Origin of the sequence: Klenkia brasiliensis (assembly GCF_900100695.1) — a bacterium.
Classification (GTDB): domain Bacteria; phylum Actinomycetota; class Actinomycetes; order Mycobacteriales; family Geodermatophilaceae; genus Klenkia; species Klenkia brasiliensis.
In genome coordinates, this window is record NZ_FNCF01000001.1 from 790,400 (window position 1) to 886,618 (window position 96,219).

General features: G+C 75.8%; 89 protein-coding genes and 1 rRNA gene. 47 read left to right on the plus strand and 43 right to left on the minus strand.

Annotation, left to right across the window (positions count from 1 at the left end; all coding sequences use genetic code 11):
• Positions 1-204: 204 nt before the first annotated feature.
• The 3 genes from BLT39_RS03870 to BLT39_RS03880 all read left to right on the plus strand — a co-directional run bounded on the left by BLT39_RS03870 (position 205) and on the right by BLT39_RS03880 (position 3,660).
• Entirely contained in the window at positions 205-1,869 is a 1,665-nt protein-coding gene (locus BLT39_RS03870) for an HNH endonuclease signature motif containing protein (RefSeq protein WP_091058771.1), read from the plus strand.
• 89 nt (positions 1,870-1,958) lie between these two features.
• On the plus strand, positions 1,959-2,759 hold the full coding sequence (locus BLT39_RS03875; RefSeq protein WP_091058775.1) for an endonuclease/exonuclease/phosphatase family protein: 801 nt from the start codon (positions 1,959-1,961) through the stop codon (positions 2,757-2,759).
• Between the two features lie 31 nt (positions 2,760-2,790).
• Entirely contained in the window at positions 2,791-3,660 is an 870-nt protein-coding gene (locus BLT39_RS03880; protein ID WP_091058777.1) for a tryptophan 2,3-dioxygenase, read from the plus strand.
• On the opposite strand, the gene BLT39_RS03885 is transcribed toward BLT39_RS03880, so the two are convergent.
• Positions 3,647-5,941, minus strand: coding sequence for a HelD family protein (locus tag BLT39_RS03885; protein ID WP_091058781.1), 2,295 nt, complete (start codon positions 5,939-5,941; stop codon positions 3,647-3,649). The genes BLT39_RS03880 and BLT39_RS03885 overlap by 14 nt on opposite strands.
• Before the next feature lie 87 nt (positions 5,942-6,028).
• Here BLT39_RS03885 and BLT39_RS03890 point away from each other — a divergent pair, with 87 nt between their 5' ends.
• On the plus strand, positions 6,029-6,487 hold the full coding sequence (locus BLT39_RS03890; RefSeq protein ID WP_091058784.1) for a DUF3291 domain-containing protein: 459 nt from the start codon (positions 6,029-6,031) through the stop codon (positions 6,485-6,487).
• On the opposite strand, the gene BLT39_RS03895 is transcribed toward BLT39_RS03890, so the two are convergent.
• Positions 6,484-8,229, minus strand: a complete 1,746-nt coding sequence (locus tag BLT39_RS03895) for an FAD-dependent oxidoreductase (RefSeq protein WP_091058787.1) — start codon at positions 8,227-8,229, stop codon at positions 6,484-6,486. The two genes, BLT39_RS03890 and BLT39_RS03895, sit on opposite strands and share 4 nt — an antisense overlap.
• 98 nt (positions 8,230-8,327) lie before the next feature.
• Between BLT39_RS03895 and BLT39_RS03900 the strand changes: the two genes are divergently transcribed.
• Entirely contained in the window at positions 8,328-9,182 is an 855-nt protein-coding gene (locus tag BLT39_RS03900; protein WP_091058790.1) for a 3-methyladenine DNA glycosylase, read from the plus strand.
• Here the strand turns inward: BLT39_RS03900 and BLT39_RS03905 are convergent.
• Complete coding sequence (locus BLT39_RS03905) at positions 9,179-10,060, minus strand: haloalkane dehalogenase (RefSeq protein ID WP_091058794.1); 882 nt, start codon at positions 10,058-10,060, stop codon at positions 9,179-9,181. The genes BLT39_RS03900 and BLT39_RS03905 overlap by 4 nt on opposite strands.
• Positions 10,061-10,218: 158 nt before the next feature.
• On the opposite strand from BLT39_RS03905, the gene BLT39_RS03910 reads away from it, so the two are divergent.
• From BLT39_RS03910 to BLT39_RS03925, 4 genes are all read left to right on the plus strand, one after another.
• Positions 10,219-10,599 (plus strand): TipAS antibiotic-recognition domain-containing protein, encoded by a 381-nt coding sequence (locus BLT39_RS03910; protein WP_242658152.1) that lies wholly within the window; start codon positions 10,219-10,221, stop codon positions 10,597-10,599.
• Between the two features lie 138 nt (positions 10,600-10,737).
• On the plus strand, positions 10,738-13,134 hold the full coding sequence (locus BLT39_RS03915) for a putative bifunctional diguanylate cyclase/phosphodiesterase (RefSeq protein WP_091058802.1): 2,397 nt from the start codon (positions 10,738-10,740) through the stop codon (positions 13,132-13,134).
• Between the two features lie 208 nt (positions 13,135-13,342).
• Positions 13,343-13,663 (plus strand): TfoX/Sxy family protein, encoded by a 321-nt coding sequence (locus tag BLT39_RS03920; RefSeq protein ID WP_091058806.1) that lies wholly within the window; start codon positions 13,343-13,345, stop codon positions 13,661-13,663.
• Between the two features lie 15 nt (positions 13,664-13,678).
• The gene (locus BLT39_RS03925; protein ID WP_091058809.1) at positions 13,679-14,767 is read left to right on the plus strand and encodes an FUSC family protein; all 1,089 of its coding nucleotides are present in this window, start codon (positions 13,679-13,681) and stop codon (positions 14,765-14,767) included.
• Between the two features lie 48 nt (positions 14,768-14,815).
• Here the strand turns inward: BLT39_RS03925 and BLT39_RS03930 are convergent, their stop codons facing one another.
• Complete coding sequence (locus BLT39_RS03930; protein ID WP_091058811.1) at positions 14,816-15,631, minus strand: methyltransferase domain-containing protein; 816 nt, start codon at positions 15,629-15,631, stop codon at positions 14,816-14,818.
• Positions 15,632-15,788: 157 nt separating this feature from the next.
• Here BLT39_RS03930 and BLT39_RS03935 point away from each other — a divergent pair, with 157 nt between their 5' ends.
• The gene (locus BLT39_RS03935; RefSeq protein WP_091058814.1) at positions 15,789-16,982 is read left to right on the plus strand and encodes an alanine racemase; all 1,194 of its coding nucleotides are present in this window, start codon (positions 15,789-15,791) and stop codon (positions 16,980-16,982) included.
• Between the two features lie 13 nt (positions 16,983-16,995).
• On the plus strand, positions 16,996-17,760 hold the full coding sequence (locus tag BLT39_RS03940; protein WP_207507560.1) for an amidohydrolase family protein: 765 nt from the start codon (positions 16,996-16,998) through the stop codon (positions 17,758-17,760).
• Here the strand turns inward: BLT39_RS03940 and BLT39_RS03945 are convergent, their stop codons facing one another.
• Positions 17,761-19,272 carry a glycerol-3-phosphate dehydrogenase/oxidase gene (locus BLT39_RS03945; RefSeq protein ID WP_091059467.1) on the minus strand — a complete coding sequence of 504 codons (1,512 nt, stop codon included), beginning with the start codon at positions 19,270-19,272 and terminating at the stop codon, positions 17,761-17,763.
• 116 nt (positions 19,273-19,388) lie between these two features.
• On the opposite strand from BLT39_RS03945, the gene BLT39_RS03950 reads away from it, so the two are divergent.
• Together BLT39_RS03950 and BLT39_RS03955 are read left to right on the plus strand one after the other, a co-directional pair.
• Positions 19,389-21,077: an FAD-binding oxidoreductase gene (locus BLT39_RS03950; protein ID WP_091058818.1), complete on the plus strand. Its 1,689-nt coding sequence runs from the start codon at positions 19,389-19,391 to the stop codon at positions 21,075-21,077.
• A 51-nt stretch (positions 21,078-21,128) separates the two neighbouring features.
• Complete coding sequence (locus BLT39_RS03955) at positions 21,129-21,470, plus strand: STAS domain-containing protein (RefSeq protein WP_091058822.1); 342 nt, start codon at positions 21,129-21,131, stop codon at positions 21,468-21,470.
• 3 nt (positions 21,471-21,473) lie between these two features.
• Here the strand turns inward: BLT39_RS03955 and BLT39_RS03960 are convergent, their stop codons facing one another.
• Positions 21,474-22,376: a LysR family transcriptional regulator gene (locus BLT39_RS03960; RefSeq protein WP_091058825.1), complete on the minus strand. Its 903-nt coding sequence runs from the start codon at positions 22,374-22,376 to the stop codon at positions 21,474-21,476.
• Between the two features lie 72 nt (positions 22,377-22,448).
• Between BLT39_RS03960 and BLT39_RS03965 the strand changes: the two genes are divergently transcribed.
• Both BLT39_RS03965 and BLT39_RS03970 read left to right on the plus strand, forming a co-directional pair.
• Positions 22,449-23,447 carry an EamA family transporter gene (locus BLT39_RS03965; RefSeq protein WP_091059470.1) on the plus strand — a complete coding sequence of 333 codons (999 nt, stop codon included), beginning with the start codon at positions 22,449-22,451 and terminating at the stop codon, positions 23,445-23,447.
• Positions 23,448-23,553: 106 nt separating this feature from the next.
• Entirely contained in the window at positions 23,554-24,762 is a 1,209-nt protein-coding gene (locus BLT39_RS03970; RefSeq protein WP_091058829.1) for an arginine deiminase, read from the plus strand.
• On the opposite strand, the gene BLT39_RS03975 is transcribed toward BLT39_RS03970, so the two are convergent.
• Positions 24,751-25,968 carry an FAD-binding protein gene (locus BLT39_RS03975; RefSeq protein WP_091058833.1) on the minus strand — a complete coding sequence of 406 codons (1,218 nt, stop codon included), beginning with the start codon at positions 25,966-25,968 and terminating at the stop codon, positions 24,751-24,753. The genes BLT39_RS03970 and BLT39_RS03975 overlap by 12 nt on opposite strands.
• Before the next feature lie 86 nt (positions 25,969-26,054).
• On the opposite strand from BLT39_RS03975, the gene BLT39_RS03980 reads away from it, so the two are divergent.
• The 3 genes from BLT39_RS03980 to BLT39_RS03990 all read left to right on the plus strand — a co-directional run bounded on the left by BLT39_RS03980 (position 26,055) and on the right by BLT39_RS03990 (position 27,763).
• On the plus strand, positions 26,055-26,381 hold the full coding sequence (locus BLT39_RS03980) for a DMT family transporter (RefSeq protein WP_091058836.1): 327 nt from the start codon (positions 26,055-26,057) through the stop codon (positions 26,379-26,381).
• A gap of 1 nt (position 26,382) precedes the next feature.
• Entirely contained in the window at positions 26,383-26,976 is a 594-nt protein-coding gene (locus BLT39_RS03985; RefSeq protein WP_091058838.1) for a TetR/AcrR family transcriptional regulator, read from the plus strand.
• A gap of 88 nt (positions 26,977-27,064) precedes the next feature.
• On the plus strand, positions 27,065-27,763 hold the full coding sequence (locus BLT39_RS03990) for a DUF4383 domain-containing protein (protein WP_091058842.1): 699 nt from the start codon (positions 27,065-27,067) through the stop codon (positions 27,761-27,763).
• A gap of 40 nt (positions 27,764-27,803) precedes the next feature.
• On the opposite strand, the gene araA is transcribed toward BLT39_RS03990, so the two are convergent.
• From araA to chvE, 7 genes are all read right to left on the minus strand, one after another.
• Positions 27,804-29,312: an L-arabinose isomerase gene (gene araA, locus BLT39_RS03995; protein WP_091059474.1), complete on the minus strand. Its 1,509-nt coding sequence runs from the start codon at positions 29,310-29,312 to the stop codon at positions 27,804-27,806.
• A gap of 8 nt (positions 29,313-29,320) precedes the next feature.
• Entirely contained in the window at positions 29,321-30,049 is a 729-nt protein-coding gene (locus BLT39_RS04000) for an L-ribulose-5-phosphate 4-epimerase (RefSeq protein WP_091058845.1), read from the minus strand.
• Complete coding sequence (gene araB, locus BLT39_RS04005; protein ID WP_091058848.1) at positions 30,033-31,799, minus strand: ribulokinase; 1,767 nt, start codon at positions 31,797-31,799, stop codon at positions 30,033-30,035. The genes BLT39_RS04000 and araB overlap by 17 nt, the downstream gene beginning before the upstream one ends.
• An 87-nt stretch (positions 31,800-31,886) precedes the next feature.
• Entirely contained in the window at positions 31,887-32,924 is a 1,038-nt protein-coding gene (locus BLT39_RS04010) for a LacI family DNA-binding transcriptional regulator (RefSeq protein WP_242658135.1), read from the minus strand.
• Between the two features lie 37 nt (positions 32,925-32,961).
• Positions 32,962-34,227: a multiple monosaccharide ABC transporter permease gene (gene mmsB, locus BLT39_RS04015; RefSeq protein ID WP_091058851.1), complete on the minus strand. Its 1,266-nt coding sequence runs from the start codon at positions 34,225-34,227 to the stop codon at positions 32,962-32,964.
• A complete protein-coding gene (gene mmsA, locus BLT39_RS04020) occupies positions 34,224-35,762 on the minus strand; it encodes a multiple monosaccharide ABC transporter ATP-binding protein (RefSeq protein WP_091058855.1) in 1,539 nt (512 codons plus the stop codon). The genes mmsB and mmsA overlap by 4 nt, the downstream gene beginning before the upstream one ends.
• Positions 35,763-35,924: 162 nt before the next feature.
• Positions 35,925-37,082 (minus strand): multiple monosaccharide ABC transporter substrate-binding protein, encoded by a 1,158-nt coding sequence (gene chvE, locus BLT39_RS04025; RefSeq protein WP_091058858.1) that lies wholly within the window; start codon positions 37,080-37,082, stop codon positions 35,925-35,927.
• 378 nt (positions 37,083-37,460) lie between these two features.
• Between chvE and BLT39_RS04030 the strand changes: the two genes are divergently transcribed.
• Positions 37,461-38,561, plus strand: coding sequence for a GGDEF domain-containing protein (locus tag BLT39_RS04030; RefSeq protein ID WP_165640130.1), 1,101 nt, complete (start codon positions 37,461-37,463; stop codon positions 38,559-38,561).
• On the opposite strand, the gene BLT39_RS04035 is transcribed toward BLT39_RS04030, so the two are convergent.
• Entirely contained in the window at positions 38,562-39,497 is a 936-nt protein-coding gene (locus BLT39_RS04035) for a DUF5926 family protein (RefSeq protein ID WP_091058863.1), read from the minus strand. It abuts the gene before it with no gap.
• A 214-nt stretch (positions 39,498-39,711) separates the two neighbouring features.
• Between BLT39_RS04035 and BLT39_RS04040 the strand changes: the two genes are divergently transcribed.
• From BLT39_RS04040 to mptB, 4 genes are all read left to right on the plus strand, one after another.
• Positions 39,712-40,902, plus strand: a complete 1,191-nt coding sequence (locus BLT39_RS04040; protein ID WP_091058867.1) for a cytochrome P450 — start codon at positions 39,712-39,714, stop codon at positions 40,900-40,902.
• A gap of 59 nt (positions 40,903-40,961) precedes the next feature.
• Positions 40,962-42,563, plus strand: a complete 1,602-nt coding sequence (locus tag BLT39_RS04045) for a long-chain fatty acid--CoA ligase (protein ID WP_242658136.1) — start codon at positions 40,962-40,964, stop codon at positions 42,561-42,563.
• A 126-nt stretch (positions 42,564-42,689) separates the two neighbouring features.
• Entirely contained in the window at positions 42,690-43,502 is an 813-nt protein-coding gene (locus tag BLT39_RS04050; RefSeq protein ID WP_091058874.1) for a polyprenol monophosphomannose synthase, read from the plus strand.
• Between the two features lie 8 nt (positions 43,503-43,510).
• Positions 43,511-45,010, plus strand: coding sequence for a polyprenol phosphomannose-dependent alpha 1,6 mannosyltransferase MptB (gene mptB, locus BLT39_RS22225; RefSeq protein WP_091058876.1), 1,500 nt, complete (start codon positions 43,511-43,513; stop codon positions 45,008-45,010).
• On the opposite strand, the gene BLT39_RS04060 is transcribed toward mptB, so the two are convergent.
• Entirely contained in the window at positions 44,989-45,318 is a 330-nt protein-coding gene (locus BLT39_RS04060; RefSeq protein ID WP_242658153.1) for a rhodanese-like domain-containing protein, read from the minus strand. The genes mptB and BLT39_RS04060 overlap by 22 nt on opposite strands.
• 33 nt (positions 45,319-45,351) lie before the next feature.
• Between BLT39_RS04060 and BLT39_RS04065 the strand changes: the two genes are divergently transcribed.
• Genes BLT39_RS04065 through BLT39_RS04075 form a run of 3 tightly spaced genes read left to right on the plus strand, consistent with a single transcriptional unit; the run spans position 45,352 to position 47,932 of the window.
• Positions 45,352-45,852, plus strand: a complete 501-nt coding sequence (locus BLT39_RS04065; protein ID WP_091058883.1) for a PH domain-containing protein — start codon at positions 45,352-45,354, stop codon at positions 45,850-45,852.
• Positions 45,849-47,282, plus strand: coding sequence for a PH domain-containing protein (locus tag BLT39_RS04070; protein ID WP_091058887.1), 1,434 nt, complete (start codon positions 45,849-45,851; stop codon positions 47,280-47,282). Before BLT39_RS04065 ends, BLT39_RS04070 begins: the two co-directional genes overlap by 4 nt.
• Positions 47,283-47,302: 20 nt before the next feature.
• Positions 47,303-47,932, plus strand: coding sequence for a pentapeptide repeat-containing protein (locus BLT39_RS04075; protein WP_091058890.1), 630 nt, complete (start codon positions 47,303-47,305; stop codon positions 47,930-47,932).
• A 100-nt stretch (positions 47,933-48,032) separates the two neighbouring features.
• Here the strand turns inward: BLT39_RS04075 and BLT39_RS04080 are convergent, their stop codons facing one another.
• Genes BLT39_RS04080 through BLT39_RS04090 form a run of 3 tightly spaced genes read right to left on the minus strand, consistent with a single transcriptional unit; the run spans position 48,033 to position 51,312 of the window.
• Positions 48,033-49,298, minus strand: coding sequence for a glutamate mutase L (locus BLT39_RS04080; RefSeq protein WP_207507562.1), 1,266 nt, complete (start codon positions 49,296-49,298; stop codon positions 48,033-48,035).
• 35 nt (positions 49,299-49,333) lie between these two features.
• On the minus strand, positions 49,334-50,959 hold the full coding sequence (locus BLT39_RS04085; protein WP_091058893.1) for a solute symporter family protein: 1,626 nt from the start codon (positions 50,957-50,959) through the stop codon (positions 49,334-49,336).
• Positions 50,956-51,312, minus strand: coding sequence for a DUF485 domain-containing protein (locus BLT39_RS04090; RefSeq protein WP_091058896.1), 357 nt, complete (start codon positions 51,310-51,312; stop codon positions 50,956-50,958). The genes BLT39_RS04085 and BLT39_RS04090 overlap by 4 nt, the downstream gene beginning before the upstream one ends.
• 125 nt (positions 51,313-51,437) lie before the next feature.
• Between BLT39_RS04090 and BLT39_RS04095 the strand changes: the two genes are divergently transcribed.
• Together BLT39_RS04095 and BLT39_RS04100 are read left to right on the plus strand one after the other, a co-directional pair.
• Positions 51,438-52,676, plus strand: a complete 1,239-nt coding sequence (locus BLT39_RS04095) for an inorganic phosphate transporter (RefSeq protein ID WP_091058899.1) — start codon at positions 51,438-51,440, stop codon at positions 52,674-52,676.
• A gap of 61 nt (positions 52,677-52,737) precedes the next feature.
• Positions 52,738-53,964 (plus strand): Rieske 2Fe-2S domain-containing protein, encoded by a 1,227-nt coding sequence (locus BLT39_RS04100; RefSeq protein WP_091058901.1) that lies wholly within the window; start codon positions 52,738-52,740, stop codon positions 53,962-53,964.
• 81 nt (positions 53,965-54,045) lie between these two features.
• On the opposite strand, the gene BLT39_RS04105 is transcribed toward BLT39_RS04100, so the two are convergent.
• Positions 54,046-56,301, minus strand: a complete 2,256-nt coding sequence (locus BLT39_RS04105; RefSeq protein ID WP_091058904.1) for a SpoIIE family protein phosphatase — start codon at positions 56,299-56,301, stop codon at positions 54,046-54,048.
• An 88-nt stretch (positions 56,302-56,389) separates the two neighbouring features.
• Between BLT39_RS04105 and BLT39_RS04110 the strand changes: the two genes are divergently transcribed.
• The 4 genes from BLT39_RS04110 (at position 56,390) to BLT39_RS04125 (ending at position 59,628) form a co-directional block, all read left to right on the plus strand.
• Positions 56,390-56,848 (plus strand): universal stress protein, encoded by a 459-nt coding sequence (locus BLT39_RS04110; RefSeq protein ID WP_091058907.1) that lies wholly within the window; start codon positions 56,390-56,392, stop codon positions 56,846-56,848.
• A gap of 95 nt (positions 56,849-56,943) precedes the next feature.
• Positions 56,944-57,636, plus strand: a complete 693-nt coding sequence (locus tag BLT39_RS04115) for an HAD family hydrolase (RefSeq protein WP_242658138.1) — start codon at positions 56,944-56,946, stop codon at positions 57,634-57,636.
• Between the two features lie 73 nt (positions 57,637-57,709).
• On the plus strand, positions 57,710-58,936 hold the full coding sequence (locus BLT39_RS04120; protein WP_091058912.1) for a sensor histidine kinase: 1,227 nt from the start codon (positions 57,710-57,712) through the stop codon (positions 58,934-58,936).
• Positions 58,933-59,628, plus strand: a complete 696-nt coding sequence (locus BLT39_RS04125; protein WP_091058915.1) for a response regulator — start codon at positions 58,933-58,935, stop codon at positions 59,626-59,628. The genes BLT39_RS04120 and BLT39_RS04125 overlap by 4 nt, the downstream gene beginning before the upstream one ends.
• A 13-nt stretch (positions 59,629-59,641) precedes the next feature.
• Here the strand turns inward: BLT39_RS04125 and BLT39_RS04130 are convergent, their stop codons facing one another.
• The 7 genes from BLT39_RS04130 to BLT39_RS04160 all read right to left on the minus strand — a co-directional run bounded on the left by BLT39_RS04130 (position 59,642) and on the right by BLT39_RS04160 (position 65,815).
• Entirely contained in the window at positions 59,642-59,977 is a 336-nt protein-coding gene (locus BLT39_RS04130) for a hypothetical protein (RefSeq protein WP_091058918.1), read from the minus strand.
• A gap of 9 nt (positions 59,978-59,986) precedes the next feature.
• On the minus strand, positions 59,987-61,015 hold the full coding sequence (locus BLT39_RS04135) for a D-alanine--D-alanine ligase family protein (protein WP_091058922.1): 1,029 nt from the start codon (positions 61,013-61,015) through the stop codon (positions 59,987-59,989).
• Positions 61,015-62,286: an ATP-grasp domain-containing protein gene (locus BLT39_RS04140; protein ID WP_207507563.1), complete on the minus strand. Its 1,272-nt coding sequence runs from the start codon at positions 62,284-62,286 to the stop codon at positions 61,015-61,017. The genes BLT39_RS04135 and BLT39_RS04140 overlap by 1 nt, the downstream gene beginning before the upstream one ends.
• Before the next feature lie 71 nt (positions 62,287-62,357).
• Complete coding sequence (locus tag BLT39_RS04145) at positions 62,358-63,146, minus strand: TauD/TfdA dioxygenase family protein (protein ID WP_091058926.1); 789 nt, start codon at positions 63,144-63,146, stop codon at positions 62,358-62,360.
• 8 nt (positions 63,147-63,154) lie between these two features.
• A complete protein-coding gene (locus tag BLT39_RS04150) occupies positions 63,155-63,928 on the minus strand; it encodes an O-methyltransferase (RefSeq protein WP_207507565.1) in 774 nt (257 codons plus the stop codon).
• Positions 63,925-65,157, minus strand: a complete 1,233-nt coding sequence (locus BLT39_RS04155) for a sedoheptulose 7-phosphate cyclase (protein WP_091058929.1) — start codon at positions 65,155-65,157, stop codon at positions 63,925-63,927. Before BLT39_RS04155 ends, BLT39_RS04150 begins: the two co-directional genes overlap by 4 nt.
• A gap of 10 nt (positions 65,158-65,167) precedes the next feature.
• A complete protein-coding gene (locus tag BLT39_RS04160; RefSeq protein ID WP_091058933.1) occupies positions 65,168-65,815 on the minus strand; it encodes an HAD family hydrolase in 648 nt (215 codons plus the stop codon).
• 197 nt (positions 65,816-66,012) lie between these two features.
• Between BLT39_RS04160 and BLT39_RS04165 the strand changes: the two genes are divergently transcribed.
• From BLT39_RS04165 to BLT39_RS04185, 5 genes are all read left to right on the plus strand, one after another.
• Positions 66,013-67,584: a hypothetical protein gene (locus BLT39_RS04165; protein WP_091058935.1), complete on the plus strand. Its 1,572-nt coding sequence runs from the start codon at positions 66,013-66,015 to the stop codon at positions 67,582-67,584.
• A 106-nt stretch (positions 67,585-67,690) separates the two neighbouring features.
• The gene (locus BLT39_RS04170) at positions 67,691-68,278 is read left to right on the plus strand and encodes a TetR/AcrR family transcriptional regulator (protein ID WP_165640131.1); all 588 of its coding nucleotides are present in this window, start codon (positions 67,691-67,693) and stop codon (positions 68,276-68,278) included.
• Complete coding sequence (locus BLT39_RS04175) at positions 68,275-68,982, plus strand: hypothetical protein (RefSeq protein WP_091058941.1); 708 nt, start codon at positions 68,275-68,277, stop codon at positions 68,980-68,982. The genes BLT39_RS04170 and BLT39_RS04175 overlap by 4 nt, the downstream gene beginning before the upstream one ends.
• 140 nt (positions 68,983-69,122) lie before the next feature.
• Entirely contained in the window at positions 69,123-69,890 is a 768-nt protein-coding gene (locus BLT39_RS04180) for an ABC transporter ATP-binding protein (protein ID WP_091058944.1), read from the plus strand.
• A gap of 3 nt (positions 69,891-69,893) precedes the next feature.
• Positions 69,894-72,350 carry an ABC transporter permease gene (locus BLT39_RS04185; RefSeq protein WP_091058948.1) on the plus strand — a complete coding sequence of 819 codons (2,457 nt, stop codon included), beginning with the start codon at positions 69,894-69,896 and terminating at the stop codon, positions 72,348-72,350.
• Between the two features lie 96 nt (positions 72,351-72,446).
• Here the strand turns inward: BLT39_RS04185 and BLT39_RS04190 are convergent, their stop codons facing one another.
• Together BLT39_RS04190 and BLT39_RS22230 are read right to left on the minus strand one after the other, a co-directional pair.
• Entirely contained in the window at positions 72,447-74,027 is a 1,581-nt protein-coding gene (locus tag BLT39_RS04190; RefSeq protein WP_207507567.1) for a cation:proton antiporter family protein, read from the minus strand.
• 233 nt (positions 74,028-74,260) lie between these two features.
• Complete coding sequence (locus BLT39_RS22230; RefSeq protein WP_165640132.1) at positions 74,261-75,178, minus strand: hypothetical protein; 918 nt, start codon at positions 75,176-75,178, stop codon at positions 74,261-74,263.
• Between BLT39_RS22230 and BLT39_RS04200 the strand changes: the two genes are divergently transcribed.
• Both BLT39_RS04200 and BLT39_RS22885 read left to right on the plus strand, forming a co-directional pair.
• Positions 75,164-76,279 carry an MBL fold metallo-hydrolase gene (locus BLT39_RS04200; protein ID WP_207507569.1) on the plus strand — a complete coding sequence of 372 codons (1,116 nt, stop codon included), beginning with the start codon at positions 75,164-75,166 and terminating at the stop codon, positions 76,277-76,279. The genes BLT39_RS22230 and BLT39_RS04200 overlap by 15 nt on opposite strands.
• 97 nt (positions 76,280-76,376) lie before the next feature.
• A complete protein-coding gene (locus tag BLT39_RS22885) occupies positions 76,377-77,363 on the plus strand; it encodes a YrzE family protein (RefSeq protein ID WP_242658139.1) in 987 nt (328 codons plus the stop codon).
• An 82-nt stretch (positions 77,364-77,445) separates the two neighbouring features.
• Here the strand turns inward: BLT39_RS22885 and BLT39_RS04210 are convergent, their stop codons facing one another.
• From BLT39_RS04210 to BLT39_RS04225, 4 genes are all read right to left on the minus strand, one after another.
• The gene (locus BLT39_RS04210; RefSeq protein WP_091058956.1) at positions 77,446-78,303 is read right to left on the minus strand and encodes an Fpg/Nei family DNA glycosylase; all 858 of its coding nucleotides are present in this window, start codon (positions 78,301-78,303) and stop codon (positions 77,446-77,448) included.
• A gap of 60 nt (positions 78,304-78,363) precedes the next feature.
• Positions 78,364-79,308: an ABC transporter substrate-binding protein gene (locus tag BLT39_RS04215; RefSeq protein ID WP_091058959.1), complete on the minus strand. Its 945-nt coding sequence runs from the start codon at positions 79,306-79,308 to the stop codon at positions 78,364-78,366.
• A 38-nt stretch (positions 79,309-79,346) separates the two neighbouring features.
• Complete coding sequence (locus tag BLT39_RS04220) at positions 79,347-80,828, minus strand: NAD-dependent malic enzyme (RefSeq protein ID WP_242658140.1); 1,482 nt, start codon at positions 80,826-80,828, stop codon at positions 79,347-79,349.
• Positions 80,829-80,922: 94 nt separating this feature from the next.
• Positions 80,923-81,699, minus strand: a complete 777-nt coding sequence (locus BLT39_RS04225) for a hypothetical protein (RefSeq protein WP_091058962.1) — start codon at positions 81,697-81,699, stop codon at positions 80,923-80,925.
• Positions 81,700-81,775: 76 nt separating this feature from the next.
• Between BLT39_RS04225 and BLT39_RS04230 the strand changes: the two genes are divergently transcribed.
• Positions 81,776-82,243: a MarR family winged helix-turn-helix transcriptional regulator gene (locus BLT39_RS04230; protein ID WP_207507571.1), complete on the plus strand. Its 468-nt coding sequence runs from the start codon at positions 81,776-81,778 to the stop codon at positions 82,241-82,243.
• 10 nt (positions 82,244-82,253) lie between these two features.
• On the plus strand, positions 82,254-82,862 hold the full coding sequence (locus tag BLT39_RS04235) for a DedA family protein (protein WP_091058969.1): 609 nt from the start codon (positions 82,254-82,256) through the stop codon (positions 82,860-82,862).
• Here the strand turns inward: BLT39_RS04235 and BLT39_RS04240 are convergent.
• Entirely contained in the window at positions 82,852-83,292 is a 441-nt protein-coding gene (locus tag BLT39_RS04240) for a DUF309 domain-containing protein (protein WP_242658141.1), read from the minus strand. The genes BLT39_RS04235 and BLT39_RS04240 overlap by 11 nt on opposite strands.
• A 172-nt stretch (positions 83,293-83,464) precedes the next feature.
• Here BLT39_RS04240 and egtA point away from each other — a divergent pair, with 172 nt between their 5' ends.
• Genes egtA through egtE form a run of 5 tightly spaced genes read left to right on the plus strand, consistent with a single transcriptional unit; the run spans position 83,465 to position 88,763 of the window.
• Complete coding sequence (gene egtA / locus BLT39_RS04245) at positions 83,465-84,715, plus strand: ergothioneine biosynthesis glutamate--cysteine ligase EgtA (RefSeq protein WP_091059498.1); 1,251 nt, start codon at positions 83,465-83,467, stop codon at positions 84,713-84,715.
• Positions 84,712-85,986, plus strand: a complete 1,275-nt coding sequence (gene egtB, locus BLT39_RS04250; RefSeq protein ID WP_091058975.1) for an ergothioneine biosynthesis protein EgtB — start codon at positions 84,712-84,714, stop codon at positions 85,984-85,986. Before egtA ends, egtB begins: the two co-directional genes overlap by 4 nt.
• Positions 85,979-86,668, plus strand: a complete 690-nt coding sequence (gene egtC / locus BLT39_RS04255) for an ergothioneine biosynthesis protein EgtC (protein ID WP_091058977.1) — start codon at positions 85,979-85,981, stop codon at positions 86,666-86,668. The genes egtB and egtC overlap by 8 nt, the downstream gene beginning before the upstream one ends.
• Complete coding sequence (egtD, locus tag BLT39_RS04260) at positions 86,665-87,633, plus strand: L-histidine N(alpha)-methyltransferase (RefSeq protein WP_091058979.1); 969 nt, start codon at positions 86,665-86,667, stop codon at positions 87,631-87,633. Before egtC ends, egtD begins: the two co-directional genes overlap by 4 nt.
• 23 nt (positions 87,634-87,656) lie before the next feature.
• A complete protein-coding gene (gene egtE / locus BLT39_RS04265) occupies positions 87,657-88,763 on the plus strand; it encodes an ergothioneine biosynthesis PLP-dependent enzyme EgtE (RefSeq protein ID WP_091058982.1) in 1,107 nt (368 codons plus the stop codon).
• A 4-nt stretch (positions 88,764-88,767) separates the two neighbouring features.
• On the opposite strand, the gene alc is transcribed toward egtE, so the two are convergent.
• On the minus strand, positions 88,768-89,784 hold the full coding sequence (gene alc, locus BLT39_RS04270) for an allantoicase (protein ID WP_091058985.1): 1,017 nt from the start codon (positions 89,782-89,784) through the stop codon (positions 88,768-88,770).
• 83 nt (positions 89,785-89,867) lie between these two features.
• Between alc and BLT39_RS22235 the strand changes: the two genes are divergently transcribed.
• The gene (locus BLT39_RS22235) at positions 89,868-90,023 is read left to right on the plus strand and encodes a hypothetical protein (protein WP_165640133.1); all 156 of its coding nucleotides are present in this window, start codon (positions 89,868-89,870) and stop codon (positions 90,021-90,023) included.
• A gap of 4 nt (positions 90,024-90,027) precedes the next feature.
• Here BLT39_RS22235 and allB read toward each other — a convergent pair whose 3' ends face one another.
• The 8 genes from allB to rrf form a co-directional block, all read right to left on the minus strand.
• The gene (gene allB / locus BLT39_RS04275) at positions 90,028-91,338 is read right to left on the minus strand and encodes an allantoinase AllB (RefSeq protein WP_091058990.1); all 1,311 of its coding nucleotides are present in this window, start codon (positions 91,336-91,338) and stop codon (positions 90,028-90,030) included.
• Complete coding sequence (locus tag BLT39_RS04280; RefSeq protein ID WP_091058994.1) at positions 91,335-92,045, minus strand: urease accessory protein UreD; 711 nt, start codon at positions 92,043-92,045, stop codon at positions 91,335-91,337. Before BLT39_RS04280 ends, allB begins: the two co-directional genes overlap by 4 nt.
• Entirely contained in the window at positions 92,042-92,728 is a 687-nt protein-coding gene (gene ureG / locus BLT39_RS04285; protein ID WP_091058997.1) for an urease accessory protein UreG, read from the minus strand. The genes BLT39_RS04280 and ureG overlap by 4 nt, the downstream gene beginning before the upstream one ends.
• A 66-nt stretch (positions 92,729-92,794) precedes the next feature.
• A complete protein-coding gene (locus tag BLT39_RS04290) occupies positions 92,795-93,520 on the minus strand; it encodes an urease accessory protein UreF (RefSeq protein WP_091059001.1) in 726 nt (241 codons plus the stop codon).
• Between the two features lie 2 nt (positions 93,521-93,522).
• On the minus strand, positions 93,523-95,244 hold the full coding sequence (locus BLT39_RS04295; protein WP_091059005.1) for an urease subunit alpha: 1,722 nt from the start codon (positions 95,242-95,244) through the stop codon (positions 93,523-93,525).
• Positions 95,244-95,546 carry an urease subunit beta gene (locus BLT39_RS04300; protein ID WP_091059008.1) on the minus strand — a complete coding sequence of 101 codons (303 nt, stop codon included), beginning with the start codon at positions 95,544-95,546 and terminating at the stop codon, positions 95,244-95,246. The genes BLT39_RS04295 and BLT39_RS04300 overlap by 1 nt, the downstream gene beginning before the upstream one ends.
• A complete protein-coding gene (locus tag BLT39_RS04305; RefSeq protein ID WP_091059011.1) occupies positions 95,543-95,845 on the minus strand; it encodes an urease subunit gamma in 303 nt (100 codons plus the stop codon). Before BLT39_RS04305 ends, BLT39_RS04300 begins: the two co-directional genes overlap by 4 nt.
• A 146-nt stretch (positions 95,846-95,991) precedes the next feature.
• A 5S ribosomal RNA gene (gene rrf, locus BLT39_RS04310) occupies positions 95,992-96,108 on the minus strand.
• Between the last annotated feature and the right edge of the window lie 111 nt (positions 96,109-96,219).

A 96,219-nucleotide genomic window follows, 5' to 3' on the forward strand; every position in this document is an offset into this window, starting at 1 on the left:
AGGACGACGGGGCCGCCGACGGCAGGGCACTCGACGCCCACAGGCGCCGTCGAGCCGGACATCGCACCCACCCGGAGATCACGATCCCACGCCCCGCGCCGACCACCTGGACCGGTGTCGGCATCGGCCAGGATCCGGAACAATGCCTGCTCAGGAGCTCGTTCGGGGCCCGGAACTGTCGTACCCCTCTGGTCGAATGGGTCCATGACGGCGACGGCGCAGCGGTTCTGGGTGGAGATCACCCCGCGCCTCGCCGTGGACCGCGCGGGGGGTCCGACGGTGCTGCCGCGGTTGACCGGCCTCGCCGCAGCCGCCGGCCTCGCGGGCGCCGCCCTGGACGACGAGCTCGCCTCGGTGCACCGCCAGATGGCGGCGCTGGCCGCCTACCGGGCCGGGCTCGTCGAGCGCAAGGCCACCCTCGGCGCCCGGCAGCCGTTGCCGTTCGCGCCCGGGGCCCGCACCGACACCCGTCCCGAGGCCGACGGCGACCTCGACCCGTCGCTGCAGGCCGCCGACGACTTCCTGCCCGAGGAGGTCGCGGTCCTGCTGCGCATGTCGGTGCCCTCGGCCCGCTACCTGGTCGACGACGACCTGGTGCTGGTCCGCCAGCTGCCCGCGGTGTGGCACGCGCTGGCCGACGGCCGCATCGACGAGACCCGGGCCAAGGTGCTGGTGCGGGCACTGCGCTACCAGGCCGCGTCCTGGGGCGGCCCGGTCGACGACGCAGTGGTCGACGAGGTCGCAGCACGCGGGGTGGAGTGGGCAGCGGCCGGGTGCCCGCCGACCACGCTGCGCGAGCGCGTCGACGCCGCCCTGGTCGCTGCCGACCCCGAGGCCGCCGACCGGCGCAGGAACCTCCGCAAGCGGGAGGCCGACGTCCGGGTGCAGGGCACCGGTGACGGCCTGGCCGACCTGCGCGCGACCCACCTCGACGCCGCTGACGCCGCGCTGGTCAAGGCCCAGCTCGACGCCTTCGTCCGCAGGCTCCAGGCCGAGGGCGACGACCGCCCGGCCGGCCAGATCCGCACCGCGCTCGTCGTCACCCTGCTGACCCGGCCGTGGGAGGCGCTCGACCCGGCCATCGCGCACCTGACCATCAACGCCGACCTCGCCGACCTACTCGTCCCCGGCATCGGCGACCTGCTCGCCGACGCCGACGCCGAGGCCACAACCGCTGACGCCGATCCGTCCCCCACTGACGAGGGGACGGGTGTGCCCGGAGGCGGGGACGACGGGACACCTGCGCCCGGAGCCCGCCAGGGAGCAGATGTGCCCGGCGGTGCGCAGGTGGGGGACGTGGGTGGGCTGCCGGTGTCGCCGGCCGCGGTGCGGGAGCTGCTGCGGCGCATCGACGCCCTGGGTCTCACGCACCCCGACGGCGGGGAGCTGGCCTTCACCGTCACCGGCGAGCACGGCCGCCTGCTCGCCGTCGCCACCCCGGAGGAGCTCCTCGCCGCCGCCCGCGCCGGCCGAGGCGTCGGCCCACCACCACCGGCCGCCGGTTACGCCCCCACCGCCGCCCAGTACCGCCACCTCCGCGCCCGCGACCGGCACTGCCGCTTCCCCGGGTGCCGCCAGGTCGCGCTGCGCACCGACGCCGACCACGTCGTCCCCTACGACCACCGTGACCCGGCGGCCGGTGGGCGTACCTGCGTGCGCAACCTGGTGCTGCTCTGCCGGCGGCACCACCGGCTGAAGACCTTCGCGCCCGGCTGGCGCTTCGCCCTCGACCCCGACGGCACCCTGCACGTCACCACGCCCGGTGGCAGCACCCTGGTCACCCAGCCACCGGGCGAGGGCGACGTCCTCGACCTCGGGCACCCACCACCGCCACCGCACGACCCGGTCGCGGACCCCGCCCCGTTCTGAGCTGCACTGCGCCCCGGCGTCGACGGCTGACGTCTCCCGCAGGGGCCCGCTCGCCGGGGGGCCCACGCGCGTCGCTAGTTTCGGCGCCCGTGCGCATCGTCAGCCTGAACGCCTGGTGCGGGGTCGAGCTGGACGCGCTGCTCGCCTGGCTCCCCGCCGTCGGGGCCGACGTGCTGTGCCTGCAGGAGGTCACCAGTTCGTCGACGCACCACGGCTGGGTGACCTACGCCGACGGCGACCGCACCCTGCGCCAGCGCTCCGACCTCCTCGCCGACGTCCGCGCCGTGCTGCCCGGCCACGAGGCGCACTTCGTCACCTTCGACACCGGGCCGGTGGTCGGCGAGGACGGCACCCGGCACCGCCAGCTGTTCGGCGAGGCCGTGTTCGTCCGCCACGGGCTGCCGGTGGTCGGCCTCGGCGCGGAGCACGTCGTCGGCGACTTCGCCGCGCACGACGAGTGGCCGCCCGAGGGCCGGCCGCGCCTCGCGCAGGCCGTGCGCGTCGTCGACCCGCACGGCGGCCGGCCCGTCGTCGTGGTGCACACCCACGGCGTCCGCGAGCGCAGCGGCAAGGGCGACACCGGTCTCCGACGGTCGCAGGCGGAGCGCCTCGCCGAGGTCGTCGAGCGGGTCCGCCGTCCCGGCGACCTGGTCGTCCTGGTGGGCGACCTCAACCTGCTGCCGGACTCGGAGACCTTCGACGTGCTGGCCGGCATCGGGCTGCGCGACCTCGTCGGCACCGCCGACACCCGCACCCACCTCTACGCCAAGGCGGTGCGGCACGCCAGCTACGCGCTCGTCTCCGACGTCGACGCGGTCCGCCGCTTCGAGGTGGTCGCTGCGCCGGTCGTCTCCGACCACCGGCCCCTGGTGCTCGACCTCGAGGGCTGAGCCCGGCCACCGGGGGGTGCACGATGCGGGGATGAGCGAGCACGCGGGCGAGCGCCCGCTCGAGGCCGGCATCCGCACCGACCTGCGCGACACCATGACCTACGGCGGCTACCTCGACCTGGACCGCCTGCTGTCCGCGCAGCACCCGGTCAGCCGGCCCGAGCACCACGACGAGCTGCTGTTCATCATCCAGCACCAGACCACCGAGCTGTGGTTCAAGCTGGTCCTGCACGAGCTGCGCGCGGTCCGCGACCAGCTCGACGCCGACGACCCCGCCCGCGCGCGCAAGGGCCTGGCCCGGGTCAAGCACATCTTCCGGACCCTCGCCGAGCAGTGGTCGGTGCTGGCCACCCTCACGCCGAGCGAGTACGCCGAGTTCCGCGGCGCGCTGGGCAGCTCCTCGGGCTTCCAGTCCCACCAGTACCGCGCCGTCGAGTTCATCCTCGGCAACAAGAACGCCGCGATGCTGACGGTCTTCGAGGCCGACCCCGCCGCCCGCGCCGTGCTGGCCGAGCTGCTGGGCACCCCCACCGTCTACGACGCCTTCCTCGCCCACCTCGCCCGCGCGGGCCACGCCGTCCCCGAGGAGCTGCTGCACCGCGACGTCACGGCGGCCTGGACCTTCTCCCCCGAGCTGGTCCCGGTGATCCGCCGGGTCTACGACGACACCGACGCGCACTGGGACGCCTACGCCACCTGCGAGGACCTCGTCGACATCGAGGACGCCTTCCAGTTCTGGCGCTTCCGCCACCTGCGCACCGTGCAGCGCACCATCGGCTCCACCACCGGCACCGGCGGCTCCTCGGGCGCGGCGTTCCTCCGCCGCGCGCTCGACCTCACCTTCTTCCCCGAGCTCTACGAGGTCCGCACCGGCATCGGCGCCGGCGCTACTGGTCGGTGAGGCGGGACATGCTGTCGGGCAGGTCCTGGCTGTGCAGCACGGCCAGCCGCTGGGTGGCGCGGGTCAGGGCGACGTAGAGGTCGGAGTCCCCGCGCACACCCTCGGCCAGCACCGCGGCCGGCTCGACCAGCACCACGGAGTCGAACTCCAGGCCCTTGGCCTCCGCCGGGCGCAGCAGCACCGGGCCGGCCGAGGAGTCGGCGTCCGCCCCGGCGGTGGCGTCGGGCAGCGCGGCCACGGCGGCGCCGAACAGCGACGGCGGCACGATCACCGCCGCCGTCCCGCCCTTGCCGGCCAGGTCCGCGGTCACCTCGGCGACCCGGTCCAGCAGGTCGCCGGCCGCCACCCGCTCGGCCCGGGGCTGCTCGCCGCTGCTGCGCACCGACCGTGGCGCCGCCAGCGTCGACCCCGACGCCGCCAGCACGTCCGCGGCGACCTCCATGATCTCCGTCGGCGTCCGGTAGTTGACCGTCAGCACCGCCTGGCGCCACTGCGTCCGGGCGTGCGGGGTGAGCACCTCGGCCCAGCTGTCCGCCCCGCCCAGCGTGCCGGTCTGCGCCAGGTCGCCGACCACGGTCATCGACAGCGTCGGGCACTTGCGGGCCAGCACCCGCCAGGCCATCGCCGACAGCTCCTGCGCCTCGTCGACCACCACGTGCCCGAAGGTCCAGGTGCGGTCGGCGGCGGCCCGCTCGGCGGTGGAGCGGTAGTCGGCCTCGTCGGTCCGGGCGGCCAGGCCCTCGGCATCCAGCAGGTCGCCGGCCATCAGCTCCTCGGACTCCTCGTCGTCGTCCGCGTCGTGCGACCGGGAGCCGTGCAGCAGGTCCAGCACCCGCTGCGCCTCGTCCAGCCCGGCCTGCCGGCGGCGCGCCGCGGCGGCCCGCTCGGCGGAGTCGTCGACGCCGAGCAGCTCGTCGGCCTCCTCCAGCAGCGGGACGTCGGACACCGTCCACGGGGCGTCGGCACCGCGCAGCAGCAGCGCCCGGTCGGCGTCCGACAGCCCCCGGCCCGCGCGGGCCAACCGGTCGGGCGAGGCGAAGAGGTCGCGCAGCAGGTCCTCGGGCGTGAGCAGCGGCCACAGCTCCTCGACCAGGTCGACCACCGCGGGCTCCCCGGCGATCTCCCGGCGCAGCGCGCGGCGGTCCTCGGCGTCCAGCAGGTTCTCCCCGCCCCGGACGTCGGAGCCCAGCCGGTCGGCCACCCGCTGAGCCAGCAGGTCGACCAGGCCGCGGTAGAAGGCCGGGCGGGCCAGGTTGTGCAGCCGCGACGCCCGCCGCGCCTGGGTGCGCACCTTGGCGACGTCGCCCGCGCGCAGCCGGATCCGCTCCCGGTCGATGACCAGCTCGCGGGTGCCGCGCAGCACGCCCTGCCGGTCCTTCACCGCCGCGGCGACCACCTCCGCCATGGCGAGCCGGCCCTTGACGTCGGCCACCGCGGGCTCGTCGACCAGCGTGGTCGACAGCCCCGGCCGCAGGTCGCCCAGACCGGCCATGACCACGCCGGTCTCACCCAGGGCCGGCAGCACGTCGGCGATGTAGCGCAGGAACGTCGGGGTGGGCCCGACGACGAGCAGGCCGCTGCGGGCGAGCCGGTCGCGGTGGGTGTAGAGCAGGTAGGCCGCGCGGTGCAGCGCGACGGCGGTCTTGCCGGTGCCCGGGCCGCCCTGCACGACCAGGATGCCGCGGGAGTCCGAGCGGATGATCGCGTCCTGCTCGGCCTGGATGGTCCGCACGATGTCGGTCATCCGGCCGGTGCGCTCAGCGGTCAGCGCGCGCAGCAGCGCGGCCTCGCCGGTCAGCCCGCGGTCGTCGGCCTCCTCGCCCTCGGCGAGCACCAGCACCTCGTCGTCGATGCCGGTGACCGTGCGGCCCAGGGTGCGGATGTGCCGGCGCCGGGCGATGCCCTCGGGCCGGAACGGGGTCGCGGTGTAGAACGGCCGGCTGGCCGGGGCCCGCCAGTCGACCAGCGCGGGGTCACCGCCCGCGTCGTCGGCGGGCAGCCCGGTGCGGCCCACGTACAGCGGCTGCGGGTTCTCCTCGCGGTCCAGCCGGCCCAGCACCAGCCCGGCCTCGGCGGCGTCCAGCTGCACGATCCGGGTGCCGTGGAACCGGACCGCGGCCTCCTTCTCCCCCATCGCCTGCGGGTTGTCCACCAGCGGCGCGGAGATGGCCTGCTGCCGGCGGGTGACCGCCAGCTCCCGGGCGGCGTCGAGCCGGGCGTAGAGACCGGTGACGTGCTCCTGCTCCTCGGCGAGCGCCTGGTCGGTGGTGCTGCTCGACACGTGCGGGTCTCCTCAGGGGGCGGGCGAGCCGACCACGGTAGTCGGCGTACCTGCCGTTCGGGGGCCACCCGGCGCTAGGGTCCGACCGTGCCCGGCCACCACGTCGCCCAGCTCAACGTGGGGACGACGGTGGAGCCGGTCACCTCGGCCCGCCTCGACGGCTTCTTCGAGCTCATGGAGCCGGTCAACGCCCTCGCCGACGCCGCGCCCGGCTTCGCCTGGCGGCTGCCGCCCGGTGACGCCGAGGCCGACGCCTACCTCCGCGCCCGCGGCGACCGGCTGATCATCAACCTGAGCACCTGGACGTCGCTCGCTACGCTGCGCGACTTCGTCTACACGGGCCCCCACGCGGCGGCGATGCGGCGCCGGCGCGAGTGGTTCGAGCAGGTGCGGGAGGCCTTCACGGTGCTGTGGTGGGTGCCGGCCGGGCACCGGCCGACCGTGGCCGAGGCCGAGGCCGATGCGAGGCTGACCCGGCTCCGCGCGGAGGGGCCGGTCCCGGACGCCTTCACCTTCGCCCGCCCGTTCCCGGCCCCCGCGGACTAGCGCCCGAGCACCTGCGCCAGCGCGCCGGCCAGCCACTCCCGCGCGTCGTCCCCGGGCGCCTCCAGGTGCCGGGCGGCGACGTAGCAGTCGGGGCGGACCAGCAGCACGCCGCCGTCGGCGATCTCGCGCAGGTCGGCCCAGGTGCCGTACGGGTCGTCGAAGGGCAGCCCGGGGCCGATGGCGACCGGCGTGATCTCCAGCCCGCGCTCGGCGCCGAGCGCCGCGGCCGCCGCCAACCAGGCCTCCCCGCCGACCCCGGTGACGACGGCGAACCTGCCCTTGCCGACCAGGTCCAGCGTCGAGACCTCGCGGCCCCCGCGGGTGACCCAGGCGTGCGGCAGCTTGGCACCGGGCCAGGTGGTGGGCTGGGCGTAGAGCTGGTGGTCGCGGCGGTAGGGCGGCATGTCGGTGCCGTCGGGGACCACCGCGCCCGAGGCGTAGCGCTGGTTGTGCTCCACGCCGTGCGCGTCGAACTCGTAGGCCTTGTAGGCGATGGCCTCCCGGACCGCGGCGCGCACCTTGTCCCCCTCGGCACCCGGGGCCCGGCGCAGCGCGAGCTGGCGCTCCAGCGCCTCGGTGTCGGTGCTGTCGGTCAGCTCCAGCGCGGCCATGATCCGGCCGGTGTCGGCGATCGACTGGTTCGCCCGCTCCACGACCTGCCGGGCGATCGGCGCCCGCTCGGCGTCGTAGGACTCCAGCAGCGCCGGGTCCGCCGTGCCGGCGACGACGTGGGCGAGCTTCCAGGCCAGGTTGTAGCTGTCCTGGATCGAGGTGTTGGAGCCCAGGCCGTTGGTCGGCGGGTGCCGGTGCACCGCGTCGCCGGCGCAGAACACCCGGCCCCGGGCGATCGTGGTGGCGAAGTGGTGGTTGACCGTCCACGGCGAGCCCGAGACGACCTCCATCTCGAAGTCGTCGCTGCCCACCAGCCCGACGGCCAGCTCGCGGACGAACTCGTCGGTCAGCTCCGGCGGGCCGTCGGCGACGGCGTAGCCCCACATGAGCATCCACTTCGTCCAGGGCTCGATCATCCGCAGGACGCCGAGGCCGACGCCCTCCTTCTCCGCGCCGGGCTGCAGCATCCAGTAGAGGACCGACGGCCGGTGCGCGACGAGGTGGGTCAGGTCGGCCTCGAACACGATGCCCAGCGCGCCACCGACGGCACCGGGGCCCTCGAAGGGCAGCTCGAGGTCGGCGGCGACCTTCGACCGCGCCCCGTCGGCGCCGACCAGGTAGCGGGACCGGATCTCGTACTCCAGGCCGCTGAGCCGGTCGCGGACGGTGGTGGTGACGCCCTCGTCGTCCTGCACGTGGCGCAGGTACTCGGTGTCGAAGCGCACGGTCGCGCCGCGGTCCTGGGCGGCCTTGACCATCACCGGCTCGGTGATCGTCTGCGGGGCGTCGAGCATCGTGCAGGGGCTGGCCAGCTGGTAGTCGGCGTGCCGGGCGGGGTCGGTGCCCCAGCTCGGGATCCGGCCGAGCTCCTCGCCGGCCAGCGAGGTGCAGAAGGTCGTCGTCCCCATGAGCTCCCAGGGCGTGGCCAGCGCCATCAGGGTGTCCTCGACGCCCATGTCGCGCATGGTCTCCAGCGCCCGCTGGTTGGTGATGTGCGCCCGCGGGTCCTGCGACAGCCGGGAGTACTTGGTGACGACGACGACGCGGGTGCCGTAGCTGGCCAGGAACAGCGCCGCGGAGGCGCCGGCGGGGCCGGTCCCCACCACCAGGACGTCGGTCTCCACGGGCACGGGCGCACTCCTCGGTGGGTGACGGTGACCGCGATCACGGCCGAGCGCGACACTCGTTGAGCGTTCGACCACTGTCAAGGGCCTCCTACGCTGGGCCGGTGACCGTGCTGGACCCCGACGTGGCGAGCGCCCGCGCCGCCGCCCACCGGGACCGGCTGAGCACCTGGGTCGGCCCGCACCTGGAGCGTCGGCAGCGGCACGAGGCGCACCCGGTGCTGGACTTCCTGTTCACCTACTACTCCGAACCCCCGGCCCGGCTGCTGCGCTGGCACGCCGGCGTCGGCGCCTCGGTCACCGGCGAGCTCGCCGAGGAGCGGCTGGGCTGGCCGCTGTACACGCGGCTGCCCGACGGCTCGGTCGGGCTGGACGTCGCCGCCTACCGCGCCAAGCGGGGGACGTCGGCCGGGTGGGTCGCCGGGCTGCTCGGCGCGACCGCCGGGAGGGCGGGCCAGTTCGGCTGCTTCGGCCTGCACGAGTGGGCGATGGTGCACCGCGGCGCCCCCCGGCACGGCGCCGTCCCGCTGCGGCTGGGCCCGGCCGGCACCGACGCCGTCGTGGAGTCCCACCGCCTGCAGTGCACGCACGTCGACGCCTACCGGTTCTTCACCCCGACCGCGGCCCCGCGCAACGCGCTCACCCCCACCCGCGGCACCCAGGTGGCGCTGGAGCAGCCGGGCTGCCTGCACGCCGGCATGGACCTCTACAAGTGGGCCTACAAGCTCGCCCCCGCGGTGCCCGGCGAACTGCTCGCCGACTGCTTCGAGCTCGCGGTGGACATCCGGGTGCTGGACATGCGGGCCAGCCCCTACGACCTCGCCGGGCACGGCTACCCGCCGGTGCCGATCGAGACAGCGGCGGGCAAGGCCGACTACGCCGCGGCCCAGCGGGGCTTCGCCGCGCGCGGCCAGGCGCTGCGGGCCCGCCTGCTCGCCGTCTGCGACGCCGTCCTCTAGGGGATCGTCCGCAGCCAGTCGGCGACCGCGCGGCCCAGCTCGTCGGGGCTGTCCTCCGGCACGAAGTGGCTGCCCGGCACCTGCACCTCGGTGAGGTTCGGCCAGCGGCGGACCAGGTTCCGCTGCCGGCCCACCAGGATCGAGCCGGGCTCGGCGTCGACGAACAGCTTGGGGACGTCGGAGTGCGCCAGCCACTCGCCGTAGCGGTCGACGACGTCGTGCACGTCCGGCGGCACGTGCTCGATCGGGATGCTCCGCGGCCACTCCAGGGTGGGCCAGCGGCTCTCCGGCGTCGGGTAGGGCGCCCGGTAGCGGTCGTGCACCTCGGGCGCCAGACCCTGCAGCGTCGAGGCGGGGAGGATCCGCTCGACGAAGGTGTTGCGCTCGAGCACCAGCTCCTCGCCGCGGTCGGAGCGCATGCCCTGGAACACGCCCTTCGCCGCGCGCGGCCAGTCGGCCCACAGCAGCGGCGTCACGATGGTCTCGGTGAAGGCGATCGCCCGCACCCGGTCGGCGTGCCGGCGGGCCCAGTCGAAGCCCAGCGCCCCGCCCCAGTCGTGCAGCACCAGGGTGACCCGGTCGCCGAGCTGCACCTCCTCCAGCAGGTCCTCCAGGAACGCGGCGTGGGTGGCGAAGGAGTACGTCCCGCGGCCCGGGTCGGGCAGCTTCTCCGACTCGCCCATCCCGATCAGGTCGGGGGCCACGCAGCGGCCGAGCCCGGCCAGGTGCGGGATGACCCCCCGCCACAGGTAGGACGACGTCGGGTTGCCGTGCAGCAGGACGACCGCGTCGCCCCCACCGGTGTCGACGTAGGCCATCTCCCGGCCGCGCACGCGCACCCGGGAGCGGGGGTAGGGGTCGTGCGCCGGGGCCGCCATCACCCGATCCTGCGCCGGACTCGACCCTGACGCGACGTGAGGCGCTTCGATCACCGGTGCCAGGGAGAGAGGAGGGGCCGTGGGCCACACGGTGGGTGAGCTGGCCGGGCTGGCCGGGGTGACGGTGCGCACGCTGCACCACTACGACCACCGCCCTGCTGGACGACCCGGACGTCGCCGGGGCCGAGCAGCGCTGGGGCGACACCGAGGCCTGGGCGCAGTCGCAGGCCCGCACCGGCCGGTGCACCAAGGCCGACTGGCTGGCGATCAGGGCCGAGACCGACGACCTGGAGCGCCGGTTCGCCGCCGCCCTGGCCGACGGCGCCCCGGCCGACGGCGACCGGGCGATGGACCTGGCCGAGGAGCACCGGCAGCAGATCACCCGGCGGTACTACGACTGCCCGCCGGAGCTGCACGCCGCCCTCGGCCGGATGTACACCGACGACGAGCGGTTCACCGCGTACCACGAGCGGGTCGCGCCGGGCCTGGCCGCCTACGTGGGCACCGCCTGCCAGGCCAACGCTGCCCGGCAGGGCTGAAACCGGAACAGCTCCGTTCTCACCCGCGGGGGTGGAACGGCTCCACCCCTGGTCAACAGCGACCCGGTGCTCGCCGAGAACCCACGGACGAGCCGCGCCCTGCGGCTCGTCCGTGGACTCGCCGGACCAGGAGGGGTGATGTCGACCGTGCAGACCGTCGCGATGCACCACCCGCCCGTCACCCGTCCGCTGCTGCACCGGGTCACCTCGCCCCGCGCCCTGCTGCTGACCGCCGCCGTGCTGCTCGCCTGGGGGCTGGTGCAGGGGGCCAGCGCACCCGACAGCGCCTGGCGGCTCGCCCTCGACGTCGCCGTCCTCGCCGGCGTGCACGGCCTGGCCGCCCTCGTCGCGCTGCGCGACCGGCTGCCCGGCTCACCCGGCGCCGTCGCCCGCACCGCGCTCGGGCTGGGCCTGGGCGCCTTCGCCCTCGGCGCCGTGCTCGCCCGGGTGCTGCACCCGGTGCCCACCGGCGCCCTCGCCTGGCTGCTGGACGGCCTGCACCTGGTCGGCCAGGCCGGCATCGGCGTCCTGCTGCTGTCCCTGGTGCTGCCGCTGCGCGGCCGGCTCGTGCTGGCCGGCATCGGCCTGGACTCCGTCAGCACCGCGCTCGGCCTGACCGCCGTCGCCGGCACCGTCGTCCTCATCGGCATCGGCGACGGCGGGACCGACGCGGCCACCCGCGCCGTCCTCGTGCTCACCGGCATCGACGTCGCGCTGGTCTCGGGCGCCGTCGCGCTGTGCTCCGTGCTGCGCCCGGGCCGGGACTCCGTCGTCCCGCCCCTGCTGGCCGGCTCCGCCCTCGTGCTGGCCGCCGACCTGGCGTCGGGCCACTCGCTGCACCACGACGGCCCGGCGTCCCCCGGCCCGTCCTTCCTGCTCATGGCCGGTGCCTGCGTCGTCCTCGCCTACGCCGTCACGCGACCGGTGCGCACCACCGACCACGCCATGCTCGACGCCACCCACCGGCTGCGCAGCTGGTCCAACGTGCTGCCCTTCGCCGGGTGCGGCGCCAACCTGCTCGCCGTCCTGCTGGCCGCCCACTCCCCCGGCACCGGCCGCTGGGTGCTGCCCCTGGTGCTGGCCGCCGGCGGCTGCCTCGCGGTCGTCGTGGCCCGGTTCCAGCTGACCATCCGGGTCGCCCGCGCCGCCCTCGAGCAGCTCGCCGACGCCTTCACCGACCCGCTCACCGGCCTGCTCAACCGCCGCGGCCTGGGCTCCGGCGTCGACCGGTGGCTCGCCGGGCCCGAGCCGGTCACCCTGCTCGCCCTCGACCTCGACGGCTTCCGCCGGATCAACGAGGAGGCCGGCCACGAGACCGGGGACAAGGTGCTGCAGCGGGTCGCCTCCCACCTGTCCACCCTCGCCGGGCCGGGCACCGTCGTGGCCCGCATCGACGGCGACGACTTCGCGCTGGCCTTCGTCGGCGAGGACCCGACCCGCGCCTCCCTGCTGGCCGCCCAGGTGCGCGACGTGCTCGGCCGCCCCTTCGACATGGACCGGCACCGGCTGCACCTCACCGTCAACGTGGGGACGACGACCAGCCACGCCGTCGACGACCGCCCCGGCGAGCAGACCCGCACCGGCGACCTGCTGCGCTGCGCCGACCAGGCCCTCGCCGAGGCGCAGGCCAGCACCAGCGGCGTGGCCGTCCACGACCCCGCCCGCTGCGGCCGCGTGCAGGAGGACAGCCTGCTGGCCTGGGTCGACGACCTGCACGCCGCCCTGGACGCCGACGACCAGCTGCTCCTGCACTTCCAGCCCCAGCACCGGATCGAGGCCACCGGCACCGGCACCGTGGCCACCGTCGTGGGCTGCGAGGCGCTGCTGCGCTGGGCGCACCCCACCCGCGGCCTGCTCGGCCCCGGCGAGGTGCTGCGCGCCGCCGAGCACGGCCACCTGTCCGACGCGGTCACCGAGCGGGTCCTCGACCTCGCCCTCGGCGGCGTCGCCGGCTGGTGGGCCGACCGCGAGGTGCCCGTCGCGGTCAACCTCAGCGCCACCGACCTCGACGACCCGCTGCTGCCGCACCGCATCGCCGACGCCCTCGACCGGCACGGCCTGCCTGCTCGCGCGCTCACCGTCGAGGTCGTCGAGGACACCCTCATGCTCGACCCCGACCGCGCCCTGCAGACCCTGACCTCGCTGCGCTCCATCGGGCTGCGGATCGCCGTGGACGACTACGGCACCGGCTACAGCTCGCTGGCCTACCTGCACCGGCTGCCGATCGACGAGGTCAAGTTCGACCGCTCGCTCACCTCGGGCATCGCCTCCGACGCCGCGGCCGCCGTCATCGTCGGGCACAGCATCCGGCTGGCCCACGACCTGGGCCTGTCCGCGCTGGCCGAGGGCATCGAGGACCCCGCCGACCTGCAGCTGCTGTTCCGGCTGGGCTGCGACGCGGTGCAGGGCTGGCTGACCGGCCACCCGCTGCCGGTCCAGGGCTGGGTGACCGCCCTGGACCTCGAGGCGAATGGCGGTGTACACGGCGACCCTCCGGGTCGCACCGCGGCCAACGGCCGTTCCCCGGTGGGGTGAGCGCGTCCGTCCCCTCCTTGTGAAGGGGACCTCGTCCCTCGGACCCCTCCGTCGTCGCGGAGCATCCTCCGACCGGGTTGCGTCGTCGTCCCACCCGCCGGGGTTGCGTCGAGTGCACGACTGCGGTGGTTCCGGGGCCCCTCTGACCACCGCAGTCGTGCACTCGGTGGGTCTTGCCCGACGGGGGGTGGGCGGCCATCCTGCCGGCGTGGCGTACGACCTGGAGCTGGCGGAGCGGGTGCGGTCGGCGCTCGACGGCACCCCGGACGTCGCCGAGCGGACGATGTTCGGCGGGCTGGCGTTCCTGGTCGGCGGCTCGATGGCGGTCGCGGTGAGCGGTGGCGGCGGGCTGATGGTGCGCTGCGCCCCCGCCCTGGCCGACGAGCTGGTCACCCGCGACGGCGTGGCGCGGATGGTCATGCAGGGCCGCGAGCTGGCCGGCTGGGTGCTGGTCGACCCGGCCACCCTGGACGACGTCCGCCTGCCCGAGTACGTCGCCGCGGGGGTCGGGGCCGCCCGGGAGGCGTAGGGCACCCTGGCCCCGGTGATCGCGCTCGTCGAGGTGCTGCGCCGACCGTGGGTGCAGCGGGGCGTCCGGGCCGCCGTCGCCGCCGGGCTGGCCTGGCAGGTCGCCGTCCTGCTGCCGCCGACGCTGTCCGACTACGCCTACTACGCCCCGCTCGGCGCGGTGGTCGCCGTGCACCCCACGGTCGCCGACTCCGCGGGGGCCGCCTGGCGCACGGTCGCGGCGATGTTCCTGGGCTTCGGCCTGGCCGTCGGGGTCTACGAGGTCACCCGCGGGGTGCCGAACGCGTTCACCATCGCCCTGATCGTCGCCGTCGCCGTGGTGGTCGAGCAGTGGCGGCTGCTGCGCGAGCAGGCCAGCTGGGTCAGCTTCGCCGCCGTCCTGATGATCACCATCGGCACCGACGACCCGGCGGCCTACGTGCTGCGCTACGGCGGGCTGACCCTGCTCGGCGCCGCGGTCGGCGTCGCCGTCACCACCGTGCTGTTCCCGCCGATGATGCTGACCGTCGCCGTCGAGCGGATCGCCGTCGCCCGCGGCCTGCTCGCCGCGCACCTGGTGGACATGGCCGACGCCGTCCGCGGCGGCACCGTGCCCGACCCCGAGGACTGGGCGCACCGCGGCCGCACCCTGGGCACCGCCCTGGACCGGATGCGCGCCGCCGAGGCCCAGGTCGAGCGGGCCCGGCGGGCCAACCCGCGGGCCGCGCGCTGGCAGGGCACGGCCGGCCGGGTCCGCGAGCAGTCCCGCGCGCTGGACCGGGTGGCCGTGCTGGTCGACGACCTCACCGACCTGGTGGCGGAGTTCCAGCCGCACCGCCGCGGCCTGGACCGGGTGGACGACGGCACCGGCTGGGTGCTGGCCGACGCGCTCACCGGCCTGGCCGGCGTGGTGCGCATCCCCTACCACGACGGCCCGCACCGGGACTCCCGCGACGACGCGATCGACGTGGCCGTGGCCTCGCTGGACCGGCTGGTGCAGCTGCTGCGCTCGGCGGAGGTGCCCGACGACCAGGGGTTCTTCGCGCTCGGCGCGGTGACCGTCGGCGTCCGGCGGTCGCTGCACGCGTTGGAGGCAGCGCCCCGCGAGGTCACCCCGCGCCACTGAGCCGGCCGGTACCGGGCTCAGTGGCGCCCTCCCCCACCTGATCGGCGGCTACCCGGCCGGGCTTGAGGGGCCCACCCGCACCAGCAGCTCGCCGTGCAGCATGCCCAGCCAGCCGTCGTCCGCGGCGGCCCAGCGCTGCCAGGCCGCGGCGACCTCGGCGAGCTCGTCGGCGGTGGCCAGGCCGTAGGCCACCGCCTGCTCGGCGAACGCCGACGCGGTCGCCCGGCCCGCCCACGAGTCACCCCACCAGCGGCGCTCGGCGTCGGAGGCGTAGCAGTAGGTGGACGCCGACGCGGTGAGGTCGCGCAGCCCGGCCGCGTGCGCCCAGGACCGCAACCGGCGGCCGGCGTCGGGCTCGGCGTCGTTGTGCCGGGCCACCCGGTGGTAGAGGTCCAGCCAGCGGACCAGGCCGTCGTCGTCGGGGAACCAGGTCGTCGCGGCGTAGTCGACGTCCCGGACGGCGACCAGCCCGCCCGGCCGGCACACCCGCGCCATCTCGCGCAGCGCGGCGACCGGGTCGGTGAGGTGCTGCAGCACCTGGTGGGCGTGCACCACGTCGAAGGAGGCGTCGGGCAGGTCGAGGGCGTAGACGTCGCCGACGGCGAACTCCACCGGCACGCCCTCGCGCCCGGCCAGGGCCCGCGCCTCCCCCAGCGGGTCGGCCACGACGTCGAGGCCCAGCACCCGGCCCGGCGCGACCCGGCGGGCCAGGTCGACGGTGATCGTGCCCGGCCCGCAGCCCACGTCGAGCACGTCGAGCCCGGCCCGCAGGTGCGGCAGCAGGTACGCCGCGGAGTTCTCCGCGGTGCGCCAGCGGTGGGACTGCAGGACGGCGTCGGCGTGGCCGTGGGTGTAGGTGTCCACCCGACCAGCCTGCACCCGTCGTCCCACTATGTGAACTGCTCATCCCGATCAGTGGGACGGCCGGCGCCGCCACCGGGACGGCGCCGTCCCCGGTCCGGTGCGTCCCGGGCCGGTCGCGTGGCACGATCCGGCGCATGCCGCCCGCGACCCGACGCCGGTGAGCGACCGCCTCGCCGCCCTCCGCGCGGCGACCGCCGGGCTGCAGCCGCCCTTCGCCGTCGTCGACCTCGACGCCTTCGACGCCAACGCCGATGCGCTCGTCGCCCGCGCCGCTCCCGGCACCACCATCCGGCTGGCCAGCAAGTCGGTGCGCTGCCGGGCGCTGGGCGACCGGGCACTGGCCCGCCCCGGCTTCGCCGGCATCCTCGCGCTCACCCTGCCCGAGGCGGTCTGGCTGGCCGCCACGGGCCACGAGGACGTCGTCGTCGGCTACCCCAGCACCGACACCGCCGCGATGGTCGCGCTGGCCGCCGACCCGCAGCTGGCCGCGCGGGTGACGCTGATGGTCGACTCGGTGGAGTCCCTCGACGTCGTCGAGGCCGCGGTCGGCCGCTCCCCCGCCGCACCGGTCAAGGTCTGCCTGGACCTGGACGCCGCGCTGGAGCTGCTCGGCGGCCGGGTGCACCTGGGCCCGCTGCGCTCCCCCGTCCGCACCCCCGCGCAGGCCGTGGCGCTGGCCCGTGCGGTGCTGGACCGGCCGTGGCTGCACCTGGACGGCCTGATGGCCTACGAGGGCCAGATCGCCGGGACCGCCGACGCCGCCGGGCCCCGGCTGCGCCGGCTGGCGGTGCGGGGCATGCAGGCGCTGTCGGCGAGGGAACTGGCGCAGCGGCGGGCCGCGGTGGTGGCCGCGGTGTCCGAGCTGGCGCCGCTGCGGTTCGTCAACGGTGGCGGCACCGGATCGGTGGAGCAGACCTCCGCCGAGCCCGCGGTCACCGAGGTCGCCGCCGGCTCGGGGCTCTACGCGCCGGGGCTGTTCGACGGGTACCGCCGCTTCCGGCCCCGGCCGGCGGCCTACTTCGTGCAGCCGGTGGTGCGCCGGCCCTCGGCGACGGTCGCCACCGCGCTGGGCGGCGGCTGGATCGCCTCGGGCCCACCCGGCCCGGACCGGCAGCCCACCATCGCGTGGCCGGCCGGCCTGCGGTTCAGCCCGCTCGAGGGCGCCGGCGAGGCGCAGACCCCGCTGCTCGGCGCCCCGGCCGCCCACCTGCGGCTGGGCGACCAGGTCTGGTTCCGGCACGCCAAGGCCGGCGAGCTGGCCGAGCGGGTCGGGGAGCTGCACCTGGTGTCCGGGGACGCGCTCGTCGGGTCGGTGCCCACCTACCGCGGCGAGGGCAAGGCGTTCCTGTGAGGGAGACCTCCCCGTGAGGCTGGTCGACGCCCACCTGCACGTGGTCGACCCGGCGTTCCCGCTGGTGCCCAACGACGGCTACCTGCCCGACCCCTTCACCGTCGCCGACTACCGGGCCCGGGTCGCGGGCCTGGACGTGGTCGGCGGCGCCGTCGTCTCCGGGTCGTTCCAGGCCTTCGACCAGACCTACCTGCTGGCGGCGCTCGCCCAGCTCGGGCCGGGGTTCGTCGGGGTCACCCAGCTGCCGGCCGACGTGCCCGACGCCGAGGTGCTCCGGCTGGACGCCGCCGGGGTGCGCGCCGTGCGGGTCAACCTGCGCCGCGGCGGGTCGGCCCCGCTCGCCGACCTGGACCGGCTGGCCCGCCGGGTGCACGAGCTGGCCGGCTGGCACACCGAGCTCTACGTCGACGGCCGCGACCTCGCCGACCTCGCCCCCGTACTGCACCCGCTGCCGCAGGTGGTCGTCGACCACCTGGGCCTGCACGCCGACGGCCTGCGCGACCTGCTGCGGCTGGTGGCCACCGGCGCGGTGGTCAAGGCGACCGGGTTCGGCCGGGTCGACCTGGACGTCGCCGACGCCGCCCGGCGGGTGCTCGACGTCGACCCCCGCGCCCTGGTCACCGGCACCGACCTGCCCAGCACCCGGGCCCGCCGTCCCTTCGCCGACGCCGACCTCGACCGGCTGGCCGAGGCGGTCGGCCCGGAGCACGTGGCGGCCGTCTTCGAGGACAACGCGCGCCGCCTCTACCGCCTGCCCCCACGTGGACCGCGCCCGTGATCAGCGGCTGAGCTCGGCGGCCAGGACCTCCTCAGCGCGGGCTACGGCGGCGGCGCGGTCGGCAGGCACCAGGCCCACCCTCGTGCGCCGGTCGAGCAGGTCGGCCACCGTGCGGGCGCCCTCGGCCCGGACGGCGAACCGCAGCTCCCCCACCGTCTCCGGCCGGCCCTCGGCCAGCGGCTCGGACCCCAGCGCGTGCACCTGCGCCGCCTCGGTGCCGTACCGGGCCACCAGCCGGGCCGGGGCGTCGACGGCGGCCAGCACCCGGCGGGGCGCGGCACCGACCAGCGGCAGGCGGGCCGTCAGCGACCGGCGGGCACCGCGGCCGAGCACGTCCAGCGCGGCGTCCACCGTCTCCTCCGCCATCGCCCGGTACGTGGTCAGCTTCCCGCCGACGACCGTCAGCACGGCCCCCGACCGGTGCAGCAGGTGCCTGCGGGAGAGGTCGGCCGTGGCGTCCCCCGGGCCGGCGCCGGCCGAGGCGGGCAGCACGAGGGGCCGCAGCCCGGCGTGGGCACCCACCACGTCCGCGGCGGTCAGCGGGTCGGCGAGCACCCGGTTGACCGTGCCCAGCAGCTGCTCGACCTCGGCGGCCGAGGGCTGCGGGTCGTCGTCGGGCACCGGGCCCGCGACCGGCTCGTCGGTGATGCCGAGCAGGACCAGCCCGGTGTCCTGCGGCAGCGCGAACACGTAGCGGGAGCGGGAGCCGGGCAGCGGCACGGTCAGCGCCGCCGTCGGGGAGCCCAGCCGCTGCGCGCGGACCACCAGGTGCGAGCCGCGCGAGGGCGAGAGCCGGATGCCGTCGTCCAGCCCGGCCGACCACACCCCGGCGGCGTTGACCACCACCCCGGCCTCGACCGCGACCCGGCGCCCCTCCACCTCGACGAGAGCGGTCCGCCCGTCCACGCCCAGCACCCGGGCCCCGGTCAGCACCGAGGCGCCGTACCCGGCGGCGGTGCGGGCCAGCGCCACCACCAGCCGGGCGTCGTCGGTCAGCTGGCCGTCCCAGAACGCGATCCCCCCGCGCCCGCCGCGCACCGCCGGCAGCCAGGCCGCCACCTCGCCGGCGGCCACCCGCCGGGCCCGGGGCAGCGACCCGCGGCCACCCCGCACCGACCCGCGGACGGCGTCCCCCAGCACGCCGCCCAGGCCGGCCACCGCCGCGACGTCGGCGCCGGCGACCGCGGGCACGCAGAACGGCAGCGGCCGGACCAGGTGCGGCGCGGTCACCCCCATGAGCACGGCGCGCTCGCGGGCGGACTCCCGCGCCAGCCCGACCTCGCCGTGCGCCAGGTAGCGCAGCCCGCCGTGCACCAGCTTCGAGGACCACCGGCTCGTCCCGGCCGCCAGGTCGGCCCGCTCGCACAGCAGCACCGAGAGCCCGCGGGCGGCGGCGTCCAGCGCCACCCCGGCGCCGGTCACCCCGCCCCCCACCACGAGGACGTCGACCGGGCGCCCGAGCCGCTCCAGGTCGCGGGCGCGGCGGGCGGGGTCGAGACGGGTCCCGGTCACGGCCCCACCCTGCCCCAGGCAGGGGAAGCCCGGCACCCGCGAACGGGCCTCGTCCCCGGGCGCTGGGCCTCCCCTGCCTCCCCCAGCGGGAGGGGTTCGGCGGGCAGACTGACCCGGTGGCCGAGCAACCCGAACTCACCGTCCAGGGCTGGGGTCCCCCCGGCACCCGCGTGGCGCACGTGGCCGAGGGCGGCACGCTGGAGCTGACCGCCGACAAGTCGCTGGCCAAGGCGCTGCCCAAGGCCGCCCGCAAGCACCTGGCCCGGGAGCTGGGCTGGACGCCCCGGCACACCCCGCCGGTCCCGGTCGAGCAGATCGAGCTGGCCCCCAGCCGCCTGCCCGTGCCGGTGCGCGCGGAGCTGGTGACCCTGCTCGGGCTGGACAACGTGCGCGACGACCGGGAGTCCCGGCTGCGGCGCACCGGGGGCAAGAGCTACCTGGACCTGGTCCGCCGCCGCTCGGGCGACGCCTCCGACGCACCCGACGCCGTCCTCACCCCGGCCGACACCGCCGAGACCGCGGCGCTGCTGCAGCTGTGCAGCCGGCACGGCGTGGTGGTCGTGCCCTTCGGCGGCGGCACCAGCGTGGTCGGCGGGCTGTCGGGCACCGACGTCGACGACCGGCCCGTGGTGGTCGTCGACCTGTCCCGGATGTCCGGGCTGGTCGCGGTCGACGTGCCGAGCTCGCTGGTCACCGTCGGCCCGGGCATGCGCGGCCCGGCGCTGGAGGACGCCCTCGCCGAGCACGACCTGACCCTGGGCCACGTGCCGCAGAGCTGGGAGTTCGCGACCCTCGGCGGGTACGCCGCCACCCGCAGCGCGGGCCAGGCCTCCACCGGGGTGGGCCGGTTCGACGACCTGGTCGCCTCGCTCACCCTGGCCACGCCGTCCGGGGTGCTGGAGGTCGGCTCCCCGCCGGCGTCGGCCGCCGGCCCCGACCTGCTCGGCCTGGCGCTCGGGTCCGAGGGCACGCTCGGGGTGATCACCGAGCTGACGGTGCGGGTGCGCCCGCGCCCGCGGGTGGAGGAGCACGAGGGCTGGTCCTTCCGCAGCTGGGCGGCCGGCCTCGCGGCGCTGCAGCGGCTGGCCCGGCACGACCTGCTGCCCGACGTCGTCCGGCTCAGCGACCCCGACGAGACCCGGGCGAACCTGCTGCTGTCCGGCGGTGCGGGGGCCCGGGCGCTGCGCGGCGCCCTGCGCAGCCGCGGCCACGGCGGGGGCTGCCTGCTGGTGGTCGGCTGGCAGGGCCTGCCGACGCTGGTGCGGGCCCGGCAGCGCGCGGCCACCTCGCTGCTGCGCGAGGACGGCGGCAAGCGGGCCGGCTCCCGGGTCGGCGAGGCCTGGGTGCGGCACCGGTTCGAGGGCCCCTACCTGCGCGACCGGCTGCTCGACCACGGCCTGCTGGTCGAGACGCTGGAGACCGCGGCGACCTGGTCGGCGCTGCCGACGGTGTACGACGCCGCCCGCCGGGCCCTGCGCGAGGCGCTGGCCGGCCCCGGCAAGCAGCCGCTGGTGATGACGCACCTGTCGCACGGCTACGCCACCGGCGCGTCGCTCTACCTCACCGTCCTGGCCGACCGGGACGACGAGCTGCCCCTGCAGCAGTGGCTCGGCGCGAAGCGGGCGGCCACCGACGCCCTGCTGGCCGCCGGCGGCACGCTCACCCACCACCACGCGGTCGGCGCCGACCACCGGCCGTGGCTGGACCGGGAGGTCGGACCGCTGGGCGTCGACGTGCTGCGCGCGGTGAAGGCGTCGCTGGACCCGGAGGGCATCTGCAACCCCGGCGTGCTCCTTCCGTCCTGAACGACCGCGTGTCGGGTTTGACCGGGCGCGGAGCGGGACACCCAGCGGCGCATGACCACGGACGTTGATGCCACAGCGCCCGACCACGGGTCGGTGGAGCTCTCCCCCGACGGCACCCAGCTGGTCTTCACGGGCGAGATCGACAAGGACGTCGTCCGGCAGTTCCGGGTGACCGTCCGCCCCGCCGACTGGCCCTCCCGGGTCGACGTGCGCGGGGTGACCTTCATGAGCTCGGCCGGGCTGGAGCTGCTGGTCCACCTGGCCCGCAAGCAGAAGCGGGCCGGCGGCGAGCTCGAGGTCGTGGAACCGCCCACGTCGCTGCGGCTGCTGCTCAACCAGACCGGCCTGAACCGGGTGTTCCGGTCGGTGCCGGCCTCGAGCATCCCGGCCTGACGCTCAGCCCCGCCTGAGCTCGGCCGCCAGCGCGACCAGCTCCTCCAGCACGACCGCCACCACCCGGCGCTCGGCGGTGTCGGGGCGGACCAGCGCGTCGACCTGCCGGCCCGCGCGCACCCCGGCCAGCGGCACCAGCGCGACGCCGGGGTGCCCGCCGGAGCTGTAGCGGGGCAGCAGCGAGAGGCCGTGCCCGGCGGCGACCAGGGCCTCCACCACGTGGAAGTCGTTGATCCGCTGCACCACGCGCGGCGCGGTGCCGGTCGCGACGCCGACGTCGGTGAGCACCCGGGCCACCGGGAAGCCCTCCCGGACGGCGATCCAGTCGGCCCCCGCGACGTCGGCCGGCTCCAGGGCGGCCCGCGCGGCCAACGGCGACCCGGCCGGGACGGCGACGTCCAGCGGTTCGCGCAGCAGCGGCACCACGTGCACGTCGGGGCCCCACCCCGGGTCGGCCTCGGCCGGGCGGTGCGCGACCACCACGTCGTGCCGGTCGGTCAGCGCGGGGAAGGCGTGCTGGGCGACGTCCTCGTCGGCGCACTCCACGGTGATGCCGCCCCGGGCGGCCACCCGCGTGAGCAGCCCGGGCAGCAGCATCCAGGCCGCGCTCTGGAACGCCGAGACCCGCACGGTGCCGGTGGGCGCCCCGGCGAAGGCGGCGCACGCGGTGCGGGCCCGCTCCAGCGCCACCGCGACGTCGACGGCCGCGTCGGCCAGCGCGTCCCCGGCCGGGGTCAGCCGGAGCCCGCGGCCGACCCGCTCGGTGAGCGGCACCCCGGCGTCCCGGGTGAGCACGGCCAGCTGCTGGGAGACCGCGGACGGCGTCAGGTGCAGCACCGCGGCGGCGGCGGTCACGCCGCCCTGGCTGCGCACCGCGCGGAGGGTCTCCAGCGCCCGGACATCCATGAAGCAAAGCTACATCGACAGCGCACCAGCATTCGATGGTGCTGCACGACGGTGCGGCGCAGAGTGGACGCCGTGAGCACCCGGGACCGCCTGCTGGCCTGCCTCGTCGCCGTCTGCTGGGGGCTGAACTTCGTCGCCATCCACCTCTCGCTGCAGCAGTTCCCGCCCTTCTTCCTGGTGGCGCTGCGGTTCGCGCTGCTGGCGGTGCCCACCCTGCTGCTGGTGCCCCGGCCCGGCGTCCCGTGGCGATGGGTGCTCGGCTACGGGGTCGGCTTCGGCGTCCTGCAGTTCCTCTTCCTCTACCTGGCGATGGCCGTCGGGATGCCCACCGGGCTGGCCTCGCTGGTGCTGCAGTCCTCGGCGCCGTTCACGGTGCTGCTGGCCGGCGTGCTGCTGCGGGAGCGGATCAGCGGCCGGCAGGCCCTCGGGGTGGCGGTCGCCATCGCCGGGCTGGCCGGGATCGCGGTGCACCGCGCCGACGTCGACGGCGGGGCCCTGCTGCTGCCGGTGCTGCTCACCCTCTGCGGCGGGCTGGGCTGGGCGCTGGGCAACCTGGCCACCCGACAGGCCCGCGCGACCCACCCGCTGCGGCTGACGCTGTGGATGTCGGTCGTGCCCCCGCTGCCGATGCTGGCGGTGTCGCTGCTGGTCGAGGGCCCGGCGCAGATCGGCCGCTCGTTCACCGGCCTGGGGACGACGACCGGCCTGCTCGCCGTCGGCGGCCTGGCCTACACGGTGCTGGTGGGCACCGTCCTGGGCTCCGGGCTGTGGGCGACGCTGCTGAGCCGCAACCCGTCGTCCTCGGTGGCGCCCTTCTCGATGCTGGTGCCCGTGGTCGGCATCGGGGCGGCCTGGCTGCTGCTGGGCGAGCCCACCTCGGCGGCCGAGCTGGCCTGGGGCGGTCTGGTGGTCGGCGGCGTGCTGGTCGGCTCGACCGGCTCAGCGCGGGCGGCGCACCGGCGGCAGCTTCGCCGCGACCGTGCGGGCGAGGAAGCCGCCGACCACCGCGGCCAGCACCCCGACCAGGACGACGAAGCCGCTGCCGACCTCGCGGGCGCCCAGCGCCTGTAGCGCGAAGAAGCACAGCGCGGCGACCAGCAGCGCCAGGCCCACGCCCAGCAGCACCACGAACCAGGCTGGTTGTCGCTCGTCGTCCGCCACAGGGCACAGTCTGCCCATGACTTCTCCCCTGGTCACCAGCGAGGTCGGCCGGCTGCGCACCGTGCTGCTGCACCGGCCCGGGGCCGAGCTGCGCCGCCTGACCCCCCGCAACAACGACGAGCTGCTCTTCGACGGCGTGCCGTGGGTGGCCCGGGCCCAGGAGGAGCACGACGCCTTCGCCGCGGCGCTGACCGACCGCGGGGTCGAGGTGCTGCACCTGGACCGGCTGCTGGCCGAGGTGCTCGACGTCCCCGCCGCCCGGGAGCAGCTGGTCGCCGCGGCCGTCGACGACCCCCGCATCGGGGCCACCCTGCGGCGCACCAGCGCCGAGCACCTGTCCGGGCTGGCCTCGGCCGACCTGGCCGCCGCGCTCATCGGCGGCGTGGCCCACGACGAGCTGCCCGGCGCCCGGGGGCTGGCCTTCGAGCTGATGGGCCCCGGCGACTTCGTGGTCCGGCCGCTGCCGAACCTGCTGTTCACCCGCGACTCCAGCGTCTGGGTCGGCGACCAGGTGGCCATCACCTCACTGGCCATGCCGGCCCGGCACCGGGAGTCCACGATCACCGGCGCGGTCTACGCCCACCACCCGCGGTTCGCCGGGCCGCAGCGGCTCTACGACCCCGGTCTGGAGCACCTCGAGGGCGGCGACGTCCTGCTGCTGGCGCCCGGCGTGCTGGCGGTCGGCGTGGGCGAGCGGACCACCGCGGGCGGGGCCGAGCGGCTGGCCCGCCGGGTCTTCGCCCGCGGCCTGGCGCACACCGTGCTCGTCGTCCCCATCGCCCAGGAACGGGCGACGATGCACCTGGACACCATCGCCACGATGGTCGACGTCGACGCCATGGTCATGTACCCCGCGGTCGCCGACACCCTGGTCGCGTGGACCGTGCGGGCCGGCGACGACCCGGAGGAGGGCGACCTGCGGGTGGGCGGCCCGCAGCCGTTCCTCACCGCCGCCGCCGCCGCGATGGGCATCGACCGGCTGCGGCTGATCGACACCGGCCTGGACCCGGTCACCGCCGAGCGCGAGCAGTGGGACGACGGCAACAACACCCTCTGCATCGGCCCCCGGCTGGCGGTGGCCTACGAGCGCAACACGGTGACCAACAAGGCGCTGGAGGACGCCGGCATCGAGGTGGTGCCGATCGCCGGCGACCAGCTCGGCAGCGGCCGGGGCGGCCCGCGGTGCATGAGCTGCCCGGTCGTGCGGGACGCCTCACCGGCCTGAGCGGACCCCCAGCGCGACCACCGACGGCGAGGCGAACACGCCGTCGGGGTCCAGGGCGTCGAACAGCTCCCGGGCCCGGTCCAGGCAGGGCACGACCGCGGCCAGCTCGGCGGCCCGCAGCGGGTGCGCCTTGCCCCAGTGCGGCCGGGCCCCGAACGGCGCGAGCACCTCGGTGACCAGCGGCACCGCCTCGGCCAGCGTCCCCGGGGTGCGCCGCCAGGTGAAGTGCACCGCCAGGGAGTCCCGGCCGTGCGCCATCGACAGCCACAGGTCGTCGGCGGCGACCGTGCGCAGCTCGCCGACGACCAGGTGCTCCCGGAACCGGTCGGCGACCCCGGCCAGGGCGGCGACGACGTCGGTGGTGTCGGCCCGGTCGACGAAGAACTCCGACTGCACCTCGTCGCCGTTGCTGGGGGTCGCGTCGTGCCGGAAGTGCGGCAGCCGCTCGTGCCACGGGCCGGGGACGCCGCCCTGCGGGGTGACGTTGCCGACGATCTCGTCGGTGATCCGGTCCCGGCTCACCGGGTCGCGGGGCGCGCCGAGCAGCTCGTCGGGGACGTCGGCGGGCAGCCGGGTCTTCACCCACAAGTCCGCCGACCCGTCCCACCGGGTGAACGCGCTGACGCTGTCCCCCGCGGCGAACGCCCCGGCGACGTCGGCCAGCGGGGCGCCGCGGTAGACGTCCTGCCGCACGTCGTAGGTGGGCTCGGTGGCCAGCACCAGCTCGGTGACCACGCCGGTCGAGCCGAGCGCCACGGCCTGGGCGGCGACGTCGTCCCTGGACACCTCGGCGACCTCGCCGTCGGGCCCGACCCGGCGGAACGAGCGCACCGCGGTGGCCAGCGCCCCGGCCCGGTCCCCCGAGCCGTGCGTGCCGGTGGCCACCGCGCCGCCGACGGAGATGTGCGGCAACGAGCCCAGGTTGTGCAGCGCCCGGCCGTGCCGCTGCAGCTCGCGGGCCAGCGCCCCGAAGGTGGTGCCGGCGGTGACGGCCACCGTGCCGTCGTCGCGAACCTGCACCCGGTCGGGGAGTGCGGTCAGGTCGACCAGCACGCCCGGGGAGTCGGCCAGGCCGTTGAAGGTGTGCCGGGTCCCCAGGGCGCGCACCGCGCGGGCGCCCCGGACGACCTCCTGCAGCTCCTCGGTGGTGCGCGGGCGCTCGACCCGTGCGGTGTAGGTGTACGTGCCGGCCCAGTCCTGTTCCACGCGCCCACCGTAGGCGGCCGGGTAGACCAGTACGCGCGTACCGTTTTTCCGGTACGGTCGTACCGGTCGATGGGGAGGAGGCCGACGTGGCCTGGGTGCTGGTGGTCGTGGCCGGTCTGTTCGAGACGGCGTTCGCGGTGTCGCTGAAGAACTCGGAGGGGTTCAGCCGGCTGTGGTGGACGCTGTCCTTCGTCGTCTGCGCCGGGATCAGCTTCACCCTGCTGACGATCGCGCTGCGCGACCTCCCGGTGGGCACCGCCTACGCCGTGTGGACCGGCATCGGCGCGGCCGGCACGGCGGTCGTGGGCATGGTGCTGCTGGGCGACCCGGTGGGCACGGTGCGCATCCTGTCCATCCTGCTCATCGTCGCCGGCGTCGTCGGGCTCAACCTGGCGCCCTCCTCGGCGCACTGACGTGACCACCCCGCCGGGCACCACCCGCAAGGGCGGGGCCCGCCGCGACGCGATCGTCGCCGCCGCCGCGCAGCTGGTGGGCCGGGCCGGGCCGGACGCCGTCACGCACCGCGCCGTGGCCACCGCCGCCGGGGTGCCGCTGGCCGCCACCACGTACTACTTCCGCGACCTCGACGACCTGCTCGTCTCGGCGGTCACCCAGGTCGGGGAGCGGGAGACCGCGACGGCCGCCCGCCTGGTGGCCGCGCTGCCCGCCGGGCGGCGCAGCACGCGCGACACCGCAACCGTGGTGCTCGACGTCCTGCTCGGTGCCGACCGGCGCACCGACGAACAGCTGCAGGCCTACTACGAGCGCTGGCTGGCCGGCGGCCGGCACCCCGCCCTGCGGCCGGTGCTCGTGGCCACCCGCGCCCGCGTGGACGAGCTGCTCACCGAGGTCCTGGTCCGCGGCGGGCACCGCGAGGTCCCGGTCGCCCGGCTGGTCGCGCTGGCCGACGGCACCGCGCTGTCGGCCCTCGTCGAGGGGCAGGGCGGGGCGCGGGCGGCCACCGAGGACGCCGTGGCCGAGCTGCTCAGCCGCCGTCGGCGTTGGTGACGTCCGCTGCGTAAACCGTGGTTACACCGACCGGGGGGCGGGGTACCGGGCCGTTCGTCGTTCAGCCACGAGCGCCAGGAGGCTCCCCATGACCACGGCACCGACCCGACCCACCCGGACCCCTCCTCGTCTGCACGAGGACGTCGCCGAGACCCCCACCGCCCGCCGGGTGAAGACCGTCCACCGCATCGGCGCCTACACCGTCGCCGCCGTCCTCGCGGTGTTCGGCGTCCTCGGCTTCATCGGCGGTCTGGACTACTTCTCCACCGACGGCGGCCAGGTGGCCGGCCTGTCGTCCAACGGCCTGCTGTCCACCATCTCGCTGCTCACGGCCGCCGTGCTGGTGGCCGGCGCGGTCAAGGGCGGCCGCGTCGCCGGCATCGTGATGACCGGCGTGGGCACCGCGTTCCTCCTGTCGGCGTTCTGGCACCTGTTCGTGCTGAACACGCAGCTGAACGTGCTGGCCTTCCAGATGTCGAACGTGATCTTCTCGATCGTCGTGGGCCTGCTGCTGCTCACCCTGGGCCTGTACGGCCGGGTCAGCGGCAACCTGCCCGACGACAACCCCTACCGGGCCAACCTGGTCACCCGGGCCCAGGACGACGAGGAGGAGCCCGACCTCCCGGCCCGGACCCCCGAGGAGCGCCGGGTCGAGGTGGCCATCCGGGAGGCCGAGATCGCCGTCGCCGAGCACCGCGCCACGCCCGAGCAGGCCGCCCGGGTCGAGGCGATGCGCTCCGAGCGCACCAAGGCCGGCCGTCGCCGGGTCTGGGTGCAGTACAGCTGACCGCGTCCGGGCGGGCCGTGCACACGGCCCGCCCGGCAGGTCACAGGCCCAGGGCCAACCGGTGGTAGGCCGCCGACCAGCGCAGCTCCTTGGCCAGGCTGCGGCGCGTGGTGTCGGCGTCGATGACCACCAGCTCCGTGCGGAACACGTCGGCGAGGTCGGTCAGCTCCGCCGTCGTCAGCTGCGTGGTGAGCACCGTGTGGTGCGGCCCGCCCGCGGTCAGCCAGCCCTCGGTGGAGGTGGCGAAGTCCGGCCGGGGCTCCCACACCGCACGGGCCACCGGCAGGTTGGGCAGCGGCTCGGACGGGTCGACGACGTCGACCTCGTTGGCCACCCAGCGGAACCGCTCGCCCAGGTCGGCCCAGCCGACCACCACGCCCTCCGCGGGGGCCGCGGAGAAGACCAGGCGGGCCGGGTCCTCCTTGCCGCCGATGCCCAGCGGGTGCACCTCGAGGGAGGGCTGCTCGCCGGCGATGGTCGGGCACACCTCGAGCATGTGCGCACCGAGGATCTTCGGGGTCTCACTGGCCAGGTCGTAGGTGTAGTCCTCCATGAAGGACGTGCCACCGGGCAGGCCGCGTGCGGCGGTCTTGAGCACCCGCAGCAGGGCCGAGGTCTTCCAGTCGCCCTCGCCGCCGAAGCCGTAGCCGTCGGCCATCAGCCGCTGCACGGCCAGGCCCGGCAGCTGGCGCAGCGCGCCGAGGTCCTCGAAGTTGGTGGTGAAGGCACCGAAGCCGCCGTCGACCAGGAAGCGGCGCAGCGCGACCTCCAGGCGGGCCTGGTAGCGCACCGAGTCGTGCCGGTCGCCGCCCGGGCGCAGGTCGTCGGCGATCGCGTACAGGTCCAGGTACTCGGCGATGACCGCGTCGACCTCGGCGTCGGTGACGGCCTCGACGACGGCGGCCAGGTCGTTGACGCCGTAGGTGTTCACCGAGACGCCGAAGCGCAGCTGCGCCTCGACCTTGTCGCCCTCGGTCACCGCGACGTTGCGCATGTTGTCGCCGAAGCGGGCCAGCTTGAGCGAGCGGGCCTCGGTGGCGGCGACGGCGGCGCGCGCCCAGCCGCCGACCCGGGCCTGCACGGCCGGGTTCGTGGCGTGGCCGGCGACCGTGGTGCGGGGCACCCGCAACCGGGTGAGGGCGTACCCGTACTCCCGGTCGCCGTGGGCGGCCTGGTTGAGGTTCATGAAGTCCATGTCGATCGTCGCCCAGGGCAGGGCGGCGTCGGCCTGGGTGTGCAGGTGCAGCAGCGGCTTGCGCAGCGCGTCCAGCCCGGCGATCCACATCTTGGCGGGGCTGAAGGTGTGCATCCAGGTGATGACGCCGACGCAGGCGGGGTCCTCGTTCGCCTCGCCCATGGCCCGGCGGATCGCGGCCGGCTCCTTGAGCACGGGCTTCCAGACGACCTTCACCGGGACGGTGTCCGCGCCGTCGAGCGCCGCGGCGACCCGCTGGGACTGCTCGGCGACCTGCTGCAGGGTCTCCTCGCCGTAGAGGTCCTGGCTGCCGGTGAGGAACCAGATTTCGTGGTCGGGGAACGGGCTGGTCATCTGGCTGCTCACTTCTGTCCGTAGACGTTCTGGTAGCGCTCGTAGAGGGCGTCGATGTCGGCCTGGGGGATGGGGACGGGGGTCCCGAGCTGCATGGAGATGTGCACGGTGCGGGCGACGTCCTCGGCCATGACGGCGGACTTGACCGCGGCCCTGCCGGACTTCCCGATCGTGAACACGCCGTGGTTCTGCATGAACACCGCCGTGGAGCGGTGGCCCGACAGCGTCTCGACGATGCCGCGGCCGATCGAGTCGTCGCCGATGAGGGCGAAGGGCCCGATCGGGATGGGCCCGCCGAACTCGTCGGCCATGGCCGTCAGCACGCACGGCACCGGCTCGGCCCGGGCGGCCCACGCCGCGGCGTAGGTGCTGTGGGTGTGCACCTGGCCGTTCACCTCGGGCATGTTCCGGTACACGTAGGCGTGCGCGTCGGTGTCGGAGGAGGGCCCGCGGACGCCGTCCACGGCGACGCCGTCCAGGTCGCAGACGGTGATGCCCTCCCAGGTCAGCCCGGCGTAGTCGACCCCGCTGCCCTTGATGACGAACAGGTCCTCACCGGGCACCCGCTCGCTGACGTTCCCCGCCGTCCAGGTGACCAGCCCGTTGCTGACCAGCAGGGCGTGCAGCGCGGCGACGTGCTCGCGCTGCTCGCGGTGGGTGCCGCGTTCCTCCCCGGCGGCCTGCCGCACGGTCAGCCGCGCGGAGGTGGGGGCGGAGCTGTCACACGCTGAGCACATCGGACTGCTCCTCGATCGCGGGCGCCTCGACCTCGGGCGCGACGGGGGTGGCGGTGGTGGGGGCGCTGCCCGTGCGGCGGGCGGCGGCGTCGCGGCGGAGGGCGCGCAGCCGGTGCAGCACGTCGTTGCCGCCCCCGGGCTGGTCCTCGCCGCGGCCGAAGAAGTCGTGCAGCCGCTCGTACTCGGCGAACAGCACGTCGTAGCGGTCGGCCCGCTCGGCGTCGGGGGTGTAGACCCCGCGCAGCACCTTGCCCATCGCGCGCGAGGCGGCCGGGACGTCGGGGTGCGCCCCGGCGGCGACCGCGGCGTGGATGGCCGAGCCCAGCGCGGGGCCCTGGTCGGAGTCGATCGTCGACAGCGGGCGGCGGCAGATGTCGGAGTACAGCTGCATGAGGAAGGTGTTCTTCAGCAGCCCGCCGGCCACGACCAGCTCGGTGACCGGCACGCCCGAGCCCTCGAAGGCCTCGATGATCGTGCGGGTGCCGAAGGCGGTGGCCTCCAGCAGCGCCCGGTAGGTGTCCTCCGGCCGGGTGGCCAGGGTCTGGCCGAGCACCACGCCGGACAGCTCGGCGTCGACCAGCACCGACCGGTTCCCGTTGTGCCAGTCCAGGGCGACCAGGCCGTGCTCGCCGACCTCCTGCTGGGCGGCCAGCTCGGTGAGCAGCTGGTGCACGCTGATCCCGCGCTCGCCGGCCGCCTGCACGTAGGCCGGGGGCACCGAGGTGTCGACGAACCAGCCGAAGATGTCGCCGACGCCGCTCTGCCCGGCCTCGTAGCCGTACCGGCCGGCGGTGATGCCGCCCTCGACGACGCCGCACATGCCGGGGACCTCGGCGAGGGTGTCGCCGTTCATCACGTGGCAGGTGGAGGTGCCCATGATGGCGACCATCTGGCCGGGCTCGATGGCCTGGGCGGCCGGGGCGGTGACGTGCGCGTCGACGTTGCCGACCGCGACCGCGATGCCCTCGGGCAGGCCGGTCCACTGCGCGGCCTCGCGGGTCAGCCCGCCGGCCCGCTCACCCAGCTCGCCGATCCGGTGGTCGAGCTTGTCCTCGACGAAGCCGGCGAAGTCGGGGTTCAGCGCGGCCAGGTAGTCCCGCGAGGGGTAGCCGCCGTCCTGCCGGATGCCCTTGTAGCCGGCGGTGCAGGCGTTGCGGACGTACTCCCCGCACAGCTGCCAGACGATCCAGTCGGCGGCCTCCACCCAGTGGTCCATGGCCGCGTAGACCTCGGGGTCCTCCTCGAGCAGCTGCAGGCCCTTGGCGAACTCCCACTCGCTGGAGATCAGCCCGCCGTAGCGCGGCAGCCAGCTCTCGCCCCGCTCCGCGGCCAGCGCGTTGATCCGGTCGGCGTGCGGCTGGGCGGCGTGGTGCTTCCACAGCTTGACGTAGGCGTGCTTGCGGCCGGCGAACTCGGGCAGCTCGCACAGCGGGGTGCCGTCGGCGGTCGTGGGCACCATGGTGCAGGCGGTGAAGTCGGTGGCGATGCCGACCACGTCGGCCGGGTCGACCCCGGCGTCGCGGACGGCGGCCGGCACCGCGGTGCGCAGCACGTCGACGTAGTCCGAGGGCACCTGCAGGGCCCAGTCCGGTGGCAGCAGCTCAGCGGTGCCGGGGAGCTCCCGGTCGACCACCGCGTGCCCGTAGGGGTGCGTGGCGCTGGCCAGCTCGGCCCCGTCGGACACCCGGACGACGACCGCCCGGCCGGACAGGGTGCCGTAGTCGACACCCACCACGTACTGCTCGCTCATCGCATCTCCTCCTGCGGTCAGCGACCGCACGGTCCAGCATGTTAGCGCTAACAAAGGTGGTTCGGAACACACCCCGGGTGCGCGGGGTCAGTCGTGCACGGGCCCCGTGGAACCGCGGACCAGCAGCCGTGGCTCGACCTGGTCCGATCCGCCGTCCTCACCGGCCAGGCGGGCGAGCACGAGCTCGACGCCGCGGCGGCCCAGCTCGGCGAAGTCCTGCCGCACGGTGGTGAGCGGCGGGCTGAAGTAGGGCGCCTCGGGGACGTCGTCGAACCCGACGACGCTGACGTCGCCGGGCACGGTGATGCCCTGCTCGTGCAGCGCGACCATCAGCCCCAGGGCCATCTGGTCGTTGCCGGCGAACACGGCGGTGACCTGCTCCCCCGCGCGGATGCGCCGGGCCAGCTCGGTGCCGACCGCGTGGCCGGACGACGGCCACCAGTCCCCCAGCCACAGCTCACCGGGTGCCGCGCCGGCGCGGGCCAGCGCGGTGCGCCAGCCGTGGATGCGGCGCCGCGCCTCGACGGAGTAGGAGGGCCCGGCCAGGTGGTGCACGGTGGCGTGGCCGAGCCCGAGCAGGTGGTCGACGGCCAGCTGCGCCCCGGCCTCCTGGCCGACGGTCACCGTGGTGCCGAGGCCCTCCCCGCCCATCTGGACGGCGACCAGCGGCACCGGCGGGTCCACCTGCTCGAGGGCCTCCAGCGCCTGCAGCTCGGCGGTGTGCACCACGACGGCGTCCACCGACTGGGCCACGAAGCGGTCCACCGCCTCGGCGATGGTCAGCCCGCCGGCGCGGTCGAGGATGGCCACCGACAGCGAGTAGCCGGCCGCGCGCGCGGCCTGCTCGAGGCCGATCATGGTCTGCGCCGGGCCGTACTGGTCGACGTCGATGGTGATCAGCCCGATGGTCCGCGAGGACCCCGTGACCAGGGCCCGGGCCGCGGCGTTGGGCCGGTAGCCGAGCTCGGCGATGGCCTGCTGCACCCGCTCCCGGGTGCGCGGGGCGACGTTGGGGTGGCCGTTGACCACCCGGGACACCGTCTGGTGGGAGACGCCGGCCCGGGCGGCCACGTCGCTCATGACCAGCGGGCGGGCCGGGGCGGTTCCGGTCGTGTCGGTCGACACCCTCGGCTCCTCCCCGGCCCTGCGCTGACCCCCGGCCTCAGCGGCCGGAGCCCGCCCGGCGCTTGTTGTAGACGTCGAAGGCGACGGCGAGCAGCAGCACCAGGCCCTTGACCATGGACTGGATGGACTGGTCGACACCCATGAGCTGCATGCCGTTGCTCATGACGCCGACGAGCAGACCACCGACCATGGCCCCGACGACCGTGCCGACACCGCCGGTGACGGCCGCGCCGCCGATGAAGGCCGCGGCGATGGCGTCCAGCTCGAAGCTGTTGCCGGCACCGGGCTGGGCGCCGTTGGACCGGGACGAGAACACGACGCCGGCCACGGCGGCCAGGAAGCCCATGTTCACGAAGATCCAGAAGTTGACGACCTTCACCTTGACGCCGGACAGCGTCGCCGCGGCCAGGTTGCCGCCGATGGCGTAGACCTGGCGGCCGAAGACGGTCCGCTTGGTGACCACGCCGTAGACCAGGATCAGCACCGCCAGGATGACCAGCACGTAGGGCAGGCCGCGGGCGGTGGCCAGCTGGTAGGCGAAGGCCATGACGACCGCGGCGACCACCACGATCTGGGCGACGAACAGCGGGAAGGACGGGACCGGCTGGTTGTAGCGGACCCGGGCCTGGCGGGTGCGGAACTGGCTGACCGCGTAGACGACCACGGCCACGCCGAAGATCAGCAGGGTGAACGCGTCGAACCCGTTGCCGCCGAGCAGGCCGTTGCTGAAGCCCGACGCGATCTTGCCGTACTCCGGGGTGAACGGGGACAGCGAGATGTTGTCCAGGATCTGCAGGGTCAGACCGCGGAACAGCAGCATGCCGGCGAGGGTCACGATGAAGGCGGGGATGCCGACGTAGGCGACCCAGAACCCGTGCCACGCGCCGATGGCCAGGCCGACCGCCAGGGCGGCGAGGACGCCGACCCACCACGGCTGGTCGTGCCGGATCACGATGACCGCGGACGTGGCTCCGGTGACGGCGACGACCGAGCCGACCGACAGGTCGATGTGCCCGGCGATGATCACGATGACCATGCCGATGGCCAGGATCAGGATGTAGGAGTACTGCAGGACGATGTTCGTGATGTTGCCCGGCGACAGCGAGGTGCCCCCGGTCAGGATCGCGAACAGCGCCACGACCACCACGAAGGCGATGTAGATGCCGCTGGTGCGCAGGTTGCGGGTCAGCAGCGTGCGGACGTCGCTGGTACCGGTGCCGAGGGCGCCGGCGGTGGCGTTGTCCTTCTGCGCGGTGGCCGACTCGGCCTCGGGCTCCGACGTCGGGCCGACGGTCTGGGTCATCCGACGAGCTCCTTCTCCTGGGTCATGAGGGTCATGAGACGTTCCTGGTCGGCCTCGGCCACGGGCAGCTGCCCGGTGATGCGGCCGGCCGAGAGGGTGTAGACGCGGTCGCAGATGCCCAAGAGCTCGGGCAGCTCCGAGCTGATGACGACGACGGCCTTCCCGGACGCCACCAGCTTGTTGATGATCGTGTAGATCTCGTACTTGGCACCGACGTCGATGCCGCGGGTGGGCTCGTCGAGGATCAGCACGTCGGGGTCGGTGAGCAGCCACTTGCTCAGCACGACCTTCTGCTGGTTCCCGCCCGACAGCTTGCCCACGATCGACTTCACGGTCGGGGCCTTGATGTTCATCGACCGCCGACCCTCCTCGGCCGCCTTGGTCTCCTCGTTGGCGTCGACGAACCCCCGGGTGGAGAGCTTGTCCAGCGCCGCCGCGGAGTTGTTGCGGGCGATGTCGTCGATGAGGTTCAGGCCGTACTTCTTGCGGTCCTCGGTGGCGTAGGCGATGCCGGCGTCGATGGCCTCGGCGACGTTGCGCGCCTTGACCTCCTTGCCGTGCATGAACAGCCGGCCCTCGACGAAGGTGCCGTAGGAGCGGCCGAAGATGCTCATCGCCAGCTCGGTGCGCCCGGCGCCCATCAGCCCGGCGATGCCCACGACCTCGCCGGCGCGCACGTCGAAGCTGGCGTGGTCGACCACCATGCGGTCCTGGGTGGGGTGCTTGACCGTCCAGCCCTCGACCCGCATGACCTCCTCGCCCGGGTGCGACTCGCGCTCGGGGTAGTAGGAGTCCAGCGCGCGGCCGACCATGCCGCGGATGATCCGGTCGACGGTCACCGACTCGTCGGCCATGTCCAGCGTCTCGACCGTCTGGCCGTCGCGGATGATCGTGGTGTGGTCGGCGATCGCGTCGATCTCGTTGAGCTTGTGCGAGATGATGATCGAGGTGATGCCCTGGTCGCGCAGGCCGCGGATCAGGCCCAGCAGGTGCGCGGAGTCGGTGTCGTTGAGCGCCGCGGTGGGCTCGTCCAGGATCAGCAGCTTGACGTCCTTGGACAGCGCCTTGGCGATCTCCACCAGCTGCTGCTTGCCGACGCCGAGCTGGCCGACCGGGGTGGTGGGGTTCTCGTCCAGGCCCACCGACCGCAGCAGCTTGCCGGCCTCGGCGTTGGCGAGGTTCCAGTCGATGAGGCCGAACTTCCCGCGCTTCTCGCTGCCCAGGAAGATGTTCTCGGCGATCGAGAGGTAGGGCACCAGGGCGAGCTCCTGGTGGATGATCACGATCCCGGCGTGCTCGGAGTCGCGGATGCCGCCGAAGGACACGACCTGGCCCTCGAAGACGATCTCGCCCTCGTAGTCACCGGCCGGGTACACCCCGGAGAGCACCTTCATGAGGGTCGACTTGCCGGCGCCGTTCTCGCCGCAGATCGCGTGCACCTCGCCGCGCTCGACGGACAGCGTCACGTCCTGCAGCGCCTTGACGCCGGGGAAGGTCTTGGTGATGGAGCGCATCTCGAGGATGGGGTCGGACATCGGACTCCGTCGTCTCGTCTCGTTCTGTGTGCCGTGCCGGGTGGTGCGGGGTGGTGCGGGGTGGTGCTGGGTGCTGCGCTGCGGGGTGGAGCTGGTCCCCGCAGTGGAGCCGGCCGGGCCCGACAGCCTGCGCTGCCGGACCCGGCCGGGTTCAGGGGCAGGTCAGTTGGTCTGACCCGCGTCGACCTCGTCCTGGGTGTAGTACCCGGAGTCGATCAGCACCGACTGGATGTCGGCGGCGAAGACCGTCTGCACCGGGAGCAGGTACGACGGCACGACCTTCACGCCGTTGTCGTAGGTCTCGGTGTCGTTGGCCTCGGGCTCGTCACCCTCGAGGAACGCCTTGGCAGCCGTGACGGCCTGCTCGGCCAGGTTGCGGGTGTCCTTGAAGATGGTCGAGCTCTGCACGCCGTCCTGGATCAGCTTGACCGAGGCGATCTCGGCGTCCTGGCCGGTCACGACCGGGAGGGCACGCGGGGTCGAGTCCAGGTTCGGGCCGTAGCCGGCGTTCTGCAGGGCGGTGATGATGCCGCGGGAGATGCCGTCGTAGGGCGACAGCACACCGTTGAGCACGGTGCCGTTGTTGTAGGAACCGGTCAGCAGCGTCTCCATGCGCGACTGGGCGGTCTCCTGCTGCCAGCGCAGCGTGGCGGCCTGCTCGATGTCGGTCTGGCCCGAGGGGACGACCAGCGTGCCGTCGTCGATCAGCGGCTGGAGCACGTCCATGGCGCCGTTGAAGAAGAAGAACGCGTTGTTGTCGTCCAGCGAGCCGGCGAACAGCTCGATGTTGAACGGACCGGCGGCGTCGGTGCGGTTGCCCGACTCGTCGAGGACACCCAGGCCGGTGAGCAGGGCGGTGGCCTGCGCCTGGCCGACGGCGAAGTTGTCGAACGTGACGTAGAAGTCGACGTTCTCGCTGTCGCGGATGAGGCGGTCGTAGGAGATGACCGGGATGTTGGCGTCGGCGGCGGCCTGGAGCTGGCCCGAGAGGGCGGTGCCGTCGATCGCGGCGATGATCAGGAGGTCAGCGCCCTCGGTGATCATCTGGTCGATCTGCTGCGACTGGGTGGGGATGTCGTCGTTGGCGTACTGCAGGTCGACCTGGTAGCCGGCGTCCTCGAGCTGGGACTTGACGTTGTTGCCGTCGGCGATCCAGCGCTCGGAGGTCTGGGTGGGCATGGCCACACCGATGGTGAGGTCCTCGGGGTTGGCGTTGGCGGTGTCGTTCCCGCCGCCGCTGCCGGCGCCGCCACCACCACAGGCGGTGAGACCGACGGCCGCGACCGCGCCGATGGCGGCCAGCCTGAGCTTCTTGCTCACGTGTTCTCCTTCACGAGACGTCTGCCGCCGGACACATCTCGGCGCTCAGGCCCGCAGCTGTGCGAGCGCTCACATTGTGAACGCTAACAACACTGTCCCGTCAAGGGGGAACGAGCAGGTCGCGGTCACGTTCTCGTAACGAACCGGACGCCCGGCTGCAACCCGTTCCTGCTTCCTCTGCCACGACCTGCAGTGATGCCGGTCGCAGCCGCAGGGACCCGGGCCCATCCGGGCCCCCGGCCGACCCCGTCGCCCCACCCGTTCCGGGGGGTCGCCGCCCGCTCCGCTCAACCGGGCGGCGCCCCGGGCCGACAACCACGGTCAGCACGTCCGCACGCCCGGAGCCCCCGGGAGCGGACCACCGCAGACCGGAGACCCGTGAGCGCCCTCCCCGCCCCCGTCGACGACCGGGGCCCCGGCTCGACCGGTCCCGGCCGGGCAGTGCGCTGGGCCGGGACCCGCGACCCGCGCTCGGCCGCCCGCCTGGCGGTCGCGGTCATGGTGCCCGCCGCCCTGGTCCAGGCCGGCTACGCGCTGCTGGCCGACCAGTCGACGGTGGCCGACGTCGGCAGCTGGACGGTGGTCGCGGTCCTGCTCGCCGCCAGCGCGGTGCTGGTGCGCACCGACCCGCACCGCTGGGACGACCGGGGCCTGCTGGCCCTGGTCCCGCTCCTGGGCGCGGTGGTCCTGGGCGCGCTGAACTGGCTGACCTCGGACACCTCGGCCGCGGCCCAGGTGTTCGCCGTGCTGCCCACGCTGTGGGCGGCCTCCCAGCTGCGCCCGCCCGCCGCCTGGGCGGTCGCGGCCCTCTCCGGGGTGTCCAACGCCGTCCTGGTGCTGCACCTGGAGCCGCTGGACCGGGCCGTGCCCGACGCCGTCTTCGTGGCCGCCACCCTCGTGCTGGCCACCGCCCTGCTCGCCCACGCCGGCAACCGGCAGGAGCGCCTGGTCGCCCGGCTGCGCGAGCAGGCCGAGGTCGACCCGCTGACCGGCCTCGCCGCCCGGCACGTGCTCGACGCCGCCGTCGCCCGGGACCTGACCGGCTCCCCCGGCCGCGGCACCGCTCTGGTGCTGGTCGACGTCGACCGGTTCAAGGCCATCAACGACCGCCACGGCCACCCGGTCGGCGACGACGCGCTGCGCCACCTCGGCCGGGTGCTGCGCGACGCGGTCCGCGACGGCGACGCGGTGGTCGGCCGGCTGGGCGGGGACGAGCTCGCCGTCCTGCTCACCGGCTGCCCGGCCGGGGTCGCCGAGCGCCGCGCCACCGACCTGGTGACCGCCGTCCGGGCGCACCCGCTGACGCTGGAGGACGGCAGCGACCTGCCGCTGAGCATCAGCGTCGGGGTCGCCCAGGTCCCGGCCCACGCGCAGGACGCCCGCACGCTCTACGCGGCCGCCGACCGCGCGCTCTACGTGGCCAAGCGCCGCGGCCGCGACCAGGCGTGCTCGGCCGGGGCCGGTCCCGGCGCCCCCTGATCAGCGCAGGGTGACCTGGCGGGACAGCAGGCCGGCCCGCGAGCGCCGCTCGTCGGCGGTCAGCGGCTCGTCGCGCCCCAGGGCGGCGGTCAGCCGCCGGTCCAGCTCGGTGGCCGGACCGGTCCACTCGGTCGCGGGGACGTCGGCCGGCACGTCCCACACCGGGACGACGAGGCCGTGCGCCCGGAAGGCACCGGCGTACTTGGTGCCCGCACCCAGGGTCAGCTCCTCGGCCGCACCCAGCCGGGCGAGGGCGTCCAGCAGCTGCTCCTCGGGCTCGGGCCGCACCCAGCGCAGGTGCGCCCGGTCGGCGGCCGGCCGGCACCAGTAGGCCGCGCCCAGGCCCTCGAGCAGCACGGTCGGGATGATTGCCTCGTTGGCCTGCTCCAGGCCGGCCTGCGCGGCCGGGCCGGCGCCGGTGCCCTCCAGCCAGAAGCCGAAGTCCTCGTGCACGATGACCTCGAGGTCGGCGGCCGGGTCCAGCAGCTCCTGCAACCGCGGACCGGCCGAGCCCTCGGCACCGACCGGGCCCGGGTCGACCGGGCTGCCGGCCGGGGCCTCCAGCGCGGCGGCCAGCGCGGTGCCCAGGTCGCGGCTGACGTCGTCGGAGGAGGCGGCCAGCTGCACGCCGAGCAGCACCTCGCCGTTGGCGCGCACCAGCGCGGGCGCACCGCCGGGCAGCACGCTGGCCAGCGTCGCCGTCCGGCCGTCGGTGGTGGTCAGGGTCGCGGTGGCCGCCGGCACCAGCTCGCGCAGCGCCACCCAGTGCACCTCGCCGGGCAGGCCCTCGAAGGGCCGGGTGACCACGGGGGCGTAGGCCGAGCCGTGGCAGTGCTTGTACTTGCGGCCCGACCCGCACGGGCACGGCGCCTTGGGGTTGGGGGCCCCGTCGGTGGCGGCGGGGGCGGGACGGCGCTTGGTCTGCGTGCGGGCCATGCGGTCGACCCTATGCGGGGCCCCCGCCCCGGCAGCCGGTCTCGGGCCGTGCAGCCGGTCACGGGCCGTACAGCCAGTCACGGGCCGGGCAGCCGGTCACCGGCCGGTGATCCGGTCACCGCACGCCGCGACCGGACCGCTGCCGGGTGACCGGCGGCGACCTCGGCGACCGGGGAGCGACGGGCCGGGCCGGGGCGCGGTGCACACTCGTCGGGTGCTGGACCTGAGCGACCCGTCCTTCGTCGAGGACCCCTACCCCGTGTTCGCCGCGGCCCGCGCCCAGGCGCCGGTGCAGTGGGACGACGGCCTGGGCATGTGGCTGGCCTACGGGCACGCCGAGGCCAACGCCGTGCTGCGCACCCGGGCCCTGGGCCGGATCTGGACCGACCGCGCCCCGGCCGGGCGCTTCGGCCAGTTCAACCTCATCCACCGCAACGCGATCCTGGAGATGGAGCCGCCGGACCACACCCGGTTGCGCCGGCTGATCAGCGCTGCCTTCGCCCGCGGGCACGTGGAGCGGCTGCGCCCGTGGGTGGAGCAGCTGGCCGCCGAGCTGGTCGACGGCATGGTCGAGCGGTCCGCGGCCGGCGAGCCGGTGGACCTGTTCACCGGGATGGCCGAGCAGCTGCCGGTCGAGGTCATCGCCGAGCTGCTCGGGGTGCCCCCGGCCGACCGGCCGCTGCTGCGCCCCTGGTCCAACGCGATCGTGAAGATGTACGAGTACGGCCGGACGAGCGAGACCGAGGACGCCGCCGAGACCGCGGCCGCGGAGTTCGTCGCCTACCTGCGCGACCTCGCCGCGCAGCGGCGGCAGGCGCCCGGGGAGGACCTGCTCACCCACCTGGTCACCGCCCGCGACGCCGACGGGGACCGGCTGACCGAGGACGAGCTGGTCACCACCTGCATCCTGCTGCTCAACGCCGGCCACGAGGCGACCGTCAACGTCACCGGCAACGGCCTGCTCGCCCTGCTGCGGCACCCCGACCAGCTGGCCCGGCTGCGTGCCGACCCCGCGCTGCTGCCGACCGCGATCGAGGAGCTGATGCGCTTCGACTCCCCGCTGCAGCTGTTCGAGCGCACCGCCACCGCCGACGTCGAGCTGGGCGGGGTGGTGGTGGAGCAGGGCCAGAAGGTCGCCGCGCTGCTCGGGTCGGGCAACCACGACCCGGCCGTGTTCGAGGCCCCCGACACCCTCGACGTCGGGCGCACCGACAACCCGCACATCTCCTTCGGCGCCGGGGTGCACTTCTGCATCGGCGCGCCGCTGGCCCGGGTCGAGCTGCAGGCGTCCTTCGGTGCGCTGCTGGCCCGCACGTCCTCGGTCGAGCTGGCCGGCGAGGCGCGCCGCCGTCCGGAGTTCGTCATCCGCGGGCTGGCCGGGCTCCCGCTGACGTTGCGGCGGTGACTACCCACGGGTAGATCGTGTTGCCCGTCACTGGTTGGATGCGGCCCATGCGCGGTCTCATGCAGCAGACGCCCCTGACGATCGACTCCATCTTCCGGTACGTGGAGCGGCACCACGGCGACAAGACGATCGTCACGAACTCCCCCATCGGCCCGGTGCGGACCACCTACGCCGAGTGGGCGGTGCGCACCCGCAAGCTGGGCGGGGTGCTGGACACCCTCGGCATCTCCGCCGACGGCCGGGTGGGCACGTTCGCGTGGAACTCCGCCCGCCACCTGGAGCTGTACTTCGCCGTCCCCAGCACCGGGCGGGTGCTGCACACCCTCAACATCCGGCTGTTCCCCGAGCAGCTGACCTACATCGCCAACCACGCCGAGGACGAGGCCGTCTTCGTCGACCGCACCGTGCTGCCGCTGCTGTGGCCGCTGATCGACACGATGACGACGGTCGAGCACGTCGTGGTGATGGACGACGGCGGGGACAACGAGATCCCCGACGACCCGCGGGTGCGCGACTACGAGGAGCTGCTGGCCGCCGCCGAGCCGGTCGACTTCCGGGTCGAGGACGAGAACCTGGCCGCCTCGATGTGCTACACCTCCGGCACCACCGGCAACCCCAAGGGCGTGCTCTACAGCCACCGCTCGACCGTGCTGCACACCATGGCCGTGGTGCAGCCCAACGTGTTCGGCATGGGCGAGACCGACGTCGTCATGCCGGTCGTGCCCATGTTCCACGCCAACGCGTGGGGCCTGGCCCAGGCCGGCCCGGCGGTCGGCGCGTCGATGGTCTTCCCCGGCCCGATGATGCAGCCCAAGGCGCTGGCCGACCTCATCGTCGACGAGGGCGTCACCTTCACCGCCGGGGTGCCCACCATCTGGCAGGGCGTGCTGCCCGAGCTGGCCGGCCGCGAGCACCGGCTGCGCGACATCGGCTGCGGCGGCTCCGCGGTCCCCAAGGCGCTGTCCGAGGCCTACCGCGAGCGGGTCGGCCTGCCGATCCTGCAGGCCTGGGGCATGACCGAGACCCACCCGGTGGCCACCTCGGCCCGCCTGCCCCGCCGCCTGTTCGACGGCAGCGACGACGACCAGGCCGCCTACCGCGCCCGCGCCGGCATCCCGTTCATGGGCGTCGAGGTGCGCATCGTCGAGGCCGGCACCACCGACGAGCTGCCCTGGGACGACGTGGCCACCGGCGAGCTGCAGGTCCGCGGCTCGACCACCGCGCTGGACTACTACAACCCCGACGCCGGCGTGGAGCTGGCCACCCCCGACGGCTGGATGAAGACCGGTGACGTCGCGGCCATCGACCCGCACGGCTCGGTGCGCATCGCCGACCGGACCAAGGACCTGATCAAGTCCGGCGGCGAGTGGATCAGCTCGGTCGACCTGGAGAACGCGATCATGAGCCACCCGAAGGTCAAGGAGGCCGCCGTGATCGGCATCCCCGACCCGAAGTGGGACGAGCGGCCCCTGGCCTGCGTGGTCGTCGCCGACGGCGAGGAGCTCACCGCCGACGAGGTCATCTCCCACATCACCCCGATGGTGGCCAAGTGGTGGCTGCCCGAGGCCGTGGAGTTCATCGACGAGGTGCCCAAGACCAGCGTCGGGAAGTTCTCCAAGAAGGACCTGCGCACCCGCTTCGCCGACTACCAGCGCTCCTGACGGGCGGCGGTGGGCGGGACCATCCCGCTCACCGCGCGCTCGCCGAACTCACAGCGTGCCGTCATCCTCCGTTCAGGCGACCCTGCTGCACTGTGGCGCCCCCCTGAACCGGACCGGAAGGCCGTAGTGGACCACGAGCGCGTCCTGGTGCTGATCCCCACCTACGACGAGCGGGAGAACCTCCCGCGGATCGTCCGGCGGGTGCGCGCCGCCGTCCCCGCCGCCGAGGTGCTCGTCGTCGACGACGCCTCCCCCGACGGCACCGGGGACGTCGCCGACGGCCTGGCCCGGTTCGACCCGCAGGTGCACGTGCTGCACCGGCGCGGCAAGGAGGGCCTGGGCGCTGCCTACCTGGCCGGGTTCGCCTGGGGCCTGGCCCGCGGCTACGACGTGCTGGTCGAGATGGACGCCGACGGTTCGCACCAGCCCGAGCAGCTCCCCCGCCTGCTGCACGCCCTCGCCGACGCCGACGTCGTCCTCGGGTCGCGGTGGGTGGCCGGCGGCGAGGTCCGCAACTGGCCGCTGCACCGCCAGCTGCTCTCCCGCGGCGGGAGCGCCTACACCCGGTGGGCCCTGGGCCTGCGGCTGCGCGACGCCACCGGCGGGTACCGGGCCTACCGGCGGCACGTGCTGGAGGACCTGGACCTGTCCCGGGTGGCCTCGCACGGCTACTGCTTCCAGATCGACCTGGCCTGGCGCGCGCTGCGCGCGGGCTGCCACGTCGTCGAGGTGCCGATCACCTTCGTGGAGCGCACCAGCGGCGTGTCCAAGATGAGCGGCGCGATCGTGCGCGAGTCGCTGGTCCGGGTCACCCGTTGGGCGGTCACCGAGCGCGGCGCCCAGCTGGGCCGGGTGGCCCGGGGCGAGCCGGCCCGCGTGCGCCCGGGCTCGGCCCCGCGCAGCCGGATGCCCCGCCTCGAGCTGGACGGCGCGGCCTGACCGGGACCGTGGCGGGGTCCACGTCCCGGACCCCGACCGCCGTCCGCACCGCCGTCCCGGTCGACCGGACCGGCCTGCTGGTGCTCACCGGCTGCGCGGTGCTGCCCTTCGTCGTCGCGCTGGCCACCGCGCAGGCCGGGGTCACCCAGCTCATCCGGTTGCCGGACTGGTGGGGCGGCTGGCCGGTCCGCGTCCCCGGCGAGCAGCTGGGCTGGCGGGTCGTCGCGGTGCTGGCCACCGCCGGCTGGCTGGCCAGCTGGGCGGTCCTGGTCCGCCGGCTGCTGCGCGCGCGCACCGCCCCCAGCGGGCGGGACGTGACCGTGGTCGGTGCGCTGGGCGCCTGGGGGTGGGTGCCGTTCCTGGTCGGCGGCCCCACCGGCAGCCTGGACGTCGGCAGCTACGCCGCGATCGGCCGGCTGGCCGCCCTGGGGCTGGACCCCTACCGCACCTTCCCCATCGTGCTGGGCGACTCCTTCGGCGCCGCGGTGGACCCGATGTGGCGCCGGACGCCCACCCCCTACGGCCCCCTGCAGGTCGGCCTCTTCCGCTGGGTCGCGGAGCTGGCCGGCCACGACCAGCAGCTGGCCGTGCTCGGCATCCGTGCGGTGGCGGTGCTGGCGCTGGCCGCCGGGGTGGTGCTGGTCGCGGCCGCGGCCGCCCCGGGTGACCGGGCGGTCGCCGTGGCCCTCACCGCGGCCAACCCGCTGCTGGTGGTGCACGTCGTGGGCGGGGCGCACGTCGACGTCCTGGTCGGGGTCGGTGCGGTGGGCGTGCTGCTGCTGGTCCGGCGGGGGGTGACCACCGCCGCGGTGGTGGTCGCCGTCCTGCTGACCTTCCTCAAGCTCCCGGGTGCCCTGCTGGTCGCCTTCGTGCTGGCCTCGCTGCTGCGCTCCCCCGCCCCCGGCGCCCGGGCCGCACTCGCCCGGGCGGTGGGCGCGGCGGCGGTCACCACGGCCGCGGTGCTGGTGCTGGCGCCGAACCCGCTGGGCTGGGTGGGGGCGATGGGCGTGCCGGGCACGGTGCGCAACGGCACCGCGCCCAGCACCTGGCTGTCCTACCTGCTGTCCTGGGCGGTGCGCGACCTCGGCCTGGACGGCGCGCTCACCGTCGGCCGGCTGGTGGCCGCCCTGGTCGGCGCGGGCCTGGCGGCCTGGCTGCTGTGGCGGGCCGCGGCCGGCACGCCCCGGCAGGCCATGGCCACCGTCGGCCTGGCGCTGCTCGTGCTCGCCCTCAGCGGGCCGGCGCTCTACCCCTGGTACTTGACCTGGGGCCTGTTCGCCGTCGCCGCCGCGGGCGGGCTGCGCGCGCGGTGGGCCGTGGTCGCGCTGTCGACCTACCTGGGCCTGGCCGGCTCGCTGACCGAGGGGCTGACCGTGCAGCTGGTCGCCGGGGCCTGCGCGCTGGCGCTGGCCGGCGGCGCGCTGTGGGCCTCGGACGACCTGCGGGCCCTGCTGCTGCGCCGGCCCTGGGCGCTGGCCCGCGCGGGTCAGACCACCGTCGGCGGCTGACCGGTCTCGCTCACCATCGGCCGGCCGGCGGCCTGCCACTCGCCCATCCCGCCACCGACGTTCACCGCGTCGTAGCCGTTGGCGTTGAGCCACGCGGCCACCCGCGCCGACCGGCCGCCGCCCCGGCAGGTCACGTACAGCGGGTCGCCCTCGGGCAGGTCGTCGAGCCGGCCGGGGACCTCGCCCATGGGGATGTGGGTGGCGCCCTCGACGTGGCCGGCGACCCACTCGTCGTCCTCCCGCACGTCGAGCACGACGGCGTCGTCGGGGACCTGGCTGGCGGGCACGGTGGGGACCTGCTGCGGCATCGTCACGCACCCCATGGTGGCCCACCCGGGAGGATGGGGCCCGTGCACCCCGACCCGGCCCGCTCGCCCGCCTGGACGCCGTCCCGGGACGCCATCGGGCTCTGGGCCGTCGAGGGCGCCGTCGGGACCCTGGTGCTGGCCCTGGTCGTGACCGGCCTGGAGGTGTTCCTGCCGCTGCCGACCTGGCTGGCCGTGCTGCTGCCGGCGCTGGTCATGGCCGAGGGCGTCGTGGCGATCGGGGTGCGGCCCCGGCTGCGCTACCGGGTGCACCGCTGGGAGGTCACCGCCGAGGCGGTCTACACCCGCACCGGCTGGCTGTCGCGCACCTGGACGCTGGTGCCGGTCACGCGGATCCAGACCGTCGACGTCACCCGCGGGGCGCTGCAGCAGCTGTTCGGCCTGGCCAGCGTGGCGGTGCTGACCGCGTCGTCGCAGGGCACGGTGCGCATCCCGCACCTGGACGCCGAGGTGGCCGCGCGGGTGGCCGAGGACCTGGCGCACCGGGCCGAGCTGGTCCGCGACGAGGCGACGTGAGCCCGTCCCGCACGTCGTGGCGGATCGTGCTGGTGCACACGATCACGTTCAAGCAGGCCCGGCAGTGGGTGCCGGTGGTGCTGGGCATCGGCGCCCTGCGCGGCCTCACCGACGGGCCCTGGGCGGTGGTGGCCCTCGTCGCCGGCATCACCGCGGTGTCGCTGGCTACCGCGGTGCTGGCCTGGTGGCGGACCACCTACGCCGACGGCGGGACCTCGGTGGTGGTCACCCGCGGGCTGCTGTCGCGCTCGGTGCGCACGGTGCCGCTGGACCGGGTGCGCGGCGTGGAGGTCGAGGCGCCGCCGCTGCACCGGCTGTTCGGGCTGGTCCGGGTGCGGGTCGACGCCGCGGCCGGCGCGGTGCAGGGCGCCGACGAGGAGCTCGTGGTCGACGGCCTGCCGCGCGCGGAGGCCGACCGGCTGCGCGCGCACCTGCTGGCCCGCCGCTCCGCGCCCACGCCGGAGGCCCCCGCGGAGCCGGTCGAGCAGGAGCTGTTCCGGTTCGACGACCGCTGGCTGCTCTACGCCCCGCTGGTGGGCAGCTACCTCGCCGTCCCGCTCGCCGCCGTCGGGGCGCTCCTCCGGCTGGCCGACGAGCTGCCCCGCCGCTGGCGCCCCGACCTGGGCCGGCCCGACCTGACCGACACCGCGGTCGTGGCGGGCGCGCTGGTGGCCGTCGTCGTGGTGCTGGTGGTGGGGTCGGTGGTGGGCAGCGCGGTGGTGAACTGGCGGTTCCGGCTGACCCGCCGCGGCGGGTCGCTGGTCGCCGTCCGGGGGCTGGTGACCCGGCGGCACACCGAGCTGGAGGTCGACCGGATCCGCGGGTGCACGGTGTCCGAGGGCCTGGGCATGCGCTGGGTGCGGGCGGCCCGGGCGACCGCGCTGGTCACCGGGCTCGGGGACGCCGCCCGGCGCGGCCAGCTGCTGCCGCTGGGGCCGCGCGACCAGGCGTGGTCGGTGACCCGGCTGCTGGTGGAGGACCCGGGGCCGCTGCGGGCGCACCCACCGGCGGCCCGTCGTCGCCGGCTGGTCCGCTCCTGCGCGCCGGGCGTGGTGCTGGTGCTGGCCGGCGCGGTGCTCACCGCCACCGCCGGCTGGTGGTGGGTGCCGGCGGCCGGCGTCGTGCTGGCCGGCCTCGGCGTCCCGCTGGGGCTGGGTCGCTACGCCGACCTCGGCCACGTCGCCGGGCCGCGGTCGTTCTCGCTGCGGTCGGGGTGGCTGGTCCGCGAGCAGGTGGTGCTGCAGCGGCGGGCCGTCGTGGGCTGGCAGGTGCAGCAGTCGTTCTTCCAGCGCCGGCAGGGCGTGGCCACCGTGGTGGCGGCGGTCGGGGCCGGTGCGGGCGGCTACCAGGCGCTGGACATCGGCGCCGCCGACGTCGCCCCGTTCGCCGAGGCCGCGTCGGGCCCCTGGGCGGGGGCGCTGGCCCGCTGACCGGGTGCCAGGGTGGGCGGGTGGACGTCGCCGAGCTGCTCGACCCCCTGCCGCCGCTGACCGACGGCGGTCCGCACGACCTGGCCGGCGGGTCCGCAGACGGGCTGCGGTTCACCGACCTGGAGCCCACCGGCGAGGCCGGTCAGCTGCTGGAGTGCCTGGTCGAGGGCTGCGCGCTGGACGGGCTGTCGCTGGTGCGCGCCCGGCTCTCCACGACCGGGCTGCTGCGCTGCACGGCCACCGAGCTGCTGGCCCACGACGGCACCTGGCTGGACGTCGTCGTCGAGGGCGGCCGCTACGGCGCGCTGACCGCGCACGGGGCGTCCTGGACCCGGGTGACCCTGACCGGTGTGCGGGCGGACTACGTGAACCTGCGGGGGGCGACCCTGGTCGAGGTCGAGGTGGTCGACTGCACGCTGCGCGAGCTGGACCTGGGCGGCGCCGACCTGCGCCGGCTGCGGGTGACCGGCGGGGAGCTGGGCACGCTGCACCTGTCCGGGGCGCGCTGCCGCGACGTCGACCTGACCGGCGCCGGGCTGCCGGACCTGGACGGCGTGACCGGGCTGCGCGGGGCGACCATCAGCGCCGCGCAGCTCGTAGGCTGGTCGGGCGGGATGGCCGCCGAGCTGGGCATCCGCATCGCCCGCTGACCCCCGCCGCGGCCCGGACGGTGATCAGGTGACCTGATCACCGTTCGTCCACCCGCACCGACGTCGGTGTGGTCGGACGTACCTGGATCAGGTCACCTGATCACTGTCCGCCGGGCAGGAGGGTGGCGGCCAGGGCGCGGGCGGCGTCGGGGTGCTCGCCGGCCAGCAGCCCGGCAGCCGCGAGGACGTAGGCGGCGTCGACCACCACCTCGGTGCCGCCCAGCACGCCGCCCGCCCCGCCGCGGTCGGCGGCCAGTCGGGCCACGACGGCGTCCCGCCCGGGTGCCGAGGCGTGCCGGAAGACCCCGCCGGAGAGCACCACCAGGCCCACGCCCCGCGCCGAGGACCCGCCCGGGCCGTACGCGGCCTCGGCGCGCAGGTGGCGCCGCAGCGCGACCGTGGCCGCCGCCTCGCCCAGCGCCAGCGCGTCGCCGGCCAGCGGGGGCAGCGACTCCGCGGCCGCGGCCGCGCGCAGGTCCTCGACGGCGTGGTGCACGCCCAGGTCGCCCTCCACGGTGCGCCGGTGCGCGGGCACCCCGACGGCCTCCCGGCGCAGCGCGGCCTGCTCCGCGTCCAGGTCCGGCACGCAGTAGACGTCGGTGGTGGCCCCGCCGACGTCGAGCACCACGACCCCGGGCACCTCGGCGACGGCGCGCAGCCCGGCCAGCACCACCACGCCGTCGAGCACCGCGTCGGGGGTCACCGCGCGCACCCACCGCCGCAGCCGCGGGTCGGCCGAGAGCTTGTCCCCGCCGATCACGTGCTCCAGGAACACCGCCCGGATGGCCGCGCGCGCCGGGTCGGGGGCCAGCTCGCCGATGTCGGGCAGCACGTTGGCGCAGACGGTGACCGGCAGCCCGCCGTCCCGCAGCACCGCGGCCACCTCGTCGGCGACGTGCGCGTTGCCGGCCAGCACGACCGGGACGGACCGGTCCCACCCCGCCAGCGCGGCGGCGTTGTGCCGCAGCACGGCGGTGTCCCCGCCGTCGGTGCCGCCCACGAGCAGGACGACGTCGGGCCGGGCGTCCCCGAGCGCGCCCAGCCCGGTGGCGTCGAGGCGGCCGGCGGCCACGTGCACGACCCGGGCACCGGCCGACAGCGCGGCGCGGTGCCCGGCCTCGGCGCTGATCAGCTGCTCGTAGCCCACCACGGCCAGCCGCAGCCCGCCCCCGGCGGAGGAGCAGGCCAGCACGGGGACGTCGCCGAACCCGGCGGTCGCCGCCAGCACGCCGCGGACGACGTCGTCGAGCGTGGTGGGTGCCTGCGCGGTGGCACGGAGCTCACCGGTGGCCAGGTCGACCAGTGCCGCCTTGGTGTACGTCGAGCCGATGTCCACGCAGGCGACCAGGGCATCGGCTCGGTCCACCCCGGCACGGTAGCCGGGGTGGACCGGGGGCCCGCTCAGTGCTGGACGGCCTTCTCCGCGCCGATGCCGGTCAGGGAGCGCACCTCCAGCTCGGCGTACTTGTCCACGTCGGCCCGCTCCTTGCTGATGACCGTGCCCAGCCAGCCCAGGAAGAAGGCCAGCGGGATGGACACCAGGCCGGGGTTGTTCAGCGGGAACCAGGAGAAGTCGACGTCCTGGACCAGCGAGGTGGACTTCCCGGTCGTCGGGTTGACCGGCCCGCCGGAGACCACCGGGGAGAACACGATGAGCACCAGGCAGGAGATCAGCCCGCCGTAGATCGACCACAGCGCGCCGCGAGTGGTGAACCGCTTCCAGAACAGCGTGTAGAGGATCGTCGGCAGGTTGGCCGAGGCGGCGACGGCGAAGGCCAGCGCCACCAGGAAGGCGATGTTCAGCCCGGCCTGCAGCGCCAGGATGCCCAGGCCGATGGCCACCGCGCCGATGACGCAGGAGGTGATCCGGGCGACCCGGACCTCCTGGGTGCCGCTCGCCGCGCCCTTCTTGATCACCGAGTTGTAGATGTCGTGCGCGAAGGACGCGGAGGCGGTGATGGTCAGCCCGGCCACCACGGCCAGGATGGTGGCGAACGCGACGCCGGCGATGATGCCCAGCAGCACGGTGCCACCCAGCTCGAAGGCCAGCAGGGGTGCGGCGGAGTTCACCGCGCCGGGTGCGGCCAGGATCCGGTCGGCCCCCACGAGGGCGCCCGCGCCGTAGCCGATGACCAGGCTGAACAGGTAGAAGAAGCCGATCAGCCAGATCGCCCAGACCACCGACTTCCGGGCGTCCTTGGCGGTGGGCACGGTGTAGAAGCGCATCAGCACGTGCGGCAGGCCCGCCGTGCCGAGCACCAGGGCCAGGCCCAGGGACACGAAGTCCAGCTTCGAGGTCCCGGTGGCGCCGTACTGGCCCATCGGGGAGAGCACGTCGCGGGGGGTGGCCTGCTGCGTCGCGGTCTCGGCGGCCCCGCCCAGCAGCGAGGACAGGTTGAACCCGTACTTCCCGAGCACCCACACGGTCATCACCAGCGCGCCGGCGATGAGCAGGGTGGCCTTGATCAGCTGCACGTAGGTGGTGCCTCGCATGCCGCCGACCAGCACGTAGAAGATCATCAGCGCGCCGACCACGACGACGACGAGGGCCTGCGCCCCGGCACCGCTGATGCCCAGCAGCAGCGTGACCAGACCGCCGGCGCCGGCCATCTGCGCCAGCAGGTAGAACAGCGAGACCGCCAGCGTCGACAGCGCCGCCGCGGTGCGCACCGGTCCCTGCCGCATCCGGAACGCCAGGACGTCGGCCATGGTGAACCGGGCGGTGTTGCGCAGCAGCTCGGCGACCAGCAGCAGGGCGACCAGCCAGGCCACCAGGAAGCCGATCGAGTACAGGAAGCCGTCGTAGCCGTAGACGGCGATGGCCCCGGCGATGCCCAGGAACGACGCTGCCGACAGGTAGTCGCCGGCGATGGCCAGCCCGTTCTGGGTGCCGGAGATGTTGCGGCCGGCGGCGTAGTAGTCCGCGGCGCTGGCGTTGCTGCGGCTGGCCCGGAAGGTGATGACCAGGGTGATGAGGACGAACACCCCGAAGATCGAGATGTTCACCGCGGGGTTGCCGATGGTCACCGCTGGCCCTCCGACCGGTACTCGTGGGCCTCGAGGCGGGTGCGCATCTCGTCGGCGATCGGGTCGGTGTTGCGCGCCGAGTAGGCGACGTAGGCCTGGGTGATGGCGAACGTGGTCACGAACTGGCCCAGGCCCAGCAGGATGCCGAGGTTGACGTCGCCGAACACGTGGGTGTTCATCAGGTCCACCGCGTAGGTGGAGAGCAGCACGTAGAGCAGGTACCAGGCCAGGAAGGCCACGGTCATCGGGACGGCGAAGCGCCGGAACCGGCGCCGCAGCTCGGTGAACTCGGGGGAGTCCTGGGCCTGCCGGTACTCCTCGGGGGTGAGCAGCCGGCGTTCGGGTTCGGTCACGGGGGCACCTCACTGTGGATCCGCTGTGTGACCGCAGACACTAGTGCCCCCCTGACCCGTCCCGTTCACCCACGGTTCATCCCGGAACGGGTGTGCCCCGCAACCGTCGGGGACACCGTGGCGCCGTGGACCTCGCGCTGTGGACCCTGGTCGGGCTGGTCGCCCTGGCCCTCCTGTTCGACTACACCAACGGCTTCCACGACGCGGCGAACTCCATCGCCACCGTGGTCGCCACCCGCGTGCTGCGCCCGCGCTGGGCGGTGGCCTGGGCCGCCGGGTGGAACTGCGCAGCGTTCTTCTTCGTCGGCACCGCCGTCGCCAACACCGTGGGCCAGACGGTGGACGCGCAGTTCCTCGGCCCGGCCGTGGTGTTCGCCGCGCTGCTCGGTGCGGTGGTCTGGAACTTCGCCAGCTGGCACCTGGGCCTGCCCACCTCGAGCTCGCACGCCCTGGTCGGCGGCCTGGTGGGCGCCGGGCTCGCCGCCGGCGGGCTCGCCGCGATCAAGGGCGGCAGCGTGGAGAAGACGGCGCTGTTCATCGTCGTCTCCCCCGTCGCCGGGCTGCTGCTGGGCGGGCTCGCGATGACCCTGCTGCGGCTCGCGCTGCGGCGGGCCGACGTCCGGGCCACCGAGAAGCGTTTCCGGGTGCTGCAGCTGGCCTCCTCGGCCGCGGTGTCGCTGGCCCACGGCGGCAACGACGCGCAGAAGACCATGGGGGTCATCGCGGCCCTGCTGGTGAGCACCGGCCACCTGCAGGCCGGCGCCGACGGCGAGCTGCCCATCCCGGTCTGGGTGGTGGTCGCCGCCTACGCCGCGATCGCGGCCGGCACGCTGTCCGGCGGGTGGCGGATCGTGCGCACGATGGGGTCCGCCATCACCCGGCTGCGGCCGGTCAGCGGGTTCGCCGCCGAGACCGCCGCCGCGGTGGCCATCTTCGGCTCCACCGCCCTGGGTGCCCCCGTCTCCACCACGCACACCGTGGCCGGAGCGATCACCGGCGTGGGCGCGACCAACCGCGGCGCACCCGTACACTGGTCGGTGTTCGGCCGGCTGGCCGTCGCCTGGCTGGTGACCATGCCGGCCGCGGCCGTCGTCGCCGCGCTGGCGTTCTGGCTCACCACCGGTCCCCCGCACCCGGTGTCGGCGGTGCTGGTCACCCTGGTGCTCGTCGTCCTGGTCGTCGGGTTGGTGCGGGCGCTGCGGGCGGCTCCCCGGGCCGGCGACGTGGCCCCCGACGAGGACGAGGAGCTGGAGATCCCGCTGCGCACCGGCGCCGGCAGCGTCGTGGACCTCGGCGGCCGGCGGACCGCGCCGCACACGCCCGCGGAGGTCGAGACCGCCACCGGGCGGCCCGTGCCGCTCTGAACCGCACGCACACGTCACACACGGGCAACAGCGCGGGAACCCGGCGGCGGTTCCATGGTGCATGGCCCTCTCTCGGACCCCTCCCTCCCCCGGTGGCACCGGCTGGTTCCCGGTCGCGCGCGCGGCCGACGTCGGCGGCACCCCGCTGCTGGTCGGCGCCGGCGGCCGGCCCTGGGTGGTCGTCCGGCTGCGGCCGGGCGGCGAGGTCACCGCGCTGTCGCCCCGCTGCCCGCACCGGCTGCTGCCGCTGACCTCGGCGGAGGTGGTGGGCGGTGAACTGCGCTGCGCCGGGCACGGCTGGACCTTCGCCGCCGACGGCCGGTGCCGCGACGTCCCCGCCCTCGGCCCGGACGCCGTGCCGCCCCCGCGCGCCGACCTGTCCGCGCCCTGGGCGGTCGAGGAGCGCGACGGCTGGGTCTGGGTGGCCAACGACCGCACCCTGCACCACCGGCCACCGCGCGCGGTGGCCGGCACGACGGCCGAGCCCGTGCCCGCGCCGGCCGCCCCCACCGGCCCCGTGGTGGCCAACCAGGAGCCGGCCCTGGCCCGGGCCTGGCACCCGGTGGCGCGCGCCGACCAGCTCGGGGAGGGCGGCTGGCTCGCCGTCGCGCTGCTCGGCACCACGTGGACGCTGCAGCGGCGGGGCGGGGTGGTCACCGCCGAGCCGGCGGCGGGCGTCCGGGAGCGGGACGGCGCCCTCTGGGTGGCCCCCGAGCCGCCGGTCACCACCGACCTGCCCGCCGAGGCCTTCCCCGGGCGCACCCAGTGGCTGCCCGCCGTACGCACGGCCACCGCCGCGGCCGTGCTGCTGGACGCCGTCCTCGACCCCGGCGTCCCCGGCGTCGTCCCCACCACCACCCCGGTGCCCGGGGGCTGCACCGCCCGCTGGGAGGACGGCGGGCGGCGGGTCGTGGTGCACCTGCGGGCGCCGTTCCAGCTGCGCCGCGACGAGGTCCTGGCCGACGGCACCACCCGGTCCCTGCTGCTCCTGCTGCAGCCGGAGGACGCCGACTCCACGCTGGTGCACGCGCGGGTGGCCCTGGGTGGCCGGCCGAGCCGGGTGCAGCTGGCCGCCGAGGCGGACCGGGTGCAGGCCGAGCTGGCCGCGCTGGACCGCCCGCTCCCCGGCGCGGGCACCGGCCTGCCGCTCACCCCGCGCGACGAGGTGCACCTGCCCACCGACCGGCTCGGGGTGGCCTACCGGCACGCCCTGGCCGACCTGCTGGTCACCGCACGGGTGGCCGCGGAGGCGACCGAGGAGGACCACGACCATGTGGCCGCTGCCTGAACCCCGCTGCCCCGCCGGTCTGGACCCGCCGGTGCTGGTCCGGCTGGCGCTGGACCACGGGACGGAGGACCCGCCCGGGTCTCAGTCGAGCTGGAGCGTGAGCACCGCGAGGTCGTCGGAGGCCAGCACGACCAGGTCGTGGACGGCGTCGCACACGGTCTGGGGGTCGGAGGCGACCGGCAGCGACGCCCACAGCTGACGCAGCGCCGCCAGGCCCGCGTCGATGTCGCGCGCCGGGCCCTCGGCGCCGGGCTGCTCGATGAGGCCGTCGGTGTAGAGCAGCAGCTGCGAACCCAGCGGCACCCGGCGGGTGGTGCTGCTGCGCGGTGGCAGCAGATCGGCCATGCCGGTGCCCAGCAGCAGGTCGTGGTCGTCGCAGAACAGCTCGACCTCGCCGTCGGGGGTGCGCAGCAGCACCGGCGGGTGGCCGGCGTTGGCGCACTCCACCGTCCACGAGTCGTCGCCGTCGGCCGGCGGGACCGCGCGGAGCAGGGCCGCGGTGGAGATGACGGGCAGCCCCAGCACCTTGAGCAGGCGGTCCACGCGGGCCAGCACGATGTCCGGCGACGGCTCGTCGGTGTCCCAGCAGGCGCTGCGGATGAGCCCGCGCAGCTGGCCCATCGCCGTGGCCGCGGTGATGTCGTGGCCCGCGACGTCGCCGATCACGATGCCGGTGGCCCCGCCCGGCATGGGCAGCAGGTCGTAGAAGTCGCCGCCGACGGCCGCCGCGGCCGAGGCCGCGGTGTACCGGGCGGCCGCGGTGATCCGCGGCAGGTCGGGGAGCTCGGGGAGCAGCGCGTGCTGGAGGGTCTCGGCGACCGAGGCCTCGCGGCTGTAGACGCGAGCGTTGTCCAGGGCCTGGCCGGCCCGGCGGCAGAGGTCCTGGGCGACGTCGAGGTCCTCGACGCTGAACCCGCGGGCCGCCTCGCGGACCAGGGTCATCGCACCCCAGGTACCGCGCCGGGAGGGCAGCGGCAGGGCCAGCAGCGAGCCCACGCCGAGCTGGGTGAGCACGCCGTTCTCGAGCAGGCCGCGGGCGTAGGGCGCCAGCACGGCGTCGTCGAGGTCCTCGCGCAGCACCGGCTGCCCGGTGAGGAAGGCCTCGCGCACCGGGGCCGCCCGCGGGAAGGGCCGGCCGAGGTACTCGGCCTGCATCGCGTCCAGCAGCGGGCGCACCACGTCGCCGTCGCGGTGCAGGCTGGTGGCCGAGGTGATCAGGCCGTCGTCGTCGACCTGCCAGATGGACACCCAGTCGGCCAGCCGGGGTACGCAGAGGCGGGCCAGCCGGTGCTGCAGCTCGGCGGTGTCCAGGCTGCCGACCAGCTCGGTGGTGGCCTCGGCCATGAGCGCCATCCGCGCGCGGGCCTCCTCGGCGTGCCGGCGGGCGGTGCGCTCGGCCTCGTGGGCGGCGTCACGCTCGGCGTCGGCGAGGATCCGGGTGGTGACGTCGGACTGCACGCCGACGAAGGAGACCAGCTCGCCCGCGCCGTCGTAGACCGGCGAGATCGACACGTGGTTCCAGAACGCGGTGCCGTCGGGCCGGTAGTTGAGCAGGGTCACCGCGGTGGACCGGCCGGCACCCAGGTCGTCGACGATCTTCTGCACCGCGGCCGGGTCGGTGGCCGGGCCCTGCAGGAACTTGCAGTTGCGCCCGATGGAGTCCTCGAGGGAGTACCCGGTGACCTTGGTGAAGGAGGGGTTCACCCAGACCAGCGGGTTCTCCGGCTGCCGCGGGTCGGAGATGGTGAAGCAGATGTCGGTGGCCAGCACCGCGCGCTCGCGCAGCGACTGCAGCACCGCCTCGGGGTCGTCGACGCCGGTCGGCTGCTCGACGGGGAGGAACACCAGCAGGGACAGCTGCTCGTCGTGCGCGCCCTCGCCCAGCGGGAACCCGGTCGCCCAGACGACGGGGCCGCGGCTGTCGGCGGTGCCGCGGTCGGTGTCCGCGACGCCGTCGGTGCCGCGGATGCGCACCGGCTCGCCGGCCACCGGCTGGCCCGACGCGACCCGCGAGAGCGGGGCCGAGGTGTCGGTGAGGGCGTTCCCGTCGACGTCGGTGACCCCGGCGGCAGCCGTCCACGCGTCGACGGCGACCGGCAGCCGCACGTCGCCGGCGAGCTCGAGGGCGGCGGTGTTGGCGTAGGTGACCTGGCCGTGGGACCGGTCGACCAGCAGGACGGCGATCGGGGAGTCGCCCAGCACGCGCGGGAGCGCGGTGGCGCCGGTGCTGGCACCGATCCCGGCCAGCGCCTGGCTGGCGTCGTCGACGACGGACTCCTGCATCTTCGTGTCGACGACGTTGGGCACGCCGGACCCGACGTCACCGCCGTTCACCATGGGTGCAGAGTAGATCGTTTGCACACGACCGACCGACCCGACCACCCCGCACGGAGGAACTGTCCTGTTCCGGTGCAGGATCGGGAGGGTGGGGTCGGCGGAGGACGTGTTCGAGCGGGGCACCGACGGCCCCCGGGTGGTGCTGGTCGGCGTCGACGGCTCCGACACCTCCCTGCGCGCGGCGGCCTACGCGGCCGGGCTGGCGCGGCGGCAGCACTCGCGGTTGGTGGTCGTGCACGTGCGGGCCGGGACCACCCCGCTGGCCGGCCTCGTGCCGGGGTCGGCCGCGGTGGCCCGCGACACCGCCGGGGAGATCGCCGACGAGGTGCAGGCCCTGGTCGTCCGCGGCGCGGCCCACATCGGCATCCCGGTGGAGTACGTGGCCGCCGACGGCGACCCGGTCACCGAGATCACCCGGGTGGCCGACGCGCTGCTGGCCGACGCGGTGGTGGTCGGGGCCTCGCAGCAGGCCGGGCACCGCTGGGTGGGGTCGATCGCCGTCCGGCTGGTGAAGGCCGGCCGGTGGCCGGTCACCGTCGTGCCGTGACCGTCCGTCGTGACGAAGCAGACGATCCTGTTCTGTGACCTGTTGGCCACCTGGTGGCCAGCGCCGCACCACCCGGCGGTGGAACCATGGATGGCGTGCAACGGACCTCCGCGCCCTCCGGCGCCTTCCTGGACCTCGACGCGCTGACCGGCCGGACCTTCGACGGCGTGCTGTTCGACATGGACGGCACCCTCATCGACTCCATGCGCGGGTCGCTGGCCGCCTGGCACGCCTGGGCCGCCGAGTTCGACGTCGACCCCGCCGACCTCGGTGCGCTGGGCGGGCTGCCCGCGCGGCGCGTCGTCGCCGAGCTGGTCGCGCAGCCCCGCCGCGCCGACGCCCTCGCCCGCATCCACGACCTCGAGGTGGCCGTCGCCGCCGAGGGCATCGAGGTGCTCCCCGGCGCCGCCGAGGCGTTCGCGGCGCTGCCGGCCAACCGGGTCGCGATCGTCACCTCCTGCACCGGCCCGCTGCTGGCCGCCCGGCTGGCCGGCTCGGGCCTGCACGCCCCGCGCGAGGTCGTCTGCGTCGACGACGTCGCCAACGGCAAGCCCTCCCCCGACCCCTTCCTGCTGGCCGCGCACCGGATCGGCGTCGACCCGCACCGCTGCCTGGTCGTCGAGGACGCCCCGGCGGGTCTGGCCGCGGGCCGGGCGGCTGGCTGCGCCACGCTGGCCGTCGGCGACACCCACCACCACAGCGAGCTGGAGGCCGACGGGTACGCCCCCGACCTCGCGCACGTGCACTTCCGCAGCGGTCCGGCGGGCATCACCCTCGAGCGCGCCTAGGCCCCCGGGAGGACGCGCAGGTCCCCCTCGGGGACGACGACAGCGCCCTCCCGGGCTGCCTAACCTGCCCGGGATGGACGAGACCCAGCCGCTGAGCCGCGCCGGCGAGGTGCTGCGCGCCCACCCCTTCGCGGTGGACGTCGGCATCGCGGTGGCGCTCGGGCTGGTCACCGTCGTCCTCGGCGGCGGCGGTGTGGGCACGGCGACCGACGTCCTGGTCTCCCTCGGCCTGCTCGTCCCGCTGGCCTGGCGGCGCACCGCGCCCGTGCCGGCGGCCGCGGTGGTCGCCGTCGTCGGGCTGGCGCAGGTGGGGCTGACCAGCTCGTTCCTCGCGGCGAACGTCGCCGTCCCGATGATGGTCTACGCGCTGGCCGCCTACGCCCCGCGCTGGGCCTCCCGGACCGGGCTGGCCCTGGGCCTGCTGGGGGCCGGGGTGGCCGCCCTGCGCTACTTCGGCGGCTACTCCTACAGCGCCGGGTCACCGGTGTTCTACGGCCGCGGGCTGCTCGACCTGGCCCTCACCGCCGGGGCGATCGGCGTGCTGGTGGTGGCCTGCTGGGCGATCGGCACGGTCAAGCGCGGGCGCATCCAGCGCGAGGCCGCGCTGGCCGAGCGCGCCCAGCTGCTGGAGCTCGAGCGCGACCAGGAGATGCGGCTGGCGGCCACCACCGAGCGGGCCCGGATCGCCCGCGAGATGCACGACGTCGTCGCGCACTCCCTGTCCGTGGTGATCGCCCAGGCCGACGGCGGCCGGTACGCCGGCCGTGCCGACCCCGAGGCCGCGGTCGGGGCGCTGGAGGAGATCGCGGCCACCGGCCGGCAGGCGCTGGCCGACATGCGGGCCCTGCTGGGCGTGCTGCGCGAGGACGGCGGCCAGGAGTTCGCGCCCCAGCCCGACGTCGCCGCCGTCCCCGCGCTGGTCGACGACGTGCGGCGCAGCGGGCTGGACATCGACCTGCTCGTGGAGGGCGAGCCGCGCGACCTGCCCACCGGCTCCCAGCTGGCCGCCTACCGGATCGTGCAGGAGTCGCTGACCAACGTGCTCAAGCACGCCGGGCCGGCCAGCCGGGCCTGGGTGCGGCTGCAGTGGCGCACCGACGCGCTGGAGCTGTCCGTGCTCGACGACGGCCGCGGCGCGGCGGCGGCGATCGTCGACCCCGAGGGCCGCGACGGCCTGGGCCAGGGGCTGACCGGGATGCGGGAGCGGGCCCAGCTGCACGGCGGCCGGCTGGAGGCCGGGCCCCGGCACGGCGGCGGGTTCGGCGTGCACGCGGTGCTGCCCTACGGTCGATCCCGATGACGATCCGGGTGGTGCTGGTCGACGACCAGCAGATGGTGCGCGCCGGGTTCCGCATGGTGATCGACTCCCAGCCCGACCTGCAGGTCGTCGGCGAGGCAGGGGACGGCGGCGCGGCCGTCGAGCTGCTCGCGCGCACCCGCGCCGACGTCGTCCTCATGGACATCCGGATGCCCGGCACCGACGGCATCGAGGCCACCCGCCAGGTCACCGCCCTGCCCGACCCGCCGCGGGTGGTCGTGCTGACCACCTTCGACCTCGACGAGTACGTCGTCGCGGCGATCGGCGCCGGCGCCAGCGGCTTCCTGCTCAAGGACGCCGCGCCCGAGGAGATGCTCGCCGCGGTGCGCACGGTGCACGCCGGCGACTCGGTGATCGCGGCCAGCTCGACCCGGCGGCTGCTGCAGCACGTGGCGCCGATGCTGCGCGGCGGCGCCGTGGCCGCCCCGGGCACCCCGGACCCGACGCTGGCCGAGCTGACCCCGCGGGAGACCGAGGTGCTCGTGCAGATGGCCTACGGCGCCTCGAACACCGAGATCGCCCGCGGCCTGTACGTCAGCGAGGCCACCGTGAAGACCCACGTCGGACGGGTGCTGGCCAAGACCGGGTCGCGCGACCGGGTGCAGGCGGTGGTGCTGGCCTACCGGTCGGGGCTGGTGCACCCGGCCGACCTGCTGCGCGACGCCGGCGGCTGAGGGCGGGGCCGGCTCAGCGGTCGGCGGCCATCCGGGCGGCCTTGCGCAGCGCGGCCAGCTCGCCGGGCTCGACGCGCAGCGCACCGGTGATGACGGCGTCGTCGACGTCGGCCCACTCGATCTCGGCCCACAGCCCGCCGCCGAGGTCGTCGACGTCGGGCTGCACGGTGAGCAACCCGGCGGCCAGCAGCGTGAACGGGCCCGGGCCCTGGTCGATGACCAGCTGCAGGGCGTTCTCCAGCTCGGCGTCGCCGTAGGCGGTGCGCACCAGCGCGACCTCGAGCTCCTCGGCCGTCCAGATCCCGAGGAGCTGCGGCCGGCCCGGCCACGGGTCCCGGGGTTCGATCACCCGGGAAGGTTACGAGGGCCGGCGGTCCCCTGCAGCGCGGGCCAGGGCGGAGGCGACCGCGGCGTCGAGCAGCTCGGGCAGCTCGATCCCCGCGGCGCGGGCCATCGTGGGCACCACGCTCTGCCGGGCGAAGGAGTTGTACAGCCCGGCCTCGAGGAACCAGGGCACCCCGTCGGGGTCGACCCGGAAGTCGAACAGCGAGTAGTCCCGGCAGCCCATGGCGGTGTGGCAGGCCAGCGCCGCCTCCTGCACCGGGCCGGTGACCGGGTCGGCGGGGTCCACGATCCAGACCGTCGGGGTGTCCTTGGCCATCAGCCCCAGGCTGCCGTCGTCGGCGCGGCGGATCTTGTCCTCGGCGGTGCGCACCGGGTGGTCGGCGCTGAGGCCGTACTCCTCCAGCGGCAGCGCCACCAGCTCGCCGTCGCGCTCCACCACGCCGCAGCGGACCTCGCGGCCGAGCGGCACGAACTCCTCGACCAGCGCGTGCGACGACTCCGCCCACGCGGCGTCCAGCGCGGCCGGCAGCTGGTCGGCGGCGGTGACCAGGCCGATGCCGGCGGAGTTGTCGGCGTCCACGGGCTTGACCACCAGGGGCGGGGCCAGCGCCGTCGTCCCACCGGGGGCGACCACCTCGCCGGCCGGCACCCGGACGCCGGCGGCGGCCACCACGGCGCGGGCGCGGGCCTTGTGCGCGCCGAGCGCCATCACGTCGGCGGTGTTGCCGACGAAGGGGATGCCCAGCACGTCCAGCAGCGCCCGGTAGGAGGTCATCCCCGGGATGCAGAACATCTGCGGCAGCGCGACGTCGGGGCGCAGCGCGACCAGCCGGGCGAGCGCGTCGCCGATCGGCAGCGGCTGCGCCGCATCCAGCTCGGCCAGCGAGGCGGGGAACCGCCAGGAGCCGTCCGGGGAGACGTGCGCGACCACGTGCTCGTGGCGGTCGCCCACGTTGGCCAGGCAGTCGGCGGCGTAGAGCCGGGACAGGTCGTCCATGAACGCGCTGGTCGGGGACCCGACCAGGTGCAGCACGCGGCTCATCAGTCCCCCGCCGGTTGCACGAGCTTGCCGATGTTGAAGTCGATCCGGCTCCACGCCCCGCGCGAGCGCAGGCTGCGCAGGAGCAGCAAGGGGATCTGCACGTGGTGCAGCACCAGGTAGGGCAGCGGGTCGGCCCGGTCGAAGACGGCGTCGGTGCCCTCCCGGACCACCCGCCACCGGGCCGGCGCCGTCCGCGGGTCGCTGAGCGCGCGCCACAGCTCGTGGTAGGTCCAGTAGGTGGGCCGGCTGCCCGGCCGCGGCTCGAGCGGGACGTCGCGTGCGTGCAGGTAGGCGTCGGCCAGGCCGGGGTGGTCGTGGAACATCGTGATCGCCGAGTGCGTGCGCGGGTTGCACTCGATGGCGAAGGGCGTGCCGTCCTCGGCCTCGATGAAGTCCAGCGACACCTGGCCGGTGCCGCCCAGCGCGGCCGCGAAGCGGGTGGCCCACTCCCGGATCCGGGGCCGGTCGACCTGGGTGTAGTTGACCTGGAAGGCCGACGACGGGCAGCAGCACCACACGGTGACCACGCCGTCCCGGACCGTGGAGTGCGTGCAGACCTCGGTGCCGGTGACGAACTCCTGCAGGATCCAGGGGTTGTCCGGGCTGATCGGCTTGCCGGCCACGAACGCCGCGGTCTCCGCGCGGGTCGGCCGGGGCAGCGGGGTGAGGTCCAGGCGGTGCACCGGGTCGTAGGCGATCGACTTGAGCACGTAGGGCCGGGTCGAGCGGGTGAAGTCGAACTCCAGCACCTGCTGCGGGTCGGTGATCCGGTGCGTGTCCGGCACCGACAGGCCCAGCGAGGCGGCCAGCGCGGTGAAGGCGTGCTTGTCGTCCAGGGTGCGCACGGTGGCGGCGTCCAGGCTCAGCACCTCGCAGTGCCCGGCCAGCACCTCGGCGGCCGCGGCGTCGAACTCCGAGGCCACGGGCGAGCAGACCGGCACGTAGAGGTCGACGCCCTCGGCCCGGACGACGTCGAGCAGCGCGGCCGCGTAGCCGGGGTCCCGGGGGTCGGGGACGACGTGGAAGGCGTGCACGGCGCGGGAGAACCGGTGCCCGGTGAACCGGTAGGCGGCCTTCTCCACCAGCACCACGCGGTGCCCGGCGGCGGCGAAGGACCGGGCCAGCTGCAGCGCCTTGGTCATCTTGCCGCCGCTGATGAGCACCGTGCGCCGGTCGGCCGCCGGCGCGGGCCGGGCCGGGCGGGTGGTCAGCAGCGCCGCCGCGGTGACCGCGAGGTCGACCGGGAGGGTCAGCGCGAGCCCGGCCAGCACCGCCAGCGAGCGGCCCGGGGTGGGCCGGACCGGCGCGTCCTCGCCCGTGCGGGGCCGGGCGGGAGCCGCGGTCAGCGGGTCGCCCCGTGGTCGCGGACCATCCCCCGGTGCATCACCCGGTCGCCCACCACCACGGAGTGGTCGCCGCGGTGCAGCACGCAGGCGTTGTCCCACATGACCACGTCGCCGGGCGCCCAGCGGTGGGCGAGGGCGTGGGCCTCGTCGGTGGAGTGCGCGTACAGCTCCCCGACCAGCTCGGCGGCCTCGTCGTCGGGCAGCCCGCTCACCGCCGCGCACCGCTTCGGGGTGGTGAGGAACAGCGCCGGCCGGCCGGTCAGCGGGTGCGGCCGCACCACCGGGTGCTCGGCCTCGGTCTCGTCGTCCGGGCCCAGCAGGCCGGGGTCGATGCCGGTCACCACGTGCCGGATGGTGCGGCCCTCGACCCGCTCCCGCAGCTGCGCCGGCAGCGTCTCCAGCGCCCGGTACTGGTCGGTGAACACCGTCTCGCCGCCCTGGGCGGGGATCTCCACCGCCCGCAGCGCGGTGTAGGCCGGCGGGGTGGACAGGTAGGAGCTGTCCACGTGGAAGGTGCTGCGCGGCGGCTCGGACCGGCCGACGTTGCTGATCACGTTGAGGTCGGGGTACCCCTCGACCGGCGTCTCGCCGGCGGTGAAGGTGAGCGGGCCGAACGCCTGCAGGAAGGCCAGGAAGGCGTCGTCGTCCACGTGCTGGCCGGGCAGCACGACGACGCCGTGCTCGGCGAGGGCGGCGCGCAGCCCGGCGACGTCCTCGGGGGTGACGGCACCGACGTCGACACCGGTGACCTGGGCGCCCAGCGGCGCCAGCGGGGTGGTCTGCACGGTTCTCCTCAGGGGGTGGTGCGGCGGACCAGGGTGATCCCGTCGCGGAGGGGCACCAGCACCTGCTCGACCCGGGGGTCGGCGGTCAGCCGGTCGTTGAACGCGGCGATCGCCGCACCGTTGGGGGTGTCCGGGCCGGCCCAGGGCTGGCCCTGCATGAGGGTGTTGTCCACCGCGACCAGCCCGCCCGGGGCGAGCAGGCCGCCGTCCAGCACGGCGTCGAGGTAGCCGGCGTACCCGGCCTTGTCGGCGTCGACGAACACGACGTCGAAGACCTGGCCCTCGGCGGACAGCTCGGCCAGCGTGTCCGCCGCCGGGCCCACCCGGACGTCGATGCGCGCCCCGACGGGGAAGCACCGCTGCGCGAACGCGGCCACCTCCGGGTCCAGCTCGCAGGCGACCACCTCGCCGCCCTCGGGCAGGACCTGCGCCATGGCCAGCGCCGAGTAGCCGGTGAACATGCCCAGCTCCAGCACCCGCCGGGCACCGGTCAGGCGCAGCAGGAACTGCAGGAACCGGCCCTCGACGTGCCCGGAGAGCATCTCGGCCTCCAGCGACCCCGACCAGGGTGCCGACCGGGTCGCCCCGGCGAGCGCGGTGAGCTCGGCCGACTCGGGGGACGTGTGCCGCTCCAGGTAGGGCTCGAAGCCCACGGCCAGGTCGCGGATGCCCTCGAGCTCGGCGCGCAGGCCCGGCTCGACGGCGTCGAGCCGGGCGCAGACGGCGTCCAGCCGCGCCGCCAGGATGCCCAGCGGCGTGACCGGACGCAGCCCCGACGTCACGGCGCCTGCACGACCGGGCTGGTGCGCGGGACCATGAACGCGTCGACGCCCTCGCCGCCGCGGGGCAGCCCGGCGACGACCTCGCGGTGCAGCTGCAGCGTCTCCACGAGCTCGTCGTCGGAGACGTCGTTCATGAACGTGCACTCCCCGATCGGCTTCGGCGCCGCGGCGCGCAGCAGCCCGTCGCGGGTCTGCAGGATCGACCGGGTGGACCCGACCAGCAGCTCCGGCGTCAGGTACGGGCTGTCCACGGTCAGGCCCAGCCGGCTGAACAGGGCCAGCACCCGGTCGCGGTCCTCGACGGAGATGTAGCCGCGGCGGGCGGCCAGGGTGGCCGAGTAGGCCATGTCGACCGAGATGGCGTGCCCGTGGAAGTAGGGCACCTCGGGCGTCAGCTCGAGCGTCGGGCTCCAGGTGTGGCCGTAGGCGATCACCCGGTCCAGGTCCAGCTCGGCGAGGTTGGGCACCTCGAGCTGCAGCATGGTCTCGATCGCCTCGTCGGTGACCTGGTCGGCGACCTTGCGGATCTCCGGGGTCCCGTCGAGGTGGCCGAAGCCGGTGCGCAGCAGCTCCTCGCCGTGCTCGTCGAGCAGGTCGAACACCGTCCGGTTGGCCACCACGGCGATCTTGATCAGCTCGGCCATGCCGTTGCGGACCTGGTCCTCGGCGAGGCTGGCCAGGAACGAGAAGTCCAGGAAGACCGTCGAGGAGGCGTGGTAGGCGCCGAGCCGGTTCTTGGCCTTGCCGTGGTTGACCGCGACCTTGATCGAGACGCTGGCGTCGATCAGCCCGATGAGGGTGGTGGGGATGCGGATGTAGGGGGTCGACCGCTTGTAGGCCGCGCAGGCGAACCCGGCGACGTCGGTGACCAGCCCGCCGCCGACCACCAGCGGGGCCTCGGTGCGCAGCAGGCCGTAGGCGCCGAAGGCGTCGACCAGCCGCTCCAGGGTGGACAGCGTCTTGTCGGTCTCGGCGATGGCCACCGGGATGACCGTGAGCTCCACGCCGGCCGCGGCGAAGTAGGCCTCCATCGCCTCGCGGTGCAGGGCGAGCACGTTCTCGTCGACGACGGCCAGGCAGCGGCCGGCCTCGCGGTAGCAGTCGGCCAGCTGCGGGTTGTGCGGGGCGAACACGCCGTCCACGGGGACCAGGCGGTACTCGGTGCGGTGCACGGCCTCGACGGCGAAGCCGCCGTCGGTGCGGGTGACGGATGAGCTGACGGTGGTCATCGGGGTCCTCTCAGGCCTGCAGCGCAGCGGGGTCGAGGGAGTCGACGACGGGGGCGTCCCCGAAGTCGTGGCCGGCGGTGTTGGTGTTGGGGAAGGCCAGGACGCGGACGCCGGCGGCGGTCGCCGAGGCCACCCCGCCGACGTTGTCCTCCACCGCGACGGCATCCGCGGCGTCGACGCCGAGGGTGCGCAGCGCGTGCTGGTAGGGCGCCGGGTCGGGCTTGGAGGTCTCCACCACCGAGCTGTCCACGACCAGGTCGAAGTCGGCGAGCTCGAGGCCGTCGACCCCGGCGACCAGCGCGACGACGTTCTCCGGCGAGGTGGTGGTCACCAGCGCGACCGGGTCGCCGGCCTCCTTGGTGGCCCGGACGGCGTCGAGCACCCCGGGCCGGGCGGTCAGGCCGCCGCGGCCCAGCGCCTGCTGGAACAGCTCGGACTTGGTGGCGTGCACGGCGGAGGCGTCGACGGTCTCGCCGCGCTCGCGGGCGTAGGAGGCGACGCGGTCGGCGCCGCCGTTGCTCTCCAGCAGGGCGCGGTACTCGTCCTGCTCCCACCGCCAGTCCAGGCCGTGGGCGGCGAAGGCGTCGTTGAACGCGGCGCGCTGGAGCTCGGAGGTGTCGGCGATGGTGCTGATGGACCCGAGGAGCAGGGCAGGCACGGGGGACCTCGTTCCGCTGGGGCCGGGCGCCAGGTCGCGGCCGCGGCAGTGCGCGAACCGTACTCCCCGTAAACAACATTTGCGCTGGCAGGGATCCGAGCCTCGGGAGTCCTTCACCGGGCGTCCGTCTGCCGGTGTCCATCCCACCACCGCGGGCCCCCGGGCGCACGGCGAGCGCGGGGGTCACCATCGCGGTCGTGGACGTCGCCGGTGCCGTGCGGGTGCACCGCGGGGCGCTGCTCGGGCCGGCCTTCCTGCTGACCGGGGACGAGCGGCTGGCCGAGGACCGGGTGGACCGCGCACTGGCCCGCCTGGGCCCGGCCGACGACCACGCGGCGGCGGTCGCCGCGCTCGTGCGCACCCGCGGCCCCCGGGGCGCGGTGGTGGCCTCCGGCCCGGACCCCTGGTGGGTCGCCCCCGCCGACCTGGCGGCCGCCCGGGCCACCGCCGCCGTCCTCGCCGGCCTGGACGACGCCGCCCGGGCCGCGCTGGTCCTCGACCACGAGGGCCTGCCGGCCGACCCCGCGGCGCTGGCCCGGGGACGGGCCGCCCTGCCCGACGCCACCGCCGCGCTGGACGCGCTGCTCGCCGTCCGGCGCCCCCCGGTGCGGGACGACGCCGCCGCCGTGCCGCGGGTCCGGGCGCACCAGCGGGCCCGCCGCACCCGGCCGCTGCTGCTCGTCGCCGGGCTCGTGGTGGTGGCGCTGCTCGCCGTCCTCGTCCCGACCCCGGGCCCCGCCCCGCAGGCGGGGGGACGCTTCGACGGCCCGACCCGCGGCTCGCTCGCCGGGGACGAGGCCGTGCGGTACGCCCTGCTCGCCGCACCCGCCGAGGGCCCGGCGACCGGACGCCGCGAGCTGGTCTTCGCCGGGGACCTGCTGGGCGGCCGCTGGGCCCTGGTCGCCGGCCGCACCGAGCGCGGCTGGACCGGCTGGTGGTCCGCGGGCCCGGCGGACGGCCCCCTCACCCCGGTCGCCGGTCCGGTGGCGCTGCAGCCCGACCGGCCGGCGGCGCTGCAGCTGGACGACGCCCTCGTGGTCGTCGCCGAGCCCGGCGAACCGGTGCAGGTCTCCACCGGTCTCGTGGTCCGCGCCGACGGCACCGCCGGCCGCGACCCCGTCGCCCTCCCGCTCGTCGACGGCGTCGGCGCGCTGCGGCTGGCCGCGCCGGACCCCGGCGGGGTGGCCGTGCAGGTCCGGGCCGGGGTCTCCGCGCTGCCGGTGCCGGTGACCCGGGCCGGGGACGCCGACGCGCGCCCCGCCGTCCCCGCGCTGGCCGCCCTCCGGGACGGCGACGCCGACCTCGGCGCCCGCGCGGCCGCGGTGGACGCCGCCCTCGGCGCGGTCGCCGCCCCGACCGGCCAGGACCCGGCCACCCTGTCCCCGCAGCTGCTGTGGGCCGGCACCCTGCCCGGCCCGCGCGGCGGCGGGGTGGACGCCGCGGTGCTGGTGGTGCCCCAGCCCAGCGGCGCCCTGGTGGTGAGCACGGCGTGGGCCGCCCGGCTGGCGGACGGCAGCCTGCAGACCATCGGCTGCGGGACCCAGGGGTTCAAGGCCGGCACCGACCCGGCCGGGCTCGTCGTGGCCGTGCGCTGCGTGGTCGCCGAGCGCGGCACCGGGGCCGCCCGGGCGACGGTGCTGCTGACCGGTCCGGCCAGCACGGACCGGCTCCCCGACGAGCGCCGGGACACCGACGTGGTGGTCGACGCCGGCGACGGCTCCACGGTCCCGGTGGGGGCCGCGGGCACGGGCGACCTGCTGGCGGGCTGAGGGCGCGGTAACGTCCTCCCACCGGCCAGTGCCGGGCGTCCAGCTGCGGCGTGCTCGAGGGCGGAGCCCTCCGGCCAGGGCACCGGTGTGCCCGGGATCGAGCACCGTGCCGCCTCCCCCGCGCGTCCGCACCGGACGCCCCCGCGACGCCGACCTCACCCGTCGGCTGCTCGACGGCGCCGTCGCCCTGGTGGCCGAGCGCGGGTACGGCAAGCTCAACGCCGAGGCGCTGGCCGCCCGCACCGGTGCCGGCAAGGCGGCCATCTACCGCCGCTGGCCGACGATGTCGGCGCTGCTCGCCGACGCCCTGGACGGCGTGCGGCTGGTCCCCCTGCCCCCCGCCACCGGGTCCCTGCGCGGCGACCTGGTCGCCCTGCTGCACCCCTTCACCCGCCCACCCGGCACGGAGGAGCGGGCCGTAGCCGCCGCCCTGGGGCTGGTCCACCACGACCCGCGCCTGCGGGAGGCCCTCGACGGGGCACTGGTCGCCCCGCTCGGCGACGCCGTGGCCGAGGTCTGCGACCGGGAGGTCCGGCGCGGCCGGCCCGTGACCACGCTGCAGCGCCGCCTGCTGCTGCGGGTGCTGCAGGCGCTGTGGTGGGAGCGGTGCAGCACCCCGGTGCCGGCGATGGCCCTGCCGGAGGTGACGGCGCTGGTCGACCGCGTGCTGCTGCCCGCGGTGCAGGCACCGTGAGCGCCCCCGGCGAGGCGTTCCGGGTCGCGCTGGACAGGTCCGCGGACGACGACGGCGCGCTGCTGCTCCCGGGCCGGCTGGCGCAGGCCGCCGTGGAGGTGCTGCCGGTCGACGGCGCCGGGCTCAGCCTCGTGCTGCTGGCCGGCCGCCGGGTCCCGCTGGGCGCCAGCGACCCGCTGGCCGGCGCGGCCGAGCGGCTGCAGTTCGCCCTGGGCGACGGCCCCTGCACCGCGGCGCACCGGGACGGCGGCCCGGTCCTGGCACCGGCCGACCAGCTCGTGGTGCGCTGGCCGGTGTTCGCCGTCCAGCTGGCCGCGCAGACCCCCTTCCGCAGCGTGCTGGCCCTGCCGGTCGGCGGCCCGCTGGCCGGGTCGGTGGTGCTCGACCTCTACGCCCACGACCCCGGCGCCCCGGGCCCGGACCTGGTGGCCGCCGCCGGGGCGGTCGCCGACGTCGCCGGCGCGGAGCTCGCGGCCGGGCTCGCGGCGGGCTCGGACGCCGTGCTCGGCGTGCCCGCGGCGCTGCGCACCGACGCGGTGCAGGCCCGCCAGCGGGTGTGGGTGGCGGTCGGCCGGCTGGCCACCGAGCAGGGCACCACCAGCGGGACGGCGCTGGCCACCCTCCGCGCGCTCGCCTTCGCCCGCGACCTGGACCTGGAGACCGCCGCGGAGCAGCTGCTGGCCGGGGAGCTGCCGGCCGGCTGAGGTCCCCCCGCGGGATGACCCGGGTCCGCCCCGGGGCGCAGCGCGGGCGCACCGCGGTCGGGACCCAGCTCCGACGCGGGAGGACGCCCCCCGTCGCGAGGCTGGCTGCGACCCCACCGCCCGTGCTCGAGGAGCCCCGCATGACCGTGCCCGTGATGACCGTCCCCGGCGAGGCACCGCCGACCACCGCCGCCGTCCGCGCCGCCGGCCTGCGCAAGACCTACGGCCGCGGCGAGACCGCCGTCTCCGCGCTCGCCGGGGTCGACGTCGCCTTCGAGCGCGGCCGGTTCACCGCGATCATGGGCCCGTCGGGCTCCGGCAAGTCCACCCTCATGCACTGCCTCGCCGGGCTGGACACCGCCACCGCCGGGCAGGTGTGGCTCGGCGACACCGAGCTGACCCGGCTGCGCGACGAGCAGCTGACCACGCTGCGCCGCGAGCGCATCGGCTTCGTCTTCCAGGCGTTCAACCTGCTGCCGGTGCTCACCGCGGCGGAGAACATGGTGCTGCCCATGCAGCTGGCCGGCCACCGGCCCGACCAGGCCTGGATGGACGACGTCGTGGCCCGCCTGGGCCTGCGCGACCGGCTCGGCCACCGGCCCCACGAGCTCTCCGGGGGCCAGCAGCAGCGCGTCGCCGTCGCCCGTGCCCTGCTGCCCCGCCCGGACGTCGTGTTCGCCGACGAGCCGACCGGCAACCTGGACTCCCGCACCGGCGCCGAGGTGCTCGGCCTGCTGCGCTCCAGCGTCCGGGAGACCGGCCAGACCGTCGTCATGGTCACCCACGACCCGGTGGCCGCCGGCTACGCCGACCGCGTGGTGCTGCTCGCCGACGGGCACCTGGCCGGCGAGGTGCACCAGCCCACCGCCGACGCCGTCATCGACGCCCTGCGCGGACTGGGCGGCTGAGCCGTGCGCCGCGTCCTCCTCGCCCAGGTCCGCGCCCACGCCGGCCGGCTGGTCGCCTCCACGACGGCGGTGGTCATCGCCGTCGCCTTCGTCGTGGCCACCCTGGTGCTGAACCAGACCGCCAGGACCACCGTGCTCGACGCCGTCGGCGCGCAGTACACCGGCGCCGACCTGGTGGTGTCCTCCACCGAGGGCGACACCCTCGCCGACCAGGTCCCGGCCGTGGCCGCCGTCCCCGGGGTCACCGCGGTCGCCCCGCAGTGGGACACCTCCCTGCAGGCCGTGCTGCCGGGCACCACCGGCGCCCGCTACGTCTCGATCGGGGCCGTCGCCGACGCCCCCGCCCTGCGCTGGCAGCAGCTGGCCGCCGGCAGCCTGCCCACGCAGCCCGGCCAGATCGCGCTGTCGGCCGGCTCCGACGTCGCCGTCGGTGACGTCGTGCCCTTCACCACCTACGACGCCGACGGCACCGAGCTGACCGGCGACCTGACCGTCACCGGGCTGGTCGACACCTCCGGGTCGGTCACCGGCGGCCTGTTCACCCAGGGGTTCGTCACCCCCGAGCAGGCCCGGCAGTGGGGCGCCTGGGCCAGCGAGCTGCTCGTCGCCGGCGACCCCGACCCGGCGGCGCTGCAGGCGGCGCTGACCACCACCGGCGAGGTCACCGTGCGGACCGGCACCGAGGCGGCCGAGGCCGCCGCCGCGGCGATGACCGGTGACTCCGACGCGCTGGCCGTGGTGCTGCTGGTCTTCGCCACCGTCGCCGTCCTGGTCGCCGGGCTGGTCATCGCCAACACCTTCGCCGTGCTGCTGGCCCAGCGGACCCGGGAGCTGGCGCTGCTGCGCTGCGTCGGTGCGACGTCCGGGCAGATCCGCCGCAGCGTGCTGGGCGAGGCCCTGGTCACCGGCCTGGCCGCCTCGGTGCTGGGCGTGCTGGCCGGCACCGGCCTCGCGGCCGCGGTCTCCGCGCTGGCCGGGGCGCTGGACTCCCCCATCCCGCTCGCCGGCGTCTCCGTGCCGTGGGTCGCCGTCGTCGCCGGGCTGGTGGTCGGCACCGTGACCACCGTGGTCGCCGCGCTCGCCCCGGCCCGGGCCGCCACCCGGGTGGCGCCGCTGGCCGCGCTGCGCCCGGTCGACGCCGCCCCGCTGCGCTCGCGGCCCGGCGTGCTGCGGCTGGTGCTCGGCCTGCTGCTGCTCGTCCCCGGTACCGCGCTGCTGCTCGTCGGCGCGGTCGCCGGCGAGGTGCTGGTGGCGCTGCCCGGGGGCGTGCTCAGCTTCCTCGGCGCGCTGCTGCTGGCCCAGCGGGCCGTCCCGCCGGTGGTCGCCGCGGCGGGCCGGCTGCTCGGCCGCGCCGGTGGCGTCCCCGGCCGGCTGGCGGCGGGCAACGCCACCCGCAACCCCCGCCGGACGGCGGCCACCGCCACCGCGCTCGTCATCGGCGTCACGCTCACCACCGCGATGGTCGTCGGCGCCGCGTCGGCCCGGGCCACCGCCTCGGCCGGGCTGGACGCCGCCTACCCCACCGACGTGGTGGTCGCCGGCTTCGGCGCGGACATGCCGAAGTCACTGGTCGGTCAGCTGACCGGGGTGGACGGGGTCGCCGCGGGCGTCGGGATCACCACGGGCGAGGTCACCGGGCCCGACGGTGAGGTGTGGTCCGCCGACGGCTTCGACGTCCCCGCCACGCTGCCGGTGCTGCGCTCGGCCGTCGACGAGCCGCTCCCCGAGCTCGGCCAGGTCGTCCTGCCCGGCTACCTCGCCGACCAGTGGGGCGTGCGCGACGGCGACCCCGTCGCGCTGTCCGCCGGCGACCGGTCGCTGACCCTGACCACCGTGGTCGGCAGCGACGACCTGGCCGCGCCGCGGCTGACCGGCACGGAGCTGTCCGCGCTGGTGCCCGACGCCGGGCTGGGCACCGTCTGGCTGCGGCTGGCCGACGCCGCCGACACCGCGACCGCGGTCGAGGCCGTCACCGACCTGGCCGGCACCGCCGTGCCCACCGCGTTCGTCACCGGCATCGCCAGCGAGCGCGCCGCCCTGGACGACGTGCTGGACACCCTGCTGCTGGTGGTGACCGGCCTGCTCGGGGTGGCCGTGCTCATCGCGCTGATCGGGGTGGGCAACACCCTGGCCCTGTCGGTGGTCGAGCGCCGCCAGGAGAGCGGTCTGCTGCGGGCGCTGGGGCTGACCCGCCGCCAGCTGCGCGGCCTGCTGGCGTGGGAGGCGGTGCTGGTCGCCGGGGTGGCCGCCGTCCTCGGCGTGCTGCTGGGCGGGGGCTACGGCGTGGTCGGCGCTGCCTCGGTGCTGGGGTCGCTGTCGGCGAACGGCACGGTCATCTCGGTCCCGTGGCTGCAGGTGGGCGCGATCGTCGTGGTCGCCACCGCCGCGGGGCTGCTGGCCAGCGTGCTGCCCTCGCGCCGGGCCGCCCGCACGCCCCCGGTGGCCGCCATCGCCGCCTGACCCACCCGGCTACCCCGCCCGCCCCGCCCGGGTATCGGAAGCTCTACCCCCTCCCCGGGACCGGATGGCGGGGGTGGAGCTTCCGATACCGACCTCTCAGGGGGCGGCGTCGGTGCGGCGGGCGACGGCGCGGTCGGCCAGCTCGGCGCCCGCGCCCTCGTACAGCTGCAGGCCGATGTCGGCCCCGCCGGCCAGGATCTCCTCGAGGTCGTCGTCGAACTGGGTCACCGCGGCGACCGCGCCGGTGAACCCGTGCGCGCGCAGCCGGGTCAGCGCGGCGAGGTTGTTGTCGTGGGCGGGCATGGCCAGCAGCACCAGCTCCACGTGGTGCAGCTCCAGCTCCTCCCACAGTCGCGGGTCGGTGGCGTCGCCCTCGATCAGGTGCACGCCCTCGGCCTGCAGCTGGGCCACCCGGCCGGGGTCGGCCTCGATCCCGATGACCCGCAGCCCGTACTCCCCGGCCAGCCGCCGGTGCGCCGCCGAGCCCACCCGGCCCATGCCGAGGACGACGGCCTGCGCGTCGCCCAGGTCCAGCGGCCGGTCGTCGGGGTGCAGCCGGTGGTCGGGGCGGTCGGGCAGCCAGCGGCGCAGCGCGACCACCAGCCGGTCGGGCCGGTCACCGACCAGGGAGGGCAGCACGAAGGACGCCGCGACCGCCGCCGCCAGCGGGGTGGCCCAGCCCGGGTCCAGCAGGTCGTCGGGCAGCGCCACGACCACGATCAGCCCGAACTCCGAGAAGTTGGTCAGCGCGGTGGCGGTGAACACCGCGGTGCGCCGGCGCAGCCGGGCCAGGTAGAAGAGCACGACGAAGGCCAGGCCCTGCACCGGCAGCGCCAGCAGCAGCACCCCGGCGACCAGCAGCTCGGCGCCGGTGGGCAGCCCCGCGAGGCCGATCGAGACGAAGAACCCGACCAGCAGCAGGTCCTTGATGCTGAACAGGGAGCGGGCCAGCTCCGCCGAGCGCGGCTGGCCGGCCAGCAGCACGCCCAGCAGCAGCGCACCGAGGTCACCCTTGACCCCGAGCGCCGAGAACAGCGCGTACCCGGGCACCAGCGCCAGCACGATCCCGTAGAGCGGCAGCAGCTCGTCGTGGCCCAGCCGGGCGAGCACCCCGCGCAGCAGCGGCGCGGCGGGGACGAGCAGCACGAGCAGCAGCGCCCAGGGGCTGGGCGCGGTGCCCTCGGCCACCGCGAGGAACACCACCGCGAGCAGGTCCTGCACCACGAGCACGCCGATGGCCAACCGCCCGGTGAGCGTCTGGGTGGCCCCGCGCTCCTCGAGCACCTTGACCACGAACACCGTGCTGGAGAACGACAGCGCGAACCCGATGAGCAGCCACGCCCGCGGGCCGCCGTCGGCCGCCAGGCCCACGCCGAGGACGGCGAGCAGCCCCAGCAGGCCCGCGGTCACCCCGGTGGACACCAGGGCGTGCACCGAGGAGGTCAGCCACACCTCCCGCCGCACCAGCGAGCGCAGGTCGACCTTGAGCCCGACCCCGAACAGCAGCACGGTGACGCCCAGGTCGGCCACCGTGGACAGCTCGGGCGGGGCCTGCACCCCCAGCGGGGCGAGCACGAAGCCGGCGGCCAGGAAACCCAGCAGCGGGGGCAGCCGCAGCAGCCCGGCGAGCACGCCGCCGACCAGGACGGCCAGCAGGATGGCCGAGACGTCGTCCACGGGCGACCCCTTCCCTCGGTGGTCCCGGCATCCTCGCGCACCGGTGCGCCCACCCCCGGCTCCGACGCCGTTCCGTGAGCAGCCGAGGACGTTGCGCCACATACGCGCAGGTCAGCGTGCAGGTGCACCGTCCCCGTGGTGCCATGGGTGGCCACCCAGGACGGAGGACCGCAGCCCATGACGGACGCCGAGGACACCCCGCGCCAGCCCTGGCTGGACCCCGATGCGGACAACTACGGACGGCACGCCGACACCGGCGACGTGCCCGTCGTGGTGCCCGCCGAGGTCGTCCCCCCGGCACCCCCGGTCCGCGTGGTCCCCCGTCGTCCCCGCGCCCGGCGGATGCGCCGACGCGCCCTGCCCGTCGCCGCGCTGGGCCTGGGTGCCGCCGCCGCCGGTGGCCTGACCCTGCTCGCCGCCGCCGCGCCCGAGGGCGGCACCCCCACCGAGGTCCCCCCGGTCGCCGCACCCAGCTGGACCGGCTCCCCCGCCGGCAGCACCACGACCGCCACCGAGGGGTCGGCCACCACCCCGGCGCCGTCGTCGGCCACGTCGCTGCCGCCGGCCCCGCTCACCACCCCGCCGCCGGGCACCCCGCCGGCCGCCGCGCCCGCGTCCACGGCGCGCACTACGCTGCCGCCGGCGCTCACCGCGGTCGTGACGACCACCCTGGTGCCCGCCACGCCCGGCTCGCTGCCGCCCACCACCGCGGTGCCCTCCTCGGTACCCCCGACCACGGCGGCCTCGTCGGTGCCCACCGACGCCGGGACGACGGCCCCGCCGGTCCCCACCACCACGGCTCCCCCGACCACCACCACGACGGCGCCGACCACCACGACGCCGACCACCACGACGCCGGGCAGCACGACGCCCACCACCACGTCGCCGCCCACCACGACGGCACCCGCCACCACGACGCCGACCACCACGACGCCGGGCAGCACGTCGCCCACCACCACGTCGCCGCCCACCAGCACCTCGCCCACCACGACGACACCCGGCACGACGACACCGACCAGCACGTCGTCCAGTTCGTCGTCCAGCACGTCGTCCACCACGACGTCCACCACCCCCACCGGCTGACGGCGGCGTCCCCGGTCGCGGCGGGCCGACGCCGGGCCGGGGATGCTGGGGGCGTGCCGACCCGCCACCGCCCCCCGCTCACCGCCGCGCTCACCGCCGCCCTCGCCGTCCCCGCGGCCCTGGTCACCCGCGCCGCCTGGGGCGTGCCGCGCGCACTGGGCGCCGGCCGCCGCGCCCTGCGCCCGACGGTCGCCGGGTCGCCGAACTTCTCCGACGGCAAGTTCCGCAACACGCTGCCCACCCCGACGGCCGTCGACGGCGACCGGGCCGAGCTGGTCCGCGAGCTGCGCCGCAGCCGCCGCCGCGGCGCGCCGGCCCGGCCGGTCCCCCTCGTCACCCCGCAGCTGCCCGCGAAGGCCGCCGACCTCGCAGTCACCTGGTTCGGGCACGCCAGCGCCCTGCTCGAGGTCGACGGCGCGCGCGTGCTCGTCGACCCGGTCTGGGGCGAGCGGGTGTCGCCGTCGGCCGTGGTCGGGCCCAAGCGGCTGCACCCGGTGCCCGGCCCGCTGGAGGAGCTGCCCCGGGTGGACGCCGTCCTGATCAGCCACGACCACTACGACCACCTCGACCTGCCCACGGTCGAGCGGCTGGTCCGCGAGCAGGACGCCCCCTTCGTCGTGCCGCTGGGCATCGGGGAGCACCTGCGCCGCTGGGGCGTGCCCGCCGACCGGGTCGTCGAGCTGGACTGGGACGGCGAGCACCGCGTCGGCGAGCTGACCCTGGTGTGCGCCGAGGCCCGGCACTTCTCCGGCCGCGGCCTCACCCGCGACGACACGCTGTGGTCCTCCTGGGTGGTCCGCGGGCCGCGGCACCGCGTCTTCTTCGGCGGGGACACCGGCTACCACCCCGCCTTCGCCGCCATCGGCGCCCAGCACGGCCCCTTCGACCTGACCCTGCTGCCGGTCGGCGCCTACGCCCCGCAGTGGCCGGCGATCCACATGGACCCCGAGGAGGCCGTCCGCGCGCACGGCGACCTGGGCGGCCGCGTGCTGCTGCCCATCCACTGGGCCACCTTCAACCTGGCCTTCCACGCGTGGGCCGAGCCCGTCGACCGGCTGCTGGCCGCGGCCGGCGACGTCCCGGTCGTCGTCCCCCGGCCGGGCGAGCGGCTGGACCTCACCGGCGACGTCCCGCAGACGCCCGACTGGTGGACCGCCGTCGCCGAGTGAGCCCGGCGGGGGTTCGCCACCGGGCGTCGTGGGCACACAGCGTCGACGACCGGGGCCGACCAGGCCCCGGTGCCGACCTCCCAGGAGGGGACGCACCATGGCCGACGACACCCGGGGCACGACCCCCGACCCGAACGCGCGGTACGGGGCACAGCCCGGAACCGGCAGCACCGCGGGCCAGCAGGGCTTCGCCGACCCCACCGCCGACCGGACCTACGCGGCACCGGGCACCAGCCCGGCCAACGACGCGGCACCGGGCGCCGGCGCCTCCACGCCGGCGCACGCCGCCGACCCGTTCGCGGACCGCACCGCCACCGACACCGCGGCCCGGCACGGCGACCGCCACCACGGCGACCACGCCGACCTGCGCCACGACGACCACGCCGACCTGCGTCACGACGAGGTCCGGCACGACGACCACCGGCACGACACCGTCGCGGCGGGCACCCCGGTGGCGGCGGCCCCGGTCGACCGCGACGGCGACGGCCGCGACGACCGGACCGGCGCCGTCATCCCGACCTCGGCCAAGGAGATGGCGGCCGTCCAGCGCGCCCGCTACGGCGGCCTGCACATGGGCTCGGCGTTCTTCGGCTGGATGAGCGCGGTGGGCATCGCGGTGATCCTGCTGGCGATCCTCTCCGCCGCGGGCCTGGCCTTCGGTCTCTACTCCACGCTCGGCACCCCGCAGCAGGCCGCCGACCAGGCGGACACCGGCATCGGCCTGGGCGCGGCGATCGCGCTGCTCGTCGTGCTGTTCATCGCCTACCTGGCCGGTGGCTACGTGGCCGGCCGGATGGCCCGGTTCAACGGCACCAAGCAGGGCCTCGGCGTCTGGCTGTGGGGGATCATCGTCCTCGTGCTGGCCGCGCTCGCCGGGCTGGTGCTGGGCACGCAGTACAACTTCTTCGACCAGCTCAACCTGCCGTCGCTGCCGGTCGACTCCGGCACCGCCACCACGGGCGGTCTGATCGCCCTGGGCGCGGTCCTGCTGGTGACGCTGCTCGGCGCGATGCTCGGCGGCAAGCTCGGCTCGCGGTACCACCGCAAGGTCGACCGCGCCGCGTTCGAGCCCGCCGACGCCTGACCCGCCAGGCAGGGGAAGCCCTGCACCCACCTCCGGGCCCCGGGGGCGGGTGCAGGGCTTCCCCTGCCTCGTGCCGGGCCCGTCAGCGCAGGAGCTTGGACATCCGCCGGTCGGCCAGCGGCTTGCCGCCGGTCTGGCAGGTCGGGCAGTACTGCAGCGACGTGTCGGCGAAGGACACCTCGCGCACCGTGTCCCCGCACACCGGACACGGCAGGCCGGTGCGGGCGTGCACCCGCAGGTTGGCCCGCTTCTCGCCCTTGAGCTTGGCCGCCTGCTGGCCGACCTGGCGCTCCAGCGCGTCGGTGAGCGTGGTGCGCACCGCGTCGTACAGCCGCAGCGCCTCCTCGTCGGTGAGCTTGTCCGCGCCCTTGAACGGCGACAGCTTCGCCACGTGCAGGATCTCGTCGGAGTAGGCGTTGCCGATGCCGGCCAGCAGCGTCTGGTCGGTCAGCGCGCCCTTGAGCTGGCCCTTGCGCCCGCGCATCAGCGCGGTGAAGGACTCCGCGTCCACCTCCAGGGCGTCCGGGCCCAGCCGCGCGATGCCCGGCACCTCCGAGGACGGCGACCGGACGACGTAGACCGCCAGGCCCTTGCGGGTGCCCTGCTCGGTCAGGTCGAAGCCGGCGCCGTCGTCCAGGTGCACCCGGACGGCGAGCGGCCCCTTGCCCGGCTTGGGCGGGGCCGTGGGCAGCTCGGCGCGCCAGTGCAGCCAGCCCGCGCGGGCCAGGTGCACCACGAGGTGGATCCCCGAGACGTCCAGGTCGAGGAACTTCCCGGCGCGGCCGGCACCGGTGACCTCCAGGCCGGCCAGCGACCCCAGCGGCGGGTCGAACGTCTTCAGGGTCTGGATGCCGGCGAGGTCGACCCGGGTGACCACCTTGCCGACGGCGTTCTCCCGCAGGAACGCAGCCAACGCTTCGACCTCGGGCAGCTCCGGCACCTGTACATGGTCGCCCTCCGGGCTCCACCGCGTCCACGTGCCGTCCCCCGGCCGGGGTGGTCAGCGGGAGGCGGTGATCTCCGCGAGGTCGTCGAGGACCAGGCCGGCACCCGTCGGGCCCAGGCCCAGGAACCAGCGGCTGTCGTCGACCTCGTGGGCACCGCCGGCCTGCACCGGGGGCAGCGAGGTCCACAGCTCGCCCGCCATCAGCGACGCCGACTCCGCCGCCCCGCCGTCGCTGAACCCGGGCGACCAGAACACGACGTCGGAGGTGACCAGGTCCAGGGACTCCGCGGTCAGCTCCACCCGGTTGTCGGTGGTGTCCAGCGCGGCCGGCCACCGGAACCCCACGTCCTCCAGCACGCTGCCGACGAAGGACCCCCGGGCGTAGGCCCGGATCTGGTCCCCGCCCATGAACCGCAGGACGGCGACCTCGGTGGCACCCGGGTCGCCCCACGCGGCACCGATCTCCTCCACCCGGCGCTCGTAGTCGGCCAGGATCTCCTCCGCCCGCTCGGTCATCCCCAGGGCCTCGGCGTCGAGGAGGAAGTTCTCCTGCCACACCGCGCCCAGCTCGGCGGCCTGCACGGTCGGCGCGAGGGCCGAGAGCTGCTCGTGGATGGCCTCGTGCCGGACGGCGTTGGTGAGGATCAGGTCCGGCTGCAGCGCGGCGACCGCCTCCAGGTCGGGCTCGGCGATCGACCCGACGACCGCCACGTCGTCGGCGTCGAAGCCGTGGGTGGCGGCCAGCTCGTCGAGCAGGCCCTCGGTCTCCACCGCGCCCACGGGCACGACGCCGAGCGCGGTGACCGCGTCCAGCTCACCGGAGTCCAGCACCACGACCCGCTCGGGCGTGCCGGTGATCTCGGTGGTGCCCAGCGCGTGCACGACCGAGCGGGTGCCCTCCTCCGGCTGCGCCGCCGGCGCCGGAGCGTCCGTGCCGCAGCCGGCGAGCAGCACGCCGGCGGCGACGGCGAGGGCGATCGGGGTGGTCGGGCGTGCCACGGTGAGCCTCCTATTAGTTAGGTGAGGCTCACCTTAGATCAGACCGGGAGGCTGTCCTCGTCCAGGTCGACGGTGGCCCCGGGGGTGTGCCGGGCCGACTCCTCGACCGCCTTCGCCACCGCCTCCGTCGCCGCGGTGTCGAAGACGCTGGGGATGATGTAGTTGGCGTTGAGCTGGTCGTCCCGGACCACGGCGGCCAGCGCGTCGGCCGCGGCCAGCAGCATCCCGGGTCGGATCTCGGTGGCCCGGGCGTCCAGCAGGCCCCGGAACACCCCGGGGAAGGCCAGCACGTTGTTGATCTGGTTGGGCAGGTCCGACCGGCCCGACGCGACGACCGCGCAGTGCGCGCGGGCCCGGATCGGGTCCACCTCCGGCGTCGGGTTGGCCATCGGGAAGACGATGGAGCGCTCGGCCATGTGCTCCAGCGCCTCGACCGGCAGCACGTTGCCGGCGCTGACGCCGATGAACACGTCGGCCCCGACCAGCGCGTCGGTCAGCTCACCGCGCACGCACGCGGGGTTGGTCCGCCGCGCCAGCTCGAGCTTGGCCGGGGAGAGCCGGTCGTCGTCCGGGGAGAGCACGCCCTCGCGGTCCCACACCAGCACGTGCCGGGCACCGGCCTCCAGCAGCAGGGAGACGATCGCCGTCCCGGCCGCGCCGCCGCCGGCGACCACGATGCGCACGTCGGCCAGCTCCTTGTCCACCACCCGCAGCGCGTTGCGCAGGGCGGCGAGGGCCACGATCGCCGTCCCGTGCTGGTCGTCGTGGAACACCGGGATGTCGAGCTTGGCGCGCAGCCGGGCCTCGATCTCGAAGCAGCGGGGCGCGGCGATGTCCTCGAGGTTGATGCCCCCGAAGCCGGGGGCGATGAGCTCGACGGTGCGCACGATCTCGTCGACGTCCTGGGTGTCCAGGCAGATCGGCCAGGCGTCGATGTCGCCGAACCGCTTGAACAGCGCCGCCTTGCCCTCCATGACCGGCATGGCCGCGCCCGGCCCGATGTCGCCCAGGCCCAGCACGGCGGACCCGTCCGTCACCACCGCGACGGTGTTGCCCTTGATGGTCAGCCGGCGCACGTCCTCGGGGTGGTCGGCCAGCGCCAGGCAGACCCGGGCGACGCCGGGGGTGTAGGCCATGGACAGGTCGTCGCGGGTCCGCAGGGGGACCTTGGAGCCCACCTCGATCTTGCCGCCCAGGTGCAGGAGGAAGGTGCGGTCGCTGACCTTGCGCACGTGCACGTCCGGCAGGGCGTCCAGCGCGGCGACGACCTCCTCGGAGTGCGCGGCGTCGGCGGCCGAGCAGGTGACGTCGACGGTCAGCCCGTCGGAGCGGGACTCCACGACGTCCAGCGCGGTGACCGCGCCGCCCGCCGAGCCCACGGCGGTGGCGATGCGGCCGACGCTGGCCGGGTCGCCGTCGGCCGAGAGCCGCACGGTGATCGAGTAGGACGCCGAGGTGACCGGCCCGCGCACCGGCGGCGTCGGCGCGGGCGGGGTGGTCAGGGCAACGTCGCTCGTCACGCCGTCGATGGTCGGTCCCGGGGACGGCGGGGTCCAGCGGTGCACCACCGAACTCTGCGACCACAACCCGCCCACCCGCGGACCGCGTTCGTGATCAGCCGACGAGCAGCGCCTCCCGGCGCCTGCGCAGCGCCAGGGCCCGGATGACCAGCGACCCGGCGACGACCACCGCGGCGCCCAGCGCGGCCACGGTGACCGGCAGCGGGCCGCCGGCCGCGGCGATCGCGGTGGTGCCCCAGACGACGGCGAGGGCGAACGGCCCGGCCGCGACCCTCGAGGCCAGCACCAGCGCGCCGCCGATGACCGCCACCGCGACCATCGCGAGGACCGCCCAGACCTGGCTGGCGGCGGAGCCGGGGTCGATGCCCAGCAGCGCCACCCCGGTGTTCCCGACGTCGGCCACCGGCGCCACGGTCACCCAGCCCAGCAGCAGGCCGGCGGTGGCGGCGGGCAGCACCCGGGCGGCCCCGGTCACGTCGAGGTCCTGCAGCCGGGCGTAGGCCACCGCGGCGGCCGCGGTGATGCCGAAGATGAGCACCTGCGCGGTCCACTGCGCCGCGGGCGACCCGAACGGGTACACCACCTCCCACACCGCGTTGCCGGCGAAGGCCAGCGCGAGCGGCCAGCCGGTGCGCCGGTGCACCTCGCTGGCGCGCTGCGACGGCAGCGCCTGGTGGGCGGCCCAGGCCAGCGACCCCAGGAAGACCACGCCCCAGATGCTGAACGCGTAGCCGGCCGGGGTGACCAGCGAACGGGCCCCGTCGCTCACGTCCCCGACGCTCCGCCCGGACAGGGCGCTCCCCAGCGGGCTCCCGGCGACCTGGGCGACGGCGGCCACGGCGACCGCGACCACCCGTGTGGTGTCCTTCATGTCCGACTCCTCGCACGCTTCTCGACGACCAGATCTCTCTACCGTGGAACTATCGGACCGAAACCCGGAGGTGACGGTGGACGCAGCGCACCGCGAGGTCGTCCTGCTCCTCCGCTCGGTCGCCGTGGAGAGCAACCGGACGGCGGCCGTCTTCGGCGACGCCCACGGCCTGCACCGCACCGACCTGGACGCGCTGGCCGTCGTGGTGGGTGCCGCCGTGGCCGGCCGGGAGATGACCCCGGGCCTGCTGGCCACCGAGCTGCGGCTGTCCTCCCCCGCCACCACCGCGCTGGTCGACCGGCTCGAGCGGTCGGGCCACCTGGTGCGCGAGCGCTCCACCACCGACCGGCGCCGGGTGGTGCTCCGGGTGCAGGACACCGCCCGCGACCTCGCCCAGGCGTTCTTCACCCCGATGGCCGAGGACGTCGGCGCGGTGCTCGAGGGCATGACCGACGAGGAGGTGCAGGTCGTGGCCCGGTTCCTGCACCGCGCGGTCGAGGCGCTGCGGCCCCGCCCGGGTTCGTCGGGGGCACCCGCGGGGTAGCACCCGCGCCGTGGACGACATCCTGCACGCCCTGGCCAGCGCCCCGCGGGGCACGGGCCTGGCCGTGATCGCCGTCGTCCTGGTCGCCGAGGCCGCCTTCCTGGTCGGCATGCTGCTCCCCGGCAGCACCGCCGCGCTCGCGGCGGGCTGGCTGGCGGTCAACCGCGGCTTCCCGCTGCTGCTGGTCATCGCCGTCGTCACCGCGGCCACCGTGGTCGGCGCCCACCTGTCGTGGTGGCGGGGCGCGCACAGCGACGCCCCGCTCAAGGCCAGGGGGAAGGTCCGCAGCCTGCTGTCCAAGGTCTTCCGCGGGCTGCGCGAGCACCCGCTGGTGGCCGTCGCGGTCGCCCAGTGCGTCGCCGGCACCCGCACCCTCACGCCCCGGGCGGCCGCCGCGGCCGGGGTGCCCTACCGGCGCTTCGCCGTCGCCCAGTTCGCCGGCGCCGTGGTGTGGGCCAGCGTGCTGGTCACCAGCGGCACCACGGCGGCGAACCTGATGCCGCCGCTGGACCCCGACGTCTACGTCGCCGTGCCCCTGGTGGTCGGCGTGGCCGTGCTGGTCCTCCTCGCCGCCAAGCTCGTCCGCCGGCGCCGCGGCGCCCGCCTCGTCACCGCCTGAGCCGCGGCCACCCGTCCTCCGCCGGGCCCCGCGCCCACGCGGCCAGGGCCCCGGCGTCCACCCCCAGGACGGCGGCCACCGGTGCCGCGGCGTCCAGGTGACCGGCCGCCCGGTCGCGCAGCGTCCGGGCACCGACGGCGTTGCCCCGGGCGGCGTGGGTCAGCCCCACCGCCAGCTGCGCGAGCCCCCGCCAGAGCTGGCGCTGGTCCTCCGGCCCGGTCTTCCAGGCGTCCTCGAACACCTCGTGGGCGTGGAAGGGCCGGCCGGCGTCGAGCAGCGCCTGTGCCTCGTCGAGGGTCTGCTCCGCCGTCCGGACCACGCCCTCGGGTGCCCGCGGGACGTCCGGGGAGCCGTAGGGCAGCGGCCGCCCGAGCCCGTCGCGGGGGCGGGCGCTGCGCGCCCGGCCCTCGGCGTCCCGGTCCCGTGCCACCACCCCATCCTGCGCGGGTGAACGGGAGGTGTCGACGTGCCCCCGGGGTTGCCCCGGGAGGTAGGTCGTGTGCAAGGTGGTCACCGAGGACGGCCCGCGCAGTGCGAGCCGCCCCCGCACCGACCCGCGGTCGTCGTCGACCGGTCCGGACCTGGAGGGGGTGGCCGTGGCCATGTCCGTGCACGGCGAGCACGTCGGCGAGCTGGCCGGCGTCGACGAGGCGCGCGAGCACGTCCGGCGGGGAGCGCTGGCGCCCGCCGCACCCGGGCCGGTGGGCCTGGAGCTCGAGGCCCACCTCGTCGACCGGGCGCACCCGGGGCGCCGGGTGCCGTGGGCGCGGATCACCGGGCTGGTCGAGGACCTCGGCCCGCTGCCCGGGCGCAGCCGGGTCACCCTCGAGCCCGGCGGCCAGGTCGAGCTGTCCGGCCCGCCGGGGGACGACGTCGCCGCCGCGGTGGCGGGCCTGCGCGCCGACGCGGCCGTGCTGCGCTCGGTGCTGGGCGCCGCGGGCCTCGGCCTGGCCCCGCTGGGCACCGACCCCGCCCGCCCGGCCGCGCGGGTCAGCCCCGGCCCGCGCTACGCCGCCATGGAGCAGCACTTCACCGCCGTCGGGTGCCCCGTCGCCGGTGCGGCGATGATGACCTCCACCGCGTCGGTGCAGCTGAACCTGGAGGCCGGCACGCCGGCCGAGCAGCACGACCGGGTCGCGCTGGCGCACGCGCTGGGCCCGGTGCTGGTCGCGGTGTCGGCCAGCTCCCCGATGCTGGCCGGCCGGGAGACCGGGTGGGCCTCGACCCGCCAGCAGATCTGGGGCGACCTGGACCAGGCCCGCTGCGGGCCGCTGCTGGGCCGCCGCGACCCGGCCGAGGAGTGGGCCGACTACGCCCTCGCCGCCCCGGTGATGCTGGTCCGGTTCACCGACGAGGGCGGCGCCGAGCCGGTCACCGGCCGGGTCCCGTTCGCCGACTGGGCCGCGGGCACCACCCTGCTCGGGGGCCGGCGCCCGTCGGCCGCCGACCTGGACTACCACCTGACCACCCTGTTCCCGCCGGTCCGGCTGCGCGGGTTCCTGGAGGTCCGCTACCTCGACGCCGGCCCGGCCTGGCCCGCCGTCGCCGCGGTGGCCGCCACCCTGCTCGACGACCCGGACGCCGCGGACGCCGCCGCCGCGGCCTGCCTGCCCGTCGTCGGCCGGTGGACCGCCGCCGCCCGGCTCGGCCTGACCGACCCCGCGCTGCACGCCGCCGCCCGCGACTGCCTGGCCGCGGCCGCCGACCGGGTGCCCGCCGACCTGCGCACGGCCGTGCACGCCCTCGCCGAGCAGGTCGAGGCCGGCACCGGACCCGGCGCCGCCGTGCTCACCACCGCCCGAGCCCACGGACCCGAGGCCGCGCTGCTCGCGGCCACCGAGGAGGACCAGTGACCGACCTCAGGACCGACATCGACGCCGTCGTCCGCGACCTGACCGCCGCCCGCGACCGCACCCTGCACCTCACCGACCTGGACGAGCCCGAGCTGCTGCGCCAGCACGACCCGCTGATGAGCCCGCTGGTGTGGGACCTCGCGCACATCGGCCAGCAGGAGGACCTCTGGCTGCTGCGCGGCGGCCAGGCCGGCCGCTGCGGCATCCTGCCCCCGGACGTCGAGCAGCTCTACGACGCCTTCACCCACCCCCGCGCGGTCCGCTCCACGCTCCCGCTCCTGCCGCCGGTGGAGGCGCGCGGGTACGTCTCCGAGGTCCGCGCCCGGGTGCTGGACCGGGTGGCCGAGGCCGACGCATTCGAGGTGGCCATGGTGGTCAGCCACGAGCAGCAGCACGACGAGACCATGCTGCAGACCCTGCAGCTGCGGCGCGGCCCCGCCGTCCTCGGCACCGGCACCCCGCTGCCCCCCGGCCGGCCCGGCGTCGCCGGCACCTCGGTGCTGGTCCCCGGCGGCTCCGCGGTCATCGGCGTCGACGGCACGGCCGAGCCGTTCAGCCTGGACAACGAGCGCGGCGCGCACACCGTCGACGTCCCCGCCTTCCGGATCGGCCGGGTGCCGGTCACCAACGCCGAGTACGCCCGGTTCGTCTCCGACGGCGGCTACGACCGCCCCGAGCTGTGGAGCGGGCGGGGCTGGCAGGTGCGCACCGACATGGGTCTGGCGCACCCGATGGGCTGGCACGGCGACGGCACCCGCACCCGGTTCGGGGTGGTCGAGGAGGTGCCCGGTGACGAACCGGTCCAGCACGTCTCCTGGTTCGAGGCCGACGCCTACGCCCGGTGGGCCGGCGCCCGGCTGCCGACCGAGGTCGAGTGGGAGAAGGCCGCCGCCTGGGACCCGGCCACCGGCCGTCGCCGCCGGTACCCCTGGGGCTCCACCGAGCCGACCCCGGAGACGGCCAACCTCGGCGGCACCGCACTGCGCCCGGCCCCGGTCGGCGCCTACCCCGCCGGCGCCTCGGCCTACGGCGTCGAGCAGCTGATGGGCGACGTGTGGGAGTGGACCTCCTCAGACTTCACCGCGTGGCCCGGCTTCACCCCGATGCTCTACGCCGACTACTCCGCCCCGTTCTTCGGCGGCGACTACAAGGTGCTGCGCGGCGGGGCGTGGGCGGTGGGCGCGTCGATCCTGCGGCCCAGCTTCCGCAACTGGGACCACCCGCAGCGGCGCCAGGTCTTCAGCGGCGTCCGGCTGGCCTGGGATGTGTAGGCACCTCGCCTACCTGGGCCGGCCGCGCACGCTGGCCTCGCTGGTGCTGGAGCCGCCGTCCTCCCTGCTCGTGCAGTCCTACGCGCCGCGGCGCCAGCGGCACGGCACGGTCAACGCCGACGGCTGGGGCGTGGGCTGGTGGGCGCCGGACCGGCCGGAGCCCGCTCGCTGGCGCGCGGCCACCCCGCTGTGGGGCTCGGCGTCCTTCGCCTCGGTGGCACCGGCGGTGTCCTCGTCCTGCGTGCTGGCCGCCGTCCGGTCGGCGACCGTCGGCATGCCGGTCGACGAGACCGCCGCCGCACCGTTCACCGACGGCACCTGGCTGCTGTCCCACAACGGCCGGGTCGACCGCGCCGTGCTGCCGCCCGCCCCCGGGGCGGAGTCGGTCTGCGACAGCGCGCAGCTCGCCGCGGTGGTCTTCGCCCGCGGCGCGACCGCCCTCGGCGACGTCGTCGTCGAGGTGGGGACGGCGGACCCCGCGGCCCGGCTGAACCTGCTGGCCACCGACGGCACCCGGCTGCTGGCCACCACGTGGGGCGACACGCTCTCGGTGCTCGCCACCGACGAGGGCACCGTGCTGGCCAGCGAGCCCTACGACGACGACCCCCGCTGGACCGACGTCCCCGACCGGCACCTGGTGACGGTCACCCCCGACGGCACCGCCCTGGAGGCCCTGCAGTGAGCTTCACCCTGACCGACCACCTCGGACCGGTCGACGCCGGCGCCGCACTGCGCGCCGACGTGCTCGCCGGGCTGACGGCGATGCCCAAGACGCTGCCGCCGACCTGGTTCTACGACGCGCGCGGCAGCGAGCTGTTCGACGAGATCACCCGGCTGCCCGAGTACTACCCGACCCGGGCCGAGCGGGCGATCCTCGCCGAGCACGCCGACGAGGTGGCGGTGCTGTCGGGCGCGGACACCCTGGTCGAGCTCGGCAGCGGGACGTCGGAGAAGACCCAGCTGCTGCTGGACGCGCTGACCACCGCTGGCACCCTGCGCCGGTTCGTGCCCTTCGACGTCGACGCCTCCGTGCTGCGCCACGCCGGCCAGGTGATCGGTGACCGGTTCCCCGACCTCGCCGTCGACGCCGCCGTCGGCGACTTCACCCAGCACCTGGGCAAGCTGCCCCGGGAGGGCACCCGGCTGGTGGCCTTCCTCGGCTCCACGATCGGCAACCTCGAGCCCGGACCGAGGGCGGCGTTCCTGGCCGACGTGGGCGCGATGCTCGACCCGGGCGACTGGTTCCTGCTCGGCACCGACCTGGTCAAGGACACCGGCCGGCTGGTCGCGGCCTACGACGACGCGGCCGGGGTGACCGCGGCGTTCAACAAGAACGTGCTGGCCGTCGTCGACCGCGAGCTCGACGCCGACGCCGACCTGGACGCCTTCGACCACGTCGCGCTCTGGGACCCGGAGAACTCCTGGATCGAGATGCGGCTGCGGTCGGTCCGCGACCAGGTGGTGCGCATCGGCGCGCTGGACCTGGCAGTGCCCTTCGCGGCGGGCGAGGACCTGCGCACCGAGGTCTCCACCAAGTTCCGCACCGAGCAGGTGGCGCAGGAGCTGGCCGCGGCCGGGCTGCGGGTCGCCGAGTGCTGGACCGACCCCGACGGCGACTTCGCGGTCACCCTGGCCACACCGTTCTGAGCCACCCCGGCGAGGATGGGGCGGTGACCCTCCCCCACCCGGAGCTCGGCGCCGCCTGGCGCGCTGCCCGTCCCCGGCCCGCCGGCGTGCACCTGGACTCCGCGGCCTGCAGCCGGCAGTCGGCCAAGGTGCTCGACGCGGTGGCCCACCACGCCCGGCACGAGGCCGAGGTCGGCGGCTACGTGGCGGAGGAGTCCGCCGAGATGCTGCTGCAGCAGGGCCGGTCGGTGCTGGCCGGGCTGGTCGGGATGGCCGCCGCGGACGTCTCGTTCACCGAGAGCGCCTCGTCGTCGATCCGCATCCTGCTCGACGCCTGGTCCCTGCCCGCCGGGTCACGCATCGGCGTGCTGCCCGGGGAGTACCACGGCAACCTCGCCGCGCTGGCGCACGCCGGGCTGGATCCGCTGGTGCTGCCCGCCGACGACCTGGGCCGGCTCGACCTGGACGCCACCGCCCGGCTGGTGCGCGCCGACCCGCCGGCCGCGGTGCACCTGACCGTGGTGGCCAGCCACCGCGGCGTCGTCCAGCCCTGGACCGAGCTGTCCCGCCTGTGCCGGGCCACCGGGGTGCCCCTGGTGGTCGACGCCGCGCAGGCACTGGGCCAGGTCGACTGCGACGTCCCGGCCGACGTCGTCTACGGCACCTCCCGCAAGTGGCTGGCCGGCCCGCGCGGGGTCGGGTTCCTCGTCACCCGCCCGGGGTTCCGGGCCGGCCTGCGGCCGGTGCAGGGCGACCCGGCGGACGCGCTGTCCTACGAGACCCACGACGCGCACGTGGCCGGCCGGGTCGGGCTGACCCTGGCGATCGGCGAGCACCTGGCCGCGGGGCCGGTCGCGGTGCGCGAGCGGCTGGCCGGCATCGGCCGCGCGGTGCGCGAGCGGCTCGTCGACGTCCCCGGCTGGACCGCGGTCGAGCCGCTGGACGAGCCGACGGCGTCCACCACGCTGACCGGCCCGGACGTCGTCACCGCCCACGCCCGGCTGCGCGCCGAGCACGGCGTGGTGACCACCCTGTGCCTGCCGGCGCGCGCACCGGGCGAGCTGGCGGAGCCGGTGCTGCGGGTCTCCCCGCACCTGGACGTCACCGACGCCGACCTCGACACCCTGGTCGAGGCGCTGCGCGCCGGCTGAGGCGTCAACGGGACGCGCCGGGGCCCCGTCCGTCGAAGGCCCGCTGCAACTGGGCCCGGCCGGCCTCGGTGGCCCGGCCCCACAGCCGCAGCCGGGCCATGCCGCCGTCGGGGAAGACGTCCAGCCGGACGCTGACCACCCCGGGGGCGTCCGCGAGCAGGAACCGGTGCCGGGTGTCGGGCTGCAGCCGGGTGCGGGGCAGCAGCTCGACCTCGGTCCCGTCGGCGGTGCGCCCCGTCAGCGCCGCGGCACCCGGTGCGTTGCCGAGGAAGTACGAGGTGTCGAGCTCGGCGAGGGCGACGACGCCCTCGCAGGCCAGCTGCACGTCGACCCAGTCGTTGCCGTCCCCGCGCCGGCGGGCGTTCTCCCACCCGCCACCCATGTTCGCCGCGTCGCCGCGGCCGAGGAGCTGGTGCGGGCTGCCGTAGAAGGCGTTGCTGACCGCGGTGACCCGGCCGCCGTTCTCCAGCGCGGCCAGGTCGAAGGGCCCGGCGTCGAGGAAGCGGGGGTCGGGGACGGCGGTGCCGTGCACCCGGAAGCGGGCCACGCCGCCGTCCGGGTGGATGGTGAGCCGGACGTGGGTGACCCGCGGGCCCGGCTCGACGGCGAAGGCGTTGGCGGTGCCGCCGGCCAGGTCGACGCGGGGCAGCAGCGGCTGCCAGTCGGCGGCGACGAGCTCCTCGACCGACGGGTGCCCCTCGACGGCGACGGCCTGCACGGACGCCTGCGGCGGGTAGTTGCCCAGGAAGAACGCGGTGTCGACGACCACGCCGGCGACCACGCCCGGGGTGCCGAGCCGGACGACCGCCCAGTCCTCGCCCGGCTCGCGGCGACGGCGGGTCTCCCAGCCGTCGTACTCCTTGCCCTTGTGCCCGAAGTCGGGGCGGGCCTGCGCCGGACCGGGCAGCACCAGGTTCTCCCGGGCGGCGAAGAACTCGTCGTTCGCGGCGACCACGGCACCGCCCTGGGCGCGGTTCGCGAGGTCGGGCAACGCCGTCCAGTCGGGGGCGGGGTGGGTCATCGGTCTCCGTTCACCGGGTGTGGTCACTGTCGCAGAGCGGGTAGGTCGAGCGGGCACCGATCCGACGTCCGCAGGAGGACACCATGACCCACCCCGACGACGACCTGCGCGCCCGCGCCGAGGAGCACGTGCGCGACCTCCCCGCCGAGGACGCGCTCGGCGGACCCGACCCCGCCGGCGGGGTCGACGACGACCCGCAGGTGCTGGACGAGGCGGCCCGGGAGGAACCGCAGTCCTAGGTCCCTAGGCGCCCCGGTCGAGCAGCCGGCCGCGCGGTGCGCCGTCCACGGGTCCGCCCCGCAACCACACCCGCCGCACCACCCCCGTCAGCTCCCGCCCGGTGTAGGGCGTCACCGGGTTGCGGTGCTCCAGCCGCCCCACGGTGGCCACGGCGTCGGGGGCGAAGGCCACCAGGTCCGCGTCCTTGCCGACCGCGATGCCGCCCTTGGCGGGCAGCCCGGCCAGCGCCGCCGGCGCCGCCGACATCAGCTCCACCACCCGGCCCAGCCCGAGGCCGCGGGCCCGCGCCCCGGTCCACACCGCCGGCAGCGTCACCTGCAGCCCGGCGATGCCGCCCCAGGCCAGCCCGAAGTCGCCGACGTCGAGCCGCTTGAGCTCGGGCGTGCACGGCGAGTGGTCGCTGACCACCAGGTCGACGTCGCCGTCGGCGAGGGCCTGCCAGAGCGCCTCGCGGTGGGCGGCCTCGCGGATCGGCGGGCAGCACTTGTAGGCGGTGTCGCCGTCGGGGACCTCGTCGGCGGCGAAGGTCAGGTAGTGCGGGCAGGTCTCCACCGTGACCCGGACGCCGTCGGCCCGCGCCCGGCGCAGCAGCGGCAGCGCCCCCGCGTCGGCCAGGTGGACCACGTGCACCCGAGCGCCGGTGTCGGCGGCCGCGGCGAGCAGCCGCGCGATGGCGGTCTCCTCGGCGGCCGGCGGGCGCGAGGCGAGGAAGCCGGCGTAGCTGCGCCCGTCCGGGTCGGGGGCGGCCTCGATGGTGGCCTCGTCCTCGCAGTGCGCGATGAGCAGCCCGTCGACGGCGGCGAGCTCGGTCAGCACCTCGCGCAGCCCGGCGTCGTCCAGCGGCGGGAACTCGGGGACGCCGCTGTCGAGCAGGAAGCACTTGAAGCCGACCACCCCGGCGTCGAGCATCGGCCGCAGCTCGCCGGTGTTCCCGGGGACGGCGCCGCCCCAGAAGGCGACGTCGACCGACACCTGGCCCGCGGCCACCGACCGCTTGGCGGCCAGGCCGTCGAGGGTGGTGGTGGGCGGGATCGAGTTCAGCGGCATGTCCACGACGGTGGTGATGCCACCGGCCGCGGCGGCCCGGGTGGCGCTGGCGAAGCCCTCCCACTCGGTGCGGCCGGGCTCGTTGACGTGCACGTGGCTGTCGACCAGGCCGGGCAGCAGCACCTCGTCGTCGGCCAGGGTCGTGACCTCGTCGCCGCCGGTGACGTCGTCGAACCCGGTGACGGCGGTGATTCGGCCGCCGGTGACGTGCACGGCGGCCGGGCGCTCCCCGTCGGGCAGCACGACACGTCGGGCGCGGACGATCACAGGGCCTCCTCGACCGGTGCGGCGCCCTCGAGCAGGGCCAGCCGGCCCAGGGTGGCGGCGAGCCGGTCCCCCCAGGCGGTCGCCACCCAACCACGCTCCAGCGGCAGCCGGACGGCGTCGGTCCCGGTGGCCCGGTCGAGGGCGCGACCGGCGTGCACGGTGCTGGCGTAGGCGCGCGGGGCGACGGGGGGCAGCCAGGCCGGCGCCCCGGGGCCCAGCCCGACGGTGGTGTGCAGCAGCGGGACGCCGGCCCGCTCGACGCGGGTGGTCCCGGTCCAGCGGCCGGGCTCCTCGCCGACCCGGCCGAGCTGCACCTGCTCGGTGGCGGTCAGCTCGGCGTCGTCGTCGAGCTCGGCGTGCAGCAGCGCGTGGTGGGCGGCGCCGCGGGTGACCACCGTGGGCTCGGCCCGCAGGTCCAGGACGCCGGCGACCTCGGCGCGGACCCGCTGCACCGACGGTGGTGACTCGCCGCGCGCGGGCAGCACGACCGCGGCCGCGACGGTGCGCACCGCCAGCCGCGCACCGGCCTCGACGACGAGCCGGACCTCGGCGTAGTCCCCGCCCAGCGGCCCGAACGCGGTGGCGACCAGGTGCACGGTGGACGGACCGGTCCGCCGCACGGCGAGCTGGCCGCTCGCGCGGACGACGGGCAGCACGGTGCGCCCGCCCGGTCCGGCGCGGGCGACCACCTCGACGAGGGTCCTCACGCGTGCTGGGCCGCGCGGCTCCGCAGCTGCTGGCGCACCCAGCCGGCCACCTCGGTGGCGGCCGGGTCCTCGCGCAGGGAGATCAGCAGGGTGGGCTTGTCGGCCCGCACGGCGGCGGCGTCGCGGCGCATGACGTCCAGGTCGGCGCCCACCAGCGGTGCGAGGTCGGTCTTGTTGACCACCAGCAGGTCCGAGGCGGTGACGCCGGGCCCGCCCTTGCGCGGCACCTTGTCCCCGCCGGCGACGTCGACCACGAAGATCTGCACGTCGACCAGGCCGTAGCTGAACGAGGCGGTGAGGTTGTCACCGCCGGACTCGACCAGCACCAGCTCCAGGCCGGGGTGGCGGGACTCGAGCAGCTCGACGGCGTCGAGGTTGGCGGTGATGTCGTCGCGGATAGCGGTGTGCGGGCAGCAGCCGGTCTGCACGGCCTCGATGCGGTCGTCGGGCAGCACGGCGTTGCGGCGCAGGAAGTCGGCGTCCTCGGTCGTGTAGATGTCGTTGGTGACGACGGCGAGGTCGAGCTCGGCGCCCAGGGTGCGGCACAGCGCGGCGGCCAGCGCGGTCTTGCCCGAGCCGACCGGACCGCCGAGGCCCACCCGCAACGGGCCGTGGCGGTGGCCGCGGGCGGCGGGGTCGTCGTAGGGGTCCACGTAGTCGTCGAGCAGGTGGTCAGGCGGCATGGTCGCTCCCGGGGGTCGTGGCGGTCGGGGTCGTGGGTGTCCCGCGCTGGGCGGGGCAGGTCGGTGTCACGAGGCGAAGTAGCGGTCGTCGCGGGCCGCGTGCACCTCGGCGAGCAGATCGAGCAGCGGGTCGGTGTCAGCCGGCAGCCAGGCCGGGTCCGGCCCCGGCTGGTCGGCGGCGTGCTGGGTGACGGCGTGCTGGGCGACGGCGTCGACGTCCGAGGTGAGCCGGGCGGTGACGGTCGCGACGGTGATCGGGTCCATGGCCAGCAGTCGTTGCGCGGCGGTCGCCGAGCCGGTGATCGCCAGGTAGGCGGCGGCCTGCGCCGCGTCGGTCGGCTGCAGTCCGGCGGCCGCGGCGGCGACGCCCAGCGCCAGCGGGTGGTGGGGGTGCGGGGGCAGTTCGTCCCACAGCGTGGTCGGCCAGGCCCGCCGGCCGACGCGGACCAGGCCACGGCCCTGTTGCCGGGACGCCTGCCGCAACGCCGGGGAGGGGGTCCGGGCGTCGGCCTCGGCGTCGAGCCGGGCCAGGCCGTCCCGGGCCGCTCCGCCGGGGGCCGGGTCGTCCCCTGGCGGACCACTGTCGCCGGGCGAGCGGACCACGCGGCAGGCTGCGGCGGCCAGGCCGGCGGCGGTGGCCCCCGCGGTGGTCAGCCGACGACGCAGGAACACCTCGAGGCTGCGCGGGTCGTGGACCACCCCCGCGGCGATGGCCTGCTCGACGCCACCGGAGTGCGTGTGCCCCCCGGCGGGCAGCCGCGAGTCGGCGAGGGTGAGCAGCGCAGCGGTCATGGTCAGAACAGGAAGTAGCGCTGGGCCATCGGCAGCTCGGCGACCGGCTCGGGCTCCCAGACCTCACCGTCGACCGACACCGTGAAGGTGTGCGGGTCGACCCGGATGTCGGGGAGTGCGGTGTTCTCGGGCATGTCGGCCTTGCCCAGCCGGCTGGTGTCGCCGACCGCGGCCAGTCGGCGGTCGACGGCCAACCGGTCGGCCAGGCCCGCGTCGATCGCTGCCTGGGCGACGAAGTGGACCGAGGTCAACGCCGGGACCTTGCCGTAGGCGCCGTACATGGGCCGCGGGTAGACCGGCTGCGGGGTCGGGATCGAGGCGTTGGCATCACCCATCTGCCCCCAGGCGATCATCCCGCCCTTGAGCACCACGTGCGGCCGGACCCCGAACGTCTTCGGGTCCCACAGGACCAGGTCGGCGAGCTTGCCGGGCTCCACCGAACCCACCTCCCCGTCGATGCCGTGCGCGACGGCGGGGCAGATCGTGTACTTGGCGACGTACCGGCGAGCGCGGGCGTTGTCGGCCGCGCCGTCGCCGGGCAGCGAGCCCCGGCGGCGCTTCATGACGTGCGCGGTCTGCCACGTGCGCATCACGACCTCACCGACCCGGCCCATCGCCTGCGCGTCGGACCCGATCATCGAGATGGCCCCGATGTCGTGCAGCAGGTCCTCGGCCGCGATGGTCGTGGGCCGGATCCGGCTCTCGGCGAAGGCCAGGTCCTCGGGCACGGAGCTGTCGAGGTGGTGGCAGACCATGAGCATGTCGAGGTGCTCGTCGAGGGTGTTGACGGTGTGCGGCCGGGTCGGGTTCGTGCTGCTGGGCAGCACGTTCGGGTGGCCGGCGACCGTGATGATGTCGGGCGCGTGCCCGCCCCCGGCACCCTCGGTGTGGTAGGCGTGGATGCTGCGGCCGGCGATGGCGGCCAGGGTGTCCTCGACGAAGCCGGCCTCGTTCAGGGTGTCCGAGTGCAGCGCGACGGGGACGCCGTGCCGGCCGGCGACCGTGAGCGCGGCGTCGATCGCGGCCGGGGTAGAGCCCCAGTCCTCGTGCAGCTTGAACCCGCTCGCGCCGGCGCGCAGCTGCTCCTCCAGCGAGGCGTGCGAGACGGTGTTGCCCTTGCCCAGCAGGGCGACGTTGACCGGCCAGACGTCCATCGACTCCAGCATCCGGGCCAGGTACCAGTCGCCCGGGGTGATGGTGGTGGCCTTGGACCCCTCGGCGGGACCGGTGCCGCCACCGATCAGCGTGGTGACCCCGGAGCCGAGCGCGGTGGGCACGATCTGCGGGCAGATGAAGTGCACGTGGCAGTCGATGCCGCCGGCGGTGAGGATCTTGCCGTTGCCGGCGAGCACCTCCGTGGCCGGGCCGATGACGAGGTCGGGGTGGACGCCGTCCATCGTGTCGGGGTTGCCGGCCTTGCCGAGGGCGACGATGCGCCCGTCGCGGATGCCGACGTCGGCCTTGACGACCCCCCAGTGGTCGAGCACGACGGCGCCGGTGATGACCAGGTCGGGCGCACCCTCGGCGCGGGTGGCCCGGCCCTGGCCCATCGACTCACGGATGACCTTGCCGCCGCCGAACACCGCTTCTTCACCGGCGGCGCCAGGGCCACCGGAGCGGTCCTCGGTGACCTCGATGAGCAGGTCGGTGTCGGCCAGCCGGATGCGGTCACCCGTGGTGGGGCCGTACAGCTGGGCGTAGCGCTCCCGGGACAGCCGGACCATCAGCCCAGACCCCCTTCCGCGGTCAGGCCCGGCACGACCCGCGCGCCGGCCAGGGGCACCAGCACCACCGTCTGCTCGATGCCGGGTTCGAACCGCACGGCCGTGCCGGCGGCGATGTCGAGGCGCTGGCCGTGCGCGGCGGCACGGTCGAAGTCGAGGGCGGCGTTGGCCTGCGCGAAGTGGAAGTGGGAGCCCACCTGCACGGGACGGTCGCCGGTGTTCACCACTTGGACCTCGGTGCGCGGGGCGCCGGGGAGCGTCTCGATCCACCCCTCCGCCGGGATGACCTCACCGGGGATCACGGGATCGGGTGGTGGACGGTCACCAGCTTGGTCCCGTCGGGGAAGGTCGCCTCCACCTGCACCTCCTCGAGCAGCTCGGGGACACCGTCCATCACGTCGTCGCGGGTGAGGACCGTGCGGCCGCTCTGCATGAGCTCGGTGACCAGGACCCCGTCGCGGGCACCCTCGAGCACGTGGTCGGCAACCAGGGCGGTGGCCTCGGGGAGGTTGAGCTTGAGCCCCCGGGCCTGCCGGCGCCGGGCCAACTCGGCCGCGTAGCTCAGCAGCAGCCGCTCCTGCTCGTGCGGTGACAGGTGCACGGATCCCCTTCCGTCATGGACGGATCGACCGTACTGCCGGGGTGTGACGATCCGGTTTCCGCACCTCGCCGCACGACGGCTCGGAATTGTCCCGGGAACGCCAGAACGGGGTCACAGCTGTGCTGTGACCCCGTTCTGGGAATGGTGTCCGGCGGTGTCCTACTCTCCCACCCGGTCCCCCGGGCAGTACCATCGGCGCTGAGAGGCTTAGCTTCCGGGTTCGGAATGAGACCGGGCGTTTCCCTCTCGCCATGACCGCCGTAACGCTGTGAAAGTTGACCGGACCCCACCACCACGCAGCCCTGGAGGCTGGGGTGTTGGGGGGTGTTCGGTTCTTTCAGAACCGCACAGTGGACGCGAGACACGCTTGTGTT

Excerpts from the sequence above, each read along its gene's own strand:
- BLT39_RS03870 (WP_091058771.1), top strand. The coding sequence starts at position 205 with ATGACGGCGACGGCGCAGCGGTTCTGGGTGGAGATCACCCCGCGCCTC.
- BLT39_RS03880 (WP_091058777.1), top strand. The coding sequence starts at position 2,791 with ATGAGCGAGCACGCGGGCGAGCGCCCGCTCGAGGCCGGCATCCGCACC.
- BLT39_RS03905 (WP_091058794.1), bottom strand. The coding sequence starts at position 10,060 with ATGGCGGCCCCGGCGCACGACCCCTACCCCCGCTCCCGGGTGCGCGTG.
- BLT39_RS03915 (WP_091058802.1), top strand. The coding sequence starts at position 10,738 with ATGTCGACCGTGCAGACCGTCGCGATGCACCACCCGCCCGTCACCCGT.
- BLT39_RS03955 (WP_091058822.1), top strand. The coding sequence starts at position 21,129 with ATGACCACGGACGTTGATGCCACAGCGCCCGACCACGGGTCGGTGGAG.
- BLT39_RS03960 (WP_091058825.1), bottom strand. The coding sequence starts at position 22,376 with ATGGATGTCCGGGCGCTGGAGACCCTCCGCGCGGTGCGCAGCCAGGGC.
- BLT39_RS03970 (WP_091058829.1), top strand. The coding sequence starts at position 23,554 with ATGACTTCTCCCCTGGTCACCAGCGAGGTCGGCCGGCTGCGCACCGTG.
- BLT39_RS03990 (WP_091058842.1), top strand. The coding sequence starts at position 27,065 with ATGACCACGGCACCGACCCGACCCACCCGGACCCCTCCTCGTCTGCAC.
- araA (WP_091059474.1), bottom strand. The coding sequence starts at position 29,312 with ATGACCAGCCCGTTCCCCGACCACGAAATCTGGTTCCTCACCGGCAGC.
- BLT39_RS04000 (WP_091058845.1), bottom strand. The coding sequence starts at position 30,049 with ATGTGCTCAGCGTGTGACAGCTCCGCCCCCACCTCCGCGCGGCTGACC.
- araB (WP_091058848.1), bottom strand. The coding sequence starts at position 31,799 with ATGAGCGAGCAGTACGTGGTGGGTGTCGACTACGGCACCCTGTCCGGC.
- mmsB (WP_091058851.1), bottom strand. The coding sequence starts at position 34,227 with ATGACCCAGACCGTCGGCCCGACGTCGGAGCCCGAGGCCGAGTCGGCC.
- mmsA (WP_091058855.1), bottom strand. The coding sequence starts at position 35,762 with ATGTCCGACCCCATCCTCGAGATGCGCTCCATCACCAAGACCTTCCCC.
- BLT39_RS04035 (WP_091058863.1), bottom strand. The coding sequence starts at position 39,497 with ATGGCCCGCACGCAGACCAAGCGCCGTCCCGCCCCCGCCGCCACCGAC.
- BLT39_RS04045 (WP_242658136.1), top strand. The coding sequence starts at position 40,962 with ATGCAGCAGACGCCCCTGACGATCGACTCCATCTTCCGGTACGTGGAG.
- BLT39_RS04060 (WP_242658153.1), bottom strand. The coding sequence starts at position 45,318 with ATGCCGCAGCAGGTCCCCACCGTGCCCGCCAGCCAGGTCCCCGACGAC.
- BLT39_RS04065 (WP_091058883.1), top strand. The coding sequence starts at position 45,352 with ATGGGGCCCGTGCACCCCGACCCGGCCCGCTCGCCCGCCTGGACGCCG.
- BLT39_RS04100 (WP_091058901.1), top strand. The coding sequence starts at position 52,738 with ATGGCCCTCTCTCGGACCCCTCCCTCCCCCGGTGGCACCGGCTGGTTC.
- BLT39_RS04105 (WP_091058904.1), bottom strand. The coding sequence starts at position 56,301 with ATGGTGAACGGCGGTGACGTCGGGTCCGGCGTGCCCAACGTCGTCGAC.
- BLT39_RS04120 (WP_091058912.1), top strand. The coding sequence starts at position 57,710 with ATGGACGAGACCCAGCCGCTGAGCCGCGCCGGCGAGGTGCTGCGCGCC.
- BLT39_RS04125 (WP_091058915.1), top strand. The coding sequence starts at position 58,933 with ATGACGATCCGGGTGGTGCTGGTCGACGACCAGCAGATGGTGCGCGCC.
- BLT39_RS04135 (WP_091058922.1), bottom strand. The coding sequence starts at position 61,015 with ATGAGCCGCGTGCTGCACCTGGTCGGGTCCCCGACCAGCGCGTTCATG.
- BLT39_RS04155 (WP_091058929.1), bottom strand. The coding sequence starts at position 65,157 with ATGACCACCGTCAGCTCATCCGTCACCCGCACCGACGGCGGCTTCGCC.
- BLT39_RS04180 (WP_091058944.1), top strand. The coding sequence starts at position 69,123 with ATGACCGTGCCCGTGATGACCGTCCCCGGCGAGGCACCGCCGACCACC.
- BLT39_RS22885 (WP_242658139.1), top strand. The coding sequence starts at position 76,377 with ATGGCCGACGACACCCGGGGCACGACCCCCGACCCGAACGCGCGGTAC.
- BLT39_RS04225 (WP_091058962.1), bottom strand. The coding sequence starts at position 81,699 with ATGAAGGACACCACACGGGTGGTCGCGGTCGCCGTGGCCGCCGTCGCC.
- egtA (WP_091059498.1), top strand. The coding sequence starts at position 83,465 with ATGTCCGTGCACGGCGAGCACGTCGGCGAGCTGGCCGGCGTCGACGAG.
- egtC (WP_091058977.1), top strand. The coding sequence starts at position 85,979 with ATGTGTAGGCACCTCGCCTACCTGGGCCGGCCGCGCACGCTGGCCTCG.
- alc (WP_091058985.1), bottom strand. The coding sequence starts at position 89,784 with ATGACCCACCCCGCCCCCGACTGGACGGCGTTGCCCGACCTCGCGAAC.
- BLT39_RS22235 (WP_165640133.1), top strand. The coding sequence starts at position 89,868 with ATGACCCACCCCGACGACGACCTGCGCGCCCGCGCCGAGGAGCACGTG.
- ureG (WP_091058997.1), bottom strand. The coding sequence starts at position 92,728 with ATGCCGCCTGACCACCTGCTCGACGACTACGTGGACCCCTACGACGAC.
- BLT39_RS04290 (WP_091059001.1), bottom strand. The coding sequence starts at position 93,520 with ATGACCGCTGCGCTGCTCACCCTCGCCGACTCGCGGCTGCCCGCCGGG.
- BLT39_RS04295 (WP_091059005.1), bottom strand. The coding sequence starts at position 95,244 with ATGGTCCGGCTGTCCCGGGAGCGCTACGCCCAGCTGTACGGCCCCACC.